Below are 115,343 nucleotides of genomic sequence, written 5' to 3' on the forward strand. Positions count from 1 at the left end.
GAAGCCGTACCGGGTGGTCGCGAGCCCCGCGTCGGTGAAGCCCTGCAGCCACGAGCCGTCGATCAGCGTCAACGGCGCCAGTTGGAGGGTCTCGTCGACGACCTGTTCACGGGTCGGCATGGAGCCGGACCTGCTGGTCTCGAACTCGGCGCCGTGCTTGTCGTGCATGTCGAGCAGCCAGGGCCGCAGTCCGGCCGGCGTCCAGCGCTCGGGCAGCGAACGGTCCGTGCGGCCCAGCGAGCGCTTCGCCCGGGCCAGCCAGCGCCGCACGTACCGTACGGCGAAGTCGCGGGTGGCCGGGGCCAGCACGCGTCCCTGCAGCACGAAGTACGCCTCGCGGACGTCCGCCGGTACCACCCCGTCCTCGGCGTCCAGGTCGAGGACGCCGGAGTCCGGCGCGCTCGGGACCCGCGCGGCCGGCGACGGCACGGGCTCCGGCTCGGAGTCGGCCAGCGAGTCGATCCACTGCGAGATCACCTCGACGTCGTCGGCCGAGAAGACCCGGAACATCGGGCCCTTCGGACCGATCAGGCCGTTGACGAGCGAGCTGCGCGCGGCGTTGCCCGGCTTGACCATGCGCGTCGCGGCCAGCTCCTTCAGCAGCGGCTCCGGGTCGGTCTTCGCCCGTTCCAGCAGCGCGGAGAGCGTCTCCCCGCCGGCCAGACGGAAGTTCTGGTGGTAGACGGCGCCCTCCCGGGCCCGCTCCCGGATGAGCTGCTCCATCGCGCGCTGCGGGTGCAGCGCGGCGCGGGCCTCGTCGAGCAGCAGTCCGTCCCACGACCGCAGCGCGTCGAGCGCCCAGGCCGCGCCGGCCGCGACCCGCAGGCGTACGGCCTCACCGCCCGCACCGAACTTCTCGGCCACCTCTCGCGAGACGTCCAGGGGCGCCCCGATGTCGGTGGCCCCGGTGGACACCGACAGGTCCAGGCGCGCCCACTCGGCCGGTGCGCCGTCGCTCGCGCGGAGTGCTCCCCAGGCGGGGAGCATGCCGACCGAGCGCAGCACCACGTCGATGCCGGCGATCAGCGGCGCGAACGCGTCGCAGCGCCGGCTGATCGCGAACAGCGTCGCGGGCAGCGCGAACATGTGGTCCCGCACCGTCCGGTCGGCGGCCAGTTCGTCCCCGTCCACGGCCAGTTCGGGACGGCCGTACCGCGTCGCCAGGCCCTTGAACGCGTCATGGCGCGACGAGCGGGGCCCGCCGACGCCGATGTCGTCGGCGAACAGGGCCAGGATCTTGAGGTGGACCTCGTCCTCGAAGACCCCGGGTGCGCTCATGCCCTGCAGCCAGACCCCGAGCGTGGAAGCCAGAGGGCCGGACTGGCGGAACAGCGCGTGTGCCAGGGCCGCCGACGTGCCGGCCCGGTCCGCGGTGTCGGTCAACTCGTCGTAGGCAATGCCCTGTCCGTCCCGCCACGAGGAGGCCTCGGCGAGCGTGACGGACAGGTCCGGAGGATCGGTCCCGGAATCGAAGGACGCGACCTCGGCCATGAGTGTCTGGATCGCGGTGGTGGACAGGAATATCTCCGGGTCGACACACCGCCGGTACGCCTCACGCCACATGGGATGCTCTCTTGCTGTTCGACCCTAGAACATCGGGTAGATGGACGCGTCCGGCTTCTTTGCCTTCTTGCGGCGGAAAATGCGATTGATCAGGGTTTTGATGAACGACATGCTGGACTCCAGATCAGATGTTTTCCAGGATCTTGCCGGCGACGAAATCATGACCATGGTCGGTCAGGTGGATACGGTCGATGAAAAGCCATTGGTCCTGCTGCGCCGATTCGGCGAGAACGGGGCTGAAGTTGACGAAGTCGATGCCCATCTCCTTCGCGCCCTGTTCCAGCAGCCCCGCGTAGGCGCCGTTCACCTCGCGGCTCAGGATGTCGCCGTACATCGCGGCGAAGCCGCCGTGCTGTTCGAGCTCGTCGAAGATGAGCTCCTCCTCCCGGCTGCCCTTGTCGCGCACCCAGCCCGACAGCGGCTGGAGGATGTAGGTGATCTTCGCGTCCCAGGTGGAGGCCAGGGCCTTCCAGCCGCTCAGGTGCCGGAGCGTCAGGTCGGCCGCGTAGGCGATCTGCTCGTCGATGCCCGGTGCGGCCGGTGCGGGCGCCTCCTTCTCCCGGCGCAGCAGGCCGCGCCGCGGGGACTTCGCCTTCGCGGCCCCGGCGAAGATGTCCTGGTACATCGAGTACTGGAAGAAGGTGCCGTGGTCCTCCTCCCGCATCTGCGGCATGCGGGCCAGGCTCAGGTTGTTGAAGCCGGAGAAGAGCACGATCTCGTCCACCTTGGGCAGCAGGTGGCGGTAGAGCGTGAGCAGGAGGAGTTCCTGCGTCGAGTTGAAGCTGCGGCCGCCGAAGTTGAGCCAGGTGCCGGGCCGCACGTCGTGGACGTTCAGCCGTGACGGGAGCGTCCAGGCGTCGGAGCTGGCACCGATGCCGAAGACGGTGGAGCTGCCGGCGAGGAGCCGCACGGGCCCGGCGTCCCCCTGGTCGGCCACCGAGTAGCTGCGGTCGCCGTCCGTGGCGTAGCGAAAGCCGATCGAGTCGGTGTTCACCACGTCTGAACGATACGACTGCGGGTGGAAGAAGAGAAGATGCGGGAGCCAGCGAATATCGCCCTTGCTCGTGAACTTTTCCTCGTAGCCGGCCAGATACGGCGCCAGTTCGTTCCTGATTTTCACAGATAGCTCCTCGGGCAGGATGCCCGGACCCTCGGCGAGAACATCATTCGATCTCGATCCTGATGGAATTCACGAGCTCGTCGAACGTCTCGACGAATTCTTCGGCACTGTCGGCGGTGAAGAGCACGTGGCCGTGCGACTGCCAGACGCGCGGCGGTACGTCGACGGCGTCCCCCACCTTCCGGTAGAGCGCGAGCTCCCGTACCCGGGGATCGCGGCCGGCTTCCTCCACCCCGCTGATCCGGCTGATCCTCCCGGCCTTCTCGGCGAAGAACAGGTAGAAGCCGGCGGGCGTGGGGGCGCGCCCGGGGTCGAGGTCCGGTGTCCGGCCGGACGCCACGTCGAGCACGGCCGCGACCAGGTCGACCCCGGTGCTCAGCAGGACCGACTGGTAGACCGGTCCGCCGCCGAGGCGCGCCGCCGTCTCCAGGATCTTCGGCGTGCCGTCGCTCCCGATCCGGAACTCCGTGTGGACGGCTCCCGTCCCGATGCCGACCGCCCGGTGCGAGGCGGCGGTGAGCTCGACGATCCGTTCCCGCACCTCGGCCGGCAGCCGGCTGGGGGTCGCGTAGTGGACGTCGACGAAGTAGGGGCCCTCCGCGGGGACGGGCTTGTCGTGGAGGGCGATGACGTGGGCCCGGCCGTCGACGACGATCGACTCGACGCTGACCTCCGCTCCCGGCAGGTACTCCTCCAGCAGGACGGCCGAGCCGTACCTCTCCACCATCCAGGCGTAGTGCGGGTTGTGCACGATCCCGGACCAGGCGCCGCGCTGCACCACCGGGAAGTGCTCGGTGAGCTCCGCGACGTCGTCCACCCGCCGGAAGTAGCCGCTGTCGTTGTCGATGAGCGGCTTCAGCACCAGCGGGAAGCCGATGCGGGCGGCCTCCGCCACGGCCTCGTCGAGCGTCCGGGCCAGGCCGTGCTCCGGCTGCGGCACGTTCGCCGCTGCGAAGGCCCGGCGCATGGCGTACTTGTCGCGCACCGTGCGCGCCGTCCGTTCCCCCACGAAGGGAAGGCCCAGGTCGGCCGCGACCGCGGCGGCGGCGGGCACGCTGTGCCCGACGAACGCCACGACGGCGCGGATGGGTTCCGGCTCGGTCGCCGCGAGGGTGCGCACCGCGGCGACCGTGGCCTCGACGTCCGAGGTGTCCACCGACACCGTGATGTCGGCGAACTCCTTCTCCCAGGTCGGATCCTTCACCACGAGGAGAAGCCGGTCCCCGTGCCTCTTCGCGTATTCCGCGGCTTTCGCCAGGTGACCGCGACGGCTGGCGTTGGATCTGTGGAGTACGAGGATGCTCATCCTCTACGTCTCCTTCCGTGCACGACGGCTGCGGCGGTGACCCCGCGGGTTCAGCTGATGCCGTTGAAGAACTTCACTCCGCCGTAGACCGCCTCGGCGCCCAGCTCCTCCTCGATGCGGATCAGCTGGTTGTACTTGGCCGTCCGGTCGGACCGGGAGAGCGATCCCGTCTTGATCTGACCGCAGTTGAGGGCGACGGCGAGGTCGGCGATGGTCGTGTCCTCGGTCTCGCCCGAGCGGTGCGACATCACCACGGAGTAGCCGGCGCGGGTGGCCGTGCTCGCGGTGTCCAGCATCTCGGTCAGGGTGCCGATCTGGTTCACCTTGACCAGGATCGAGTTCGCGATGCCCCGGTCGATGCCGTCCTGGAGCAGGCGGACGTTGGTGCAGAAGACGTCGTCGCCGACCAGCTGGCAGGTGGAGCCGATGGCGTCGGTGAGGTACTTCCAGCCCTCGAAGTCGTCCTGGGCCATGCCGTCTTCGATCGAGACGATCGGGAAGCGGGAGGCCAGCCCGGCGAGGTAGTCGGCGTGTTCGGTGATCGACCGGACGCGGTCTTCGCCCGCGTAGTGGTAGGCCCCGTCACGGTAGAACTCGGAGGAGGCGGGGTCCAGCAGGAGCGCCACGTCGCTGCCGGGCCGGAAGCCGGCCTTCTCGATGGCCTTGACGACGAAGTCGAGTGCCTCGTCCGCCGTGGCCAGATCGGGTGCGAAGCCGCCCTCGTCGCCGACGTTGGTGTTGTGCCCGGCGGCGCGCAGGAGGTCGCGCAGGGTGTGGAAGACCTCGGAGCCGATCCGGACGGCCTCGGCCATCGAGGTCGCGCCCACCGGTGCGATCATGAACTCCTGGAAGTCCAGCCCGTTGTCGGCGTGTGCGCCGCCGTTGATGATGTTGATCATCGGGGTCGGGAGGACGTGCGCGAACGTGCCACCGACGTAGCGGTACAGCGGCAGTCGGTGGGAGGCGGCCGCCGCCTTGGCGACCGCGAGCGACACGCCCAGCGTCGCGTTGGCGCCGAGCCGGCCCTTGTTCTCCGTACCGTCGAGCTCGATCATCAGCCGGTCGACGGTGGACTGCGCGTCGGCGGGAAGTCCCCGCACCGCCTGCGCGATCTCACCGTTGACCGCGGCGACGGCGCGCGAGACACCCTTGCCACGGAACCGAGCGGGGTCCGAGTCGCGGAGTTCGACCGCTTCCCGGGTGCCGGTGGATGCACCGGAGGGCACTGCGGCCCTGCCCAGGGAGCCGTCGGCCAGGCGAACGTCCACCTCGACGGTGGGGTTGCCACGGCTGTCGACGATTTCGCGTGCGAACACACCAGTAATCTCGGACATTCCACTCCTACAATGTGTCCCGCGTCTTCACGCCGGATGAGTCACCGCGCGGCTTCGCTGCCGCGGCGCACCAGCGAGTCACTCCGCACCGAGTGGACCCGCCTGTCGCGCTCGGAATCCGCAGGGATTCCGTCGACCAAGTTGTCTGCACCGCGGGTGACAGAGTTCTGCACCGATCGGTTCATGAAGAGTTTCGGTGCGATGACGAATGGGATCAGGTCCGGAAGGTTTCCGGTCCCTCCACACGTGCCCGCAGTGGATTCAGACCAGTTGAGGAGGAACCTGCTGCGACCTTCCACATTGAAGGGCTTTGTTCCTCTCCCCGTGCCGCGGCTCCAGGTGGCCGCGCGGTCGCAATCTAACCACACGCTCCCCCGACAGGGCCATAGTTTCGGCCAGTTACAAAGACCGTTCAATCAGATGAAGTTGCTGGTCACAGGGTACGGACGAAGTACAACCGGGCGGCGACAGACGGAGTGCGCCTCCCCTTCCGGCGGATGATCTTGACTGTCGCCGTTCGGTGCGGCACTACGCCACACCGTCGACCGGTCCGCCCGTTTCCCAAGTTCCCCATGACGGCGAGACGTTCGGACTTCGTCACGGCGCCGCTGGTCGGCCGCCGGCCCCGTGCTGCGGTCCGGACCGGACTTCTCTCTCCCGGCGAATCCGTGGGCCGCTCTCGCGGTCGGCCGGGCGGCACCCTTTTCGTATACGCGATCGGGTGAGCCACAGGGGGTGCATTTCCACCGGGTGCATCCGACGTCCGATGTCCGGGAAATAAGTATTCGATCCATTCGGGCCGTTCATGTCCCGTTCTGCCACGGCGATTTCGGTAAGAAGCGGCACAGGACGCACGGGCGGTACGCTCTCCCGCCTGGGATTTCTCCCGCTCCGCGCCGGGGCGCCCCGGGGGACTCCGAAGAGCGCGGCCCGGCGGAGGGGCGGCAGCGCACCCGGGCGCACCGTCCCCGTCTCCCGCCGTACGGTGCGCGCCGGCTCACGCCGGCGCGCACCGTACGGCGGTGAACGCGGTGAACCGCAGTTCGCTGTTGTCGCCGCGCACCCCCACGCCGCCGGGGCCGGAGAGCACCCCGGGTCCGGTGTCCACCGCCTCGGCCACGGTCCTCCCGTCGACGCGGAGACGGAGCAGGACCGAGGCCTCCGCCGTCGTGCACGCCTGCGCCTCGACCTGGTGCCAGGTGTCGTACGGGAGGGCGAAGGGGGCCTGGGCGAGGGTCGTGTACTCGCCTTCGGCGCCGTCGGCGGCCCCGGACGGCAGACACTTGCGCTTGATGACCACGAGGCCGTCGCGCCGCCGGAAACTCAGCGCGTACAACTCCTGAGGGCTGCGGTAGCGGAGCCAGAGGTGCCCGCCGTCCCAATCCGTCGCGGGGGTGCGCGCGGTGGTTCCCGGAGGCCGCAGCCGTACGCGGGTGCGGACGGCGGTGTCCGCGAAGTCCCGCCGTCGGGTCACCACCCGCAGGACCGATGAGCCGGTGCGCAGTCGGGAGAGCGGATCGGGCGAGAGGCTGTCCGGAACTCCGCTCCAGGCGGCTCCCCGGTCGGCGAAGAGCGATCCACTGGTCACGAACCAGTCCGGGTCGACGCGGGCGTCGGCGGCGTCGGGGCGCCGGTGGGCGTACTCGTTGGTGATCAGCCCGGAACCGGGAAAGACCGCGGTGAATCCGGGGACGCCGTCGCAGGTGGACGCGGTGTCGACGGTTCGGGCCGGGCGCGCGGGTCCGCCGTCGCCGGCACGGTCGTCCGGAAGCGGAACTCCCGGCCCGGCGGCGCGGACACCCTCACCCTTCGCCCCGCCCGCTCCGGGTCCGGCCCGGGGCGCCTCGGTCAGGGGCAGGAGGCCCCCCGCGGCCGCGAGGCCCAGCCCGAGAACCGCACGGCGGGCATGGCGGAGAGCGGGCCCGCCGTCCGGTTCCCGCGTCACCGGGCTTCCCGGGAATCCGCGCCGGTGGCGGCCGTGCCGTCCGGTCCCGCGCCGGGCAGTGCGGTGACCCGGAGGGCGGCGAACCGGGGCCACTCACCCTGGGCGTCCCCGTTGCGGACGCTGAGGGCGAGGCCGCCCCTGCGGTCCCCGCCGGTGGCCCGCCGCTCGGTCCAGTCGATCCGCACGCGCCCGTCGGCCACGACCTCGGTGCGATCACCCCGCACGGTGATGCGCAGGCGGTGCACGGGGGCGTTCCGGAGCGTCCGCCGGGCCACCTCCGTGCGCCGGACGCCGGAACCGCTGTAGAGGGTGACGTAACTGTGGCTCAACGACACCGTCATGGGGGCCAGGCTGCCGTCCCGTACGACGACGGCGACGTCGTTGCGCGCTTCGCGCAGGCGGTCGGCCACCACGTCCACCGCGTAGTCGGTCCAGTCCGCCGTGGCGAGGGGCCGGTACGAGCCGGCCGCGTACCCCTTCCGGCCCGGATAGGGCCCCCGGCCGGTGAAGACCCCGGATCCGGCGGGGGGCGCCGTGCCGGTGTGCTCCCAGCCGGTCCCGTCCTCCAGCGGATCCGGTGACATGCCCGGGGAGACCGCCGTCCAGCGGTCCAGTTCGGCCCGGAATGCCGTCAGATCCGTCGCCCGGGTGATCTCCAGGCGCCGCACCTCGCGCGCCGCCCCCGCACGCCGCCCGGCGGGGAGCGGACGGGCGGAGGTGTTCGTCAGGGCGGCGGCGAACCGGCGCTCCAGCTCGTCTCGGAGAATGCCCTTCGAGGAAGCGGAGTCGGTGGGCTCGGACGACTCGGAGAAGGGGTAAGCGAAGAGGCGGGGGCGAGGCAGACCGTGGCGGGCCATCTCCGCGAGCGAGGTGTCCAGGTCCCGGGAGATCCTCGCCCGGTACTCGTCCTCCCGTTCGAGCCGGGCGGCGCCGGGGAGCCACAGGCGGTGGGAGAGCGCCGCCGCCCGCGTACCGGCCGCGTCCACGTCGCCCCGCCGGTGCTGGGCGTGGGTGTGGTCCTCGAAGTCCCACCGGCCGGTGGCCGCCATGCGCCCGATCTCCTGCCAGGAGAGGTAGTACGGACGGTGGCTCCCCACCGATCCGGTGATCAGGAAGACCGCCGCGCGCATCCGGTACTTGGCGAGGATGCGGTCGGCGTGCACCCAGAGCCCGTGGGTTCCGTCGTCGAAGGTGAGGTAGACGGACCGGCGGGCGGGCGGCTCCCCTCCCGCCAGGTAGCGGGCGAACTCCTCGGTGCTCAGGCTCCGGTAGCCGGCCCGCGTCAGGGCGGCGAGTTGTGCGTCGAGGGAGTCGGGGGTCACCGTGAACCGGCTGCGGCCACGCGGTGCGATGTCGTGGTACGCCAGCACGACGGGCGGCGCCGCGGTGTCCGGTTCCGGTCCGGCCGGCACGACGGCGGGCACGGCGCGGGCCGGCGGACCCGCCTGAGAACTGACCGCCTTGCGGTGGGTGTCGTACCGCCACACCGCGTAGAACGGCAGGGCGACCAGCACCAGGGCCAGCAGCCCCAGCAGCGCCCGCGTCCCCTCCGCGCGCGCCCGTCCCCCGAAGGTCCGCCGGTCCGGGCCGGTGCCCGTCACGGCAGGTCTCCCCGGGACAGGACCAGCACGTAGAGCGCCACCACGGCGCAGGCGGTCAGGAGTCCTCCCAGCGATCGGAGCGCGCGCCGGGCCGCGCCGGCTCCCCCGTCGGGGACCTCACCGGCGCCGTGCGGCGCTTCCTCGCCCAGCCGCCACGCGCCCGACCTCCGGTCGCCCGCCCTCATGTCGCGCTCCTCGACCAGACGCCGCGCTTCACGGTGAGCAGCGAGTACGGGAGCAGCCAGGCGAGCACCACCGACGAGAAGAGGCTCATCACCGGGCGGTACCTCCACCGGGTGTCGCCGGGGTGGTCGATCCGGTAGGCGAGGCCCCAGACACATCCTTTGAGCAGCACACCGCAGACGTAGAGGAGGGTGAGGAAGTACGCCCCGTGGGCCGGGGCCCAGACCAGGTGGCGGAGGGCCATCAACGGGGCGGCGAGCACCCAGAGGACGTGGCCGTAGAAGAGGGCGGCCGGTCCGGGGCCCCGGCGCCACATGAAGGATCCGGTGAAGAAGAGGTTGCGGATGAAACTCTTCTTCCAGCGGACCTGCTGCCGCATGAGGGGGACGAGCCGCACGGGGACGTTGGTGCGGACGTGGGCCGAGCGGACGTAGCCGACCCGCCAGCGCCGCTCGGGGTGGTCCTCACCCGAGACGAAGGGCGAAGACCGGTAGCGCTCCTTGAGGGACCGGCCGATCCACGCCTGCCCCAGGACGTACCCGGTGAGCTGGCGGTCGGTGGCGAAGCGGAAGGGGGCGCCCAGGAAACGGTCGTGGCTCCAGGCCGGAAGGTAGTTGTAGATCGCCTCCCGCCGGAAGACCGCGAGCGGGCCGGATACGCAGGACACCGAGCCGAAGGAGGACTCCGCCGCCTTTGCCACCCTGAACTGGCCCTCGTACCACGTGTCCTGAATGCGCGTCAGCAAGGACGCGTCAGCGTTGAGCGCCCGGCAGTGCCCGCTGACCGCGCCGAGGCGCGCATGGCGGGCGAGGGCGTCCACGCAGCGGCGCAGCGCGTCGGGGGCGAGGACGCAGTCGGAGTCGGTGAAGGCGAGGACCTCGGCATCCGCCCGTGCGCACGCGGCGACCAGGGCGTGCTTCTTGCCGACGTTCCGGTCCAGCAGCAGCACGGTGATCCCGAGTTCGTCCCGCAGCCGCATCAGGATGTCGCGTGTGCCGTCGGTGGAGAAGTCGTCCACCACGACGATCCGCACCCCGGGGCAGTCCGAGCCGGCCATCGAGCGGACGCACGCCTCGATGGCGCCTGCCTCGTCCTTCACCGCCACCAGGAAGTCGACGCGCGGGCGGGCCGGAAGCGGCGGGAAGCCGGGATCGGGTTCGTGCGGGCCCCGGGTCGTCGATGGGTCTTCGTAGCGGCTGTACGCCAGGTACAGCAGGGCGATCGTGCCCGCGAGGACGACCACCCCGTAGGCCGTCGCGGAGTCCGGGCTCGGTGTCCGGAGCGCCTGGTGGGCCAGGACGACGGTCAGCGGCGTCAGGCAGAGCAGCACCACCAGCCGGCGCAGTCCGCGCCGGACCCCGGGAGCCGCTTCGGCGAACCGCCGGGCGAGAGCCCGGACGGTGCGACGGGCGGGGCGGAGCGGGGCGGAGCCGGACGGACGGGCTGACCCGGACGGACGGCCGGGGCGGGGGACGGCCCGCCGCGCGGCCGGGGTACGGGGCGGGCCACCCGGGAGCGGGGGGCGGCCGGCGGGGGTCTCGTCGGTCAGGGTCATACCCGAGCCCCGACCGACCCCTGCGGCGCTCCGGCCGAGCCGGGTGCTCCGGCCGCGCCCTCCGCTCCCGGTCCCGGCGCGCCGGACCTCCCGCCGCCGGCCGAGCGGTGTGCTCCGGCGCGCGTGCCGGACGGCCCGGCGGCCCGGTACGCGCCGTCGGTCCCGGGCCCTCTGCGGTCCTGCGAGATGTCGAGCACCGTCTGTTCGGGGCCGAGCCCGCTCAGATCCGTACCCGGGTGCAGGGTGTGCAGCACGACCAGGTCCCACCGGTGCTCCCACGGGTCCGGGACGCACGTGAGCGTGGTGCCGCGCAGGTGGACGCGGGGCACCAGCGGGTCCGTGAAGGCCACCGTCGCCCCCCAGTCCGCCAGCAGCCCCATGATCTCCAGCGCGGCGCTCTCGCGGACGTCCGCCACTCCCCGTTTGTACGCGACGCCGACCAGCAGCACGCGCGCCCCCGCGACCGGGATCCCCCGGGCGGCGAGCTTCGCGGTGATGAGTCCCGCCATCCGGCCGGGTCGTTCCGCGATGGCTCGCATCGCCGTGTCGACGATGGGCGAGGGAATGCGTTCGGCCCGCAACTGCCAGAGCAGGTAGTGGGGATCGCACGGGATGCAGTGACCGCCGACCCCTGGGCCGGGATAGAAGGGCATGAACCCGTACGGCTTGGTCGCCGCCGCGTCGATCACCGCGCGGGGCTCCAGCCCGAAAACGGCACAGCTGTCGGCCAGTTCGTTGGCCAGTGCGATGTTCACGGCCCGGAAGGTGTTCTCCCAGAGTTTGGTCATCTCGGCGGCTTCCGGGCTCGCCAGCGTGTGGACCGAGGGGGCGATCCGGGAGAGCACGGCGGCGGCGGAGGCGGTGCTGCGGCGGCCGGCGCCCCCCACGATGCGGGGGGTGAGGTCCTGGCTGTGGCCGGCGCTCCCCGGATCGATCCGCTCCGGCGCGAACGCCACGAAGACATCGCTCTCCGCCCTCATCCCCCGGGCCGCGAGCGGAGTGAGCAGCAGATCCCGCGTGGTTCCCACGTAACTGGTTGAGGTGAGGAGCAGCAACTGCCCCGGCACCGCGTGTGCGACCGCGGAGGCGCAGGCCGTCGCGAGCATGCCGAGGTCCGGCACCTGGTGGCGGTCCACGGGGGTGGGGACGCAGATGACCACGGTGTCGGCCCATGCGGAGGCCCGGGGGTCGTCGGTGAGGAGGAAGGCGGCGTCGTCGAGGGCGTCGGCGAGCCGTTCCCGGTCGCGCGGCGTCAGGTCCACGGCACCCTCGCGGATGTCGCGCAGCCGTTCGGCGCTGACGTCGATCCCGATCACCCGCGCCCCCGACGCCCGCAACGCCAGGGAGGTCGGGAGTCCCACGTACCCCAGTCCGACCACGGCGACGGCACGTCCGTGACGTTCCTTCCGGGAGAGCGGGGGACAGGCCGCCGAACTCTCCTCGGCCGCCCCGGGTCCGTCGGCCGGCGACGCCGTCCCGCCGGACTCCGCCGCGAGCCAGTCCCGCGGGGAACGTCCCGCGGGGGCGGGGCGCGTCTGTGCGGGAACGCCCTCCGTCGCAGGGAGGGGTGTCACGTACTCCCGCTCGGAGTTCGCGCCCGGATCCACCGGATTCTGATGTTTTCCTGTCACCACTCTGGAATCGTGCCCGATTGCTCCCGAAAAGCAGGGACGGACACGGCGGCCCGACAACTGCTTCTCGGCCATCCGTCGACACGTTCATCGTCTCAACCGACAACCCGGCGGGAGAACTTCGCCCTCCGAGCGGTCCGGAGGCGGCGACGACCGCACGCCCCGGACGGCAACGAGCGGTCGCAGACCCACGGCACCCGGCCCCGCCCCATGACCCCCTGCGGGACCGACGCGATGCGGCCCGCCCCGTCCTTCCCCGCGCCGGGCCCTCACTCGCACCGCTCCGCATGGCTTGTTATGAGCCATGGACCCTCACCGTCTCACCACGTGAGCAAGGGCCCTCGGCCGTCGAAGATTTCGAACACGAAGGAGGCGGGCCCGGACCGACGTTCCCGGTGGTTACGGCGCCGGGCGAGCCTCAGGCGTCACGTGGGCCAAGATCGACGAAACGTCCGCTTAACGAACACCGACCACCCGGCAACGGACGAATTCCGGCCAATTCGTTGACGCGCTCCTGACAGGAATGCGCCGCGACTGACACTCTTCCGTCGTTCCGCGCACCGCCTGCACCGCCGGCCGGCACCGCCCGCCGGTACCCCCCTCGCAGAAGGAGTCCGCGTGAGACTCACGCACAGCCGTCGCACCACCGCGACCGGCGCTCTGATAGCCGCGGCGGCCCTCGTCGCCGTCGGTGTCACCTCCCCGGCGGCGACCGCCACCCCCGCCCCGGCCCCGGCGGCCCCGGCGTCCGGCAAGGTCGACCCGGGTGCGCTGCCGAAGGCGCTCTCTCCCGCCGCCCGTGCCGCCCTCATCGCCGAGGCCGACGCGGGCAAGGCCGCCACCGCCAAGGAACTCGGGCTCGGCGCCACGGAGAAGCTCGTCGTCCGTGACGTCGTCGAGGACGTCGACGGAACGGTGCACACCCGCTACGAGCGCACCCTCGGCGGGCTGCCGGTGCTCGGCGGCGACCTCGTCGTCTCGTCGACCGCGGCCGGCGCGACCGAGTCCGTGGCCAAGGCGTCCAGCGCCACCAGCGCGCAGCTGAAGGCGGTCGGCACGGTCGCCGGCATCGCCCCGGCCGCCGCCGAGAAGCAGGCGCTCGGCGCGGCGGCGGCCGACGGTTCGAAGGCCACCGCGGCGAGCAGGGCTCCTCGCAAGATCGTCTGGCTGGCGGACGGCACCCCGAAGCTCGCCTTCGAGACCGTCGTCGGCGGCCTCCAGGAGGACGGCACCCCGAACGAGCTGCACGTCGTCACCGACGCCACCTCCGGCGCCAAGCTCTTCGAGTGGCAGGGCATCGAGACCGGTACCGGCAACACGCAGTACAGCGGCACCGTCACCCTCGGGACGTCGGGCACCTCGGGCTCGTACAACCTCACCGACTCCACGCGCGGCGGCCACAAGACGTACAACCTGAACCACGGCACCTCCGGCACCGGAACGCTCTTCTCCGGAGCGGACGACGTCTGGGGCAACGGCGTCGGCACCAACACCGAGACCGCCGCCGCGGACGCCCACTACGGCGCGGCCGAGACGTGGGACTACTACAAGAACGTCCACGGCCGCACCGGCATCAAGGGCAACGGCGTCGCCGCCTACTCCCGCGTCCACTACGGCAACAACTACGTCAACGCCTTCTGGACCGACAGCTGCTTCTGCATGACCTACGGCGACGGGTCCGGCAACGCCGCCCCGCTGACCTCCCTGGACGTCGCGGCCCACGAGATGTCGCACGGCGTCACCGCCGCCACGGCCGGCCTGGTCTACAGCGGTGAGTCCGGCGGCCTCAACGAGGCGACCAGCGACATCTTCGCGGCCGGTGTGGAGTTCTACTCCAACACCACCGCCGACCCGGGCGACTACCTCGTCGGCGAGAAGATCAACATCAACGGCGACGGCACCCCGCTGCGCTACATGGACAAGCCGAGCAAGGACGGCGGGTCCAAGGACTCGTGGTACTCCGGCATCGGCAGCATCGACGTCCACTACTCCTCCGGCCCGGCCAACCACTTCTTCTACCTGCTCTCCGAGGGCAGCGGCGCCAAGACCGTCAACGGCGTCTCGTACAACTCCCCCACCTCGGACGGCCTCCCCGTGACCGGCATTGGCCGCGACAAGGCGCTGCAGATCTGGTACCGGGCGCTCACCACGAAGTTCACCACGACGACCAACTACGCCTCCGCGCGTACCGGTACCCTCGCCGCCGCCGGTGAGCTGTACGGCACGACGAGCGCCGAGTACACCGCCGTGGCCAATGCCTGGGCCGGCATCAACGTCGGTACCCGTCCCGGTACGACGCCCCCCACCGGGACGGTCTTCACCAACAGCACCGCCGTCTCGATCCCGGACAACGGCGCCGCGGTGACCAGCTCGATCACCGTCTCCGGAATCACCGGCAACGCCCCGAGCACCCTCCAGGTCGGCGTGGACATCACCCACACCTGGCGCGGTGACCTGGTCGTCGACCTCGTCGGCCCGAACGGGACCTCGTACCGGCTGAAGAACTCCTCGTCGAGCGACTCGGCCGACAACGTGGTGGCGACCTACACGGTCAACGCCTCCGCGCAGGTCGCCAACGGTGTCTGGAAGCTGAAGGTGCAGGACATCGCCTCGTCCGACACCGGCAAGATCAACAGCTTCAAGCTGACCTTCTGACGCACCCGGACCGGCGCGGCCGGACCGACCGGCCCTGAACCGGACGTCCCCGCACCGACCCGGTACACGTGCGGGCGGCCCGGGAGGAGCTCGCCTCCTCCCGGGCCGCCCGCACGCCTTCTCCCCCGCCCCCGCCCCCGCCCCCGGCAGCGCCGGGGGCGGGGGCGTTTTCGGCTGCTCGCTCAGCGCAGCACGGGGCCGCCCTCGTCCTCGGCGACCGTCGCGCTCGGCAGGGCCACCAGGCCGAGTTCGGTCGCGGAGGCCAGCAGCGGATGCGCCGGCAGGACGCGCACGGTGTAGCCGTACGGGCCCGTCCGGTCCAGGGAGAGCGGCCCCTCGTAGACGCGGTGGTCCGCCAGGTCGCCGGTGCCGGTCACCTTCAACGGGATGACCTGGGCGTCGAGGAGGGCGTCACCGGAGTCCACCCGCCCGGCGACGACCTGTACCTCCAGGTCCTCCGGGGCGAGTCCGCCGAGCGCGATCCGCACCCGCAGGGCGAGGGTGGCGCCCAGCTCCGCCGAACCGCTCGTACCGGTGTCGGTGACCGTCTCGACGTGGTCGACGGCCACCTGCGGCCAGGCCGCCCGTACCTTCGTCTTCCACGCGGCGAGCTCCCTGGCCGCCGGGGCGTCCAGAGCGCGCTGCGACAGGGCGGCGGGGGCGTAGAGGCGCTCCACGTACTCGCGGACCATACGACCGGCGAGGAGTTTGGGTCCGAGGGCGGCCAGGGTGCGGCGGACCATCTCGATCCACCGCTCGGGCAGCCCGCTCTCCCCGCGGTCGTAGAAGCGCGGCGCGATCCGGTCCTCGATCAGCGCGTAGAGGGCGTCGGCCTCCAGTTCGTCGCGCCGGTCGTCGTCGACGGCGGAACCGTCGGCGGTCGGGATGGCCCAGCCGAAGTCCGGCTCGAACCACTCGTCCCACCATCCGTCGCGCACCGAGAGGTTGAGACAGCCGTTGAGGGCGGCCTTCATCCCGCTGGTGCCGCAGGCCTCCAGGGGGCGCAGCGGGTTGTTGAGCCAGACGTCGCAGCCGGGGTAGAGCTTCTGCGCCATGGCCATGCCGTAGTCGGGCAGGAAGACGATCCGGTGGCGGACCCCGGCGTCGTCGGCGAACCTGACCAGCTCCTGGATCAGCCGCTTCCCGCCGTCGTCGGCGGGGTGGGCCTTGCCCGCGACGACGATCTGGATGGGCCGCGTCGGGTGGAGCAGCATGCGGGTCAGCCGGTCCCTGTCGCGGAGCATCAGGGTGAGCCGCTTGTACGAGGGGACCCGGCGGGCGAAACCGATGGTGAGGACGTCGGGGTCGAGGACGCCGTCGATCCAGCCGAGTTCGGCGGTGCCGGCGCCGCGCCTGCGCCAGGAGGCGTAGAGCCGCTTGCGGACCTCGGTGACGAGCTGCTCGCGCAGGACGCGGCGCAGCTCCCAGATCTCGTCGTCGGGGATGGCCGTCACCGCGTCCCAGCGGCGGGGTGTGCCGGTGCGGTCGGTGCCGTTCCCGGTGGCCACGTCACCCCCGGCGAGCGCGTCCCGGGCGCGGTCCTCGCCGACCTGACGGGCGCCGAGGCGGAGCACCTCGGGGGCGACCCACGTCGGGGCGTGCACGCCGTTGGTGATGGAGGTGATGGGCACCTCCGCCGGGTCGAAGCCCGGCCACAGCCCCGAGAACATCTCCCGGCTGACCGCTCCGTGCAGGGTGGAGACACCGTTGGCGCGCTGGGCGAGCCGGAGCCCCATGACCGCCATGTTGAAGATGCCCGGGGTGCCGCCCTCGTACGTCTCCTCGCCGAGGGCCAGGACGCGGTCGACGGGGACGCCGGGGAGTTCGCCGTCGTCCCCGAAGTGCCGGGCGACGAGGTGGCGGTCGAAACGGTCTATGCCGGCGGGGACCGGGGTGTGGGTGGTGAACACCGCTCCGGCCCGCACGACTTCGAGCGCGGAGTCGAAGTCGTGCTCCGGCGAGACGGGTTGGCCGGTGGACGATCCGGAGGGCCGTGTCGTCCCGATGAGTTCACGGATGCGTTCGAGGCCGAGGAAACCGGCGTGGCCCTCGTTGGTGTGGAACACCTCGGGTGCGGGGGCGCCGGTGAGACGGCACCAGGTCCGCACGGCGCGCACGCCGCCGATGCCGAGGAGCATCTCCTGCAGGAGCCGGTGGTCGCTGCCGCCGCCGTAGAGCCGGTCGGTGACGTCGCGCTCGCCGGGGGCGTTCTCCTCCACGTCGGAGTCGAGCATGAGGAGGGGGACCCGGCCGACCTGGGCCTTCCAGACACAGGCGTGCAGGGAGCGTCCGCCGGGCAGCGCGAGCACCACCCGGGCGGGGGTGCCGTCGTGCTCGCGGAGCAGCGTGACGGGGAGTTCGTTGGGGTCGAGCACCGGATAGTGCTCCTGCTGCCAGCCGTCGCGGGAGAGCGACTGACGGAAGTACCCGTGCCGGTAGAGGAGGCCGACCCCGATGAGCGGGACGCCGAGGTCTCCGGCCGCCTTGAGGTGGTCACCGGCCAGGATACCGAGTCCGCCGGAGTACTGCGGCAGGGCCGCCGTCACTCCGAACTCGGGCGAGAAGTAGGCGATGGAGCTGGGGAGTTCGGCACCCCGGGCGAGCTGATTCTGGTACCACCGGGGTCCGGTGAGGTAGGCGTCGAGCTCGTCGGCCGCCTCGCGCAGGCGGCCGAGGAACTCCTCGTCGCGGGCGAGTTCGGCCAGCCGGGAGGCGGACACGGAGCCGAGGAGCCGCACGGGGTCGGCATCCTCGGGCCGCCACCCCTCGGGGTCGACGGACCGGAAGAGCTCTCGGGTCTCGGAGTGCCACGACCACCGCAGATTGTGCGCGAGGTCGTGGAGGGGTCGCAGGGAGTCGGGGAGAACGGGACGCACGGTGAACCGACGAATGGCCTTCACGCATTCCACCTTTACAGGGGACGTACGAATCCGAGGGGACGCCGCACCACGGTGTGCGCCGCTCCGCCACTGACGACGGTAACGGTCTTCGGCCCCGTACGGCCACGGCGCACGGCCCGCCCGCGCGGTCCGGCGCGCACGGGGCGCCGTCGGTGGCTCTGCCCGCCGGGGGCGGTCCCAGGGGTCCCGGCGGTCCCGGCGGTCCCGGCAACCCCGGTCGCGACGGACGGATATGGCTGATTTCACCACCTCGGGTGACCTTGTGGGCGTCCGTCCGCCGGGAGAGGCTTCCGGGGTGGCGACCCCACCGGGAGGTGCGAGTCGCCGGAGCGCGGGTACCCGGTGACTCGTGTGACGCCGCACGCCCGCCGTCCGGTGCGGGGGCGCGCGCGGAGTACCGGACGATGACCCAGTAGTTAACACGCCGCCGGGTTGACCGCGCGAAAGCGGGGGGAAGGCTACCCGCGTACGGAGCCGACCCGGCGGCACACGTCCTCGCGCACATCCCCGCACCGTGCGCGTCGTCCCCGCGCACGCCAGCCATTCGAGTGCCATTCGAGTGAACGCGGACAGGAGCGGCCATGCCCACAACCCGTCAGCAGACAGCTGAGCAGCTACAAAGGACTGATCCTCAGACGCGCGGCCCCGGCGAACGGTCCTCGCCACCCGTGCCGCCGTCCTCCCCGCACCCCCCGCTCCAGCCTTCAGGTGATCTCATGATCGGTCGTATCCCCGTCCTGGACGTCCGCCCGCTCGTCGACTGCGGCAGACGCCCGGCGAAGGCGGTGGTGGGCGAGACCTTCCAGGTCTCCGCCACCGTCTTCCGCGAAGGCCACGACGCGGTGGCGGCCAACGTCGTCCTGCGGGATCCGAGCGGACGGCGCGGCCCCTTCGTCCCGCTCCGTGAACTGGCTCCCGGCACGGACCGCTGGGGCGCCGACGTCACCCCGGACGCCGAGGGGCGCTGGACGTACAAGGTGGAGGCGTGGAGCGACCCGCTGACCACCTGGCGGCGGCTGGCCCAGATCAAGATTCCGGCCGGCATGGACACCGAACTGGTGCTCGCCGAGGGGGCCGCGCTGTACGAGCGCGCCGCCTCCGGGGTGCCGAAGAAGGATGGGCGCGAGGCGGTCCTGGCCGCCGTCGACGCGTTGCGCGACTCCGCGCGCCCGGCCGCCGCCCGCCTCGCGGCGGCGTTCACCCCGGCGGTGGCCGACCCCCTCGCCCGCTACCCGCTGCGTGAGCTGGTCACCTCCTCACGCCCCCTGCCGCTGGTCGTCGAGCGCCGGCGTGCGCTGTACGGCGCGTGGTACGAACTCTTCCCGCGCTCCGAGGGCGCCCGGCGCGAACCGGTCGCCCCGGCGGCGTCCCGCACGGAGGCACCCGCCCCCGCCGCTCAGGAGACCCGGCTGGTCAGCGGCACGTTCCGGACGGCGGCCGAGCGGCTCCCGGCGGTCGCTGCGATGGGCTTCGACGTCGTCTACCTGCCACCGGTCCACCCCATCGGCACCTCCCACCGCAAGGGGCCGGACAACACCCTGACGGCCGGCGCCGACGACCCCGGGGTGCCGTGGGCGATCGGCTCGGCGGACGGCGGTCACGACGCCGTCCACCCCGACCTCGGCACCCTGGCCGACTTCGACCACTTCGTGGCCACCGCCCGCACCCTGCGGATGGAGATCGCGCTGGATTTCGCGCTCCAGTGCTCCCCCGACCACCCCTGGGTGAAGGAGCACCCGGAGTGGTTCCACCACCGCCCGGACGGCTCGATCGCGTACGCCGAGAACCCGCCGAAGAAGTACCAGGACATCTACCCGATCGCCTTCGACAAAGACATGCACGGGCTGGTCACCGAGACCGTGCGGGTGCTGCGGTTCTGGATGGAGCGGGGTGTGCGGATCTTCCGGGTGGACAACCCGCACACCAAGCCCGTCGTCTTCTGGGAGCGGGTGATCGCCGAGATCAACGGCGCCGACCCGGACGTGGTGTTCCTGGCCGAGGCGTTCACCCGGCCGGCGATGATGCACACCCTCGCCAAGATCGGCTTCCAGCAGTCGTACACGTACTTCACCTGGCGCAACACCAAGCAGGAGCTCACCGAGTACGCCACGGAGGTCTCCGGCGAGGCCGCGTCGTACATGCGGCCCAACTTCTTCGTGAACACCCCCGACATCCTCCCCGGCTACCTCCAGGAAGGCGGCCGGCCGGCCTTCGAGGCCCGGGCCGTGCTCGCCGCGACGCTCTCCCCCTCCTGGGGTGTGTACGCGGGATTCGAGCTCTGCGAGAACACCCCGGCGCATCCCGGGAGCGAGGAGTACCTGCACTCGGAGAAGTACGAACTCAGGCCCCGGGACTGGGAGTCGGCCGAGCGGGAAGGGCGCTCGCTGGCTCCGCTGATCACGTCGCTCAACCGGATCAGGCGCCGCCACCCGGCGCTCCGCCAGCTGCGCGACCTCCACTTCCACTCCGCCGACAACGACGCCCTGATCGTCTACAGCAAGCGCTCCGGATCGAACACCGTCCTGGTGGTCGTGAACCTCGACCCGCACCACACCCAGGAGGCCACGGTCTCGTTGGACATGCCGCAGCTCGGCCTGGACTGGCACGAGAGCGTGCCGGTGCGCGACGAGCTCACCGGCGACACCTATCACTGGGGCAGGACCTTCTATGTGCGCCTAGAGCCGGGCATCACGCCCGCGCACATCGTCGTCCTGCGACCGTCCCCGCCGACCGGAGGGTCACCCACACCATGATCGTGAATGAGCCCGTTCCCGACACCTTCGAGGACACGCCCGCCAAGGACCGCGATCCCGACTGGTTCAAGCGCGCCGTCTTCTACGAGGTCCTCGTCCGGTCCTTCCAGGACTCCAACGGCGACGGCATCGGAGACCTCAAGGGCATCACCGCCAAACTGGACTACCTCCAGTGGCTGGGCATCGACTGCCTCTGGCTGCCGCCGTTCTTCAAGTCACCTCTGCGCGACGGCGGTTACGACGTCTCGGACTACACCGCCGTCCTGCCCGAGTTCGGCGACCTCGCCGACTTCGTGGAGTTCGTCGACGCCGCGCACCAGCGCGGCATGCGCGTCATCATCGACTTCGTCATGAACCACACGAGCGACCAGCACGAGTGGTTCCAGCAGTCCCGGTCCGACCCCGAGGGGCCGTACGGCGACTACTACGTCTGGGCCGACGACGACAAGCAGTTCCCCGACGCGAGGATCATCTTCGTCGACACGGAGACCTCCAACTGGACCTTCGACCCGGTGCGCAAGCAGTACTACTGGCACCGGTTCTTCTCGCACCAGCCCGACCTCAACTACGAGAACCCCGCAGTGCAGGAGGAGATCATCTCCGCCCTCCGCTTCTGGCTGGACCTCGGCATCGACGGCTTCCGGGTGGACGCCGTGCCCTACCTCTACCAGCGCGAGGGCACCAACTGCGAGAACCTCCCCGAGACCCACGGCTTCCTCAAGCGGGTCCGCAAGGAGATCGACGCCAACTACCCCGACACCGTCCTGCTCGCCGAGGCCAACCAGTGGCCCGAGGACGTCGTCGACTACTTCGGGGACTACCGGGCCGGCGGCGACGAGTGCCACATGGCGTTCCACTTCCCGGTGATGCCGCGCATCTTCATGGCGGTACGACGGGAGAGCCGCTACCCGGTCTCCGAAGTCCTGGCCAAGACACCGGCGATCCCGAAGAACTGCCAGTGGGGCATCTTCCTGCGCAACCACGACGAGCTCACCCTCGAAATGGTCACGGACGAAGAGCGCGACTACATGTACGCGGAGTACGCCAAGGATCCGCGGATGCGCGCCAACATCGGCATCCGCCGCCGCCTCGCGCCGCTGCTGGACAACGACCGCAACCAGATCGAACTCTTCACCGCTCTGCTGCTGTCGCTGCCCGGCTCCCCGATCCTCTACTACGGGGACGAGATCGGGATGGGCGACAACATCTGGCTGGGCGACCGCGACGGGGTGCGCACCCCGATGCAGTGGACCCCCGACCGCAACGCCGGCTTCTCCTCCAGCGACCCCGGCCGGCTCTTCCTGCCCACGATCATGGACCCGGTCTACGGTTACCAGGTCACCAACGTCGAGGCGTCGATGGCGTCGCCCTCCTCCCTGCTGCACTGGACCCGGCGGATGATCGAGATCCGCAAGCAGAATCCCGCCTTCGGGCTGGGCGAGTACACCGAACTCCCCTCGTCCAACCCGGCGGTGCTCGCCTTCACCCGGGAGTACAAGGACGACCTCGTGCTGTGCGTCCACAACTTCTCCCGGTTCGCCCAGCCGACGGAACTCGATCTCCGGCTCTTCAACGGGCGCCACCCGGTCGAGCTGATCGGTGGGGTGCGCTTCCCCGCCGTCGGCGAGTGGCCCTACCTGCTCACTCTCGCCGGCCACGGCTTCTACTGGTTCCGCCTGCGGAAGGAAGCTCCCGCCATCTGACGCGCTTTTCCCGGGTGTTACGCGGGGGAGAACGGTACGCACGACTCGTGCGGGACGGTTTTGGCCGTCCCGCACGGGGCACCTTCCCCACATCGAGCATGGGCGGGCCCGGACGGCCGTTGGGCCATTCGAGTCCGTACGGACCCTCCTCACCCGACACGTCCCGCACAGCCGGACAGCCATTGCCGCAATCCGGGACACTCCTCGCATCCGTGTGCCCGGGGAAAGGACGCGATGCCATGTCGGAGGCTGCATCCGCTCACGTCACCCTGGCGAAGAGCACCACGAAACAGGCGTCCCACCCACCCACCCATCCACGGCCGGGGGGCCCCACCGCGGGGACCGCGCTGCTGCCCTCGCTCGCCCCCCTGCTCCACGACTGGCTCCCCCGGCAGCGCTGGTTCGCCGGCAAGGGCCACCCGGTAGCGGGGTTCACCCTGGTCGCCGCGACCGAGATACTGCCGGTGGACTCCCCGACGGCCGGCCCCGGACTGCTCCACCTCCTCGTCCGCGTCCACCAGCCGGGGCTGCCCGCCCGCCCCACCGGCGACTGCTACCAGCTGCTCCTGGGGGTCCGGAACGACCTGCCGCCGGCGCTCGCCTCCGCCCTCATCGGGCGGGTGACGGACGGCCCGCTGGCCGGCCGCACCGTCTACGAGGGCCTGCACGACCCCCGGCTGGCCGGTCTGCTGCTGGAGCGGTTCCGCCGCCCCGGTCCCCTCGGCGCGCTCCGCTTCGAACGCGCGGAAACGATTCCCGCCGGGCTGGCGCCCCGGCTGCTGGACACCGAGCAGTCCAACTCCTCGCTCGTCTTCGGCGACGCGTACATCCTGAAGATCCTGCGGAGAGTCTTCCCCGGCACCAACCCCGACCTCGAACTGCCGCTCGCCCTCGTCGGCGAGGGATGCGGGCGGGTGCCCGCACCCGTCGCCTGGTTCGAGGCGACCACCCCCGAACCGCTCACCCTCGGGGTGCTGCAGCCCTTCCTGCGCGGTGCCGAGGACGGCTGGCAGCTCGCCCTCGGCGCCCTCGCGGCGGGACGCGACTTCGTCCCGGAAGCGCGCGCGCTCGGCCGGGCCACCGCCGAGGTGCACACCGCGCTCGCCTCCGCCCTGCCGGGCCCGGACCTGCGCCTGGCGGGCACGGAGGCGCTGGTCGCCGGGATGACCCAGCGGCTGGAGTCGACCGCCCAGGCCGTCCCCGCCCTGCTGCCGTACGTCCCCGCACTGCACGCCGCCTTCGACGCCGTGGCGGAGCTCGGGCACCGGGGGCGCTCCTGGGCGACCCACCGGGTGCACGGCGATCTGCACCTCGGACAGACCCTCCGAGCGGCCGACGGGTTCTGGTCACTGATCGACTTCGAGGGCGAACCCGCCCGGCCGCTCGCCGAACGCCGCAGCCCCCAGCCGCCGGTGCGCGACGTCGCCGGAATGCTCCGCTCCTTCGACTACGCGGCCCGCTCCCACCGGCCGTGGAGCGACGCCTGGGCGGAGCGCTGCCGGACCGCGTACTGCGAGGGGTACGCCGACGTCTCGGGTACCGACCCGCGCAGCGAACCCGAGCTGCTGCGCGCCCACGAAACGGACAAGGCGGTGTACGAGGTGCTGTACGAGGCTCGGCACCGCCCCGACTGGCTGCCGGTCCCCATGGCGGCCATCCAGCGACTGGCCGCGTCCACCTGACCCGGGCCGGGCCCGGTCCGGCCGCGGCCGCATCCGGATCCCACCCTTCCGGTCCGCGCGGTATCCCCACCGCGCGGACCGCGGGCGCACGGCCGGCCCGCACCCGGTGCTCCCCCGGGCACCCCATCCCCCGACCGACCCCCGAGGAGGCCGTCCCCCGTGACCGCCCGTAAGCCGTCCAGCGACACACCCGAACCCATCGAGGCCGTACCCGCCCCGCAGCCGGTGACGACCGGGACGGCCGCCGGGCCCGAGCCGGTGTCCTCCGCCACCACGGCCGTCGCCACCACGCCGACCGCGAAGCGCTCCAAGGCAAAGCGGAAGAACGCCGTGCCGCCCCGCCCCCGGCGCGGCGGCGCCGACGAGGGAGTCCGGCCCGCCCCCGCCCTGCACGACGCGGACCGGGGCCGGCTCCTCGCCGGTGAGCACCACGCCCCGCACGACCTCCTCGGGGCGCACCCCTGCGACGGCGGCGTCCTGGTGCGGGCGCTGCGCCCGCACGCGCGTGCCGTGACGGTGATCGCCCCGGGACTCCGGGCGCAGCTGTTCGACGACGGCGACGGCTTCTTCTCCGGCGTGCTGCCGGTCGGGGACGTCACGGCGTACCGCCTGCGGGTCGCCTACGCGCAGGACGAGGTCGAGGTCGAGGACCCGTACCGTTTCCTGCCCGCGATCGGTGAACTGGACCTGCACCTGATCGGTGAGGGCCGGCACGAGGAGCTGTGGACCGCGCTGGGCGCCCGGGTCATGGAGCACCAGGGGGTCGCCGGTACCCGGTTCACGGTGTGGGCGCCCAACGCGCGCGGGGTGCGGATCGCGGGCGACTTCGCCTACTGGGACAGCACCGGCACCCCGATGCGTTCGCTCGGGGCGACGGGGGTGTGGGAGCTGTTCCTCCCGGGGGTCGGCGAGGGCGCGCTCTACAAGTTCGACATCTGCCGCCCGGACGGCTCGCACACCCTGCGCGCGGACCCGATGGCCCGGGCCGCCGAGGTGCCGCCCGCCACCGCCTCGGTGGTGACCGCCTCGCACTACGCGTGGCAGGACGGCGACTGGATGGAGCGGCGCGGCGACCGCCCCGTGCACGAGGCGCCCTTCTCCGTCTACGAGATCCACCTCCCCTCCTGGCGGCCGCGTCTGACCTACCGCCAGCTCGCGGAGCAGCTCCCGGCGTACGTCAAGGACCTGGGCTTCACGCACGTGGAGCTGATGCCGGTGTCCGAGCATCCGTTCGGCGGTTCCTGGGGGTACCAGGTGACCGGGTTCTACGCGCCGACCTCCCGCATGGGCACTCCGGACGACTTCCGGTTCCTGGTGGACGCGCTGCACCGGTCCGGCATCGGCGTGATCATGGACTGGGTGCCGGCGCACTTCCCCCGGGACGAGTGGGCGCTGGCCGAGTTCGACGGGCAGCCGCTGTACGAGCACTCCGACCCTTCCCGCGCGGCGCACCCGGACTGGGGCACCCTGGAGTTCGACTACGGGCGCAAGGAGGTGCGCAACTTCCTCGTCTCCAACGCCACGTACTGGTGCGAGGAGTTCCACATCGACGGGTTGAGGGTCGACGCGGTGGCTTCCATGCTCTATCTCGACTACTCCCGCGAGGACGGCCAGTGGTCGCCCAACGAGCGCGGCGGCCGGGAGAACCTGGACGCGGTGGCCTTCCTCCAGGAGATGAACGCGACCGTATACCGCCGCAACCCCGGTGTGGTGACGATCGCCGAGGAGTCCACCGCGTGGAGCGGCGTCACCCGCGCCACCCACCACACCGGACCGGACGGCTTCGGCGGGCTCGGGTTCGGGCTGAAGTGGAACATGGGGTGGATGCACGACTCCCTCACCTACATGGCGAAGGAGCCGGTGCACCGCAGGTACCACCACAACGAGATGACCTTCTCGATGGTGTACGCGTACAGCGAGAACTACGTCCTGCCGATCTCGCACGACGAGGTGGTGCACGGCAAACAGGCGCTGGTGTCCAAGATGCCCGGCGACTGGTGGCAGCAGCGCGCCAACCACCGCGCCTACCTCGGCTTCATGTGGGCCCACCCCGGCAAGCAACTCCTCTTCATGGGGCAGGAGTTCGCCCAGGGCGCCGAGTGGTCGGAGGGCCACGGCCCGGACTGGTGGCTGCTGGACCCGGCCTACGAGGCGTCCGGCGACCACCGCGGCGTACGGGACCTGGTCGGCGACCTGAACGCGGTGTACGGCGCGGTGCCCGCGCTCTGGCAGCGCGACACCGACCCGGGCGGCTTCGCGTGGGTGGACGGCGGTGCCGCGGAGGACAACGTCCTGGCCTTCCTCCGCTTCGACGCGGACGGCTCCCCGCTGCTCGCGGTCTCCCACTTCTCCCCGGTGGTCCGGCACGACTACCGGCTCGGGGTGCCGGAGACGGTGGCGGGCTGGGTGGAGGTGCTGAACACCGACGCGGCCCGGTACGGCGGCAGCGACGTACGCAACGAGGAGCCGCTGAAGCCGGAGGCGGTACCGGCGCACGGCCGGCCGGCCAGCATCACGCTCACCCTGCCACCACTGGCCACGGTCTGGTTCCGCCCGGCCTGACCGGCGGGCGCGTTACCGGACGGCGGGAAGCCCGGACCTCGCGGTCCGGGCTTCCGGCCGTTCAGGCCGCTCCGGCGCGCGCGTACCGGCCGGGCGTGGTGCCCACGATCCGCTTGAAGTGACGGGTGAGGTGGGACTGGTCGTGGAAGCCGGCGGCGGTGGCCACCTCGCCCGGCGGCCGGCCCTCGAGCAACAGACGCCGGGCCAGATCGACGCGGCGGGAGGTCAGGTACTGGTGCGGGGCGATGCCGTACGCCCCACTGAAGGCGCGTACCAGGTGCGTGGGGTGGGCGTGGACCTGCGTCGCGGCGTCGGCCAGGGTCACTCCGTCGAGGAGTCTCGCGTCGAGAAGGTCACGGAGGTCCCGGGCGACTCCGCGGCCCGGTCCCGGCGCGGCGCGGGCCTGCCCCGGGCGCAGTCGCTCGCGCAGCCGCTCCCCGACGAGGGCCAGCCTGCTCTCCGCCTCGAACGCGTCGCCGGGGTGCGCGAGGGCCGAGTGGAGCTGCCCGACGCGGGTCCGCAGCAGCGGATCGGCGAAGTCGGGGTGGGCCACCGCGGGACCGATGAGGCTCTCGTCCAGCTGGGTCGTGTCGAGGTACAGCACCCGCTTGCGGAAGCCGTGCGCGGTGGCGGGCGAGCCGTTGTGCGGAACCTGCGGGGGCAGCAGACTCACGGTGCCGCGCGGGGTGCCGCGCTCGAACCGGTCGAGGTCGTAGCGGACGGCTCCGTCGTCGACGATCAACAGGGTCCAGGTGTCGTGGACGTGCATGGGGTAGGCGTGCTCGGTGAAGCGGGCGTGGAAGACCTCCACCACGCCCGGCACCCGCGGGCGCCAGGCGGAGATCTCCGGGATCTCAGGCTCCGGCGAGGGCGTCACGCCAAGAACGTACAAGACGGGGCGGGGGGACGTCGCGGAGTCTCGGGGCATGGACACCCAGAACGAGAACGCGCCCGTCCGCTTCGACACCAAGATCGCCGTCCTGCTCCGGGAGGACCTGGAGACCTGGCAGCGGCTGAACGTGACCGCCTTCCTGGTCAGCGGGCTCGGCACGGTCGCACCGCAGGTGATCGGCGAGCCGTACGCGGACGCCGACGCCACCGTCTACCTGCCCATGTTCCGCCAGCCCGTCCTGGTCTTCGAGGGGACGAGGGAGGTGCTGACCGCCGCGCACGGCCGCGCGCTCTCCCGGTCGCTGCCGAGGTCCCTGTTCACGTCGGACCTCTTCGGCACCGGGAACGACCGGGACAACCGGGCGGCCGTACGCGCCGTGCGCACGGACGCGCTCGACCTGGTGGGACTGGCCGTGCACGGCCCGCGCAACGCTGTGGACAAGGTCCTCAAGGGTGCCCGCATGCATCCCTGAGCGGGCGGGCCTTCCTCGGACGTCGCCCTACGGACGGGGCGGCGCCGCCCCGTCGGCGTCGTCCCAGGCCCGGCGGGCGGCGGCGATCGCGGGCCGGTTCTCGATCGACCAGTCGGCCAGCGCTCTGACCAGGTGGGTGAGGCTGTGCCCCAGCTCGGTCAGTCCGTACTCCACCCGGGCCGGCACGGTCGGGTACTCGGTCCGGTGCACCAGGCCGTCGCGCTCCAGGCGCCGGAGGGTCAGGGTCAGCATGCGCTGCGAGATGGTGCCGGGGATGGAGCGCTGCAACTCGTTGAAGCGCCTGATTCCGGAGGCGAGTTCGACGATCACGTACACCGACCAGGTGTCGCCGAGCCGGTCCAGCACGTCCCGCACACCGCACTCGTCCTGCGGCGTGGAACAGACGATCACGGGTTCCGGCGGAGCCGGGTTGGTTACTCCGGTGTGCCCCACTGACATCAAAGTGCCTCCTTACGGGATGCGCTCGCTCTCCCGATGATGAGAACACACAGCTCAGGGAAGGCACTTCCATGATTCTCATCACCGGCGCGAGCGGCGCGCTCGGCAGCCTCGTCGTCCAGGCACTGGCCGATCGGAGCGACGTCGTGCTCGGCACGCGTACACCTCGTTCCGCGGCCGAGCGGCGCGTCGACTTCGACGACCCGTCGTCCCTCGACTTCACCGGAGTCACGACGCTCCTGATCGTCTCCGCCGGATACGGGGAGGACGATGTCGTCCTCGCCCGCCACGAGGCCGCGATCGCGGGTGCGGAGAAGGCCGGCGTACGACACGTCGTCTACACCAGCCTGAGCGGTGACGGCGATCACCTGCCGTACGCTCTCGCCCACCGTTGGACCGAACGCCGCCTGGCGCGCTCCTCGTTGGCGTGGACGGTGTTGCGCAACGGCCTCTACGCCGAATTCCTCGCCGCCCTCGCCGCCCCCGATGCCGACGGCACGATCGTGGCGCCGATGGGCGAGGGCGGGCTGGCCGCCGTGGCCCGGGCGGACCTCGCCGAGATCGCCGCACGAGTGGTGACCGATCCCGAAGCGCACGCGGGAAGAACCTACGAACTCGTCGGCGAGCAACCCCTCACCGGCGCCGACCTGGCACGGGCGATCGGCGGGCAGTACCGGCCGGCCTCGCTGGCCGCGGCTCGCGAGGCTCTCGGCGCGAGCGAGGGGGTACTGCCCTTCCAGGTTCCCATGCTCGTCGGCACCTGCTCGGCGGTCGCGGGAGGGTTCCTCGACGGCAGCGGGATCACGCACAACGCATTGCGCGAGCTCCTGGGGCGGCCCCCGCGTTCGGCCCTCGACGTGTACCGGGCTTCGGTCAACGCGATGTGATGCGGCGCCCGCCACCTCCGGGGGCGGGCGCGACCTCCCGGGGCGGGCACGGTCGACGGCGGTGCTCCGCACCCACGGGCCCCAGGGCCTGACCGCCGTCGCCGATTCGGCCCTGGAACGCAGAAAACCCCCGTGCCCAAAGGCACGGGGGTCTCCCGGAAAAATTGTTCGGCGGCGTCCTACTCTCCCACAGGGTCCCCCCTGCAGTACCATCGGCGCTGAAAGGCTTAGCTTCCGGGTTCGGAATGTAACCGGGCGTTTCCCTAACGCAATGACCACCGAAACACTATGAAATCAACCAACCGGAAAAACACAGCGGATTGTTATTTCAGAACAACACAGTGGACGCGAGCAACTGAGGACAAGCCCTCGGCCTATTAGTACCAGTCAGCTCCACCCGTTACCGGGCTTCCACATCTGGCCTATCAACCCAGTCGTCTACTGGGAGCCTTAACCCCTCAAAGGGGGTGGGAATACTCATCTCGAAGCAGGCTTCCCGCTTAGATGCTTTCAGCGGTTATCCTTTCCGAACGTAGCCAACCAGCCATGCCCTTGGCAGGACAACTGGCACACCAGAGGTTCGTCCGTCCCGGTCCTCTCGTACTAGGGACAGCCCTTCTCAATATTCCTACGCGCACAGCGGATAGGGACCGAACTGTCTCACGACGTTCTAAACCCAGCTCGCGTACCGCTTTAATGGGCGAACAGCCCAACCCTTGGGACCGACTCCAGCCCCAGGATGCGACGAGCCGACATCGAGGTGCCAAACCATCCCGTCGATATGGACTCTTGGGGAAGATCAGCCTGTTATCCCCGGGGTACCTTTTATCCGTTGAGCGACAGCGCTTCCACAAGCCACTGCCGGATCACTAGTCCCGACTTTCGTCCCTGCTCGACCCGTCGGTCTCACAGTCAAGCTCCCTTGTGCACTTACACTCAACACCTGATTACCAACCAGGCTGAGGGAACCTTTGGGCGCCTCCGTTACTCTTTAGGAGGCAACCGCCCCAGTTAAACTACCCATCAGACACTGTCCCTGATCCGGATCACGGACCGAGGTTAGACATCCAGCACGACCAGAGTGGTATTTCAACGGCGACTCCACAACCACTGGCGTGGCCGCTTCAAAGTCTCCCACCTATCCTACACAAGCCGAACCGAACACCAATATCAAACTGTAGTAAAGGTCCCGGGGTCTTTCCGTCCTGCTGCGCGAAACGAGCATCTTTACTCGTAGTGCAATTTCACCGGGCCTATGGTTGAGACAGTCGAGAAGTCGTTACGCCATTCGTGCAGGTCGGAACTTACCCGACAAGGAATTTCGCTACCTTAGGATGGTTATAGTTACCACCGCCGTTTACTGGCGCTTAAGTTCTCAGCTTCGCCGACCCGAAAGTCAGCTAACCGGTCCCCTTAACGTTCCAGCACCGGGCAGGCGTCAGTCCGTATACATCGCCTTACGGCTTCGCACGGACCTGTGTTTTTAGTAAACAGTCGCTTCTCGCTGGTCTCTGCGGCCACCCCCAGCTCATGGAGTAAATCCAATCACCAGTGATGGCCCCCTTCTCCCGAAGTTACGGGGGCATTTTGCCGAGTTCCTTAACCATAGTTCACCCGAACGCCTCGGTATTCTCTACCTGACCACCTGAGTCGGTTTAGGGTACGGGCCGCCATGAAACTCGCTAGAGGCTTTTCTCGACAGCATAGGATCATCCACTTCGCCACAATCGGCTCGGCATCAGGTCTCAGCCTTAATGTGTGACGGATTTGCCTACCACACGGCCTACACCCTTACCCCGGGACAACCACCGCCCGGGCTGGACTACCTTCCTGCGTCACCCCATCGCTTACCTACTACAAGTCTGGTTCATCGGCTCCACCACTACCCTCAACTCCGAAGAGATCGGGCCGGCTTCACGGACTTAGCATCGCCTGATTCAGTACTGGGCGTTTCAAAGCGGGTACCGGAATATCAACCGGTTGTCCATCGACTACGCCTGTCGGCCTCGCCTTAGGTCCCGACTTACCCTGGGCAGATCAGCTTGACCCAGGAACCCTTAGTCAATCGGCGCACACGTTTCTCACGTGTGTATCGCTACTCATGCCTGCATTCTCACTCGTGAACCGTCCACAACTCGCTTCCGCGGCTGCTTCACCCGGCACACGACGCTCCCCTACCCATCCCAGCCCCCGTTGGGGGTATGTGCTGGAATGACACGACTTCGGCGGTACGCTTGAGCCCCGCTACATTGTCGGCGCGGAATCACTTGACCAGTGAGCTATTACGCACTCTTTCAAGGGTGGCTGCTTCTAAGCCAACCTCCTGGTTGTCTCTGCGACTCCACATCCTTTCCCACTTAGCGTACGCTTAGGGGCCTTAGTCGATGCTCTGGGCTGTTTCCCTCTCGACCATGGAGCTTATCCCCCACAGTCTCACTGCCGCGCTCTCACTTACCGGCATTCGGAGTTTGGCTAAGGTCAGTAACCCGTTGGGGCCCATCGCCTATCCAGTGCTCTACCTCCGGCAAGAAACACACGACGCTGCACCTAAATGCATTTCGGGGAGAACCAGCTATCACGGAGTTTGATTGGCCTTTCACCCCTAACCACAGGTCATCCCCCAGGTTTTCAACCCTGGTGGGTTCGGTCCTCCACGAAGTCTTACCTCCGCTTCAACCTGCCCATGGCTAGATCACTCCGCTTCGGGTCTAGAGCGTGCAACTCAATCGCCCTGTTCGGACTCGCTTTCGCTACGGCTTCCCCACACGGGTTAACCTCGCTACACACCGCTAACTCGCAGGCTCATTCTTCAAAAGGCACGCAGTCACGACTGCATGTGCAAGCACATACAGCGACGCTCCCACGGCTTGTAGGCACACGGTTTCAGGTACTATTTCACTCCGCTCCCGCGGTACTTTTCACCATTCCCTCACGGTACTATCCGCTATCGGTCACCAGGGAATATTTAGGCTTAGCGGGTGGTCCCGCCAGATTCACACGGGATTTCTCGGGCCCCGTGCTACTTGGGTGTCTCTCAAACGAGCCGTTGATGTTTCAGCTACGGGGGTCTTACCCTCTACGCCGGACCTTTCGCATGTCCTTCGCCTACATCAACGGTTTCTGACTCGTCTCACAGTCGGCAGACTATGAAAGAGAGATCCCACAACCCCGCATGCGCAACCCCTGCCGGGTATCACACACATACGGTTTGGCCTGTTCCAGTTTCGCTCGCCACTACTCCCGGAATCACGGTTGTTTTCTCTTCCTGAGGGTACTGAGATGTTTCACTTCCCCTCGTTCCCTCCACACTGCCTATGTGTTCAGCAGTGGGTGACAGCCCATGACGACTGCCGGGTTTCCCCATTCGGAAACCCCCGGATCAAAGCTAGGTTGACAGCTCCCCGGGGACTATCGTGGCCTCCCACGTCCTTCATCGGTTCCTGGTGCCAAGGCATCCACCGTGCGCCCTTAAAAACTTGGCCACAGATGCTCGCGTCCACTGTGCAGTTCTCAAACAACAACCAGCCACCCATCACCCCGACCCGAAGGCCGAGTTCACTGGGACCGGACTGAAGGCAGCCTTACGGCCGTACCCTCAGATACCCAACAACGTGCCCGACACAATTGATCCATCATTACTTTCCACGCCGAAGCAGTACTCGCAACAACCAACCAACCGTGCCGAATAGTCAACGTTCCACCCATGAGCTAACCACCGCCGAACATTTGCCGGCGTAGTGGCTCTGGACCCCTCGCAGGGTCTAGATGCTCCTTAGAAAGGAGGTGATCCAGCCGCACCTTCCGGTACGGCTACCTTGTTACGACTTCGTCCCAATCGCCAGTCCCACCTTCGACAGCTCCCTCCCACAAGGGGTTGGGCCACCGGCTTCGGGTGTTACCGACTTTCGTGACGTGACGGGCGGTGTGTACAAGGCCCGGGAACGTATTCACCGCAGCAATGCTGATCTGCGATTACTAGCAACTCCGACTTCATGGGGTCGAGTTGCAGACCCCAATCCGAACTGAGACCGGCTTTTTGAGATTCGCTCCGCCTCGCGGCATCGCAGCTCATTGTACCGGCCATTGTAGCACGTGTGCAGCCCAAGACATAAGGGGCATGATGACTTGACGTCGTCCCCACCTTCCTCCGAGTTGACCCCGGCAGTCTCCTGTGAGTCCCCATCACCCCGAAGGGCATGCTGGCAACACAGAACAAGGGTTGCGCTCGTTGCGGGACTTAACCCAACATCTCACGACACGAGCTGACGACAGCCATGCACCACCTGTATACCGACCACAAGGGGGGCACCATCTCTGATGCTTTCCGGTATATGTCAAGCCTTGGTAAGGTTCTTCGCGTTGCGTCGAATTAAGCCACATGCTCCGCTGCTTGTGCGGGCCCCCGTCAATTCCTTTGAGTTTTAGCCTTGCGGCCGTACTCCCCAGGCGGGGAACTTAATGCGTTAGCTGCGGCACCGACGACGTGGAATGTCGCCAACACCTAGTTCCCAACGTTTACGGCGTGGACTACCAGGGTATCTAATCCTGTTCGCTCCCCACGCTTTCGCTCCTCAGCGTCAGTAATGGCCCAGAGATCCGCCTTCGCCACCGGTGTTCCTCCTGATATCTGCGCATTTCACCGCTACACCAGGAATTCCGATCTCCCCTACCACACTCTAGCTAGCCCGTATCGAATGCAGACCCGGGGTTAAGCCCCGGGCTTTCACATCCGACGTGACAAGCCGCCTACGAGCTCTTTACGCCCAATAATTCCGGACAACGCTTGCGCCCTACGTATTACCGCGGCTGCTGGCACGTAGTTAGCCGGCGCTTCTTCTGCAGGTACCGTCACTTTCGCTTCTTCCCTGCTGAAAGAGGTTTACAACCCGAAGGCCGTCATCCCTCACGCGGCGTCGCTGCATCAGGCTTTCGCCCATTGTGCAATATTCCCCACTGCTGCCTCCCGTAGGAGTCTGGGCCGTGTCTCAGTCCCAGTGTGGCCGGTCGCCCTCTCAGGCCGGCTACCCGTCGTCGCCTTGGTAGGCCATTACCCCACCAACAAGCTGATAGGCCGCGGGCTCATCCTTCACCGCCGGAGCTTTTAACCCCGTCCCATGCGGGACAGAGTGTTATCCGGTATTAGACCCCGTTTCCAGGGCTTGTCCCAGAGTGAAGGGCAGATTGCCCACGTGTTACTCACCCGTTCGCCACTAATCCACCCCGAAAGGCTTCATCGTTCGACTTGCATGTGTTAAGCACGCCGCCAGCGTTCGTCCTGAGCCAGGATCAAACTCTCCGTGAATGTTTTCCCGTAATCGGGATCACAACACGAGAGCGGAACGACCAGGTCGGAATATGACCGGTCGTTCACAGCGTCCTCGCTGTTGTTGCCCACCGGACCGTTAAGTGCCGGCAGGACTTTTCAAAGGAACCACCAACCTGCTGAAGCAGGCCGGGGTATCAACATATCTGGCGTTGACTTTTGGCACGCTGTTGAGTTCTCAAGGAACGGACGCTTCCTTCGGTCCCGTTTCACCGGGGCACTCCGGGCGCTTCCCTTCGTTCTTGCGTTTCCGACTCTATCAGACGCTTTCGTGTCTGTTTCCCGGTCGAAGCGGGAGGAACATTTTCGCTTTCCAGTTCTTCGCTTTCGCGTTTCCCTTTCCAGCGAGTCCGACTCTATCAGAACGTTTCCGTCTTGATTCCCAGTCAGCGGGGCTTGTCCTCCAGGCCTCTACGGCCCTTCCGACGAGCGAGACATTAGCGGCTCGTCGGCCTCCGACGCTAATCGGGACCGTTCTCTCGAACGCGCGATCCTCATTTCGCACAAACACACGCGGAGGCGCACGACTGAAAGCCGGGCCTCGTTGTGTAGTGGTGCGGAATGACTGTCCGGGGACCGACCGGGGTCGGCGCTCACGTCGGACAGCTCGGAGAACATTACGGATCGGAGAGGTGGCTGTCAAACGGGCCTGTTCCCCGGCGCACCCATCCCGAGCCGGCCCGCTAGGGCGTGCCGGGTGTCCCCCGACCCGGGCGCGCCGGGGAGGGAGGGCATCAAGCAGCTCCCCTCTTCCCGGTGCGGCCCTGGCGGGCGTGCAGGGTGCAGAGGATCTCGCAGGTCCACTCCTCCGCGCCGGGCGGGTCGACCAGGGCGCGCATCACCTCACCTCGTCCTCGTGGCCGAGCTCCACGAGCCGGGTGACGAGGTGCGGGGGACGCAGCCGATCCGTGTCCGGATGCGGCGGTCGAGGTCGGCGGCGTCCACCGGCCCACGGTCCGGTCATCACCGGTAGTAGTTCTCGATGGGCGTACGGGCCTCGGCGAGGAGAGCCGGGCCGTCCTGCGGGACGTCGGGCCAGGCGCCGGAGTCCGGGTTGAGTGCGACGAGCTGTTCGGAGGCGAGCGCGTACACGACACGGCCGAGTCCGGAGCGGACGATGCCGCCGGTGCACATCTGGCAGGGCTGGCAGCTGGTGTACATCGTGGTGCGGGCCGCCCGGTCGGCGTCGAGTTCGCGGGCCGCCCAGCGTGCGAGCTTCAGTTCGGGGTGGGCGGCGATGTCGTCGTCGCGCCGGACGGTGTTGTGGGCCTCGGCGAGGACGGTGCCGTCCTCGTCCGCCAGCAGGGAGCCGTACGGTGCGTCGCCCAGGGCCACGGCGCGGGCGGCGAGGCCGATGGCGCGCCGGAGCAGAATTTCGTCGGCGGGGGTGATCACGCGGTGGTCCTCCAGTGGTCGGCCACGGTGGCGAGCGCCTGCCAGGCCGCTCGGGGCCGGCGGGTCTCCTCGGGGTCTCCGTCGTAGGGATCGAGTACGACGCTTTCCGCGCCGAGTCTCCGCAGCTCTTCGAGATCGCCGAGGACCTGTTCGAGGGTGCCGACCCCGGCGGGCCGGGCGAGATCGTCGACGGGGGCGGTGGTCAGGCGCAGGGCGATGCGCGGTGCGAAGCCCGGCAGGCTGTGCCGCTCGACGGCCGAGCGCAGCCAGGGAACGGTGTTGTTCAGCGGGTGCCAGGGGGCGTCGAGCCTGATGGCGCGGCGGACGGCCGCGTCGCTGTTGCCGCCGATCCAGATGGGTACCGATGCGGTGGGGCCGTAACCACCGTCCTGCCAGGCCCTGCGGAGGTCGTCCAGGTACTGGTCGGTCATCCTGCCGCGCCGGGTGAACGGCACGCCCAGGGCGGCGAACTCCTGCTGGGCCCACCCCACGCCGACCCCGAGCACCAGCCGCCCGCCGCTCAGCCGGTCCAGGTTGCCCGCCATGCGGGCGACCAGCAGCGGGTGGCGGTAGGGCATCACCAGCACGGTCGTTCCCAGCCGTAGCCGGGTGGTGACGGCGGCCAGCCAGGACAGGGTGGTGAACGGTTCGTGGAACGGCTCCGGATACTGCCTGGCGACGTCCGGGGTGACGGCCACGTGGTCGGAGACCATGAGGAGGTCGTACCCCAGACCCTCCACGGTCCGCGCCCAGTCCCGCAGGACGCCGGGGTCGGTTCCCGGCCCGAAGTTGGGTACGTTGACGCCCAGTTGCATACCGGAAGGCTATCCCCGCGATCATGGCGCCGGGAACGGATTCTTCCCCGGATCCGCCGCCGTCTTCCGGTGTTTTCCCGGTAGATTCGCCCCATGGCCGCGAATCTCGACGACGTCGACTGGGCGATCATCACCCAGTTGCAGCAGGAAGCCCGCGTGTCCCTGAGTGAGCTGGGGCGGCGGGTGAGTCTCAGCCCCTCGGCCACCACGGAACGGGTGCGCCGGCTGGAGGCGCTCGGTGTCATCACCGGATACTCCGCGACGGTCGACCTGGCCCAGGCCGGTTATCCGGTGCTCGCGGTCGTCCGGCTGAAGTACCCGGGCAGCCGGCATCAGCCGCTGCACCGGTTGCTGGCCGAACGCCACGAGATCCTGGAATGCCTGCGGACGACCGGCGACGACTGCTACACGCTGAAGGTGGCCGCGACCTCCATGGAGCATCTGGAGTCGCTCGTCGACGAGTTGTGCGGCTTCGGGAGCACGACCACGAGTGTGGTCTACAGCCGCACGCTACCCCCTCGGGGCCCGCGCCGGCCCTGATCCGCCGGTGCCGTCCGCGGCCCCGGTGCCTCACACCGCCGTGTGCACCTCTTCCAGCTCCTGGAGGAGGCGGCGCTTCGGGCGGGCGCCCACCATCGCCTTCACCGGTTCGCCGTCGCGGAACACCATGAGGGTCGGCATCGACAGCACGCCGTAGCGGGCGGCGACACCGGGGTTGTGGTCCACGTCGATCTGTACGATCTTGAGCCGCTCGGCTTCCTCCCGGGCGATCTCGCTGAGCACAGGAGCGAGTTGGCGGCACGGGCCGCACCAGTCGGCGGTGAACTCCACCAGGACCGGCAGCCCGGCGCCTAGTACCTCCCCGTCGAAGGTCTCGTCGGTCACCTCGGCAACGCCTTCCGCATGGATCATCCGTCATCCTCCCAGTTCACAACGGGGTTCCGGGCCGCCGGGCAGCCCGGCGGCCACCTCGACCTCGGCGCGCGCGAGTTGGGCGCCGACCTCGGTCCGTACGGTCTGCAGCTGTGCGATCAGCGCGTCCAGTTCGTCCAGCTTGCGCCGGTAGACGGCCAGGGACGCGGGACAGGCGTCCCCGACCGGGTGTCCGGCCCGCAGACACTCCACGAACGGCCGGGTCTCCTCCAGGTCGAACCCGAAGTCCTGGAGGGTCCGGATCTGGCGGAGCTGCTTGAGGTCGCTCTCGTCGTAGGTGCGGTAGCCGTTCTCGGCCCGTCGCGCCCTCAGCAGACCGCGCGACTCGTAGTAGCGCAGCGTCCGCGTCGTCGTCCCGGCCTGTTCGGCCAGCTCACCGATTCGCATGACCCGACCGTATTCCTTGACGTCGGCGTCAAGGCAAGAGGAGGGGAGGGAAGGAAGACGGGACGGGGCGAGGGAGGCGGGGAGCCGGTCAGGAGGCGAGGGGGACCTCCGCCAGCATGCGGGCCAGCTCGCGCGGCCGGGAGAACATCGGCCAGTGGCCGCTCTCCAACTCGACCAGCCGCCAGCGGTCGCTCTTCAGCAGCTCGACCACGTCGTCGTCGGGCTCCGGGCCGTCGAGCAGGCACTTGACGTAGGTGGCCGGCAACTCGCCCAGCGGACGGGTGAGCACCGCGGGGTCGGCGAGGGTGACACCGGGGTGGGGCGTCGCACCGTCGACGAACCGCGGGATCTCCGCGTCGGTGAGGCCCTCGGCCGCACACTGGGAGGCGGTGGGCGCGGGCCAGAAGCCGTCGTGTTCCGCGATCGCGGCCTCGACCCCCGCGCGCCCGCTCGGCCAGGCGGAGAGGAACGACTCCCCGTCGGCGGGCACGCTGGAGTCGACGAAGACCACGTGGGCGAGCCGGTCGCCGATCCGCTCCGCCGCCTGGCCCACCGGTATACCGGCGTAGCTGTGGCCGACGAGCACCACGTCGGTCAGGCCGAGGCGTTCGACCTCGTCGACGATGTCGTGGACGTGCGTCTGCCGGCCCACCGGTACGGCACGCTTCTCGGCGAGCCCGGAGAGCGTCACCGGATGGACGGTGTGGCCGTCCCGGCGCAGCTCTTCGGCCACCTCGTCCCATGCCCAGCCGCCGAGCCAGGCTCCTGCCACCATCACGTAGTGCGTCATGGGGGCACCGTAGCGCGGGGCACCGACACGGACCGGTGGCGCGGAGCGCCGGATGCCCCGGACGGGCGCCACGGTGGTGGAGCGCGCCCGGAGCATCGCGGAGGGATCACCGCCCGACGGCTCCGGTCACTGGGCGTAGATCCCGATCTCGTTCAGTGAGTACCGGTTGTCGGTCCCCCGGACCAGTCCGGTGACGCGTACGTACCGGGCGTCGACCGGGGTGAAGGCGCGGCTCTCGGTACCTCCGGATCCGGCGGTGGTGGTGTGCACCGTCTTCCAGGTGGCGTTGTCGGACGAGACCTCGACGGTGTACTTCACCGCGTACTGGTCGGACCAGTCGAGTGCGGTCCGCCCGACCCGGCGCACCGCGCCGAGGTCGACGGTGATCCAGGCGGTGTCGACGGTCTTGCTGGCCCAGCGGGTGGACCGGTCGCCGTCGACCGCCTGCTTCGGCGGGTAGGCGACCACCACGGCGTTCTGGTAGTCGGAGGCGGTGGCCTTGGCGCCGGTGGCGAGGTTGGTGAGGCTGTCCGAGCGGGTGGCCGGGAACTCCACCACCTGCTGGTAGGTGGGACGGTTCTGCCAGGCGATCCGGGGGACGGTGATGCCGCCCATGGCCCGGTGCACGATGGAGTCGGCGCAGACCTGGTCGCCCGCGAGGCAGGACGCGTCGGCCGGGTAGACGGTGGCCGCCGGCAGGGCCGCGGCGGCCGCCAGGGTGCTCAGCAGCACGTCGCGGCAGGACGCGAGGGTGCCGGTGCCGCAGTACGTACGGTCCAGGGGCGAGGCGACCGCCGAGCCGAGCACCGAGCGCAGGTCCTTGTCGAGGTAGCTCCACCAGCCGTGCTGGAAGGAGGACCCCTTGTGGGCCTGGGCCGCGGCGATGCCGGTGCCGACCGCGCCGGAGCCGTTCTGGCCGCCGGAGGGCGACTCGTTGATGGGCGCGACGGCGGTGAGCGCCTGGTACGCGGCGCTGCCCAGCTTCGGCTGGAAGACCCCTTCGACCAGCAGGGGCCACCAGGCGTCCAGCAGCCGGATCGCGGTGGCCCGGTCGTACGTCCCCGCGCCTTTGGACGGCTCGCGGCGCTCGGAGCCCGAGGCGGCCCAGGTACGCAGTTGCCCGACGGTGGCGGCGAGGGACGGATCGGTGACGGCTGTGCTGTCGATGACCCGCAGGAGCTCGGGCAGCACCTCCTCGGCCCGCAGGTCGGTGGCGGCCGCGTCCTCCATCGCCTTCACCAGCTGGGCGCGGGTCACGCCGCCGGCGCCGACGAGGGCGGAGACCCGGCTGTCCAGCAGGTCGGCGCGGTGCACGGCACCGTTGCCCCAGCCGGAGGTGAAGCCCGCCGCCTGCTTGTTGTTCCAGCTGACGTAGTAGTCCTGGTCGAGGGAGGCCGGGTGCTGGGCGGGCGGGGTGACCGCCGAGGTGTTGACGGCCGGGTTCCAGCCCTGCCACTCGTAGGCGGTCCTGGCCCAGATCGGCTTGTCGGGGTCGGTGCCGGTGGCGCGTACCGGGTTGGTCCCGGAGTTGTAGTAGGCGGTGTGGTGCGCGTCCGCGTAGAACCAGTTGAAGGTGTAGCCGACGTCCCGGGCGGCCGTCTGGAAGGCGGTGGCCGAGGTGATGACGGAGGGGTCGTTGAACTGCTGGAAGCCGATCACCGAGTCCAGCTCGTGCTGGTAGGTGGAGCGCAGCGCGGTGTACGCGACGGGGGCGCCGCCGCTCTTCCCCACGTGCGTGACCAGTCCGTACGCGGACCGGAGCGTCTGGAGGTCGTAGGAGCCGGCCTCGGTGGAGTCGGCGGTGGTGGGTGCCCAGGAGTTGTGCGCGGTCAGCTTCTCGAACGGGGTGCAGACCCCGTGCAGCAGGTAGGAGCGGGAGGCGGTGGTGGGCGCCGCGCCGGAGGGTTCGCAGAGTTCGACGGCGAAGGTGTCGGTGATGTCCTGGTTGGCCGAGGTGGCGCTCCAGGAGTAGTCGAGGCCCCGGCCGATCTCCACGTAGAAGCTGATGCCCGGGAAGGAGGCGCCGCGCGAGCGGAGTCCGGGACCGTCAAGCTCCTGGACCATGAGGAGTTGGGGTGCGTAGTAGCCGGTCTGCGGGCCGAAGACGGCGACCGGGTGGCCGGAGGCGGTGTGGTCGCCGGAGACCACCAGGGCGTTGGACATGCCGTGTTCGCCGGTGATCAGGTCGGCGGGCAGGACGCCCTCGGCGGTGGAGCGGGTGGTCGCCGTGCCCTTCGCCGCGACACCGGTGCCGGTGCCGTTGACCGCGTGCGGAAAGGCGGTCACGGTGCCGCTGTCCGGGTTCGCCGTACCGACGGGTGACGCCGGGGTGGTGGCGTACGGGAAGCTGCCGGTGTGCAGGGTGGTGGTCGCCTCGGTGTCGTTCTGCGCGCGCCAGGCACGGTAGGCCGCGGAACCGGCGGTGGTGCCGTACTGCTGTTGGAGGGCGAGTTCGGCGAGCGCGTTCTCGACCTCGCCGCCGCCCCCGCTGCCGAAGATGGCGCCGACGACCGAGGCGATGGCGACGGTGTCGGTGGCGGTGAAGTCGGCGATGTTCTTGCCGTGGCCGGTGAGTTCGTACTCGCCCGGGTAGTTGTTGGCGGCCAGGTCGGCGTCGATGAACGCGTTGATACCGGCCACGTAGTCGTCGATGTCCCGCACGGCCTGCGCGCCGCGCGCCCCGGAGGCGGCGACCCGGTCGAGCTGGGCGTGGAGGTCGGCCTCGGTGTACGGGGCGACGGCCCAGAGGCTCTCCTCCAGGGCCCGGTTGCCCGCGGCGCCGCCCGCGAACGAGGACAGGGTGCCCCGGCCGACGTGGCGCAGGATGTCCATCAGCCACAGCCGGTCCTGGCCCGCCGCGTAACCGGCGCCGAACTCGGTGTCGGCGCGGGTGGTGCCCTTGATGTGCGGGGTCCCGGTCGCCTTGTCGCGGGTGATGGTGACGCCTGCGCGCGGAGTGAGGGTGGACTCGCTCTGGCCGGACGGCACACCGAAGGAGGCGTCGTTGAAGTAGTCGGCCAACTGGTCCGGGGTCAGCCCGGAGTAGTCGTGCAGCAGGTTGTCGTACTTCTCGATCTGGTCGGCGGAGTGTGCGGGCCGGGTGCCGATCGACTTGTGCAGCAGGATGCCGGCGAGGGTGGCGTGACCGTTCTGGCCCGCCGTGAGGATGTCCAGGCACTGCCCCTGGCAGGGGTCGCCGGGGGCGGGGAGCGGATCGGACGTGGCGGCGGCCGTGGGGGCGGCGACCAGGGCGGCGACGAGCAGCGCTCCGGCGGTGAGGAGGGAGACGGCGGCGCGGGGCCTTGCCCGACGCGCACGCCCCAGGAGGCGCTTGGCAGGATTCAACGGAGGCTCGCGATCTGGGGTGTGGGGGGCCGTACGGCTCCGGGAGGAAGCACCGGCGGGAGCCCGGTGCGTGCGCACGCTAGCCCTCTCGGAGCGCCCGCCGTAAGACTCCTGCACCAGCCGCCAGAAACCTGCAACATCCGCTTCACACTGTGGAGTTGTGGAGGCGTCGGGGTCGGTCGACCGAGACGCGCACCTCCCTCGTCCCGGGGTGCGTGCGCGAAGGGGTGGGCCGAGGCGGACAGTGCACGTGACGGGCCGGCGCACGTACCGGGGGGCCAGCTCCTGCGACACCCCGCCACGGCCACGGAGCTGCCCGCACCCCGTGGGTGCGGGCAGCTCCGTGCGGCCTCGGTGACGGGCGGCGTTCGGCCGGGTCAGACCTTCGCCGGGACGCCGCCTCCGTCGCGCGGGTCAGGCACCTCTTCGGTGCCGGGCGGAGAAACGGAGCCCGTTCCCGCGCCGCTCTTCCCGCTCGCACCCGCCGGTCCGCCGTCGTCCTCCATCATCCGTTCGTCGAAGGGCAGCCGGCCCGCCAGGACCTCGTCCACGCGGGCCCGGTCGATCTCCTTCGTCCACGTGCCGACGAGGACGGTGGCGACGGCGTTCCCGGCGAAGTTGGTCAGCGCGCGGGCCTCGCTCATGAAGCGGTCGATGCCGACGATGAGGCCGACGCCGTCCACGAGTTCGGGGCGGTGGGACTGGAGGCCGCCCGCGAGGGTCGCGAGTCCGGCGCCGGTGACGCCGGCCGCTCCCTTGGAGGCGATGACCATGAAGACGAGGAGGGAGATCTGCTCGCCCGCGCCCAACGGGTCGCCCATGGCGTTGGCGATGAAGAGGGACGACATCGTGAGGTAGATGGCGGTGCCGTCGAGGTTGAAGGAGTAGCCGGTCGGCACGGTGATGCCGACGACGGGCTTGCTGACGCCGAGGTGCTCCATCTTCGCGATGAGGCGCGGCAGGGCCGACTCGGAGGACGAGGTGGACAGGATCAGCAGGAACTCGCGGCCCAGGTACTTCAGCAGCAGGAGCAGGTTCACTCCGGCGACCAGGCGCAGGATCGTGCCGAGGACGAGGAAGACGAAGAGTCCGCAGGTGACGTAGAAGCCGACCATGATGATGGCGAGCGACTTCAGCGCGTCCGCACCGGTCTCGCCGACCACCGCCGCCATCGCGCCGAACGCGCCGACCGGGGCCGCCCACATGATCATGGCGAGGATGCGGAAGACGAGTTTCTGGATGTGACCGATGCCGCGCAGGATCGGTTCGCCGGCGGAGCCCAGCGCCTGGATGGCGAAGCCGGCGAGCAGCGCGATCAGCAGGGTCTGCAGCACCTCGCCCTCGGTGAAGGCGGAGACCATCGTCTTCGGGATGATGCCGAGCAGGAAGTCGGCGGTGGACTCGCTCGCCCCCGCCGCCTGCTTCTCCCCGGCCGCGCGGACGGTCTCGGTGAGGTGCAGGCCGGAGCCGGGCTCGAGGATGTTGCCGACGATCAGGCCGATGGCGAGGGCGACGGTCGACATCACCAGGAAGTAGCCGAGTGCCAGCCCGCCCACCGCGCCGACCTTGGCGGCCTTGCGCACCGAGCCGACGCCCAGCACGATCGTGCAGAAGATGATCGGCGAGATCATCATCTTGATGAGGTTGACGAAGCCGGTCCCGACGGGCTTCAGCTCGACGGCGACCCCGGGGGCGGCGAAGCCCACGACGATGCCGAGCACCACGGCCCCGATGACGGCGATGTACAAGTACTGGGTGCGGTCCCGCTGTCCGGCTGTCCCTGCCACGGGTGCCTCCTGGTTCGGTCTCGGCTCGGTGGCGTACGGGTCCCGGACCGGGCGTGTACGAGTCCCTGACCGGAGCACGTACGGGACTGGGTGTCGGGGCGCGTACCGGCCCCCGTCCTCGGGGGTCCCGGTGACTATCCGCCGAGCGGTGACGCGGGTCACCCTTGCGTGCATATCGTTCACGCGCAGTCCCGCGCGAGCCCGTCGTCCGCGGCCACCCCCCGTCGGGCCGGCGGAAAACCTCTCGCCGCGCGGGGGGCCGCGTCGTTAGCATCCGCCCATGACCGATACCGGAGCAGGGACGGGAAAGGCTGCGGCCGCACCGGAGTCCGCGGACACCGAGGACACCGAGCCGCCCCGCACGGTCTGTTGGCAGGGCCGGGGCATCACCTTCGCCCCGCTCGACCTCCACGACGCGGAGTTGATCCATGCCTGGCGCTCCGATCCCGTCATCGCCCGCGAGGTGGGGACGTGGCCGCGTTCGCCGTCAGCGGTGCGCGGGCGCATCGAGCGCGACCTGGACGACGGCGATCGCGACGACTTCCTCGTCCTGCTCCCCGACGGCACTCCCCTCGGCCACATCGCCCTGACGGAGCAGAACATCGTCGACGGCTCCGCCGCGATCATGCTGATGCTGGCTCCCGCCCACCGTGGCCAGGGGTACGGCACCGCCGCCGTGGACGCCCTCGTCGACCTCGCCTTCGGCGAGATGCCGATGTACCGGGTCGAGGCCGAGACGCACACCACGAACACCGCGGCCCAGGGCGTCCTGGCCAAGGCCGGATTCGTCCGGGAAGGGGTGCGCCGCTCGGCCTGTCTGCACCATGGCCGTCGGCACGACCTCGGGGTGCACGCGCTGCTCCGGGCGGAGTGGGAGGCGCTCGACCGGCCCCGGTCCTGGGACCTCCCGGGCACCGGCTGAGCCGACCGGTCGAAGAGCTACGGGCACTCCGCCGACCGCCGAGTCGTCATCGACGCCGACACCCGCCTCGTCGTGGGCGGCCGGCAGCCCGGGCATGACCCGCTCACGGGTGGCTCTGCCTGTCGGCCGGCCCGGAAGAGGTCTCCGGCGGCGATACACCCGGAGGCAGCGGCCTGCTCAGGGGTCGCACCGCACGACGAGGCGCACATGGCCGTCACCGTGCTGTTCGGCGAGTGCGGTCATGGCTTCCCGGACGGGTCGCCACGAGCCGGTTCCGGTAAGGACGTGGTCACGGGGAACCCGGGTCAGTCGAAGAGGGCGACGAGTCCGTTCACCCAGATGGCGAGGAACACGAGGGCCGCCACCAGGCAGCCGACGCCTGCCACCGCGCCGCCGACCGTCCACGGCCCGGAGGGCGCCTCGCTCTCCCCTTCCAGGCCGCCCAGGTAGGAAGTGGGGTCGTCCCAGTGGACGGCGTGCCCCAGCTTCCCGGCGCAGGCGGTCCGCACCGCGACCAACTGCCCCTCCGCGAAGGTGGTGCCGGCCCCCGCCTCGGGGCCGCGCCAAGCGAGGGCTTTCATCCGCCCCCCGGGAGAGCCGTACCGGGTCTCGAAGGCAGCAGTCTCGTCGGCACTCCGGTCCTCTTCGAGGTACATCCACCGTCCGGCCTCGGCGGCGTCTCCGTGGAGCCGGTACACCTCGGCCAGACGACGGCGGAGTGTCAGGTCGTGCGGGAAGGACGAGATGAGACCACGCAGGCGCTGGCGGGCGGCGGGAACCCGGCCGGCAGCCAGGTCCGCGTCGACTCGGGCGAGTGTCTCGGTCAGGGGCATGGACGCATGATCGTCCACCGCACGGACCTACGTCGACCTGGTTTTACCGCTCAGCGCTGCTCGCTCGCCACGGCAGGGGCCGGGCCACGCCGAGGCCGGGACACCGCCGGGCAGGCGCCGGCTCTCAACCGTGCCCGATTCCCCGCAGCGGCCCGATTCCCCGCAGCCGGCCCGGATCGTGGTTACCACCCGTGATCGCACCCTTCTGCGCGCCAGGGGCACACTGTCCGCCATGCCTACCTTCCGTCCCCGCAGCCTGGCCGGCCAGCTGTTCGCCATGCAGGTCGTGCTGATCGCCGCCGTGGTCGTCGGCGGGGCGTTCTTCGCGTACGTCTCCGGCTCCGCACGGGCCGAGGAGACGGCGCGGCGGCAGGTGCGGGCTGCGGCGGTGGCGGTCGCCGACTCGCCCTCCGTACGCGAGGCGATCCGTACCCCGGACCCGTCCGCCTTGTTGCAGCCCTACGCGGAGCGGGTGCGCGCGGACACCGGCATCGCGTTCGTGACGATCATGAGCCCGCAGCGGGTCCGCTGGACGCATCCGGACCCGACGCGCATCGGCGAGACCTTCCTCGGCCACACCGCGCGGGCGCTGGAGGGCGAGACCTTCGAGGAGACGTACACCGGCACGCTCGGTCCGTCGATCCGCGTGGTCACCCCGGTCCGCGACGGGGGCCGGATCACCGGGCTGGTCAGCGCGGGTATCACGGTGGAGCGGGTCTCCACCCGGGTGCGGGAGCAGTTGGGGGCGCTGGCCTTGGCCGCGGCCGGTGCGCTGGCCCTCGGCGGCCTCGGTACGTACGTGGTCAACGCCCGGCTGCGCCGCCACACGCACGGGATGAACGCGGCGGAGCTGAGCCGGATGCACGACTACCACCAGGCAGCGCTGCACGCGGTGCGGGAAGGGCTGCTGATGCTGGACGGGCAGCGGAGACTCGCTCTGATCAACGACGCGGGCCGGGAGCTGCTCGGGCTGGGCCCCGACGCGGTGGGGCGGAAGGCGGACGCGCTGGAGTTGCCGCCGTCGCTGACCGGGGCCCTGCTGGCGTCCGAGCCGCGCGTGGACGAGGTGCACCTGACGGCGGACCGGGTGATCGTGCTCAACTCCCGCCCCGTGGTGGGCGGGGAGCGGCGGGGCACGGTGGTGACGCTGCGGGACCACACCGAACTGCAGTCCCTTTCAGGCGAGTTGGACTCGGAGCGCGGTTTCTCGCAGGCGTTGCGCGCGCAGGCCCACGAGGCGGCGAACCGGCTGCACACGGTGGTGTCGCTCATCGAGCTGGGCCGTGCCGAGGAGGCGGTGGGCTTCGCGACCGCCGAGCTGGAGCTGGCTCAGGCCCTGACCGACCAGGTGGTGGGCGCGGTCGCCGAACCGGTGCTCGCGGCTCTGCTGCTGGGCAAGGCGGCCCAGGCCCACGAGCGCGGGGTGGAGCTGGTCCTGGCCGGGGACAGCCGGATCGACGACGGGGTGCTGCCGGACACCCTCGCCCAGCGGGACCTGGTCACCGTGCTGGGCAATCTGATCGACAACGCGACGGACGCGGCGGTCGAAGACCCCGGCGGACCGCCCGGTACGGCCCCGCCCGGCACAGCACCGCCGGGCCGCCGCCCCCGGGTCACGGTCACCGCGCTCGCCGAGGCGGGTGAGCTGCTCCTGGCGGTGGCGGACAACGGTCCCGGCGTCGGGCGCGAGGACGCCGACGCCGTCTTCCGCACCGGCTGGTCGACGCACGGCGCCGGCCGGGGCCTCGGACTCGCGCTGGTCCGCCAGACCGTGCGCCGCAACGGCGGATCGGTGGAGCTGGGGCGGGGTCCGGACGGCGGCGCGGTGTTCTCCGTACGCCTGCCGATCGGCGACCAGGACGATCACGGCGACCGGCGGGCCGGCACCGCGGGCCGGACGGGAGCGCGCGCGTGATCCGGGTCCTGGTGGTGGAGGACGATCCGGTGGCCGCCGACGCCCACCGGATGTACGTCGCGCGGGTGCCGGGTTTCGAGGTGGCGGCGGTGGCACACACCCGGGCGGAGGCGGTACGGGCGCTGGACCGGGAGCGCGTCGATCTGCTCCTGCTCGACCTGTACCTCCCCGACGGCCACGGGCTCCACCTGCTGCGCGCGCTCCGGGCGGCGGGGCACGGCGCGGACGTGATCGCGGTGACCTCGGCCCGTGACCTCGCGGTGGTGCGGGAAGGGGTCTCGCTGGGGGTCGTGCAGTACGTACTGAAGCCGTTCACCTACCCGACGCTCCGGGACCGGCTGGTGCGGTACGCGGAGTTCCGGGCGGCGGCCGGGGAGGCGAGCGGCCAGGAGGAGGTGGACCGGGCGCTCGGGGTGCTGCGCGCCCCGCACCCGGCCACGCTGCCGAAAGGGCTGAGCGCGCCGACGCTGGAGGTGGTGACCCGCGAGCTGCGCGGCGCGCCGGACGGGGTGACCGCGGCGGCCGCCGGTGAGGCCGTGGGCATCTCCCGGATCACGGCGCGCCGGTACCTCGAACACCTCGTCGACCTCGGCCGCGCCGCTCGCCGCCCGCACTACGGCCAGGTGGGAAGGCCGGAACTGCACTACCGGTGGGTGCCGGAGACGCGTTGAGCGGCGGGCGGGGCCGTGCGGGCCCGGCGCGGCAGGGGCCCGTGTCACATTCTCCGCCGGACCGCCCGGTCGAAGGGGTGTACGCACCGGAGGGTGCGCGCGTCGACGAGCGGCCGAGGAGCCCGTACGACTACCGGCCGGGCCGGTCCGGTCGACGGGCCCGGGCCCGTCGGCCGACGCGGAGCGAAGGAGCCGCAGCCGTGCGGCGGTGCGCGACCGCGGCGAGCCCCGGGGCCGAAGGGCTGTTCCGCCTTCCCTCACGGGACGGCGGAACAGCCTGCCGGGGGCGTCCGAGAAGCGGACACGCGAGAAGCGCACCTCGTACGAAGCGCACCTTCGCACGAAGCGCACCATCGCCCGAAGCGCCCGGAACCGTGGCCGTGGCCCGGGTCGGACGCGACGCCCTAGAACACCGACTCGGCCTCGAACATCCGGTCCGCCGGTACGGTCTTCAGCTGCGTCACCGCGTCGGCGAGCGGCACCATCTCGACGGCGGTCCCGCGCAGGGCGGTCATGTTGCCGAACTCGCCGCGGTGGACGGCCTCCACCGCGTGCCAGCCGAAGCGGGTCGCGAGGACGCGGTCGTAAGCGGTGGGGGTGCCGCCCCGCTGGACGTGGCCGAGGATGACCGGGCGGGCCTCTTTGCCCAGGCGGCGCTCCAGCTCGACGGCGAGGCGGTTGCCGATGCCCTGGAAGCGCTCGTGGCCGAACTGGTCGATCTCGCCCTTGGCGTACGTCATCGAGCCCTCGGCCGGGTGCGCGCCCTCGGCGACGCAGATGACGGCGAACTTCTTGCCGCGCGCGAAGCGCTCCTCGACCATCTTGACCAGGTCGTCGACCTGGAAGGGCCGCTCGGGCAGGCAGATGCCGTGCGCGCCGCCGCCCATGCCGGACTCCAGGGCGATCCACCCGGCGTGACGGCCCATCACCTCGACGACCATGACGCGCTGGTGGGACTCGGCAGTGGTCTTGAGGCGGTCTATCGCCTCCGTCGCCACGCCCACGGCGGTGTCGAAACCGAAAGTGCGGTCGGTGGCGGAGATGTCGTTGTCGATGGTCTTCGGGACGCCGACGACGGGCATGCCGGCCTCGGAGAGCATCCGGGCCGCCGTCAGGGTGCCCTCGCCGCCGATGGGGATGAGGGCGTCTATGCCGTAACGGCGGGACAGCTCCTCGCAGTTCTCGGCGGCTTCGCGGAGCCGGTCGCGCTCCAGGCGCGCGGAGCCGAGGATGGTGCCGCCCCGGGCCAGGATGCCGCTGACGGCGTTGAGGTCCAGGGGCCGGTAGTGGCCGTCCAGGAGGCCCTTGAAGCCGTCCTCGAAGCCGATGACCTCGTCGCCGTGCCCTACTACGGCGCGGTGCACGACCGAACGGATCACTGCGTTCAGGCCGGGGCAGTCGCCGCCTGCGGTGAGAATTCCGATGCGCATCGTGCTGTTTCTCCTGCTCGCTAGTACCGGGCTGTTCGGGGACGTGAAGACCGGCCCCCGCGCCGTGAGCCGTCCCGATTCTCCCACGGCAGGGGTACACCTCGCGCTTCCAGCCTCTCCGGCGCACGAACACGGGACGAAGTTCCGGGCAACAGGGCCGGAAGCCGTCCGCGGTGCAACGTTACGTGGGGCCTCATGGCGGTCGGGGGACCGGGGCGGGAAGGGGGGCCCGCCCCGCGCACGGGGGCGTGGGCGGCTTCCCGGGGCCGTGCGGGGGAAGGGGTCTCCGGCGGGCGGCCCGGCGGCCCCCGCAGGTATCGTCAAAAGCGATGCAAGCCAATGCCACCCCTACCGGGATATCACCGCCCCAATCGGGCGGACAGCCGCACCAGGACGGGAGAGCACGCGTGACGCGCAGCGTGTACGTGACCGGGATCGACCGGGGAGACGGCCGTCAGGTCGTCGAACTGGGGGTCATGGAACTACTGACCCGGCAGGTGGACCGCGTCGGTGTGTTCCGCCCGCTGGTCCACGACGGTCCCGACCGGCTGTTCGAGTTGCTGCGCGCCCGCTACCGGCTCTCCCAGAGTCCGGAGACCGTCCACGGCCTCGACTACCACGAGGCGTCGGCGATCCAGGCGGAGAAGGGTACCGACGAACTCGTCACCCGGCTCGTCGAGCGTTTCCACCAGGTCTCGCGCGCCTACGAGGTGGTGCTGGTGCTCGGCAGCGACTACGCCGGCACCCAGCTCCCCGACGAGCTGGCGCTCAACGCCCGTCTCGCCAACGAGTTCGGGGCCTTGGTCATCGCGGTGGTCGGCGGGAAGGACCAGCCCGCCGAGTCGGTGCGGGCCGAGACCCGCAACGCGTACCGCGCCTACGCCGGGCTCGGCTGCGACGTGCTGGCGATGGTGGTGAACCGGGTGGCGCCCGAGGACCGGGACGCCCTCGCCGAGCGGATCGCGGAGCGGCTGCCGGTCCCGGTGTACGTCCTGCCCGACGAGCCGGCCCTCGCGGCGCCCACCGTCGCGCAGGTCACCGCCGCGCTGGGCGGCACCGTGCTGCTCGGCGACGACGCCGGGCTGGCGCGGGACGCGCTGGACTTCGTCTTCGGCGGCGCGATGCTGCCGAGGTTCCTCAAGGCGCTGACGCCGGGTTGCATGGTGGTCACCCCCGGCGACCGGGCCGACCTGGTGGTGGGTTCGCTCGCCGCGCACAGCGCCGGCACCCCGCCCATCGCGGGCGTGCTGCTGACGCTGGACGAGCGCCCCGGCGAGGAGATCCTGCAGTTGGCGGCCCGGCTGGCACCCGGCACCCCGGTGGTCTCGGTGCCGGGTGGTTCCTTCCCCACCGCCGGTGAACTCTTCGCACTCGAAGGCAAGTTGAACGCGGCCACGCCCCGCAAGGCGGAGACCGCGCTCGGTCTGTTCGAGCGGCACGTGGACACCGCCGCACTGCTGGAGCGGGTCTCGGTGGCCCGTACCGGGCGCGTGACGCCGATGATGTTCGAGCACGACCTGCTGGAGCAGGCGCGCGCCGACCGCCGCCGGGTGGTGCTGCCGGAGGGTTCCGAGGAGCGCGTGCTGCGCGCCGCCGACGTGCTGCTCCGCCGGGACGTGTGCGACCTGACCCTCCTCGGCGACGTGGACCTGATCCGCAAGAAGGCGGCCGACCTCGGCATCGACCTCGCGGACACCCAGATCATCGACCCGCAGAACTCCGAGCTCCGGCAGGCGTTCGCGGAACGGTACGCACAGCTGCGCGCCCACCGGGGGGTGACGGTGGAGCTGGCGTACGACGTCGTCTCCGACGTCAACTACTTCGGCACGCTGATGGTCCAGGAAGGCCTGGCGCACGGCATGGTCTCCGGTTCCGTGCACTCCACGGCGGCGACCATCCGCCCCGCCTTCGAGATCATCAAGACGAAGCCGGACGCCCGCATCGTCTCCTCGGTCTTCTTCATGTGCCTCGCCGACAAGGTGCTGGTGTACGGCGACTGCGCGGTCAACCCGGATCCGGACGCCGAGCAGCTCTCGGACATCGCCGTGCAGTCGGCCGCGACCGCGGCCCGCTTCGGCGTGGACCCGCGGATCGCGATGCTGTCGTACTCCACCGGGACCTCCGGCTCCGGCGCGGACGTCGAGAAGGTGCGGGAGGCGACGGAGCGGGTCCGCTCGGCGCGGCCCGACCTGCTCATCGACGGGCCGATCCAGTACGACGCGGCGGTCGAGCCGACCGTGGCGGCGACGAAGATGCCCGAGTCGCCGGTGGCCGGGCAGGCTACGGTGCTGATCTTCCCGGACCTCAACACCGGCAACAACACCTACAAGGCCGTGCAGCGCTCGGCGGGCGCGGTCGCGGTGGGCCCGGTGCTCCAGGGGCTGCGCAAGCCGGTCAACGACCTGTCGCGCGGCGCACTGGTGCAGGACATCGTCAACACCGTGGCCATCACGGCGATCCAGGCGCAGGGCGAGGAGTGACCCGCATGACCAACGCGACGACCGACGCGACGACCGGACGGGACGGGAGGGGTGCGGCGCCCGCCGGCGCGCACCGGGTGCTCGTCCTCAACTCCGGTTCTTCGTCGGTGAAGTACCAGCTGCTCGACATGCGCGACCGCTCCCGGCTCGCCTCCGGGCTGGTGGAGCGCATCGGCGAGGAAACGTCCCGGCTGGTGCACACCCCGCGGCCGGGCGAGGGCGGCGAGGCGCGCGAGCGCACCGGCCGGATCGCCGACCACGCGGCGGCTCTGGAGGCGGCGGCCGAGGAACTGGCCGCCGACGGGCTGGGGCTGGACTCCCCCGATCTCGCGGCGATCGGGCACCGGGTGGTGCACGGCGGGCTCCGGTTCAGCGAGCCGACCGTGATCACCGACGACGTGCTCAAGGAGATCGAGCGGCTGGTGCCGGTCGCGCCGCTGCACAACCCGGCGAACATCACCGGCATCCGTACCGCGCGGGCGCTCCGGCCGGACCTGCCGCAGGTCGCGGTCTTCGACACGGCGTTCCACACCACGATGCCCGAGCACGCGGCCCGGTACGCGATCGACGTGGAGACGGCCGACGCGCACCGGGTGCGCCGCTACGGTTTCCACGGCACCTCGCACGCGTACGTCTCACGGCGCACGGCCGAACTGCTGGGCCGGCCCGTCGAGGAGCTCAACATCATCGTGCTGCACCTCGGCAACGGCGCCTCGGCGTCCGCCGTGGCCGGCGGGCGGTGCGTGGACACCTCGATGGGGCTGACCCCGCTCGAGGGGCTGGTCATGGGAACCCGCTCCGGGGACATCGACCCGGCCGTCACCTTCCACCTGAAGCGGGTGGCGGGGATGTCGGCGGACGAGATCGACGAGCTGCTGAACAAGAAGAGCGGCCTGGTGGGTCTCTGCGGCGACAACGACATGCGGGAGATCCGCCGCCGGGTGGACGAGGGCGACGAGCGCGCCACCCTCGCCTTCGACATCTACATCCACCGGCTGAAGAAGTACATCGGCGCCTATATGGCGGTCCTCGGGCGGGTGGACGCCGTGGTCTTCACGGCGGGGGTCGGCGAGAACTCCGCCCCCGTGCGGGAGGCTGCGGTCGCCGGGCTGGAGGCTTTCGGCCTGGCGGTGGACGGCGATCTGAACTCCGTACGGTCGTCCCAGCCGCGGCTGATCTCGCCCCGAGGGACCGGGGCCGCGGTCGCCGTGGTGCCGACGGACGAGGAGTTGGAGATCGCCGGGCAGACGTTCGCGCTGGTCGGAAGGGGCGCCGGGGACGGCGGCGACGCGAGCGGAAGCGGGTCCGGACAGGGCGGGGCGACGCACCCGTAGAGGCCCACAACTGAGCACCCCCACGCCCCTTTGTACTTTCCACCAGACGGAATATTCCGCAGTGAAACAAACCGATAGGATCCGCCCCATGCGCCGTTCCAAAATCGTCTGCACCCTCGGTCCCGCCGTCGACTCCCACGAGCAGCTGGTCGCTCTGATCGAGGCCGGCATGAGCGTGGCCCGCTTCAACTTCAGCCACGGCACCCACGAAGAGCACCAGGGCCGGTACGACCGTGTCCGCAAGGCTGCCGCCGAGACCGGGCGGGCGGTGGGTGTGCTCGCCGACCTCCAGGGCCCGAAGATCCGCCTGGCCAAGTTCGCCGAAGGCCCCGTCGAGCTGGTCCGCGGTGACGAGTTCACCATCACCTCGGAGGACGTCCCCGGCGACAAGTCGATCTGCGGCACGACCTACAAGGGTCTGCCCGGCGACGTCGTCAAGGGCGACCCGATCCTCATCAACGACGGCAACGTCGAGCTGAAGGTCGTCTCGGTCGAGGGCCCCCGGGTCAGGACCATCGTCATCGAGGGCGGTGTCATCTCCGACCACAAGGGCATCAACCTGCCCGGCGCGGCGGTCAACGTCCCCGCGCTGTCGGAGAAGGACGTGGACGACCTCCGGTTCGCCCTGCGGATGGGCTGCGACCTGGTCGCCCTCTCCTTCGTCCGGGACGCCGAGGACGTCAAGGACGTCCACAAGGTGATGAACGAGGAGGGCCGGCGGGTCCCCGTCATCGCCAAGGTGGAGAAGCCGCAGGCGGTCGAGCACATGGAGGGCGTCGTCATGGCGTTCGACGGTGTGATGGTGGCCCGTGGTGACCTCGCCGTCGAATACCCGCTGGAGAAGGTCCCGATGGTGCAGAAGCGCCTGGTGGAGCTCTGCCGGCGCAACGCCAAGCCGGTGATCGTGGCGACCCAGATGATGGAGTCGATGATCACCAACTCCCGTCCGACCCGCGCCGAGGCGTCCGACGTCGCGAACGCGATCCTGGACGGTGCGGACGCGGTCATGCTGTCCGCCGAGTCCTCGGTCGGCGCGTACCCGATCGAGACGGTCAAGACGATGGCGAAGATCGTCGTCGCCGCCGAGGAGGAGCTCCTCTCCAAGGGCCTCCAGCCGCTCGTCCCGGGCAAGAAGCCGCGCACCCAGGGCGGAGCGGTCGCCCGCGCCGCCGCCGAGATCGCCGACTTCCTGGACGGCAAGGCGCTGGTCGCCTTCACCCAGTCGGGTGACACCGCCCGCCGCCTGTCCCGCTACCGCGCGGCGCAGCCGGTGCTGGCGTTCACCACGGACGAGTCGACCCGCAACCAGCTCGCGCTGAGCTGGGGCGTCGAGGCCCACGTCGTGCCGCACGTGGAGACCACCGACGCGATGGTCGACATGGTCGACCAGGAGCTGCTGAAGCTCGGCCGCTACAACGAGGGCGACACGATGATCATCACCGCCGGTTCGCCCCCCGGCGTCCCCGGCACCACCAACATGGTCCGCGTCCACCACGTGGGCAGCGTCGGGCGCGCCTGACGCGCACGCCACCGGAACGACGACGGCCGCGGGCCGCACCCTCTCGGCGGGAGCCGGGGGTGCGGCCCGCGGCCGTACTCCCTCCCCCGGTACGCCGTACGGCCCCGGACGCGCCCGTGGCCCGCGACCCTGATCAACAGGGGTGCGGGCCACGGGTGTGGTGCGGCTCCCGGACCGGTCCGGGGGTGGGGCGGCGGATCAGCCCGCGTTCCTGGTCAGGTAGTTGTGCAGACCGGGCACCTTGAGCGTGCCGCCGAACTGGCCGGCCTGGGTGACCTTGACGTCGGTGAAGAACGCGAAGGGCACGTTGATCGGCGGCGGTGAGGTGGGGCTGAAGGTGATCGGGATGATGCCGAAGAGGTTGCCCTTCAGCTCCTGCGTGTACATCGTCACCGTGTCACCGTCGATGGTGGACGTGGAACCGTCGCGCGCCTCCACGTGCAGGGTGGTGCCGTCCGGGCCCACCGCCATCTGGTGGAGGTCCTTGATGCCCACGGAGTCGGCGGTGAACTTCAGCACCTTCTTGATGCTGCCGTCCGCCGTCCTCACCTCCACGATGCCCGCGTAGTCGAGGCCCGTGAGGGTGAGCAGCGAGGACTCCAGGATCCACGGGTCGGTCGGCAGCAGGGGCAGGTTCTGCTCCAGCTCCGCCGCCGCGAGGGCCTCCGGGTCGGCGGTCGGACACGGGAACGGCTGCTTGGCGCCGTCCGGGACGTCCTCGTCCTTCTTCACGTCGAGGCCCTTGACGTCCTCGTCCAGTTCCTCGACCGTCTGCCCGGCCTCGGCCGCCGCCGCGCGGATCTCCTCGGCGGTCTTCTCAGCTGCCTTTTCGGCTGCCTTTTGGGCCTTCGTGTCGTCCGCGGTGGTGGATCCGGCGTCCGGCGTGGTGTCCGTGGAACCGCCCGCGGTCGCCGCGGCCGGCTCGCCCGTACCGGTACCGGTGGTCTTGTCGGCGGCCGGAGCCTCGGTGGGGGCCGGGGCCCCGGTGGTGGCGCTCGGGGACGGGGTCGCCCTGTCGGGGTCCAGGCCCTCGAAGAAGTCCGTGATCGCGTCGCCGACACCGAGCGGGTCGAGCGGGTCGGTGGTCTCCGACGCGGTCGGCGTGGGTTCGGCGGCGGACTTCGCTTCGGCGGCGGCGTCCGGTACGGCGGCCGCCCCGTCCGTCGGGGAGCCGGCGGCGGGCGCGGCCGAGGTGGCCGAGGGGGACGGGGTGGTGGTCGGCGTGCCGCCGGCGTCCTCGTCCGTCTCCGGCGAGGCCGAGGGGGAAGCGGAGGCCGAGGGGGACGGCGACGCGGAGGTCGTCGGCTCCGGCGACTCGCTCGGCTCGTCGGACCGGGTGACGCACGGTCCGGGCGCGTACGGGATGTCCGACGCGTCGTCCGCCATGGCGAGCTTGGGCGTGAGGCTCATGCCCATGAAGACCGCCGTCGGCATCGCGGCGAGCGCGAAGGCCTTCTTGCCGGACGGCAGGTTGAGCTTCGTCAGCAGCGACTTGCGGGGGGCGGCGTGGCGCGGCCCTCTCCGCTCACGGGCGGCGTCGCCCGCGAAGACGTCGGAGTACCCGTCCTCACGCACGGGGCCTCCCGCCGTCCGCGTCCGCCGCCGTGTCGTACGGGGCCGGCTGCCGGCCGGGGTAGGCGGCGGCGCCGTGGAGCCCGGTGATGAGCGGTCCGTTCGCGAAGGCCGCCTTCTCGGTGCCGTAAGACACCGGGGCGGACTGGTCCTGAGCGGACTCGTCGAAACCGGCCTGTCCCTCGGCGCTCTCGATGTCTTCCACCGGTCGTCCAGGGGCCCACGAGACGGCGAGCGCGCCACCCAGCATCGCGCAGATGAAGCCAATCAGGAACCCGCCGAAATTGGCGATGGGCAGGGAGATCAGGGCAAGCAGGATGGCCGCTACACCCGCGAACACACGGACGATGTGGTGGAACCACATCGTCAGGCCCAGCGTGACGAGCAGGACTCCGATGATCAGCGAACCGGCGCCGGCCGTGGTGGACATCGCCAGCGTGACGTTGCCGAGCTGCATGTTGGCGTACGGGAAGTAGGCGATGGGTATACCGCCCACCATGGTGAACAGGCCTGCCCAGAAGGGCCTGTTACCCCGCCAGGTACGGAATCCCCGCCGGAAGACGGTGAGGTAGTGCTCGTTCTGCCCTGTGGATTCGGGGCTCATGGAAAACAGCTCCCTGGAACCGGTACTGCTGTGAGAAAGGGAGGGTGGGCGGCCGGGCCCTCTCTCGAGGGTCCCGGCCGCCCGAGCGCGATGACTACTCGCACTCCTTCGCGTCGTGGTTAAGGCGCAGGCTCAGGTTGCTCAGCTTGAAGGTGCCGGCCGTGGTGGCCCAGGCCCTCTGCGAGACGTTGGTCAGTGTCGCTGTCCTGGAGCGCTGGGCGAAGCCGTAAGCGTTGGCCCCCGTGGTCTTCGGCTGGATACCGAACTTGGTCTCCTTGCCGAGGTCGCCCGCCGCGACGCCGATGTCGATGTCCTCGAAGTAGGCGTCGGCGTCCAGCTGGGAGACGTCCAGGTACAGGCGCTCCGCCACGACAGGCTTGTCCTTGACGGTGCCGGCCGTCAGCTTCAGCGTCCACGTGCCGAGACCCGGGATCGGCGTCACGACCGACTGGCACATGTTGGTGATCTCGGCGCGGCTGAAGCCGGAGACCGCGACCGGGTGGTTTCCGGCGCCACCCGTGGCGACATTGCCGTACTGGACGAAGTCATCGCCCTCGAGCTGGTCGGCGGTGACCTTGAAGTCCTGCCCCGAGATGCTGAACGACGCGGCCAGCGCGCCCTGCGCGAGGCCGACACCCACCGCCGCTGTCGCGACGACGCTCGGCACCATGACCAGGGCGAAGCGCTTCCATCTGGTTCCACCACGGATCTGGGAACTCATACTTTTCCTCCTTCTCGGACGTACATCTCCGGCCGGGCCGTTGCCCGTCCCGGGATGGGAGAAGTGCTACGTCCTCGGGAAGGGGAGCGCCTGCCGCGGAGGCGAGTACCGCATCCGATGCACCGGCGATCACCCCCGAGCGACAAACCACTGACCGCGCGGTGCGCGCAGCCGGTCGGACAGGCCCCACCCTCGGGCGGGAACCCCCCTGTCCGGAGCCGGCGCGTGTTCCGCCGGCCCGCCCGGTGGGGACCAACTGCCCCCGGCGCCGACTGGCGGTCGAGCTGGCGGGTATTGGACCGAGCGTGGCCGATCGTGGTGCATTCGGGGCCGGTGCACAAGGGGTGTCGTTACTCGCTAGTAACGGGCCGATAACCGACCCGCGACACGGCGATACCCCCCGGCCACGCACGGTGGCACGAAAGGGGCATCGAAAACGGGGGAAAAGACCGCACAAACGGGCAGACGACCCGAGATGATTTACTGCCAGTAACAGCGGTTCTCCGGGTCAAGATTTGGCAAAGCGGGGGCTCGGAAAGGCCCGAGTTGTCGCCCGGACGCGAAAACGGCCGCACCGCCCGTCGGGCGGCACGACCGTCTTGTCACATCAGGACAAGGCACGCCGGAACGCGGCGCACCGGACGGGGCGGGTCAGAACAGCACCCGCGCCAGGGCCGCGCGGGCCGCGCCGACCCGGGGGTCCTCCGGGCCGATGACCTCGAAGAGTTCGAGCAGCCGCACCCGTACGGCGTCGCGGTCGTCACCGAAGGTGCGGCGGACCGTCTCCACGAGCCGCCCGAAGGCGTCCTCCACGTGTCCTCCGACGAGGTCGAGGTCGGCGGCGTCGATCTGGGCGGCGGCGTCCGCCGGATCGGCGGCGGCCTTCTCGCGGACCTCCTGCGGGTTCATCTTCTGCACCCGGGCCAGGAGTTCGGCCTGCGCGAGCCCCAGCTTGGCTTCCGGGTTGCCCGGGTCGTCGGAGAGGACGTTGCGGTACGCCTGCGCCGCGCCGGGGAAGTCGTTGGCGTCCAGCGCCCGCGAGGCTGCCTCGAGCAAGGCGTCGTACGGTCCGGCCGGAAGGTCGGCCGGGGCCGCGTCGGCGCCCTCCGCGTCCGGGTCGACCGCGATCCCGGTGAGGCCGAAGCGTTCCTCACCGACCTGGATGAGCTGGTCCAGGGTCTCGCGGATCTGGGCCTCGGGCGCCGCGCCCTGGAAGAGCGGGAGGGCCTGGCCCGCGACGACGGCGAAGACCGCCGGGATGCCCTGGATGCCGAACTGCTGCATCAGCATCTGGTTGGCGTCGACGTCGACCTTCGCGAGCAGGAAGCGGCCGTTGTAGGCGACGGCGAGGCGCTCCAGAAGGGGGCCGAGCTGCTTGCACGGCTCACACCACTCGGCCCAGAAGTCGATGACGACGGGTACTTCGGCGGAGCGCTGGAGGACGTCGCGCTCGAATCCTGCTTCGTCGACGTCGATCACCAGGGCGGACGGGGCGACGGCGCCGGTGCCCCCCTTGCGGGCGGCCTCGGCACGGGCCTGCTCCGCCTTCACCTTGGCCTCACCGGCCGCCTTGACGGCGGCGAGGTCGACGACGCCGCTCATGGACATGTTCCTAGGCTGCATGCGTACATCCTCCCCCCTGTGCCCGTCGTTCCGGAAAGCGATCGGTCGAGTGATCGCTCGGCCGGGTCCCACCGCAGCCCCGGCCGGTGTGCGGGGCTGACGGACGGACACGGCCCGGAGGGCCGGAACCCCCCGGTCGCGGCGCCGGTTTCCCACCCGGCGCCGCTCGGTCGGCACCGGATCCCCATCCGGCGCCCCCACGTGGCTGTCGCTCGTTCGTGGCGCGGCCCGACGGGCCGCTGCCCGGGAGTCCTTACGCTACGACCCGTAGCGTAACTGGCGAGCAGCCCTCCTGAACAGGAGGTCCCGGTGATCTGTCTCACCCGCACCAGGAGCGGACCCCCGTATCTACTCGCGGGTAAGGTCGCTCCATGCCGAGCCGCAGCGACCCCCCGTCCGCCCGTCCCGGACGCCCCCGCAGCCTCGACGCCGACGCCGCGATCCTGGAGGCGACCCGCGCCCTGCTCGTCGATCTCGGCTGGTCGAAGCTGACGATGGGGGACGTGGCGACGCGTGCCGGGGTCGCCAAGACGACCCTCTACCGGCGGTGGGCCGGCAAGAACGAGCTGGTCGTGGACGCCGTCGCGGTCCTCTTCGACGAGCTCGAACTCCCCGACCTCGGCAGTCTCGCCGCCGACGTGCAGGGCGTGGTGCTCCAGTTCGCGCGGTTGCTGGAGCGGCCGGAGACCCGCACGGCGCTGATGGCGGTGGTCGCGGAATCGACGCGCGACCCGGCCCTGCGCACCCGCATCCAGGACTCGATCGTGAACCGTCAGAAGCGGCTGGTGATCGTGGGCCGGCAGCGGGCGCAGCAGCGCGGAGAGCTGCCGCCCGAGACGGACGGCCGGGCGGCCGCGCTCGCGGCCGACCTGATCTTCGACGTGATCGCCGGCGCCGTGGTGCACCGCACCCTCGTCAGCGCCGAGCCCGTCGACGCCGACTGGGCCCGGCGCTTCACCGTCCTGCTCCTGTCCGGACTGGGCGCGAGCGCGGCGGCGTAGCGACGGCGGATCCCGGATGGGCGGACCGCGTCCGGCATGCGGCCCGGCGGCTCGGCACCCCGGCCGCGCTCAGAACCCCGGCGGCTCCGTGTAGACGCCCCACTCCTCGCGCAGCACCCCGCAGATCTCGCCGAGGGTCGCCTCCGCGCGTACCGCCTCCAGCATCGGCGGAACCATGTTCGAGCCGTCACGGGCGGCGGCGAGCATGGTGTCCAGCGTGTCTCGCACCCGGGCCTCGTCGCGGGCGGCCTTACGGGCGCCGAGGGCGCGGACCTGCTCGCGTTCGACCTCGTGGCTGACCCGCAGGATCTCCAGGTCGCCGGTGACGGAGCCGTGGTGGACGTTGACGCCGACGACCCGCTTGTCGCCCTTCTCCAGGGAGCGCTGGTACGTGAACGCGGAGTCCGCGATCTCCCCGGTGAACCAGCCGTCCTCGATGCCGCGCAGGATGCCCGAGGTGATCGGCCCGACGGGGTGGCGCCCGTCCGGATGGGCGCGGGTGCCGCGTTCGCGGATCTGCTCGAAGATCTTCTCGGCGTCCGCCTCGATCCGGTCGGTGAGCTGCTCGACGTACCAGGACCCGCCCAGCGGGTCGGCCACGTTGGCGACGCCGGTCTCCTCCATCAGCACCTGCTGGGTGCGGAGCGCGATCTCGGCGGCCTGTTCGGAGGGGAGGGCGAGGGTCTCGTCGAGCGCGTTGGTGTGCAGCGAGCTGGTGCCGCCGAGGACGGCGGAGAGCGCCTCCACGGCGGTGCGCACGACGTTGTTGTACGGCTGCTGGGCGGTGAGGGAGACCCCCGCGGTCTGGGTGTGGAAGCGGAGCCACTGGGCCTTGTCGGTCCGCGCGCCGTAGGTCTCCTTCATCCAGCGGGCCCAGATCCGCCGGGCGGCGCGGAATTTGGCGATCTCCTCGAAGAAGTCGAGGTGCGCGTCGAAGAAGAACGAGAGGCCGGGCGCGAAGGTGTCCACGTCGAGCCCCCGGGAGAGGCCGAGTTCCACGTACCCGAACCCGTCGGCCAGCGTGTAGGCGAGCTCCTGCGCGGCCGTGGAACCGGCCTCGCGGATGTGGTACCCGGAGACGGAGAGCGGCTTGTACGCGGGGATGTCGCGGGCGCAGTGCTCCATCAGGTCACCGATGAGCCGCAGGTGCGGTTCGGGCTGGAAGAGCCACTCCTTCTGCGCGATGTACTCCTTGAAGATGTCGGTCTGCAGGGTGCCGTTGAGCACAGCGGGGTCGACGCCCTGGCGTTCGGCGGCGACGAGGTACATGCAGAAGACCGGGACGGCCGGTCCGCTGATCGTCATCGAGGTGGTGACCTCGCCGAGGGGGATGTCCCGGAAGAGGACCTCCATGTCGGCGGCGGAGTCGATGGCGACGCCGCAGTGGCCGACCTCCCCGAGCGAGCGGGGCTCGTCGGAGTCGCGGCCCATCAGCGTCGGCATGTCGAAGGCGACACTGAGCCCGCCGCCGCCCGCGGCGAGGATCATCTTGTACCGCTCGTTGGTCTGCTCGGCGTTGCCGAACCCGGCGAACTGGCGGATGGTCCAGGTGCGGCCCCGGTAGCCGGTCGGGTGGAGGCCCCGGGTGAACGGGTACTCGCCGGGCCAGCCGATCCGCTCGAAGCCCTCGTACGTGTCACCGGGGCGGGGCCCGTACACCGGGTCAACCGGGTCCCCGGAGAGCGTGGTGAAGTCCGCGTCACGCGTGCGGGCCTTGTCGTAACGGGCCTGCCAGCGTCGGCGGCCCTCCTCGATCGCGTCAGCGTCCATGGAGTCGAATTTACTAGGACGTCCTAGTAAAAGTCGATGACAAACCGCCCGGCGCTTCGCGCGGGGCGGTTCGGTTCGTCCGGACGGGCCGGGCCGGACTCAGGCGTTCTCGACCGGGCTGCCCTGCTCGGACCGTTTCGGGACGCCGCCCGGGGCAGCGCCCGCGATCAGCGGCTCGACCTCCCGGGCGACCCGGCGCTCGACGAAGAACGCGGCGGTCGGGATGGTGCCGGCGATCAGCACCCAGAGCAGCTTGCCGACCGGCCACTTCGCCTTGGACCCGAGGTCGAAGGCGAAGAGGAGATAGACGATGTAGAGCACGCCGTGGATCTGGGAGACGACGAGCGTCAGGTTCTCGCCCTTGTCGAATCCGTACTTGAAGACCATGCAGAGGCAGAGGATCAACAACATGACGGCGGTGACGTAAGCCATCACCCGATAGCGGGTCAGCACGCTGCGTTTCATGACATCGAGGTTAGCCGGAGCCCGGGGGCGATCTTGCAGCGGGCACACCCGGGGGCGCACGCCCCCGCCCGCCCCGCTCAGGCGTCCTCGAAGTCCCGGGCGGCGACCCGCAGCGGCCGCAGCATCGCGAAGATCTCCGCACACTCCTCGGCGTCGTACACGCCCAGGCCGAAGTCCATCGCCATCAGGTCCTCGGACGCCGCCTCGACCACCTCACGGCCCTTCTGGGTGATGGAGGCGAGCGTGCCGCGGCCGTCGTTGGGGTTGGGCCGCTTGTCGACCAGGCCGGATCTCACCAGCCGGTCGACGGTGTTGGTGACCGAGGTCGGGTGCACCATCAGACGCTCGCCGATCTTCGACATCGGCAGCTCGCCCTCCTTGGAGAAGGTGAGCAGCACCAGCGCCTCGTACCGGGCGAACGTCAGCCCGTACGGTTTCACCACCGCGTCGACCTCCGCGAGGAGGATCTGCTGCGCCCTCATGATCGAGGTGATCGCCTGCATGGAGGGGACGGGCCCCCAGCGCTGCCGCCAGAGTTCGTCGGCGCGTGCGATGGGATCGAAGGGAAGGCTGAGCGGCTTCGGCACAGCCCCGACCTTACCCACTGGTCACATCGCGGCGGGTGCCGTCTCGGAGTTCGGTACCGGATGCGCGCGGGGCGACGCCCGCGGGGCGCGAGCCCCCCGAACGGGGGCGGTTTCGGGTGCGGGTGGTTGACGCCTCGGGGAAACCGGTGTCGCGCCACCGCACCCCCCGACGGATATGTCACGATCGCCCGCATCTCTGGGCCTCGTGAGGCGCCGTCCGGGCTCGCCCCGCCCGTGACTCCCGCTTCCCGGCGATGCGCACCGCCCGCTGCCCGTCACCCGTCGCCCGTTGTTCGCCGGGCCACCGTCCGAGGGGGCTGGATGTCCGGCCGCAGGATCTTGCCCGTCATCTCCGCCGCCGTGGCCGTGTCGGCCGCGCTCGCCGTCGGCTGCTCGTCCCCGCCCGGCAGACCGGCCGGGAGCCCCGGCGGGCCCACCGCGTCCGCGGCGGACGCCGTCCGGCCCGGCCCGGCCCCCTACTGGGTGGACCCGGAGAGCGACGCCGCGCGCCAGGTCCGGGCCTGGCGGGAGGCGGGGCGGACGGCGGACGCGGAGCTTCTGGAGCGCATCTCCACCCGCCCGGTGGCCGACTGGCCCGCCGGGGACGACCCGGAACCGGACATCGCCGCCGCCGTACGGGGCGCCTCCGCCACCGGGCAGAGTGTGCTGCTCACGGCCTACAACATCCCGCACCGCGACTGCGGCGCCTACTCGGCGGGCGGGGCGCCCGACGCGGGCGCGTACCGGACGTGGACGGAGCGGTTCGCCGGGGCGATCGGGGACGCGCCGGCCACGGTGATCCTGGAACCGGACGCCGTCGCGCACGTGGTGGACGGCTGCACGCCGCCGTCGAGCCACGCCGAGCGGTTCGACCTGCTCTCCGGGGCGGTGGACACCCTCAAGGCCCGCCCGGGAACCAAGGTCTACCTGGATGCCGGGAACCCGGAGTGGCACGCCGACCCCGCCAAGCTGGTCGAACCGCTCCACCGGGCCGGCATCGACCGGGCGGACGGCTTCGCGCTCAACGTCTCCAACTTCCAGACCGACGCCACGGTGAGGGCTTACGGGGCGCGGCTCTCCGCCCTCCTCGGCGGCGCGCACTACGTGGTCGACAGCAGCCGCAACGGCCGGGGTCCGCTGGTGGGTGACCGGACCGAGGCCTGGTGCAACCCGCCGGGCCGGGCCCTGGGCACTCCCCCGACCACCGACACCGGGGACGCGCGGCTGGACGCGTACCTCTGGATCAAGCGGCCGGGTGACTCCGACGGCCCCTGCCGGGGCGGCCCGGCGGCCGGCACCTGGTGGCCGCAGTACGCCCTCGGCCTGGCCCGGGCCGCGGGGTCCTGAGTCCGCGGCCCGCACCGCCTACCCGACCTCGACCCACTTCGCCACGGAGGGGACGCCGTCGGCGTCCGTGACGAAGAGCATGTACCAGCCAGGAGGAACCAGCGTGCTGTCCTCGGGCACCGTCACGGAGATCTTCCCCCCGCTCCGGCGCAGCTCCAGCGCGATAGACCGCTGCTCGACATCGGTGGAGTGGGTGACCGCGCTCGGCCGCATCAGCCGGGCCGTCCGCACCCGGCCGCCCCCGGTGACCGCGTAGGTGACCGTCTCGCCGCGCTCCACCTGTCCGGGCCCCGCGCCGATCACCGGCCGGTCCCCGCGCGCGCGGTGCAGCACGGCCGGCGTGAAGACCTCCATGCGCTGCTCGAACGTGCCCAGCCTGGTGTTGGCCCGGTCGGCGTAGAGCGGGTCGGAGCCGAAGGTCGCCACCCGTCCGTCGGGCAGCAGCAGCGCCTCCGAGTGGTAGTTCCGGCCGACCGTGGGAGCGGCCGCCGCGGTGAACCCACCGGTCTTCGGGTGGTACGTCTGCGCCTTGAGGACGTTGCTGTCGCCGCGCCCCCGGTAGTCGCTCGATCCGCCGCTGGTGAAGACGGTGTCGTCCGGCATGATCACGCTGTTGAGGTAGCGGGTGCCCTGCGGCAGATCGGGGCCGGACCGGAAGACGGGCGTCTTCTCCTTCAGGTCGACGATCGCGGTGCGGGCGGTCGACACCTTCGACTCCCCCACTCCCCCGCCCCCGAGGATCATCACCTTCTGGTCCTGGACCGGCGGCAGCATCAGGGAGGCGGCGGTCTCCGTGGCGTCGTAGTCGGTGAGGCCCCCGACTGCCTTGAAGGTGTTCTTCCGCAGGTCCCAGAGCCCGGCCGCGCGCCCCTTGTCCGCCGGGCCGTACCCGGCGTTGGCGCCCGGGTAGAAGAGCTTGCCGCCCTGGATGAGGAAGAGGGCGGGGTAGGTCGGGAAGTAGCGGAACGGGCCCTTGGACCACTTCCCCGTCCTCTGGTCGTAGATCTCGGTGTCGCCCGACAGGATCTCGCCGACGTCGTCGAGCCCCGAGACGGCGAGCACCCGTCCGTCGCCGAGCCCGACGAGCGTCGGGTACCAGCGGGCCTTCCTCATCGGGTCGACCCTGATGTACTTCTCGGCCAGTGCGTCGAACTCGTAGGCCGCCCTGATGCCCTGGAAGTCCTGCTTCCGCATCGTGATCCTCTCGGCGAGGCCGTAGGAGTTGTCGGCGTCCTTGCCGGTCAGGCCCTCGATCTCGTACTGCGCGGACTCGGTGGTGACCGAGTCGGGGCCCGGCTCCACCGCCTCCACGAAGACCCGCTGCTCGGCGGCGGTCACCTTCGTCCTCCACGGCTTCATCCCGCCGTCCTCGAAGTAGGTGACGTCGAAGCCGCGTCCGGCGCGGGGGACGGTCACGTCGAAGAGGGAGCGGTACGCGACACCGGCGGGCGAGCGGAAGACCGTGCCCTTCTTCAGGAAGAGCGCCTTCTCCGGGTTCTCGTTCTTGACCCGCATCCCGCCGCCGGCCCGGGTGACCTCGCCGTCCAGCACCTCGTAGCGCGCGGTGCCGCCCGCCACCAGCAGTCGGCCGTCCGGGAGCTGGGCGTGGCCGCCGCAGAAGAAGTCCACCGGGGTGGCGATCTTCTTGAAGGTGTTGACCACCGGGTCCCACAGGACGGTGTCGAAGGTGCCCGCGTCGAAGTGCTTCTGGCTGTTCCCGGAGCCGGCGACGATCAGCACCTTGCCGGTGTGGAGCAGGGCCGCGTGGATGGCGTTGGTCCGGTACTTCTCCGGGATGTCCACCTGCTGCCAGGAGCCGTACCGCGCCTGGTAGCCGGGCTGGGCGATCTTGTACGCGTGGTACTGGTCGTGGGCGAAGGAGAGTGCCGCGGGGGCGTTGAGCCCCGCGAGCACCAGGACGGCCCCGCTGCCGAGGACCGCCTTCCTGAAGCGCCTGGTGGGCCGGTGGGCCATGGGTCAGTTCCCTCCTGCGGTGCTGCGCGCCGCCGTCGCCGCGACGCTGTGGACGGGTCCGGCCGCTCCGGCGACCGCGGTGGTGGTCGTGCTGGTCCTGCTCGTGGCCGTCGTGCTCGTGGTCGTCGTGGTGATGAAGGCCGTGCCGTCGGGCAGCGGGTGCGGGGCAGGCCCGAGGCCCCTGGGGTGGGCCTGCTGACGGACGCTCTGCCGGGGCCGTACGGTCCGCGGTACCCGGCCCGCGCGACCTACCGCCCGCCGGGTGGTGTACGCCCACACCGCGACCGGGGAGAGCGCCACGGCCAGGGCGAGCACCGCCCAGGTGCGCATCGCGACGTGGGTGTGGTGGAGCGGGACCGAGGCGGCGAGCGAGGCCAGCAGTACGGCGGCCCAGGAGAGGTGGACGCGGAAGGTGAGGAGCCGGTCGGGGCTGGTGGCGCCCCCCTTGGGCGTGACGACGAAGCGCCCGCTCGTCCGCAGCACGGCGGCGGCGAGCGACTTCAGGTAGATCGGCGCGCAGAGCGCGGACATCGCCATGCCGGCGATGCCGCCGGAGCCGGCGGGTTCGTGCGGCGAGACGTTGTGCCGCCGGTTCCAGAGGTAGAGACCGATCTGCAGGGCCGCGGCGTCGCTGTAGAGCATCAGCCAGAGGGAGGCCGAGACCTCGGTGCCGGAGGCGCCGAGGCAGAGGAAGAGGACACAGCTGCCGACCCCGAGCAGCCAGTTGACGGCGGTCATCGGGTAGTAGACGAGCATCAGGGTGTAGCTCAGGAGCCGGCCCGGGGGCAGCCGGAAGAGTCCTTTCGGGTACTGCCGCAGCAGCGTCTCGTACGTCCCGCGCGACCAGCGCAGCTGCTGGGTGAAGAAGTCGGTCCAGGAGGCCGGGCCCTCGCCGACGGCCAGGACGTCCGGGGTGTAGACGGACCGCCAGTGGCGTCCGGTGAGCGGGTTGCGGCGGCGGTGGATCTCGAAACCGGTCGCCATGTCCTCGGTGATGGAGTCGTAGAGCCCGCCGGCCTGGCGCAGCGCCGCGACGCGGACGACGTTGTTGGTGCCGACGAACATGGGCGCCCCGTAGCGGTTTCCGGCGCGCTGGATCAGGGCGTGGAAGAGGAACTGCTGGGATTCGGCGGCCTTGGTGACGGCCGCGTCGTAGTTGCCGTAGACCTGCGGGCCGACGACGAAGGCGGTGTCGGGGTCGCGGAACCAGCCCAGCATCCGCTCCAGGTAGTCGGGGAGCGGGACGTGGTCGGTGTCGACGGAGGCGAAGAACTCGTAGGCGTCGCCGTGCCGGTCGAGCCAGGCGTTGTAGTTGCCGTGCTTGGTCTTCGCCCGGTGGGCGCCCTTCGGCCGGTTCCACCCGGGGACGCCGCGCCGGGTGAAGTGGTGGACGCCGAGCTCCGCGCAGAGCGCCCGGGCCCCGGGGTCGTCGCCCTCGTCGAGCAGCCAGACGTCGAGCGGTCCGTCGTGCCGGAGCCGTACGGCGCCCCGGAGGGTGGCGCGGACCATGGAGAGGGGTTCCTTGCCCGGGACGTACGTGGTGACGAAGGCGACCCGGGTGCCGGGTTCGGGGACGACTGGGACCGGGTCCCTGGCGACCATCGTCGCGTGCGCGAGGGAGACGACGTTGACGAGCATGAAGAGCTCGATCAGGGCGACGGAGACGAGCATCGCGGTGTCGGCGGCGACGAGCCAGGGTTCGCCGCCTTCGCGCCGGGTCCAGTGCGTCGGCCAGACGAGGTAGAGCATCAGGAGCCCGGTGAGGAGCGGGGCGAGGGTCGTCAGCAGGAGGGCTCGGGCGCTCCGTTCGTGGGCCTCGCGGAGACTCCGGTACCGCACCCGGTACTCCGGCCCTCCCGGTTCCGTGAGCGGACCCGCGATCCGGCTGTGGGAGTCGTAGTCGTACACCTCCGACCGCACCGTGCCTCCAATGTCGAACCGGTCTGTCTCCCCACATAAGTGGATCTTCCGGAGCGGGGCGACCCGGCAGGGCCGAGTGAGGGGTTCGCGCGGGGGCGGCGTGGCGCGTTCCGGGCGCGTCGCACCCGGAACGCGGGGAGCCCCCGGCCGTGTTGCGGCGGGGGGCTCCTCGGGGATCCGGGGCGGCGGGGGAACGGACGGTGTGTCAGGTGGCCAAGTACCGTTCCACGGTCTCGACCTTGGTGGTGAGGCCGTCGGTGACGCCGGGTCGGATGTCGGCCTTCAGTACGAGGGAGACGCGTCCGGCGCGGGCCTCGACGGCGGCGACGGCGCGCTTGACGACGTCCATCACCTCGTCCCACTCGCCCTCCACCGAGGTGAACATGGCGTCGGTGCGGTTGGGCAGTCCGGACTCGCGGACGACGCGGACGGCGTCGGCGACGTACTCGCCGACGTCCTCGCCGACACCGAGCGGGGAGACCGAGAAGGCGACGATCACGCGTTCACCGTGCCTTCGCGGCGGGCGCGGGCGGCGATGACGCCGTCGGACTCGTACCGCTTGAGGAGCTTGTCGCCGTAGAGCCCGCCGAACGGCAGGAGGCAGAGCAGGAAGAAGAGCGCGACGCGCTTGACGGGCCACTTCGCCTTGATCCACACGTCCAGCAGGAACAGGACGTAGATCACGAAGAGGAGGCCGTGCAGGGCGCCCAGCGGCATCATCAGGAAGTCGATGTCGGAGACGCGGCTGAGGATCGATCCGAAGACGATCAGCGCCGGGAAGGAGAGCGCCTCGGGAATCGAGATGAGGCGCAGCCGGTGCAGGGCGGTAGCGGTCTTGATGTCCACGGGGGCACCTTCGGTGGGAGGGTCGTCACGGCTTGTGAACGCGCGCACAAGCGCGGGTCCCCATTGTGGCACCGTCCGCCCTCCCCTCCTGCCGCGGGGGCGCGGGGCGCGGGGGAGAGCGGGGCCGGGGGCGGCGCCACCTGGCGGTGAACCGTGATCCTTTCCCGGACACTGGCCCGTACGGCGGGCGGGCGGCTACCGTCGGTGCGTGGCGATGTTCCGGCTCCAGGGAAGCAAGACGCTCGCCGTCGATCTGACGGGCGACGCGGTGAAGGCGAAGAACGGCTCGATGGTCGCGTACGACGGCCGCATGTCGTTCAAGAAGATGTCCGGCGGGGGGGAGGGCCTGCGCGGGATGGTGACCCGTCGGCTGACCGGCGAACAGATGACGGTGATGGAGGTGCAGGGGCAGGGCACCTGTTACTTCGCCGACCGCGCGAGCGAGATCAACCTCGTCTCGTTGCGCGGCGAGAAGCTCTGGGTGGAGGCGAGCAACCTGCTCTGCACGGACGCCGGACTGCGCACCGGCACCACCTTCACGGGGTTGCGCGGCGGGGCGAGCGGCAACGGTCTGTTCACCACGACCGTGGAGGGCACCGGGCAGGCGGCGATCATGTCGGACGGCTCCGCCGTGGTCCTCCGGGTCACCGCCCAGTACCCGCTCAACGTCGACCCCGGCGCGTACATCGCCCACCAGGGCAACCTCCAGCAGCACTTCCAGTCCGGGGTGAGCTTCCGCACGTTCATGGGCGAGGGGTCCGGGGAGTCGTTCCAGATCCGTTTCGAGGGCGAGGGACTCGTGTACGTGCAGCCCAGCGAGCGGAACACCGTCGGGGGCGACGTCTGATGCCGTTCCGTGAGATCAACGCGAAGATGATCGAGGCGACGGTCGTCCCCGGTCAGAAGATGTACAGCCAGCGCGGCGCGATGCTCGCCCACCGGGGCGAGGTCTCCTTCACCCCGAACGTCCAGGGCGGCCAGGGCGGGCTGATGTCGATGATCGGCCGGCGGGTGGCGAACGAGGCGACTCCGCTGATGACGGTGGAGGGCAGCGGTACGGTGATGTTCGGCCACGGCGGCCACCACATCCAGGTGATCAACCTCGCGGGCGACACCCTCTACGTGGAGGCCGACCGACTGCTCGCGTTCGACGGGACGCTCCAGCAGGGCACGATGTTCATGGGCTCGCAGGGCGGGGTGATGGGGATGGTGCGCGGTCAGGTGACCGGGCAGGGGCTCTTCACCACGACCCTCAAGGGCCACGGCGCGGTCGCGGTGATGGCCCACGGCGGGGTGATCGAACTGCCGATCACGCCCGGCCGCGAGGTGCACGTGGACCCGCAGGCCTACGTCGCCCACCACGGGGACGTGCGCAACAAGCTCTCCACGGCGCTCGGCTGGCGCGACATGGTGGGGCGCGGCTCGGGCGAGGCGTTCCAGCTGGAGCTCAGCGGCAGCGGTGCGGTGTACGTCCAGGCGTCGGAGGAGAAGCTGTGAGCACGCCCGTGATCTTCGATCCGATGACGCTGCCGTCGGACGACAACGTCAACGCGTACACCTTCTGCGTGGAGCTGAAGGGCAGTCAGTGGTTCCTCCAGAAGGGGAAGATGATCGCCTACTACGGGCGCATCGACTTCGACGGGGTGGGCAACGGCCGCTTCGACCGGTTGCTGCGGACGAGCTTCCACTCGCCGATGCACGCGGGCGACTGGGTGGTGGCCGAGGGCAGCGGCAAAATGCTCCTCGCGGACCGGGCCTTCGACGTCAACTCCTTCGACCTCGACAACGGCAACCTGACGATCCGCTCCGGCAACCTGCTCGCCTACCAGCCGACCCTGGCGCTGAAGCAGTCGATCGTGCCGGGGTTCCTCACCCTGATCGGTACGGGGAAGTTCGTGGCGGCCTCGAACGGGCCGGTGGTCTTCATGGAGCCGCCGCTGCGGGTGGATCCGCAGGCGCTGGTCGGCTGGGCCGACTGCCCGTCGCCGTGCCACCACTACGACCACGGGTACATGCGGGGCGTGATGGGCGGGCTGCGCTCGCTGACGGGGATCGGCGGGACCTCCGGCGAGGAGCACCAGTTCGAGTTCGTCGGCGCGGGGACGGTGCTGCTCCAGTCCACCGAGGTGCTGATGGCCGAGCAGTCGGTGGGCGCGGTGCCGGTGGAGGCGGGTGTTCCCGGCGCCGGTGTTCCCGGCGTCCACGGCGGGGGTCAACCTGGGTCCGCACCCCGCCTCCCCGGTCAGCTGGGCGATCTCCAGCGCCGGTTCGGTCTGTGAGCGGTACTCTGCGGAGCGTGATTCCCAGGGGTGCGCCCCGGGCGGCCCCCCGCGCGCCCCGCGCACCGTTCGGGGCGCGTGCGGCCCGGCGGCCGGCGGTGGGTGCCGGGAGTCACAGTCCTCACTTCGTCCGGCTTTCAACTTCTTAGGTAGAATCCACATATGGAGACCGAGACGGCCACCCGCTGGCTGAGCGACGCGGAGCAGTGCGCCTGGCGCACCCACCTGGACGTCAGCAGACTGCTGTCGCACCAGCTGGAGAGAGACCTCCAGCCGTTCGGCCTGACCATGAACGACTACGAGATCCTCGTCAACCTCTCCGAGGCCGAGGACCAGCGCCTGCGGATGAGCGACCTCGCGGCACTCACCCTGCAGTCCAAGAGCAGGCTCTCGCACCAGATCACCCGGATGGAGAACGCCGGGCTGGTCAAGCGCGAGAACTGCGAGTCCGACCGGCGCGGACTCTTCGCGGTCCTCACCGACCTCGGCGGGGAGACGATGCGGAAGGTGGCGCCGTTCCACGTCGCCTCCGTCCGCAAGCACTTCATGGACCTGCTGACCCCCGAAGCGCTCGCCGAGCTCCACGCGGCCCTGACCCCGATCGCCGACCACCTGCGCGGACGGCGCGGCAAGCCGTAACGCCGAGGTGCCGTACGGGGCGGCGGCACGCCGCCCCGTACGCGCCGGGTCAGGAACCGGCCGAGGTGAGCTGGGCGACCAGTTCGTCGGCCGCGCCGTACGGGTCCAGCCGGCCCGCCACGATGCGCGTCGCCAGGGCGTCGAGCCGGTGGTCGCCGTGCAGGTCGGCGATCCGCTCGCGCAGGGCGGTGACGGCGATCGTCTCCACCTCCCGGGCCGCCCGCGCGGTGCGCCGGGCGGCCAGCACCCCGCGCTCCTCCATCCACGCCCGGTGCTTCTCCAGCGCCTCGACGAGCTCGTCGACGCCCTCGCCCCGGGCGGCGACCGTCTTCACCACCGGCGGCCGCCAGTCGCCCGGTTCCCGGGACTCCCCGAGGCCCAGCATGTGGTTCAGCTCCCGGACGGTGGCGTCCGCGCCGTCCCGGTCCGCCTTGTTGACCACGTAGACGTCGCCGATCTCCAGGATTCCGGCCTTCGCCGCCTGGATGCCGTCGCCCATGCCCGGCGCGAGCATCACCACCGAGGTGTCGGCCTGCGAGGCGATCTCCACCTCGGACTGCCCCACCCCGACCGTCTCCACCAGCACCACGTCGCACCCCGCCGCGTCCAGCACCCTGATCGCCTGGGGCGCCGACCGGGCGAGACCGCCCAGATGGCCCCGGGTCGCCATGGAGCGGATGTAGACCCCGGGGTCACCGGCGTGGTCCGACATCCGCACCCGGTCCCCCAGCAGCGCCCCGCCGGAGAACGGCGAGGACGGGTCGACCGCGAGCACCCCGACCCGCTTCCCGGCCTTGCGGTAGGCGGTGACCAGCGCCGAGGTGGAGGTGGACTTGCCGACGCCCGGCGATCCGGTCAGCCCGACGACGTACGCGTGCCCGGCGAGCGGGGCCAGCGCGGCCATCACCTCCCGCAGCTGCGGGGACGCCCCCTCCACCAGTGAGATCAGCCGGGCGACGGCACGGGGCCTGCCCTGCCGTGCCTGTTCGACCAAGGTGGGGACGTCCACCGTCACCGCTCCGTTCCTGTTCACCGCGCGGGCCGGGCCCGGACCGGCGTGGGCTGTTGGCTACCCGTATTACTTGCCCGGCACGCGGATGATCAGCGCGTCGCCCTGACCGCCGCCGCCGCAGAGCGCCGCGACACCGGTGCCGCCGCCGCGCCGGCGCAGTTCCAGCGCCAGGTGCAGCACCACCCGGGCGCCGGACATCCCGATGGGGTGACCGAGGGCGATGGCGCCACCGTTGACGTTGACCTTCTCCGAGGTGAGCCCGAGGTCCTTCATCGACTGCACCGCGACCGCGGCGAACGCCTCGTTGATCTCGACCAGGTCCAGGTCGTCGACGCTCAGCCCCTCCTTCTTCAGGGCGTGCCGGATGGCGTTGGACGGCTGGGACTGGAGCGAGTTGTCCGGACCGGCCACGTTGCCGTGGGCGCCGATCTCGGCGATCCAGTCGAGCCCCAGCTCCTGGGCCTTCGCCTTGCTCATCACGACGACCGCGGCGGCGCCGTCCGAGATCTGCGAGGAGGAGCCGGCGGTGATCGTGCCGTCCTTCGCGAAGGCGGGGCGGAGCTTGCCGAGCGACTCGGCGGTCGTCTCGGGCCGGATGCCCTCGTCCTGGGAGAAGAGCACCGGGTCGCCCTTGCGCTGCGGGATCTCGACCGGGGTGATCTCGGCCTCGAAGAGACCGTTCTCGCGCGCGGCCGCGGCGCGCTGGTGGGAGAGGGCGGCGACCTCGTCCTGCGCGGCGCGCTCCAGGCCCAGGCGGGTGTTGTGCTTCTCGGTCGACTCCCCCATCGCGATGTTCTCGAAGGCGTCGGTCAGACCGTCGTACGCCATCGCGTCGAGCATCTCGATCGCGCCGTACTTGTACCCCTCGCGGGACTTCGGCAGGAGGTGCGGGGCGTTGGTCATGGACTCCTGGCCGCCGGCCACCACGACGTCGAACTCACCGGCGCGGATCAGCTGGTCGGCCAGCGCGATGGCGTCGAGCCCGGAGAGACACACCTTGTTGACGGTGAGGGCCGGGACGTTCATCGGAATGCCCGCCTTGACGGCCGCCTGCCGGGCCGGGATCTGCCCCGCCCCGGCCTGGAGCACCTGGCCCATGATCACGTACTCGACCTGTTCGCCGCCGATGCCGGCCCGGTCCAGCGCCGCCTTGATGGCGAAGCCGCCAAGGTCCGCGCCCGAGAAGCTCTTCAGGGAGCCGAGCAGCCGGCCCATGGGCGTCCGGGCGCCCGCGACGATCACTGAGGTGGTGGTACCGGTCGTTCCTGACATGGGCACGGCCCCTAAGAGGTGAGGGTGTCGAGAGGGTCGTCCCGTGATCGGCGGTGGAGCGGATCACCCACCGGGGGTGACGGGACGGCCTTGAGGGTTGATTCGAATGTACTGAGAGGCCCCCCGCCCGTCATCCGGCAGCGCGTGTGATCGCGCGCACCTTGCCAATCCAGCTCCCGGACGCTGCACTGGTCCCATGCTGACGCGAATCGACCACATCGGGATCGCCTGCTTCGACCTCGACGAGACGGTGGAGTTCTACCGCTCCACGTACGGCTTCGAGGTCCACCACTCGGAGGTCAACGAGGAGCAGGGTGTACGTGAGGCCATGCTGAAGATCAACGGGACCTCGGACGGCGCGGCCTCCTACCTCCAGCTCCTGGAGCCGACCCGGCCCGACTCGGCCGTCGGCAAGTGGCTGGAGAAGAACGGCGAGGGGGTCCACCACATCGCCTTCGGCACCGCGGACGTGGACCAGGACTCCTCGGACATCCGCGAGAAGGGGGTCCGGGTCCTCTACGACGAGCCCCGCACCGGCTCCATGGGTTCCCGCATCACCTTCCTCCACCCCAAGGACTGCCACGGGGTGCTCACCGAACTGGTCACGTCCCGGACGGAGCACTGACCGCCGGATACCCGGCCCGGTAGAGTGGGCCGTTCCGGGCCGGGGCCGGGGTCGGGGCCGTAAGGACGTCCCTGTCGTTTGTCTGTCACTATTCCCGGGGGACCGCTCGCCGGCGGGCGGTCCTGTATGGAGAGTTGCGACCAGGGGACGGATGGGACCGCGCAGTGCGGGGCTACGAACGCCAGGAGAGCCACCGAGCTGAAGACGACCACCTCTCGCGGTTCGAAGCCGAGATGGACCGGCTGAAGACCGACCGGGAGAAGGCCGTCCAGCACGCCGAGGACCTCGGTTACCAGGTCGAGGTCTTGCGAGCCAAACTGCACGAGGCACGGCGCACGATCGCGACCCGTCCCGCCTACGGCGGCGCGGACCTCGGGTACCAGGCCGAGCAGTTGCTCCGTGACGCCCAGGCCCAGGCCGAGCAGATGCGCACCGACGCCGAGCGCGAGCTGCGCGAGGCCCGGGCCCAGACCCAGCGCATCCTCCAGGAGCACGCGGAGCACCAGGCCCGGCTCCAGGCCGAACTGCACAACGAGGCGGTCCAGCGCCGCCAGCGCCTCGACCAGGAACTGGCCGAACGACGGCAGACCGTCGAGGCCCACGTCAACGAGAACGTCGCCTGGGCCGAGCAGTTGCGGGCCCGTACGGAGTCCCAGGCCCGCCGGCTCATGGAGGAGTCCCGGGCCGAGGCCGAGCAGGCCCTGAACGCCGCCCGGAGCGAGGCCGCCCGGGTCGCCGAGGAGACCCGCCAGCGGCTCGGTTCCGAGGCCGAGACCTCCCGTGCCGAGGCCGAGGCGATCCTGCTGCGCGCCCGCCGGGACGCCGAGCGGATGCTGAGCACCGCCGCCGGCCAGGCGCAGGAGGCCACCCAGCACGCCGAGCACCTGCGGTCCACGACGAGCGCCGAAGCCGACCAGGCCCGCCGGCAGGCCACCGAGCTCCAGCGCGCCGCCGAGCAGCACGCCCAGGAGGCCGAGACCCGGCTGCGCGAAGCGCGGCTGGAGGCGGAGAAGCTGCTCTCCGAGGCCAAGGAGAACGCGTCGAAGACGCTGGCCGGGGCCGAGTCGCAGAACGAACAGCGCACCCGCACCGCCAGGTCGGAGATCGCCCGCCTCGTCGGTGAGGCGACCAAGACCGCCGAGACGCTGAAGGAAGAGTCCGAGCAGGCCCTCGCCGACGCCCGCGCCGAGGCCGAGCGGCTCCTCGTGGAGGCGACCGAGAAGGCGCGTACGGCGGCTGCCGAGGACGCCGCCGCCCAGCTCGCCAAGGCCGCCCGCAGCGCCGAGGAGGTGCTGACCAAGGCGTCCGAGGACGCCTCGGCCACCACCCGGGCCGCCGCCGAGGAGGCCGAGCGCGTCCGCCGCGAGGCGGAGGCCGAGGCGGACCGGCTGCGCGGCGAGGCCGCCGAGCAGGCCGACCAGCTCAAGGGCGCCGCCGAGGAGGGCACCAAGGAGTACCGGGCCAAGACGGTCGAACTCCAGGAGGAGGCCCGCCGGTTGCGCGGCGAGGCCGAGCAACTGCGCTCCGAGGCGGTCGCCGAGGGCGAGCGCATCCGGGGCGAGGCCCGTCGCGAGGCCCTCCAGCAGATCGAGGAAGGTGCCCGCACCGCCGAGGAACTGCTGACCAAGGCGCGTACGGACGCCGAGGAGTTGCGCGCCTCCGCCTCCACCGACGGCGAGCGGGTCCGCACCGAGGCGGGCGAACGCGCCGCCGCCCTGCGCAAGCAGGCCGAGGAGGCGCTGGAGCGCTCCCGCGCCGAGGCCGAGACCCTGCGCACCGAGGCCGAGGAGCAGGCGGAGTCCGTGAAGACGGCGGCCGACGAGGCCGCCGCCGCGCTCCGTGCCGAGACCGAGCGTCAGGTGACGGCCCGTGCCGAGGAGGCGGCGGCCGAGCTGGACCGGCTGCGCGCCGACGCCGAGGCCCGGGTCGCCTCCGCCGAGGAAACGCTCGGTACGGCCCGCACGGAGGCGGAACACGTCCGTCGCGAGGCGGCCGAGGAGACGGAGCGGTTGCGCGGCGAGGCCGCCGAGCGGCTGCGGACGCTCCAGGAGCAGGCCGAGGCGGAGGCGCAGCGGCTGCGCGACGAGGCGGCGGCCGACGCGGCGCAGTCGCGTGCCGAGGGCGAGAACGTCGCCGTACGGCTGCGTACCGAGGCGGCCACCGAGGCGGAGCGCCTCAAGACCGAGGCGCAGGAGACGGCCGACCGGGTGCGGGCCGAGGCGGCCGCTGCCGCCGAACGGGTGGCCGCCGAGGCCGCCGAGGCGCTGGTGGCCGCGCAGGAGGAGGCCAACCGGCGCCGCCGCACGGCCGAGGAGACCCTGGAGGCCGCGCGGTCCGAGGCCGGGCAGGAGCGCGAGCGGGCCCGCGAGCAGAGCGAGGAACTCCTCGCGTCCGCCCGTACCCGGGTGGAGGAGGCGCAGGCCGAGGCGCAGCGGCTCACCGGCGAGGCCGAGAGCCGGGCGTCCGAGCTGGTCGCCACCGCCGAGCAGACCGCCCAGCAGGTACGCGACGCGGTCGCCGGGCTGCACGAGCAGGCCGGGACGGAGATCGCCGCGCAGCGCGCCGCCGCCGAGCAGGAGGCCGGCCGGACGAGGACCGAGGCGCTGGAGGAGGCGGACCGGCTGCGCGCCGACGCCGCCGCCGAGCGGGAGCGCGCCTCCGAGGACGCCAACCGCATCCGCCGGGTCGCGGCCGAGGAGACGGACGCGGCGAAGGCGCTCGCGGAGCGCACCGTCACCGACGCCATCGCGGAGTCCGAGCGGCTGCGCGCGGAGGCCGCGGAGTACAGCCAGCGGGTGCGTACGGAGGCGTCCGACGCCCTCGCGTCGGCCGAGCGCGACGCGGCACGGGCCCGTGCGGAGGCCCGCGAGGACGCCAACCGCATGCGGTCGGACGCGGCGACGCAGGCCGACCGGCTGGTCGCGGAGGCGACGAACGAGGGCGAGCGGATCCGCCAGGAGGCGACCGACTCCTCGAACCAGCTCGTCGGCGAGGCCACCCGGGAGGCGGAGCGGCGGCGCTCGGAGGCGGCGAAGACCGTGGCCTCGGCGCAGGAGCACGCCACCCGTACCCGCGAGGAGGCCGAGAAGCTGCGCGCCGACGCGGAGAAGGCGTCCGAGAAGCTGCGGAGCGAGGCCCGCGAGGAGGCCGAGCGGGTGCTGGACGAGGCACGCCAGGAGGCGGCCAAGCGCCGCACGGACGCGGCCGAGCAGGCGGACCAGCTGATCAACAAGGCGCGCGAGGAGGCTCTGCGGACGGCCACCGAGTCGGAGGCGCAGGCCGACACCATGGTCGACGCCGCCCGCACGGAAGCCGCCCGGATCACCGCGGAGGCCACCGTGGAGGGCAACACCCTGGTGGAGCGGGCCCGTGCCGACGCCGACGAACTGCTGGTCGGCGCGCGGCGCGACGCCACCGCCACCCGGGAGCGCGCGGAGGAGCGGCGCGCCCGGATGGAGGCCGAGATCGAGGAACTGCACGAGCGGGCCCGGCGGGAGACCTCCGAGCAGATGAAGACCGCCGGCGAGCGGGTCGACCATCTGATGAAGGCGGCCACCGAACAGCACGACGAGGCCCAGAAGAAGGCCAAGGAGTTGCTGTCGGACGCGAATTCGGAAGCCGGCAAGGTCCGTATCGCGGCGGTCAAGCGCGCGGAGTCCCTGCTCAAGGAGGCGGAGACCAAGAAGGCGACCCTCATTCGCGAGGCGGAAAAGCTGCGGGCCGACGCGGAGGCGGAGGCGAAGCGTACGGTGGACGAAGGACAGCGCGAACTCGATGTGCTCGTGCGCAGGCGCGCGGACATCAATACGGAGATCTCCCGGGTCCAGGACGTGCTGGAGGCGCTGGAGTCTTTCGAGGTACCGACGGGGGGCGGGAAAACCACCGGCGGCGGGCCCATCGGGGCCGTCAAGGCCGCGGCGGGGGCGGGCACCCGCGGCGGCGGCAAGCAGCCGGAGGGATAGACCTGGCCGGGGCCGCCCACGCGCACCGGACGGCGGACCGCCGGGCCCTCCGGGCGATCAGCACCCACGGGGGCCGGCCACCCGAAAGAGGTGTCATTCTCCAGATCAAACTGGTATCTCCACGCTGACACGCCGCTTTGGCCCCTAGGATTCCCTCTATCACCTCACCGGTCTCATTCGACAGGAAACCCATGAGCGACCCCTCTTCCCCCTTCGGCTTCGAGCTCGTGCGACGTGGTTACGACCGCGGTCAGGTGGACGACCGCATTACCAAGCTCGTCGCCGACCGTGACAGCGCACTGGCGCGCATCACCTCCCTGGAGAAGCGCATCGAGGAACTCCACCTCGAAACGCAGAACGCCCAGGCCCAGGTGAATGACGCCGAGCCCTCCTACGCCGGCCTCGGTGCCCGCGTCGAGAAGATCCTCCGCCTCGCCGAGGAGGAGGCCAAGGACCTGCGAGAAGAGGCCCGCCGCGCCGCCGAGCAGCACCGGGAGCTGGCCGAGTCGGCCGCCCAGCAGGTGCGCAACGACGCGGAGAACTTCGCCACCGAGCGGAAGGCGAAGGCGGAGGACGACGGGGTCCGCATCGTCGACAAGGCCAAGGGCGAGGCGACCACGCTGCGCACCGAGGCGCAGAAGGACGCCCAGCAGAAGCGCGAGGAGGCGGACGCCCTCTTCGAGGAGACCCGCGCCAAGGCCGCCCAGGCCGCCGCGGACTTCGAGACCAACCTGGCCAAGCGCCGCGACCAGTCGGAGCGCGACCTCGCGTCCCGTCAGGCCAAGGCCGAGAAGCGCCTCGCGGAGATCGAGCACCGCGCGGAGCAGCTCCGCCTGGAGGCCGAGAAGCTCCGTACGGACGCCGAGCGCCGGGCCCGCCAGACGGTGGAGACCGCGCAGCGCCAGTCCGAGGACATCGTGGCCGACGCGAACGCCAAGGCCGACCGCATCCGCAGCGAGTCGGAGCGCGAGCTGGCGGCGCTCACCAACCGCCGCGACTCGATCAACGCCCAGCTGACCAACGTCCGCGAGATGCTGGCGACGCTGACCGGCGCGGCCGTGGCCGCCGCCACGTCCCCGGTGGACGACGAGCCCGCCACCCGTGGTGTCCCGGCCCAGCAGACCCGCTGACGCCGGCTCACCACCCCCGGCCACTCCGTGCGCCCGGTTCCGCCTTTGTGGTGGCGCCGGGCGCGCGGCCGTTCTAGCGTGAGCGCATGATCGAGCTCGAGGGACTGACCAAGCGCTACGGCCAGAAGGTCGCCGTCGACGGGCTGACGTGCCGGATCAGACCGGGGATGGTCACCGGCTTCCTCGGCCCGAACGGGGCGGGGAAGTCCACCACGATGCGGATGATGCTCGATCTGGACAACCCGACCAGCGGTTCGGTGCTCATCGACGGCCGGCGCTACCGCGATCTGGACGAGCCGCTGAAGTACATCGGGGCGCTGCTCGACGCCAAGTCGATGCACGGCGGCCGGAGCGCGTACAACAATCTGCTCTGCCTGGCCCAGAGCAACCGCATCCCGGCGTCCCGGGTCGCGGAGGTGCTGGACACCGTGGGGCTGAGCGCGGTGGCGAAGAAGAAGTCGAAGGGCTTCTCCCTCGGCATGGGGCAGCGGCTCGGGATCGCCTCGGCGCTGCTGGGTGATCCGCAGATCCTGATGTTCGACGAGCCGGTCAACGGTCTCGACCCGGAGGGCATCCACTGGATCCGCAACCTCATGCGGTCGCTCGCCGCCGAGGGCCGGACGATCTTCGTCTCCTCGCACCTGATGAGCGAGATGGCGCTGACGGCGGACCATCTGATCGTGATCGGTCAGGGGCGGCTGCTCGCCGACACCTCGATGGCGGACTTCATCCACGAGAACTCGCGGAGTTACGTACGGCTGCGCTCTCCCGAGCAGGAGCGGCTGCGCGACGCGCTCGCCGCCGGGGGCTACACCCCGGTCGAGGCGGGGAACGGCACCCTGGAGGTCGACGGGGCGAGCAGCGAGGAACTCGGTGAGCTGGCCGCCCGCCATCAGCTGGTCCTCCACGAGCTGAGCCCGCAGAGGGCGTCGTTGGAAGAGGCGTTCATGCAGATGACGGCGGGTTCGGTGGAGTACCACGCGCACGGGGACGTCGACGGCGGTGCGGGGCGGGCAGCTCCTCCGGGGGCGACTCCGCCGGCCGCCCCCGGCACGCCGGGTCCTGCCGGCGCCCCGTGGGGCGCGGGCTGGAACGACACCGCGGCCGGCGGCTCCACCGGCTCCGGGTCCTCCGGCTCCGGGTCCTCCGGCTCCACCGACGGCAAGGGGGTGTGACCGATGGCATCGGTACCCGCGGTCCTGAACTCCGAGTGGACGAAGATCCGTACGGTCTCCTCCACGACTTGGACCCTCATCTCGGCGCTGCTCGTCACGGTGGCCATGGGGGCTGCCCTGAGCGCGCTCTTCAAGTCCCAGTTCGACGACCTCTCCGACACCGAGCGGGCGACGTTCGACCCGACCTTCGTCAGCTTCTCCGGGATGATCCTCGGTCAGCTCGCGATGGTCGTCTTCGGTGTCCTGGTGGTCGGCACGGAGTACAGCTCGGGCATGATCCGCACCTCGCTGGCGGCCGTTCCCCGGCGCGGCACCCTCCTCTTCAGCAAGATCGCGGTGGCCGGAGTGCTGGCCCTGGTCGTCGGGCTGATCACCAGCTTCCTCGCCTTCCTCCTCGGGCAGGCACTCCTCGGTGACCACGGCACGGACCTCGGCGCGGAGAACGTGCTGCGCGCAGTGGTCGGCGGCGGCCTCTACATGGGTCTCATCGCGGTCTTCTCGATGGGCGTGGCCGCGATGCTGCGCAGCTCGATGCTCTCGCTGGGCATCCTGATGCCGTTCTTCTTCCTCGTCTCGCAGATCCTCGCCTCGGTCCCTGGCGCCAAGACGGTGGCCCGGTACTTCCCCGACCAGGCCGGCTCCAAGATCATGCAGGTCCTGCCGGACGCGATGGGCACCGACGAGGCGCCCTACGGCCCGTGGGGCGGGCTCGGCATCATGGTGCTCTGGGTGGTCGCGGCGCTGGTGGGCGGGTACCTCGTGCTCCGGAAGCGGGACGCTTAGCGGTCGGCCCCGAAAATCCTTCGGGGGTTGTCTCCGGGGCCGGTGTTGTGCGCGAGATGTGGCGGGAGGCTCAGAAGATCACGGTGATCTTTCCTGCCAGGCTGCCTCGGAGGAAGCGTTCGTGTGCGGCTTGGATCTCTGAGAGGCCGAAGGTGGAGTGCACGCGCAGCCGCAAGGAGCCGCTGTCGACGAGCTTGGTGAGTTCGTTCAGTCCCGCGCCGTCCTCACGCACCTGGTTGACGGTGGTACGCACACCGCGGGAAGACACGTCGGGTACTGGACCTGCTTGGGTGGCGATCGACGCATACCGGCCGCCATCCGCCACTGCCTCGGTCACGAACGCCCCGAAGGTGTCGAAGACCGCGTCGTAGCTGCGGTCCTGAAGAGCGCGGCGGTCGGTGGTGACGAGGTCGGCACCGTGCTCGTGGGCGAAGGCGACCTGGGCATCCCGGGAGACCAGAGCGTCGACCTTGACGCCGCGCGCACGGGCGATCTGCAGCGCCAACCCGCCAACCGCACCTGCGGCACCGGCGATCAGCAGCCGCTCACCGGCCTTCACCGCGAGCCAGTCCAGGGTCTGCCAAGCCGTCAGTCCGGGAAGCGGCAAGGTGGCCGCCTCGGCCAGGCTGACCGTCCGCGCCGCAGGGGCGACGGCCCGTGCGGGAAGCGCGACCAGATCGGCCCAGGCCCCCCGGCCGGAGCCGAGCTGGTGCGACATGGCGATGACGCGTTCCCCGGCGCGCATCCCACTGCTGCCACCGTCGACCACGATGCCGGCCAGGTCCCAGCCGAGCGTCATCGGCAGTGGCGGCGTTCCTTCGCCGATGGCCCCTTCCCGCGTCTTGTCGTCGACGGGATTGATGCTGGTCGCGACGGTCCGGACCAGCACATCCCCGGTGCCCGGTTCAGGCTCGGGAGCATCGACGACGTCGAGGACGTCGGGGGTGCCGAAGCGATTGATCTGTACTGCGCGCACGAAAGGTCCTTTACACGACGGGTGCTGACCGGAGGCTCAACACCTGAGGTGATCATGGGGTTCCCGATCGCAGCGACGGTTCGCCCGAACGGTTCGCCCGCCATGCCCGTCCGCAGCGCCCGTCCGACAGCCCCGAGTGCAGCCGAACGCGTGCAGCCGAACGCGTGCGGCCGAACGCGTGCGGCCGAACGCGTGCGGCTGAAGAAGACGGCCTCCGGCCACCAGACCGAGCACCGGCCGCAGGTGCGTGCACACGTCGTCCGGCACGCCGCGCGCGGCCGCTCCCACGCGCGCGCATCACCCGGGAGACGGGCCTGCACCTGTACGCCCGCACCTGGCAGGGCGAACCGCTGGGTGGGGACGCGTACGTGATCGGTGCAGACGAGGAGAGCTCCATCCAGGCCGGCTGCCGCTGCCGTCCCCCCTCGCCCCGGCAAGGCCCGCGCGATGCGCGTCGGCCCCACCTACGGACGCGGCGGCGTCCTGGCCCACCTGGCCGCCCACGACGTCCACCGGGCGAAGGTGTGAGGCCGCAGCGACGCGCCGCTCGGTGGATCGGCGGGATCGGCGGATCGGCGGCGCCTTCGCCGGAACCGTCCGGGGCTGGATATCCTCCTCACTCACACGGGGGCGTACGGCCGAGCGGGCGGGCCGGGCCCCGACGACGGATGAGTCGATGGGGCTGGGAATGATCGAGGCAGTCGGCCTGACCAAGCGTTACGGCGCACAGACCGCCGTGCACAACCTTTCCTTCCGGATCAGGCCGGGAGTGGTCACGGGCTTCCTCGGCCCGAACGGATCGGGCAAGTCCACCACCATGCGGATGATGCTCGGGCTCGACCGGCCGACCTCCGGCCACGTGACGATCGGCGGCCACCCGTACCCGAGCCTGCCGAACGCGCCGCGCCAGGTGGGCGCACTGCTGGACGCGAAGGCGGTGCACGGCGGGCGCAGCGCCCGTAACCACCTGTTGTCGCTGGCGCAGTTGGCGGGCATTCCGGCCGCCCGGGTGGACGAGGTGCTCGGGGTGGTGGGCCTGCGCGAGGTGGCCGGCCGGCGCTCCCGGAACTACTCGCTCGGGATGGGGCAGCGGCTCGGCATCGCGGCGGCGCTGCTGGGCGATCCGCAGGTGCTGCTCTTCGACGAGCCGGTCAACGGTCTCGACCCGGAGGGGATCCTCTGGGTGCGCAATCTGATGAAGGCGCTGGCGGCGGAGGGGCGTACGGTCTTCGTCTCCAGTCACCTGATGAGCGAGATGGCGCTGACGGCCGACCATCTGATCGTGATCGGACGGGGGATGCTCCTCGCCGACATGAGCATCAAGGAGTTCATCTCGGTCAACTCGGCGGACTTCGCCCGGATCAGGGTGGCCGAGGACGCGCCGGAGTCCCGCGAGAAGCTGACCGCCGCGCTGGCGGGGTCGGGCGGGCGGGTGCTCTCCGAGCCGGACGGGGCGCTGCGGGTGGCCGGGCTGCCCCTGCCGAGGATCAGCGACCTCGCGCACGGGGCGGACGTGCGCCTGTGGGAGCTCTCCCCCCACCAGGCGTCCCTGGAGGAGGCGTACATGCGGATGACGCAGCACGTCGTGGACTACCGTTCGACGGATGACGCGAAGGTGGGGCTCCGGCCGCCCACGCCGCCGTACACCGTCCCGCAGCCCGCCCCGGGTGCCCCGGCCCACGGACAGCAGCCGGTGGCGCAGGGATGGACGCAGCAGTGGTACGCGCCCGCGCCGCTCGAGCAGAACCCGTACGCCACCGAGAAGCCGCCCGCCCCGGCCGCCCCCGCGCAGGCCGTGTCCGCGCCGGTGCCGCCCGCCCCGGTGCCGCCCGCCCCGGCGCCCGCCCCGACTCTCCCCGCCCCCGCCCCCGCCCCCGCCGAGCAGAAGACCAGCGAGGACTCCCGATGACGACGCCGGCCACACCGCCGCTCCCCCAGGCCCACCCGCAGGAGCGGCCGGGGCCCGCCGTCCACGGCCCGCTCGCTCCCGGCATGGTCCCGGGACTCAGCAACTACGTCTCGCCGATCGCGGTCCGCCCGGCCACCTTCGGCGACGCGCTCGCCTCCGAGTGGACGAAGATCCGCTCGGTGCGCTCCACGATGTGGACGCTCGGCACCATGGTCGCGCTGCTGCTGGGGATCGGGGTGCTCGTCGCCTTCGGGGTGGACGCGGCGAGCGACGCACCCGGCGGGGAAGCGGGCAACGACGTGCTGAGCCTCGGCTTCTTCGGGGTCCTGCTCGGCTCCGTCTGCGTGATCACCCTCGGCGTGCTGACCATCGCGTCGGAGTTCGGCACCGGCATGATCCGGACGACGCTGACGGCGTGCCCGAGCCGGAGCCGGGTGCTCATGGCGAAGGCGGTCGTCTTCTTCCTGCTGGTCTTCGTCCTCACCACGGTGACGACGGCCGTCGTCGCCATGCTCCAGACGGCCGTCCTCGGCGGTGGCGCCTCCGCGTCGGGAGCCGACTGGATCCGGGCCACGGTCGGGATCGGGCTCTACACCGCACTGCTGGGACTGCTCTCGCTCGCCGTCGGCACGATCGTCCGGCACTCGGCGGGGGCGATCACCATCATGATCGGGGTGGTGCTGCTGCCGCTGGTCCTGGCCCTGTTCATGGCCGTGAACCAGCTCACCCGGCTTCGGGAGCTGCTCTTCGAGTACTCCGTCCCGAGCCAGATCGCCGCGCTCTACGAATCATCGATCACCGAGTCCGGTCCGTCCGGCTGGGAACCGGTGGCGATCATGTTCCTGCTGACCGCCGTCGTCCTCGTCGTCGCCAACCTCGCGCTGAACCGGCGCGACGTCTGACGCACCGCCGTTCCCCGGCCTCAGTGGCGCGGGGCGTTCCTGGACCGCTGCACCCGTGTGGTGCGGCGGTCCCTCGCGTTCCAGCAGGCCTTGTGCCAGTGCCGCCGGTCGTCGACGCCGCCGTACTCGGGCCACACCACCAGGTGCGGCACGCCGGACGGGATCTCCTGGTCGCAGCCGGGACAGCGGTAGCGCTTGCCCCGCGCGCTCGCTCCGGCCACCGGGCGCACCGACCACTCCTCGCCCTGCCAGCTCTCGGTGGCCGCGCCGCCGCCGTACCGGTCCCCCGTCACGCTCCTGTCGGTGGACGGGCTCTCGCCGCCCTTGGGGCGGTTGCGGCGCGGAGACACGGGACACCTCACGGGGTGGTACGGCGGACAGGGGCTTTCACCCTACGGGCTGGGGCGCGCGGAGCGCGGGGCGGCGAGGCCCCGACCGCGCCGGGAGCGAGCCCCTCGCGGGGCGGGCGGAAACGCGGGTGCCGGACGTGGTTAGCGGAAAATCGCAACAACTTCTGCGGTGGGCCGTGCCTTTGGCACGTGTCAGGCGTTGATGCCAGTAGGGGAAAACCGCGTCGGCCGCAAGGAGGCAGAAGGCGATGCGCGTGGGAACGTTCGTACTGGCAGCACAGTTTCCGGGTCAGGGGCAGGGCGAGGCCCTGCACCGGGCGGTCCGGACCGCCGAGGTGGCGGAGGAGTCGGGGCTCGACTCCGTATGGCTGGCGGAGCACCATTTCGTGCCGTACGGGGTCTGCCCCTCGGCCGTGACACTGGCCGCACTGCTGCTCGGCCGCACCCGCAGAATCCGGGTCGGGACGGCGGTGAGCGTGCTGCCGACCCAGCATCCCGTGGCACTCGGCGAGCAGGCGGCGCTGCTCCACCTGACGACCGGCGGCCGCTTCAGCCTCGGCGTGGGCCGGGGCGGTCCGTGGGTGGACCTGGAGGTGTTCGGCGCGGGTCTGGAGGCGTACGACAGCGGCTTCCCGGAGTCCCTGGAGCTCCTGCTCGACTGGCTGCGCGAGCCCCGGGTGGCCGGGCGCGGCAGCCGCTACCCGTTCCGTGAGGTGGCGGTGGTGCCGCGCGCGGACGAACTGCTCGACGCGGACGGCGCGCGGCAGCCCGGCCCGGAGGTGATCGTGGCGTGCACCTCGCCGCAGACGGTGCGCCTCGCCGCCCGGAAGGCGCTGCCGATGCTGCTCGGGATGCACTGCGGGGACGAGGAAAAGGCGGAGATGGTCGCCCTGTGGCGCGGTTGCGCCCGGGAGGCCGGTCACTCGCCGGAGGTCGTCGCGGCGGCCGGGCACGTCTCGGCGGGCGTGGCCCAGATCGGGGACGGCCGGGAGGACGCCGCGCAGACGCTGGTGAAGGCGATGCCGGAGTGGCTGCGGGAAGGGCTGGGCAAGCACGTGACCGTCGACGGCCGGTACCGCGTGATGCGGGACCCGGTGGCCTACACCGAGCTGCTCTGCGGGCTGCACCCCGTGGGACCCCCTCGGTTCGCCGCCGACCGGCTCGCGGCCACGGCGGAGCGCACCGGCATCACCCGCTTCGCCCTGCTCTCCGAGGGGTCCGGCGACCTGGCGGCGACGGAGGAGAACGTACGCCGGCTGGGCGCCGAGGTGGTTCCGCTGCTGGTCTGAGCCGCAAGGGCGTCCGGGCGGTCGCGCGGGCCCGGGGGCGCGGCGGTGCGGGACGCCGCCGCGCCGGGGCGGGACCGCCGCGCACGGGCGCGGCACCCGGCCCGGAGCGGCGGCCGAGAGGGTCAGCAGTCCCGGAGTTCGGGCGACTGGTTGAGCAACTGGCCCCGCACCGAGGTGAACTTGGCCAGCCGGTCGTCGGCCGAGGGGTCCAGCGGGAAGACGGCGACCCGGTGGCAGTTCTGGAATGCCAGGCGCACTCCGAAGTGCCGCTGCAGGGCCCCGCGTATCGCGTCACTCGCGAGGGCTCGCAGCAGCTGGCCGCGTGCCTGCTCGCTCGGCGGGGGCGTCTGGTTGTCGGCGAACTCTCCGCCGTCCACCTTCAGCTGGGCCACCAGTGAGCTGATCATCTCCCACGCGAAGGGCAGGGAGGTCCGGACGCAGTCGACGAAGTCGGCTTCGTCGACCTCGCCTCGCTCGGCCTGTTCCAAGAGGGCCGGTGAGACGTCGAGCGACATGGGTTCTCCTCTCGCGACCCCGGCAGCAGACCGGGGCCTTACGGGCACGGCAGAAGGACGGCGACGCAGCGTGCACGCTCGGCGACCTCCTGCTTCCACGGTAAGGGTGCGGTCCGGGTCGCACCAGGAGAATGGGAACACAACCGGCCACCAGCGAACCCGATCAAAGGGGGGCAAGCCCCCGGGTGCTCCGGGAGGGGCGGAAGGGGTGCGGGAGGCGCGAATCGCGCCGACCGCCCGTCGTCGAGTAGCGTTGCCGACCATGCGTCTCGTCATCGCCCGTTGCTCCGTCGACTACGCGGGCCGGCTCACCGCCCATCTGCCCTCCGCCCCCCGTCTGATCCTGGTGAAGGCGGACGGCAGCGTCTCCATCCACGCGGACGACCGGGCGTACAAACCGCTCAACTGGATGTCGCCGCCGTGCACCTTGAAGGAGGGCTCCGGCGACGATGAGGGCGTCTGGACCGTGGTGAACAAGGCGGGCGAGAAGCTGATCATCACGATGGAGGAGATCCTCCACGACTCCTCGCACGAACTCGGCGTCGACCCCGGCCTGATCAAGGACGGTGTGGAGGCCCATCTCCAGGAGCTGCTCGCCGACCGGATCGAGATCCTGGGCGAGGGTTACACCCTGATCCGCCGTGAGTACCCCACCGCCATCGGCCCCGTGGACATCCTCTGCCGGGACGCCGAGGGGGCCACCGTGGCCGTGGAGCTGAAGCGGCGCGGTGACATCGACGGCGTGGAGCAGCTCACCCGCTACCTCGAACTGCTCAACCGCGATCCCCATCTGGCCCCGGTCCGCGGTGTCTTCGCGGCGCAGGAGATCAAGCCGCAGGCGCGCGTCCTCGCCACGGACCGCAAGATCGGCTGCGTGGTCCTGGACTACGACGCGATGCGCGGCATCGAGGACGACAAGCTGCGGCTGTTCTGAGCCTCCGCCCCGCCGCGCGGGGCGCCGACGACCGGACGGCCTGATCGACAAGCCGTCCGGTTATCGATGTTTCGGGCGGCCTCGTCTGTCCGGGAATGGCGGCCCCGTCCGTAAAGCGACGGCTCAGGCTCCGTCCGGGGTGGCCGTCGCGGTCCCGGGGGTGTCCCAGGGGCTCGCCCCGGCGGTGCCCGAGGCGTGGGCCGTGGCGTCGCCGCCTTCCGTATCGCCGTCCCCGCTCCCGGGGGTACCGCCGGTGGGGGTGACCGGAGGAGTCGTACCGGGCGACTCGGTTCCCCCGGACGGCGAAGGGGCCGCCGGGCTGGTGGTCGCGGACGCCGACGGCGACGCGGAACCCGTCCCGGGGTCCGGCGGAGTCGGTGCGGGACTGTCGCTGCCGGGCGCGTCGGTGGTGGGCGCGCCGGCGTCCGGGGCCGGGCTCTGCGCCGTCCCGCTGCTTCCGGGCGAGGGCGTGCCGCTGCTGCCCGGAGTGGGCGTACCGGACGGGGCGGGCGCGGCGGAAGCGCCGGCGGCCGGGGTGGTGGAGTTCTCCGCCTCGTCCTCCGTGGCCGGGGCGTTCTCGGCAGGGGCCGTGCTCTCGTCTCCGCCCTCGTCCGCGGACTCGGCGGAGTGTTCCGGTACGACGCTGCCACTGCCGGTGTCCTCGCTGCCCGCGGTGGCGCCGAGCGTCACCACCGTGCCGAGCACGGCGACCAGGAGCGCGCCCGCGCCGACGGCGACCAGGTTGCGGCGGGCTCCGGCGACGACGCTCCGGCCCATGGCCTTCGCTCCGGCGCCGCGCCCGCCCTTGCCCGGGAGCCGCGCCGGCACGGCGTGCGCCGCCACCGTCGGCGGCTCCTCCACCACCAGCGTCTGCCGGGGCAGGGCGGGCAGCGGGGGCAGGGCAGGCAGGACCTCCGTCGCGGGGCCGTCGCCGCGGACGGCGGGAGTGGGGTCCGCCGGCCCGGCGGTGGTCGCACCGGACCGGTCCGCGACCAGGGCGAGGGCGCGGCGCCCGGCGACGGTTCCGGTCCGGTCGGCGAGCGCACCGCGCAGCCCGATCGACGCCTCCAGCGCTGCCCGGGCCCGGTCCAGCTGTCCGGCGCAGAGCGCGAGGATCCCCAACTCGTGGTGGAAGTAGGCCTCTTCGGCGATCTCGCCGGCCAGCCTGGACGCCTCCTGGCCGACCCGCAGGGCCTTCTCCCAGACGCCCCAGTGCAGGGCCGCGGCGAAGGCGGGTCCGGCGCTCCGGGCGAGCCGGACGACGGCCGGGGCCGCGTCGGGGCCGCCACCCGGGAGCAGGGCGGCCATCACCGCGAGGACGGCGTCGGCTTCGGCGACCGCGCGGGCCGGGGTGACCGAGGGGTGCTTGACCCACCAGGCGTAGTGGTCGGCGGCGGTACGGGCCCGCTCCTCGGCGCCCTCGGCGTAACCGCCCAGCTCCAGCTGGGTCTGGACGCCGGCGGCCAGCCGGTAGCGGGAGCCGGCCGGGGAGAGGAGTCCGCAGCCGGCCAGCTCGCCGAGCGCGGCGTCGGCGTGGGTGTGGCCGACCAGTGCCGGGAGGTGGGCCTGGTGCGGCACCTCGCCACCGAGCGCGACGGCGAACCGCAGGGTGTCCCGGGCGGCTTCGCTGAGGCGGGAGGCGAGCAGCAGGGCAGGGGCGGCGCCCTCACCGATGCTGGGCAGCGGTACGTCGTCGGTCGGCACCGGCAGGAGGGGGACGGGCGGGGCGCCCGCGGGACGCTCCTCGAAGGCCCCGTACTCGTCGAACTCCTCCGGGAGGTCGCGGAGCCGGTCGCGCTGGCGCAACAGGGCGCCGGCCTGGACGAACCGCAGGGGGAGTCCCTCGGACTCGAACCAGAGGTCGCCGGACCAGTTCGCCTCCTCCTCGGTGAGCGGCCGTCCGGCGACCCGGCTCAGCAGGTCGGTGGCGGCGGCGCGGCCCAGCCCGGTGAGGGCGACCTCGTCGAGTCCGTCGGCGGCTGCCATCTCGGGGGTGGTGCCGAAGACGAAGGCGCACTCGGGTGTGGCGCCGAGCAGCTCTTCCAGGGCCGGGCCGTCGAACTCCAGGTCGTCGACGAGGACGACCGCGCCGATCCCGGAGAGCGCGGTGAGCAGTTCCTCGCGCGCCGGGCGGTACGACGGGGAGTCGAAGACGGCCTCGTGGAGCGCGTGGAGCAGGTCTGCGGCGGTGCGCCGGTGGCCGGAGAGCCGGACGACACCGTCGGGCGCGAGTTCGGTGCAGTCGGCGGCGACGGCGTCCAGCAGTGCGGTGCGGCCGGATCCGGGCGGGCCGCTGAGGCGGACCGAGCGGCCCCGGGTGAGGAGGCGTACCACCCGGCCCCGCTCCTCCTCGCGCTCCAGCAGCGGCAGCCGCACGGCGGGCGGGCCCGGCGGTACGGGGGGTACCGCGGCGCGGTCGCGGGTGGAGCGCTCCTCGGCCGTGCGCCGGGAGGGAGCGTCGGGCCGCACCCCGGGCGGGCAGGACTCGGCCTCGCTGCCGTCCACCGGGTTGACCGTGATCAGGAGGTCACCGGATATGAGCCGGACGACGCGGGCCTTCGCCCCCGTCTGCGGTACGAGGTCGGTGGGCAGGACGTCCCGGGACGGTCTGCGCCGGGAGGGCGTGTCCCCGGTCCGGTCGGTGTCGCGGCCGTCGTGCCGCTCCGGGTCCCCTGCTGTCGGGTTCATCGTCCAAGTCCCCCAGACGCGTCGCGCTGCTGCCCGTCCGGCGTCGCACGTACCGCTGTTGCTCGTGGTGTCCGCCGGTGGTTTTCGGTCGATCGGCGGACGGCCGAACCCTAGACCGTGGGGCGTTCCGTCGCGTCGGCGGGGGTGGACGCCGCCCCAGTCATCACCTTCTCGTGTGTATTGCCCGGTTCTCCCGCCGGCCATGCCTACCGCCCACTACCGCTCCCGGACGACGGCGATGACGGCTCGGACGCGCGGGACGGCCCGGACGCGCGGGACGGCCCGGACGCGCGGGACGGCTCAGACGGCGATGCCGCCCTCGATGGCCAGGATGCGGTGCAACCGGGTCGCCACCAGGAGACGCTGCATCTGCGGGGGTACGCCGCGCAGCACCAGGCGCCGTCCGGCACGGCCCGCCCTGCGGTGCACTCCCATGATCACACCGAGTCCGGTGGCGTCCCAGGAGTCCAGCTCGGTCAGGTCGAGCACGAGATCGCCGATGCCGTCGTCGACCGCGGCGTGCAGAGCCGTACGGGCGTCCGCCGCGCTTCGGACATCGAGGCGGCCCCCGACGACCAGCTCGGCGTGGTCGCCCCTGATGTGCATATGCGCTCCCCGTATCGCTTCGTACAGAAGTCCGTGTGACGGCCCCGCTCCTGCCACCAGTGACTGTGGCGGGGGCGGGGAAGTTGCCGCCCGTGAGCGAACCGAGACCGAATTCACCCTGTGGGGTGACGTCGGTCCGCCGGTCCGGCACCGTTCGGTCCGGCTTCCCCCGGGGCCGGACAGTCCGGCCCCGCATGTCCCGGGCGCCCCGGGCCCGGCCGGCAGCACGGCGCGGCACGGCCCGGGGCCCGGGGGGGGAACCGGGATGGTGCTCAGTAGGTGTAGAAGCCCTGCCCGCTCTTGCGGCCGATGTCACCGGCGTCGACCATCCGGCGCATCAGCTCCGGGGCGGCGAACTTCTCGTCCTGCGACTCCGTGTAGATGTTGGAGGTGGCGTGCAGGAGGATGTCGACGCCGGTCAGGTCGGCGGTCGCGAGCGGGCCCATGGCGTGGCCGAAGCCGAGCTTGCAGGCGGTGTCGATGTCCTCGGCGGTGGCGACGCCCGACTCGTAGAGCTTGGCCGCCTCGACGACCAGCGCGGAGATCAGACGGGTGGTGACGAAGCCGGCCACGTCACGGTTGACCACGATGCAGGTCTTGCCGACCGACTCGGCGAACTCCCTTGCGGTGGCCAGGGTTTCGTCGCTGGTCTTGTAGCCGCGGACGAGTTCGCAGAGCTGCATCATCGGTACCGGCGAGAAGAAGTGGACGCCGACGACGCGCTCCGGACGCTCCGTCACGGCCGCGATCTTGGTGATCGGGATGGCGGAGGTGTTGGAGGCGAGGACGGTGTCCTCGCGCACGACCTTGTCGAGGGTGCGGAAGATCTCGTGCTTGACCTCGAGCTTCTCGAACACGGCCTCGACCACGACGTCGACGTCCGCGACGGCGTCCAGGTCGGTGGTGGTGGTGATGCGGGCGAGCGCGGCCCCGGCGGCGTCCGCGGTCAGCTTGCCCTTGGCGACGAACCTCTCGAACGACGCCTTCACGGAGTCGAGCCCCCGGGTCAGCGCCTGGTCGGTGACGTCCCGCAGGACGACGTCCCAGCCGGCCTGGGCGGAGACCTGCGCGATACCCGACCCCATGAGTCCGGCCCCGATGACGGCGAGCTTCCCGGCCACGTCACACCCCTTTGGTCTTGTCCACCCGTGCGGCACATCTGACGCACTCTCCGACGGTTCAGCCATGTGTTCTCCGGCGGAGATTAGTACCCGGGAGGGACGGTGTGACCGCTTAGAGATGCGCGTCACGTCTCACATGACGGACATCACACCGCCCCGGTGCCAGGCGGCGGCGCCGGGGCGGCAGTTGCGGCCGTGACCACGACGACCCGGCGGAGCGCGCGCCCGCCCGGCGCGCCACCCCGCACACCGTCCCGCGCCCCGCCCGGGGGACGGCCCCGTGCACGGTTCCGGCACCGGGGCCCCGGCGCCGGTCCGCCGCTACCCCCTAACCTGGTCGCATGGTCAATCTGACGCGCATCTACACCCGAACCGGCGACACGGGCACGACCGCCCTGGGCGACATGAGCCGTACCGCCAAGACCGATCTGCGGATCTCGGCGTACGCGGACGCCAACGAGGCGAACGCGGTCATCGGGACGGCGGTGGCGCTGGGGCAGCTCTCCCCCGACGTGGTGAAGGTCCTCGTCCGGGTGCAGAACGACCTCTTCGACGTGGGCGCGGACCTCGCGACACCGGTGGTGGAGAACCCGGAGTACCCGCCGCTGCGGGTGGAGCAGAGTTACGTCGACAAGCTGGAGGCCGACTGCGACCACTTCCTGGAGGAGTTGGAGAAGCTGCGCAGTTTCATCCTTCCGGGTGGCACCCCGGGCGCGGCCCTGCTCCACCAGGCGTGCACGGTCGTACGGCGCGCGGAGCGCTCCACGTGGGCGGCGCTGGAGGTGCACGGGGACGTGATGAACGCGCTGACGGCCACGTACCTCAACCGCCTCTCCGATCTCCTGTTCATCCTGGCCAGGACCGCGAACAAGGAGGTCGGGGACGTGCTCTGGGTGCCGGGCGGGGAACGCTAGCGTTCACTCCCCCGCGGCGCCCGGCCCCTGCCGGTACGCCCGCTCGTCCTCGCGCGGGCGGGCGGGCTCCTTCTTCGGGAAGAGCGTGTAGGAGCCGGCGATGAGCAGGTTGACGCCGATCACCCAGAGCATCCTCTGCTGCCACATCCGCAGCGAGCCGGTGTCCCCGTCGTCACCGACGTACCAGGCGGCGGCCTGGAGCAGGGCGAGGGCGATCACCGCAGCCATCGTCCAGCGGCCGGCGGTGCGCCATTCGCGGACCGCACGGGCCCGCCCGTACACCGGTGGCTTCACCGGCTCCGGCCCGCCGGCGAACCGGTGGGCCACCCGCGCGTCCACCCACCGGACGGTCGAGGGGCCGAGTCCGACGGTGAAGCCGATGTAGACCGCGGCCACTCCGTGTTTCCAGTCCGGCTCGGCACCGCCGCGCAGGTCGATCGCGCTCGCGACGAGCAGGACCACCTCCAGCAGTGGCTCGCACAGCAGGACCGCGGCACCGGCCCGGGGACGGTGCGCCGCGTACCGCAGGGCGAGTCCGACGGCCAGCAGCACCCAGAAGCCGGCCTCGCAGAGAACGATCAGTGTGACGATCACGGCCCTCTCCTCCCGTTCCCCCCAGCTTCCCGCCCGCCGGGCTCCGCCTCGTCCTCTGCGGTGAGGAGTTCCGGCTGCATCCTTCGATGTACGCGCGCCCCTGCCTCGTGAACAGCCGTACGCCTCCGGTCCGTTCCGTGTTGGATGACGAGGTGGAAACCGTCATCCGCCGCCCGCACCGTCACGACCTCCTGATCGCCGCCGTCGGTCTGCTGGGCGGTCTGCTGCTGTGGCTGCTGGGGCTGCGCATGCAGAACGGCCGCCTCTTCGAGGCCTCCTGGAGCGGGCTCGTCCCGCTGGTGCCGATGGCAGTGGCGGAGTCGATGCGCCGCACCCGGCCGGGTGCGGCGCTCGCGACGGCGACGGTCCTGCTCGCCGCCGACCAGCTCACGCCGGGGAACATCGCGACGGTCCTGATGTACACCGACGTGGTCTACGCGGCGGTGGTCTACGGCTCCGAGGCGGCGGCCCGCCGCATCCCGGTGATCTCGCTGCTGGGCTCGGTGGCGCTCACCCTCGGCCTGCTCCCCCGGCTCCGGCCGGCCGACGCGGTGCTGGTGGGGGTCCTGGCCGGGCTGGTCACCTTCGTACCGGCGGTCACCGGGGCCGGTGCGCGAGGCCACCGCGTCGCCGCCGAGGCGGCCCGGCTGCGCGCCGAACAGACCGCGTTGCTGGCGGAGGCCGACCGCTCCCAGGCGGTGGCGGAGGAGCGCTCGCGGATGGCGCGCGAGCTGCACGACGTGGTGGCGGGCCACCTCTCGGCGATCGCCCTCCACTCCACCGCCGCGCTCTCCATCGACGATCCCGCGACCTCCCGGGAGGCGTTGGCGGTGATCCGGGAGAACTCGGTCGCGGGGCTCGCGGAGATGCGACGGCTGATCGGTCTGCTGCGCCGGGGCGGGGCGCCGGAGCTGCCGGGCGCGGCACCCCGGCTCTCGGCGCTGGACGCGCTGATCGAGCAGTCCCGCGGCCACGCGGCTTCCAGTGGGCTGAGCTGTGTGCTGGACGACGCACGGGACGGCGGTGCGCTGCCCGCTCCGGTGGAGCTCGCCGCGTACCGCATCGTCCAGGAATCCCTGACCAACGCGCTCAAGCACGCCGCCCCCGGTACGGTGCGCGTCCGGCTGGCCCGGCCGGGCGCTCTCCTGACGGTGGAGGTGACCAGCGTCTTCGGCGTCCGCCCCGGCCCCCGGACCCCGCCGGGGTCCGGGGCGGGGCTGATCGGCATGCGGGAGCGGGCGGAGCTGTTGGGCGGGACGATCCGGGCGGGCGAGGAACGGGCGGCGGACGGTAGCGCGGTCTGGCGGGTGCGGGCCGAACTCCCGGTGCCCGAGGGTACGGAGAGGGGACGGTGAGCGCATGACGATCCGGGTCCTGGTGGCCGAGGACCAGTCGGCGGTACGGGCGGGGCTGGTGCTGATCCTGCGGAGCGCGCTGGACATCGAGGTGGTGGGCGAGGCGGCGGACGGCGAGGAGGCCGTACGGCTGGCGCGTGAGCTCCGCCCCGACGTCGTGCTGATGGATCTTCAGATGCCGCGGCTGGACGGGGTGTCGGCCACCGAGCGGGTGGTGGCCGAGGGGAGCGCCGACGTCCTGGTGCTGACCACGTTCGATCTGGACAGCCATGTCTTCGGCGCGCTGCGGGCCGGTGCCTGCGGCTTCCTGCTCAAGAACACGGAGGCGCGGGACCTGCTGGAGGGGGTCCGCGCGGTGGCCCGGGGCGAGGGGCTGATCGCACCGGCGGTGACGCGCCGGCTGATCGCCCGGTTCGCGGCGGGGACGACGGTGCCCGTGCCGCCCGGCTCCGCGTCCGGCGATCCGGCGGTCGAGGCACTCACCCGCCGGGAGCGGGAAGTTCTCGGATGCCTGGCCGCGGGGCTCTCCAACGCGGAGATCGCGGGGCGGCTCTCGATGGCGGAGGCGACGGCGAAGACGCACGTCAGCAGGGTGCTGGCCAAGCTCGGGCTGCGCAGCCGCGCCCAGGCGGCGGTGCGGGCGCGGGAGTTGGGTCTGTGAGCGGACCCACCACCGCGACGTACTTCATCTGGTCCAGACCTCTTGACGATTGGTCCAGACCTTCCTAGTCTCACCGCAACAGACTGCGATGAGCGCGCACATGACAACGCGTGCTCAGGGCGGCGCAGGGTCTGCAGTCCACGAACCACCCCCCGTTTGTCGGACCTCACCCGAGGAGCACCGTTGAGCACCGAGACCCCCGAACGCCGGACCAGATTCGGCTGGGCGCTCAGAAGAAGCGCCAGGACCAAGGCGATAGCGGGCCTCTCCGCGCTGTTGCTGCCGATCGCCGCGATGGTCGGCCTCGCCACTCCCGCGTCGGCGGCCACCTCGGCCACCGCCACGTACGTCAAGAAGAGCGACTGGGGCACCGGCTTCGAGGGCCAGTGGACCGTGAAGAACACCGGCACCACGGCGCTCTCCTCGTGGACGGTCGAGTGGGACTTCCCGTCCGGCACCTCGGTCTCCTCCGCCTGGGACGCCACCGTCACCGGCTCCGGGAACCACTGGACCGCCAAGAACCTCGGCTGGAACGGCAGCCTCGCCGCCGGCGCGAGCATCAGCTTCGGCTTCAACGGCGCGGGCGCCGGCTCCCCCAGCAGCTGCAAGCTGAACGGCGCCTCCTGTGACGGCGGCCCCACGGTGCCGGGCAACAGCGCCCCGTCCGCCCCCGGTACCCCCACCGCGAGCGCCATCACCAACACCTCGGCGAAGCTGAGCTGGACCGCGGCCACCGACGACTCGGGCATCAAGAACTACGACGTGCTGCGCGACGGAGCGAAGGTCGCCACCGTCACCACCACGACGTACACCGACACCGCGCTGACCGCCGGCACCGCCTACTCGTACAGCGTGCAGGCGCGCGACACCTCCGACGTGACGGGCCCGGTCTCCGGCGCCGTCAAGGTCACCACCACCGGGGGCGGCACCACCGACCCCGGCACCCCCACGGCCGGCAAGATCAACCTCGGCTACTTCACCGAGTGGGGCGTCTACGGACGCAACTACCACGTGAAGAACCTGGTCACCTCGGGCTCCGCCGAGCAGATCACCCACATCAACTACGCCTTCGGCAACGTCACCGGCGGCAAGTGCACCATCGGTGACTCCTACGCCGACTACGACAAGGCGTACACCGCCGACCAGTCCGTCGACGGCGTCGCCGACACCTGGGACCAGCCGCTGCGCGGCAACTTCAACCAGCTGCGCAAGCTGAAGGCCAAGTACCCGAAGATCAAGGTCCTCTGGTCCTTCGGCGGCTGGACCTGGTCCGGCGGCTTCGGCCAGGCGGCGCAGAACCCGGCCGCCTTCGCCCAGTCCTGCTACGACCTGGTCGAGGACCCGCGCTGGGCCGATGTCTTCGACGGCATCGACATCGACTGGGAGTACCCCAACGCCTGCGGTCTCACCTGTGACACCAGCGGCCCGGCGGCCCTGAAGAACCTCACCTCCGCGCTGCGCACCAAGTTCGGCACCTCCAACCTGGTCACCGCCGCCATCACGGCGGACGGCTCCGCCGGCGGCAAGATCGACGCCGCCGACTACGCGGGCGCCTCGGCGAACCTCAACTGGTACAACGTCATGACGTACGACTTCTTCGGCGCTTGGGCGGCCAAGGGCCCGACGGCCCCCCACTCGCCGCTGACCTCGTACTCCGGCATCCCGCAGGCCGGCTTCACCACCGCCGACGCCATCGCCAAGCTCAAGGCCCAGGGTGTGCCCGCGGCCAAGCTGCTCCTCGGCATCGGCTTCTACGGACGCGGCTGGACCGGCGTCACGCAGGACGCCCCCGGCGGCACCGCCACCGGTGCGGCGCCCGGCACCTACGAGGCGGGCATCGAGGACTACAAGGTCCTGAAGACCACCTGCCCGGCCACCGGCACCATCGCCGGTACCGCGTACGCCCACTGCGGCACCAACTGGTGGAGCTACGACACCCCGGCGACCATCGCCTCCAAGATCGCCTGGGCGAAGACCCAGGGCCTGGGCGGCGCGTTCTTCTGGGAGTTCAGCGGCGACACCAGCAACGGTGAGCTCGTGAAGGCGATGGGCAACAGCCTCAAGTAACCCCGAGGGGGCCCCACCCCCCTGACGGACGCACCACCGAGCACCACCCCCGAAAGCGCCGGGGAGACAGGTCCGCCCCCTGTCTCCCCGGTCTTTCGCATGTCCGGGGGTGCGTCGGCGGAGCCGTGCGGCGGGGCTCCGCCGCGAGGGCTGCGCGGCGGGGCGCGGGGACGGGGACGGGCTGTGCGGGTTCACGTGCGGGGAGGCCGGTGCGCAGGGCACCCGCGGATACAGCCCACAAGCGGTGCCCGCAGTGCCCACAGCACTCCCCGGCACCGGGCACCGGGCCCCGCACCCGCACCCGCACCCGCACCCGCACCCGCACCCGCACCCGCACCCGCACCCGGAACGCGAAGAAGGCCGGGGAAGAACCACCCGGCCTCGCCCGGGACATGTCCCGGAGACGTACGGACCAACCACCCGCGGAACCACTCCCGCGGGCGTACCGACTACGCCACGTTCACCCGCTGGCCGGGCGGTGCCGCCTCCAGCCAGGCGAGGAAGCCCGTCAGCGCGTCCTCGCTCATCGCCAGCTCCAGGCGTGTCTCCCGCAGGAGACAGCCGAGGACGACGGAGTCGGAGAGGAGCGCCAACTCCTCCTCGCCCTCGGGGAGCCGGCGGTCGACCACCTCGATGGCGGCACGCTCCAGTGCTCGGCGCGGGCGGGGGGAGTACGAGAACACCCGGAACCAGTCGACACGGTCGCCGCTGTAGCGGGCGACCCCGTAGACCCAGCCCTTGCCGGTGGAGTCGGGTTCGGAGGACACGTCCCAGCGCAGGCTGCAGTCGAAGGTCCCGCCCGAACGCTGGATGAGCCGCCGGCGCAGGCCGAAGACGAAGAGCCCCACCAGGATCAGGACGAGGACGACTCCGCCCACCCACAACGCGAGGACCATCTCCACCGACCTCCTCGCATCGTCGAGTAACCAGAAAAACGAATCGCACCCGCATCGCCTCAGCCGCGACACGGTCTGGATGATTCCAGCTCGGGCCGCGGCTGAGTAAAAACTTCTACCGGGAGGAGCGCTGACGCCCCTCCCGGGTCACGCTTGCGGTCACGGCACTAGTGTGCCGACACCGCGCGCAGTCGTACGTCCGCGCGTCGCTCGGCGGCGGCGTCCGTGTCCGACTTCGCTCGCTCCAGTGCGCGCTCGGCACGCTGGACGTCGATCTCGTCGGCAAGCTCGGCGATCTCGGCCAGCAGCGACAGCTTGTCGTCCGCGAACGAGATGAATCCACCGTGCACGGCGGCGACGACGGTGCCGCCCTCGCTCGTGCGGATGGTCACCGGGCCCGATTCCAGCACACCCAGAAGCGGCTGGTGACCGGGCATGACGCCGATGTCGCCGGACGTGGTGCGCGCGACGACCAGGGTGGCCTCGCCGGACCAGACACTGCGGTCCGCGGCGACCAGCTCGACATGCAGCTCAGCAGCCAAGGGTGGCTCCTCGGGTCACCACCCGGCAGCAGCTGCCGGGTGTCGGGTCAATTCTACGGGGCGTGGTGAGGGGGGTGGGACACACCCACCCCCCTCGGTGAGCCGGAGGCTCAGGAGACGCCGAGCTCCTTGGCCTTGGCCTTGAGGTCGTCCAGGCCGCCGCACATGAAGAACGCCTGCTCGGGGAAGTGGTCGTACTCCCCGTCGCAGATCGAGTTGAACGCGGCGATCGACTCGTCGAGCGGAACGTCCGAACCGTCCAGGCCGGTGAACTGCTTGGCGGCGTGGGTGTTCTGCGACAGGAAGCGCTCGACGCGACGGGCACGGTGGACGACGAGCTTGTCCTCTTCGCCCAGCTCGTCGATACCGAGGATCGCGATGATGTCCTGGAGGTCCTTGTACTTCTGCAGGATCCCCTTGACACGGCTGGCCGCGTCGTAGTGCTCCTGCGTGATGTAACGCGGGTCCAGGATGCGGGACGTGGAGTCCAGCGGGTCCACGGCCGGGTAGATGCCCTTCTCGGAGATCGGACGGGAGAGAACCGTCGTCGCGTCGAGGTGGGCGAACGTGGTGGCCGGGGCCGGGTCGGTCAGGTCGTCCGCGGGGACGTAGATCGCCTGCATCGAGGTGATCGAGTGGCCACGCGTCGAGGTGATGCGCTCCTGGAGCACACCCATCTCGTCGGCCAGGGTCGGCTGGTAACCCACTGCGGACGGCATGCGGCCGAGCAGCGTGGAGACCTCGGAACCGGCCTGCGTGAAGCGGAAGATGTTGTCGATGAAGAGCAGCACGTCCTGCTTCTGCACATCGCGGAAGTACTCCGCCATGGTCAGGGCGGACAGCGCGACCCGCAGACGGGTGCCCGGCGGCTCGTCCATCTGGCCGAAGACCAGCGCGGTCTTCTCCAGGACGCCCGACTCGGTCATCTCGTCGATGAGGTCGTTGCCCTCACGGGTGCGCTCGCCGACACCGGCGAACACCGACACACCGTCGTGCAGCTTCGCCACACGCATGATCATTTCCTGGATGAGGACCGTCTTGCCGACGCCCGCACCACCGAACAGACCGATCTTGCCGCCCTTGACGTACGGGGTCAGCAGGTCGACGACCTTCAGGCCGGTCTCGAACATCTCGGTCTTGGACTCGAGCTGGTCGAAGGCCGGGGCCTTGCGGTGGATCGGCCAGCGCTCGGTGATCTGCGCCTCGGCCTCCGGCTCGTTCAGGATCTGACCGAGGGTGTTGAAGACCTTGCCCTTGGTGATGTCGCCGACGGGGACGGTGATGCCCGCGCCCGTGTCGGTCACCGGGGCCTGGCGGACCAGACCGTCGGTCGGCTGCATCGAGATCGCGCGGACCACGCCGTCACCCAGGTGCTGGGCGACTTCGAGGGTCAGCGTCTTCCGGGCGCCGGCCTCGGCCGGGTCGTCGACCTGGACGTGCAGCGCGTTGTAGATCTCCGGCATCGCGTCGACGGGGAACTCCACGTCGACGACCGGGCCGATCACCCGGGCGACGCGGCCCGTGGCAACGGCCGTCTCAACTGTGGTCGTCATTACTTGTCACTCCCCGCGTTCGCGTCGGCCAGCGCACTGGCACCACCGACGATCTCGCTGATTTCCTGGGTGATTTCGGCCTGGCGGGCCGCGTTGGCAAGCCGGGAGAGGCTCTTGATGAGATCCCCGGCGTTGTCGGTCGCCGACTTCATCGCGCGGCGGCGGGCAGCGTGCTCGGAAGCAGCGGCCTGCAGCAGCGCGTTGTAGATGCGGCTCTCGACGTAGCGCGGCAGAAGGGCGTCGAGGACGTCTTCGGCCGACGGCTCGAAGTCGAACAGGGGAAGGATCTCCCCCTTCGTGCCGTGCTCTTCCGCGACCTGGTCGAGGGAGAGCGGCAGCATCCGGCCTTCGATGGCGTTCTGCGTCATCATCGACACGAATTCCGTGAAGACGATGTGCAGTTCGTCGACGCCGCCCTCTGCCGAGTCCTTGGTGATGGCCTCGATCAGCGGGGCGGCGATCGCCTTGGCGTCCGCGTACGACGGGTTGTCGGTGAAGCCCGTCCAGGACTCCGCGACGGTGCGCTCACGGAAGCCGTAGTACGCGACACCCTTGCGGCCGACGATGTAGGTGTCGACCTCCTTGCCCTCCGCGCCAAGGCGCTCCCGGAGGCGCTCCGCCGCCTTGATGGCGTTGGAGGAGTAGCCGCCGGCCAGACCGCGGTCGCTCGTGAGGAGCAGGACCGCGGCCCGGGCCGGGGCCTCGACCTCGGTGGTGAGCGGGTGCTTGGTGGTGGAGCCGGTCGCCACCGCGGTCACCGCGCGGGTGAGCTCGGTCGCGTACGGCAGTGACGCCGCCACCTTGCGCTGCGCCTTGACGATGCGCGAGGCGGCGATCATCTCCATCGCCTTGGTGATCTTCTTGGTCGCGGTGACGGCTTGGATGCGGCGCTTGTAAACGCGAAGCTGAGCGCCCATCGATCAGCCCTCGCCCAGAAGCTTGCCGTCCGAGGTCTCGAACTGCTGCTTGAACGCGGTGATGGCGTCAGCGATCGACTGCAGCGTGTCGTCCGACATCTTGCCGCCCTCGACGATGCTGGTCAGGAGGTCCTTGCGCTCGCGGCGCAGGTAGTCCAGCAGCTCGCTCTCGAAGCGACGGATGTCCTCGACCGGGACGTCGTCCATCTTGCCGGTGGTGCCGGCCCAGACGGAGACGACCTGCTCCTCGACGGGGTACGGGGCGTACTGCGGCTGCTTCAGCAGCTCGACCATGCGCTTACCGCGCTCCAGCGACGACTTGGAGGCCGCGTCCAGGTCGGAACCGAAGGCGGCGAACGCCTCCAGCTCGCGGTACTGGGCGAGGTCCACGCGCAGTCGGCCGGAGACCTGCTTCATGGCCTTGTGCTGGGCGGAGCCACCGACTCGGGAGACCGAGATACCGACGTTGAGCGCCGGACGCTGACCCGCGTTGAACAGGTCGGACTCCAGGAAGCACTGGCCGTCGGTGATGGAGATGACGTTGGTCGGGATGAACGCCGACACGTCGTTCGCCTTGGTCTCGACGATCGGAAGACCGGTCATCGAACCGGCACCCATCTCGTCGGAGAGCTTGGCGCAGCGCTCCAGGAGACGCGAGTGCAAGTAGAAGACGTCGCCCGGGTAGGCCTCGCGGCCCGGCGGACGGCGCAGCAGAAGCGACACGGCGCGGTAGGCGTCGGCCTGCTTCGAGAGGTCGTCGAAGACGATCAGGACGTGCTTGCCCTGGTACATCCAGTGCTGGCCGATGGCCGAACCGGTGTACGGCGCCAGGTACTTGAAGCCGGCCGGGTCGGACGCCGGGGCGGCGACGATGGTCGTGTACTCCAGCGCGCCGGCCTCTTCGAGGGCACCGCGCACCGAGGCGATGGTGGAGCCCTTCTGACCGATGGCGACGTAGATGCAGCGCACCTGCTTGTTCACGTCGCCCGAGCGCCAGTTGTCGCGCTGGTTGATGATCGTGTCGACGGCCAGAGCGGTCTTACCCGTCTGACGGTCGCCGATGATCAGCTGGCGCTGGCCGCGGCCGATCGGCACCATCGCGTCGACGGCCTTGTAGCCGGTCTGCATGGGCTCGTGGACCGACTTGCGGACCATGACGCCCGGCGCCTGCAGCTCGAGGGCGCGTCGCCCGTCGACCGCGATCTCGCCGAGGCCGTCGATCGGGTTGCCGAGCGGGTCGACGACGCGGCCGAGGTAGCCCTCGCCGACGCCGACGGAGAGCACCTCACCGGTGCGCTGCACCGGCTGGCCCTCCTCGATACCGCTGAACTCGCCGAGGACGATCGCACCGATCTCGCGCTCCTCGAGGTTGAGGGCGAGACCGAGGGTGCCGTCCTCGAACTTCAGCAGCTCGTTCGCCATGGCGGAGGGCAGGCCCTCCACCTTCGCGATGCCGTCGCCGGCAACGCTGACCGTTCCGACCTCCTCGCGCGAGGCCGCGTCCGGCTGGTACGACTGGACGAAGTTCTCCAGTGCGTCCCGGATCTCCTCCGGCCGGATCGTGAGCTCCGCCATCTGGGTTCCCTGCTCTCCTTGTTGGGCCCGAAGTTTCTTAAGGGGGTCTGGGGGCCGACCCCCAGGAATCTTCTGCAGTTTCTGCACGGCCCAACCGGGCCGCAGGTGTTGCTCGTTCAGTTGGTGGCGGGGGCTGGTGTCAGCCGGCCATGCGACGGGTCGCCTCGTCGAGGCGGTCCGCGATGGTGCCGTTGATGACCTCGTCACCGACGCGCACCGAAACTCCGCCGAGGACTTCGGGGTCCACGTCCAGGTTCAGGTGCATCTGCCGGCCGTAGATCTTCGCCAGCGCCGCGCCGAGGCGCTGCTTCTGCACGTCGGTCAGCGGTACCGCCGAGGTGACGACGGCCACCGTGCGTTCCCGACGTGCGGCGGCGAGCTTGGACAGGGTCTCGAGCCCTGCTTCCAGGCTACGTCCGCGGGGGTGCGTGACCAGGCGCGTGACGAGACGCTCGGTCGCCGCCCGGCTCTTCCCGCCGAGCAGGCTGCGCAGCAGCGTGCCCTTGGCGGCGGGGGTGGCCGTACGGCTGGTGAGCGCGGAGCGCAGCGCCGTGTCGGAGGAGACGATCCGGCCGAACCGGAACACCTCGTCCTCGACGTCGTCGAGCGCACCCGCACGCTGGGCCGCGGTGAGGTCGGCGGTGGCCGCCAGCTCCTCGACCGCGTCCACCAGGTCGCGCGAGAAGGACCAGCGCGAGCGGACCATGCCCGAGATCAGGTCCACGGCCTCGCCGCTCACCTGACCGCTGAGCAGCCGGCCCGCGAGCTCGGCCTTGGCCTCGCCGCTCTGCGCCGGGTCGGTGAGGACCCGACGCAGCGAGACCTCACGGTCGAGCAGCGCGGTGACGGATGCCAGCTCCTCGGCGAGCTTCTCGGCGTCGACCGACGTGTTGTCGGTCAGCGCGTCGAGCCGCTCGCGCGCGGCAGCCAGGGCCTCGCGGCTCGCGTGGTTCATCGGACGGCCTCGGCCTTCGCCTCGAGCTCGTCGAGGAACCGGTCGACGGTGCCGCTCTGCCGGGCGTGGTCCTGGAGGGACTCGCCGACGAGCTTGCCGGCCAGGTCGGTGGCGAGCTTGCCCACGTCCTGACGCAGCGCGGCGGCCGCGGCCTTGCGGTCGGCCTCGATCTGGGTGTGACCGGCAGCGATGATCTCCTCACGCTGCCGCTGGCCTTCCGCCTTCATCTCCTGGATGATGACGGCGCCCTGCTCCTGCGCCTCCTGGCGCAGTCGAGCGGCCTCGTGACGCGCCTCGGCGAGCTGAGCCTTGTACTGCTCAAGAACGCTCTGCGCCTCGGTCTGGGCCGCATCGGCCTTCTCGATACCGCCTTCGATGGCCTCGCGGCGCTCGTCCAGAACCTTGTTGATGTTCGGGAGGAGCTTCTTGGCGAGGAGACCGAAGACGATGAGGAAGGCGATGAGGCCGATGACGAGCTCGGGGATCGGCGGGATGAGAGGGTTTTCCATCTCTTCGGCCGCGAGCTGAACCAGAGGGTTCACATCAGTGCCTTTCGTCTAGGTGGCTGGTCGTGGATCCGAAGATCACGGGCCGTAGACGAACGGCATGACCAGGCCGATCAGGGCGAGCGCCTCACAGAATGCGAAGCCGAGGATCTGGTTGGCGCGGATGAGACCGGCAGCCTCGGGCTGACGGGCGAGAGCCTGGGTGCCGTTACCGAAGATGATGCCGACGCCGACGCCGGGGCCGATGGCGGCGAGGCCGTAACCGATGGAGCCGAGGGAGCCGGTGACGGCAGCAAGGGTCTGGGACATGCCAGTTCTTCCTTCTCTTTCACGGACCGGTGGGGGTTGGCCACCGGACGAATAAGGGTCAGTGCGCGGTGCTCAGTGGTGCTTGGCGAGCGCGCCCTGGATGAAGGTGCAGGTCAGGAGCACGAAGACGTACGCCTGCAGCGCCTGGATGAAGAGCTCGAACGCGGTCATCACGATGACCATCACGAACGAGACGCCGGCGTAGGCGATACCGATGCCGTTGAGCAGGTACCAGCTGGCGATCGTGAACAGCAGCAGCAGCGTGTGGCCCGCGAACATGTTCGCGAAGAGTCGCACCGCGTGCGTGAACGGCCGGACGATCAGGTTCGAGAAGAACTCGATGAGCATCGCGAGCGGGAGAACCGGGCCCAGCGACTTGTCGTAGCCCGTGATGTTCTTGAAAGCTCCGACGAAGCCGTGCTTCTTGAACGTCAGGCTGACCCAGAGTACGTAGACGATCAGGGCGAGCACCGCGGGGTACGAGATGATCGACGTCACCGGGAACTGGGCGACCGGGATGATCGACCAGAGGTTCATCATCCACACGAAGAAGAACAGCGAGACGACGAGGGGGACGTACTTCTCGCCCTCGCGCTTGCCGATGGTCTCGTGGACGATCCCGCGGCGGATGAAGTCGTAGCCCATCTCGGCGACGGACTGCAGCTTGCCGGGGACGATCTTGGGCTTGGCGAAGGCGGCCCAGAAGAAGCCGACGATGATGACCGAGCCCAGCAGGGCCAGCAGCATCGGCTTGTTGAAGTACAGGTTGCTGTCCGCGTCGCCCCAGAGGGGTTCGAACAGGAACGAGTGCAGGCCGGGTGCCGGGAAACCACAACCGTCGAAGATGTGGCAATCGGTCTCGAAGGCGAGCACCTGTGTCGGGTCAGCACTCACCGCGGGCTCCTTCAGCGTGGCGCATAGGTACGGCAACCTCGTTGTGTCGGCGCGGCGCGCAGCCGCGGTTCGGCACTGGACTGGTGTTTCGGATGTGAGAGCGGCAGTCAGGCATGTGAGCCTCGCGATCGGGCAGGCGTCAGCTCACATGCCCGCGCCCGCAGTGCCGCAGTTGGAACCGGACGATAGCAGGGTCCGGAACGGGCATTTATTCCGCCCCTACCCTTCACGCCGAGGAGCCGGTCTTTTCGGGCTTGGGAGCCTGGCTGGACTCGGGTTCGACGTAGAGGATCTTGGCCTTCATGTGCGCACGCGCCTGGGCACCGATCCACACGAGGGTGAGCGCGACCAGCGTGATCGCGAACGCCTTCGGGTTGAACGCGGTCGTGTTCTTGAACGCGGCGACGAAGATGAACACCAGCAGAAGCTGCGCGGTGTACAGCATCAACCCCATGGCCTGGAACAGGTGTGGGAGAGACCGGGCGGTCCGCTGCAGGACGACGAGCCCGATCCCCATGAAGAGGACCACCACCAGCGTCCCGACGAGCGCACCGAGGGCCCCCTTGCCGCCGGCCACTCCCGCACCGACGGCGACGGCGATCACGCCGGCGGCAGCGGTGGGCAGGGCGGTCTGGAGGAGGGTCCGGACGTCGTTGGTCGGCATGGCGGCAGCTCCGCTTGCTGGGGGTGGGCAAATGGTGTCGTCATGGACGAGCGTAGGCCCGGTCCGAGTCGAAGCCTCGGGCCAATGGACCTACATGCGGGGGTCCTTCGGCTCTGTCACCGGGTCTCGTGAACGGTATCACAAACTATTTGATGAGGTCTTTACCTCGAACGTGTGCCAACAGTCACACGTGAGGACTAGCACCCGCGTGTGAGCGCGACAAGCTGACGAATTGTCTGCTAAAGAGCATCGGCATCCGAAAGGTCAACGCGCGGAACCGGCGTCGCGCCGATCGGAGAACCGCGAACGAGTGCTGATCGCCGTCGCTCCGTTGACGCCGGAGACGCCCACGGCGACGGGTGGGCGGTCGGACTCGTCCGCGAGGTGGGAGCCGTGCGCCACGGGTGCGGGCGCCTCTGCCGGCGTACCGGAGACGTCGTCCGGGGAGCCGTCGGCGTGCGCGGGGCTCCCGCTGCTCCCGGGGCTCGCGGTGTCCTCGGCGCTCCCGGTGTTCTCGTCCTCCTCCGGCAAGGGCCTGCGGCGGCGTCGGTAGCGGGGCGGTACCAGGGAGTTCGCCCAGCGCGGGGCGCGCGGGGTGAAGCGCGGCAGCAGCAGGAGCACCAGGCCGACGGCGCTGAGGAAGACGACCACGAGCACGATCCACATGGACGCCGAGTGCACCGAGTAGCCGACCGCACCGAACGCGATCAGCGCCGACCAGAAGTACATGATCAGCACGGACCGGCTGTGCGAGTGGCCGATCTCCAGCAGCCGGTGGTGCAGGTGGCCGCGGTCCGCGGCGAACGGGGACTGCCCGTTCCAGGTGCGGCGCACGATCGCGAGCACCAGGTCGGCGGCGGGGATCGCGATGATCGTCAGCGGCAGCAGCAGCGGGATGAAGACCGGGAGCATCGCGTGGGTGGCCTGACGCTCGCTCCCCTCGAAGAGCTTCATCGCGTCCGGGTCGACCTGGCCGGTCACCGAGATCGCGCCGGCGGCGAGCACCAGGCCGATGAGCATCGAGCCGGAGTCGCCCATGAAGATCCGGGCCGGGTGCATGTTGTGCGGCAGGAAGCCCAGGCACATGCCCATGAGGATCGCGGCGAAGAGGGTGGCGGGGGCGGCGGCCTCGATGCCGTACCCGTACCAGAGGCGGTAGGTGTACAGGAAGAACGCGGCGGCGGCGATGCAGACCATGCCGGCGGCCAGGCCGTCCAGTCCGTCCACGAAGTTCACCGCGTTGATCGTGATGACCACCAGCGCGACCGTGAGCAGCGTGCCCTGCCAGGGGGTGAGGGCCACCGTGCCGACGCCGGGGATGGGCAGCCAGAGGATCGTCAGACCCTGGATGACCATGACGGCGGCGGCGATCATCTGGCCGCCCAGCTTGATCAGGGCGTCGATCTCGAACTTGTCGTCGAGGACGCCGATCAGCCAGATCAGCGCCGCTCCGGAGAGCAGCGCCCGCGGTTCGTTGGAGAGTTCGAAGACTCCGCCGAGGTTGAACAGGTGCGAGGCGACGATCAGCCCCGCGCACAGCCCGCCGAACATGGCGATGCCACCGAGCCGCGGTGTCGGTTCCCGGTGCACGTCGCGGGCGCGGATCGCGGGCATGGCCCCGATCGCGATGGCGAACTTGCGCACCGGTCCGGTCAGCAGATAGGTCACTGCGGCCGCGACACACAGCGTCAGCAGGTAATCACGCACGGGCTGCCCCACAGATTTCGCCGGCCATCTCAGCCCCACACCCTAGCCCCAAGTGCGGGGACGTCAGGGAACGGGTGACGGTTCCACAGGTTGCGCACAGGGCCTCCGCGGGGGATCGGGCGGCAGGGAGGAGCGGATACCGCTCGGGGAATCCGCGCACGTCGCGCCGGATACGGGCATGGTCGGCGCCGGCCCGGGTGAAGTTCTCGGTGGCGATCGGCCGGAGCGAGCCGGCCCGCCGGGCGGCCTCTTGCCGCAGCACCTCGGCGATCTCCGGGTTCGTCCGCAGCAGGGGGCCCGGCGCCTGCTCGGCGGCGACGGGCGGCAGGGGCGCGACGGGGGTGCTGACCGGCATCTGACGGCTCCGGGCCTGTGGGTGCGGGAGGGCTGGCGTCGGCTCCAATGTAGGCCGGTACGTGCCCGTGTGCCCGCAGGGGACGGCCGGGGGCCGGTCGGCACCGGGCGGGCACCGGTCGGGCCGGCGGCGCTCAGTGGGGGGCGGGGACGCCGGTGAGCGCGGTGACGACCGGGTCGAGCGCCTGGTTGATCTCGTCCCCGATGGAACGGAAGAAGGTGATGGGGGCACCGTACGGGTCGTACACCTCGTCGGCGTCGGCGGTCGGGGCCAGCAGCCAGCCGCGCAGCGCGGCCGCGGCGCGCACCAGCGCGCGGGCGCGCTCGACCACGCCCTCGTCGTGGGCGTCCGGCAGGGTGGCGGGGTCTATGGCCCGCACGAGCCGGGTGAACTCCTTGAGGGTGAAGGTGCGCAGGCCCGCGGAGTGGCCCATCGAGATGACCTGCGCGCGGTGGTCGCGGGTCGCGGTGAGCACCAGGTCGGCGCGGATCACGTGCTCGTCGAGGAGTTCGCGGCCGACGAAGCCGGTGGCGTCCGCGCCGAAGTCGGCGAGGACGACCTCGGCGTTCGCCTCCATGGGGGCGCCCTCGTGCCCCCAGGTGCCGGCGCTCTCCACGATGAGGCCGCCGCTGAGAGGGTCGCCGAGGCGGTCCACCAGGGCGTGGCGGGTCAGCCGCTCGGTGATGGGCGAGCGGCAGACGTTGCCGGTGCTGACGTGGAGAATGCGGAAGTGGTCCCTCTGCCCCGCTATGCCACGCCCCTCAGGGGCGGTCAATTGGCCACCTCGAGGTCGGGTACCACCTTGCGCAGTTCCTCGACGGACAGGGCGCCGGCGCGCAGCAGGACCGGGACCTTGCCGGTGACGTCGACGATGGAGGACGGGACGTTGCCCGGGGTGGGCCCGCCGTCCAGGTAGACGGAGACGGAGTCCCCGAGCATCTCCTGGGCGGCGTCGCAGGTCTCCGGCGACGGGTGGCCGGTCAGGTTGGCGCTGGAGACGGCCATCGGGCCGACCTCGGTGAGCAGTTCGATGGCGACGGGGTGCAGCGGCATCCGGACGGCGACGGTGCCGCGGGTGTCGCCGAGGTCCCACTGGAGCGACGGCTGGTGCGTGGCGACGAGGGTCAGGGCGCCGGGCCAGAAGGCGTCGACGAGCTCCCACGCCTGCTCGGAGAAGTCCGTGACCAGGCCGTGCAGCGTGTTCGGGGAACCGATGAGGACCGGGGTGGGCATGTTGCGCCCGCGGCCCTTGGCGTCCAGCAGGTCGGCGACGGCCTCCGAGGAGAAGGCGTCCGCACCGATCCCGTACACGGTGTCGGTGGGCAGCACGACCAGTTCGCCGCGACGGACCGCCGAGGCGGCTTCACGCAGCCCGGTCGTACGGTCGGTCGCGTCGTTGCAGTCGTATCGCCGTGCCATCAGCCGGCCTCCTCAAGCGTGTACGGGTAGGACGGGTACGGATGCGGGTGGTGCGGGCACGGGGCCGCGGCGCCGGTCACGGCATGGCCTTGCGGGCGGTGGCGAAGCGGGGCCTCTTGTTGAGGTCGGGGTGGTCGGCCGCGTCGGCCCAGCCGCGTTCCTCGGTGAAGATCCAGGGGACCTGGCCGCCCTGGGTGTCGGCGTGCTCGATGACGACGAGGCCGCCGGGGCGGAGCAGGCGGTGCGCGGTGCGTTCGATGCCGCGGATGGTGTCGAGACCGTCCTCGCCGGAGAAGAGCGCCATCTGCGGGTCGTGGTCGCGCGCCTCGGGCGCCACGTACTCCCACTCGGTGAGCGGGATGTACGGCGGGTTGGAGATCACCAGGTCGACCTGGCCGTCGAGCTCGGGGAGGGCGCTCAGGGCGTCTCCGCGGTGCACGGTGACCCTGGACCCCTCGGCGTTCTTCCTGGTCCACGCCAGGGCGTCCTCGGACAGCTCGACGGCGTGCACGCGCGAGCGCGGCACCTCCTGCGCCATGGCGAGCGCGATGGCGCCGGAGCCGGTGCAGAGGTCGACGATCAGCGGCTCGACGACGTCCATCGCGCGGACCGCGTCTATGGCCCAGCCGACGACCGACTCGGTCTCCGGGCGCGGGACGAACACCCCGGGGCCGACCTGGAGTTCCAGGTAGCGGAAGAAGGCGCGGCCGGTGATGTGCTGGAGGGGTTCGCGGTTCTCGCGGCGGGCGATGGTCTCCCAGTAGCGCGCGTCGAAGTCCGCGTCGGGGACCCGGTGCAGCTCGCCCCGCTTCACACCGTGGACGAAGGCCGCGAGCTCCTCGGCGTCGAATCGCGGTGAGGGGACACCGGCGTCGGCCAGCCGCTGGGTGGCCTGGGCCACCTCGGCGAGCAGCAGGTTCATCGCGGATCTCCGTACGGGTTCACGGGCGGGGCGGGCGGGATCAGGCGTTGGCGAGCTTGGCGGCGGAGTCGGCGTCGACGCACGCCTGGATCACCGCGTCGAGGTCACCGTCGAGGACCTGGTCCAAGTTGTACGCCTTGAAGCCGACACGGTGGTCCGAGATCCGGTTTTCCGGGAAGTTGTACGTACGGATCTTCTCCGACCGGTCGACCGTGCGCACCTGGCTGCGGCGCACGTCGGAGGCCTCCTGCTCGGCGGCCTCCTGGGCGGCGGCGAGCAGTCGGGACCGCAGGATGCGCATCGCCTGCTCCTTGTTCTGGAGCTGGCTCTTCTCGTTCTGGCAGGAGGCGACGACACCGGTCGGCAGGTGCGTGATGCGGACGGCGGAGTCGGTCGTGTTGACGGACTGGCCGCCGGGGCCGGACGAGCGGTACACGTCGATGCGCAGGTCGTTCGCGTGGATCTCGACCTCGACCTCCTCCGCCTCGGGGGTCACGAGGACGCCGGCGGCGGAGGTGTGGATGCGGCCCTGGGACTCGGTGGAGGGCACCCGCTGCACGCGGTGCACCCCGCCCTCGTACTTCATCCGGGCCCAGACTCCCTGACCGGGCTCGGTGGCCCCGTTGCCGCCCTTGGTCTTCACGGCGACCTGGACGTCCTTGTAACCGCCGAGCTCGGACTCGGTGGAGTCGATGATCTCGGTCTTCCAGCCGACGCGCTCCGCGTAGCGCAGGTACATGCGCAGCAGGTCACCGGCGAAGAGGGCCGACTCGTCGCCGCCCGCACCCGCCTTGATCTCCAGGAGCACGTCCTTGTCGTCGCTCGGGTCGCGCGGAACGAGAAGGAGGCGCAGGCGCTCGGTGAGCTCCTCGCGCTGCTTCTCCAGCTCCTTGACCTCCGCGGCGAAGTCCGGGTCGTCCGCGGCGAACTCGCGTGCGGTGCCGATGTCGTCACCGGTCCGCTTCCACGACCGGTAGGTGGAGACGATCGGGGTCAGCTCCGCGTAGCGCTTGTTCAGCTTGCGCGCGTTGGCCTGATCGGCGTGGACCGACGGGTCGGCGAGCTTCTTCTCGAGATCGGCGTGCTCACCGATCAGTTCCTCGACCGCCTCGAACATCTTCGGGCTCCTGGGTGGGGGTGACTGCTACGGGCCTGCTGGGGGGAAGGTGCCGGTCGGGTCCAGGGGTCTCCCCTGGACCCGACCGGAAAAAACGCCGGTCCCGGCCGCCCCCGAGAGGGCGCCCGGGAACCGGCGCTGTGGCTCGCTACTTGGCGGCGGAGCCTGCACCCTTGCCGAAGCGGGCCTCGAAGCGGGCCACGCGGCCGCCGGTGTCGAGGATCTTCTGCTTGCCCGTGTAGAACGGGTGGCACTCGGAGCAGACGTCGGCACGGATGGTGCCGTTGTCGATGGTGCTCCGGGTGGTGAACGACGCGCCACAGGTGCAGCTGACCTGGGTGTCGACGTACGTGGGGTGGATGTCGCGCTTCAAGGTGTCTCCTAGTTTCGGGAGGGCTCCGGGTCGTCCGCGCGGATTGCGCGTCCGTGAACCGGGGCCGACGTACCAGTCTGCCAGGACCGGCCGTATCTCCCAAAACGAGGGTGTGGGCCGGTCTATTCCCCGGGTGCCCGGCGGTGCTACCGCACGAGGGTGCCCGCCGCGCCCTTGTCGCCGGCCGACGCCGCGGTGGCGGAGGCGGGGATCGCGGTGTCGGCGCGCAGAGCCTTCCAGACCGCCTGCGCGTCCTTCTCCAGCGGGATCACCCGGTTGGGGTCGGCCGGGTCGTACTGGACCGGCAGGGTGACCATGTCGACGTTCTTCGCCGCGAGGCCCTTCAGCCCGTTGGCGAAGCCGGTGAGCTTGGTGACCGAGGCGAGGTCGGTGTCGGTGGTGAGGGCCTTGGTGGCGGCGTTGGCGATGCCGAACAGCTTGGCGGGGCTGGTGAGGACGCCCACCGACTTGACCTGCTCCATCAGTGCCTTCACGAACGCCTGCTGGAGCTGGATCCGGCCGAGGTCGCTGCCGTCGCCGACGCTCTTGCGCGTACGGACGAGGCCGAGGGCCTGTTCACCGTCGAGGGTGTGGGTGCCGGGTGCGAGACGGAGGTGGCTGCTGGGGTCGTCGATCACCTCGTCGGTGGTGATCCCGACGCCGCCGAGCTGGTCGACGAGCTTCTTGAAGCCGGTGAAGTCGACCTCGACGTAGTGGTCCATGCGGATGCCGGACATTGCCTCGACCGTCTTCACCGCGCAGGCCGGACCGCCCGCCTGGTAGGCCGAGTTGAACATCGCGTCGGTGGCCGCCGGGGTGACCCGGCCGGTGTCGGGGTCGGTGCACGCGGGCCGGTCGACGAGGGTGTCGCGCGGGACGGAGACGATGTCGGCGGCTCGGTGACCCCTGTTGACGTGGACGACCATCGCGGTGTCCGAGCGGGCGGTGCCCTCGTCCCGGCCGTACGCGGAGTTGGCGCCCGAGCGGGAGTCGGAGCCGAGAACCAGGATGTCCTCGGAGCCGTCGTCGACGTCGTCGGGGCGGTCCGTGCCGAGCGCGGCGTTGATGTCGACGCCCTTGAGGTTCCCGTCGAGCGCGAAGTACGCATAGGCGAGACCCGAACCGCCGAGGACCACGACCCCCGCGGCCGTCCAGGCCACCACGGTCTTCACCCGGCGCCGGTGCGACGGCTTTCTGCGCCGGGCGCCGGTCCCGCGTATGCGGCCCGTACCTCTGCTCTGCTCGCTCATGGGCGTTTCCTCGTTCCCGGTTCCCCGCTGCTCCCCGCTCCCCCTGCCGGGTGGTCCTGGCACGGTCGGGCCGTCTCTCGGACGGACGCCGAAGCATCAAGAAGGGTGCCACGACACCC

At 71.0% G+C, this 115,343-nt stretch carries 91 protein-coding genes and 3 rRNA genes (1 of these 94 cut by a window edge); 33 read left to right on the forward strand and 61 right to left on the reverse strand.

The features are described from left to right. From PZB77_RS08675 to PZB77_RS08715, 9 genes are all read right to left on the reverse strand, one after another. Window positions 1-1,563 carry the 5' portion of an iron-containing redox enzyme family protein gene (locus PZB77_RS08675; protein ID WP_275491988.1) on the reverse strand. The gene continues 591 nt to the left of window position 1, outside the view, so only the first 1,563 of its 2,154 coding nucleotides appear in the window; the start codon lies at window positions 1,561-1,563; its stop codon lies off the left edge, out of view. A 124-nt stretch (window positions 1,564-1,687) separates the two neighbouring features. After that, on the reverse strand, window positions 1,688-2,683 hold the full coding sequence (locus PZB77_RS08680) for an SGNH/GDSL hydrolase family protein (RefSeq protein ID WP_275491989.1): 996 nt from the start codon (window positions 2,681-2,683) through the stop codon (window positions 1,688-1,690). A gap of 43 nt (window positions 2,684-2,726) precedes the next feature. Continuing rightward, window positions 2,727-3,989, reverse strand: a complete 1,263-nt coding sequence (locus PZB77_RS08685; protein WP_275491990.1) for an ATP-grasp domain-containing protein — start codon at window positions 3,987-3,989, stop codon at window positions 2,727-2,729. Between the two features lie 50 nt (window positions 3,990-4,039). Further along, window positions 4,040-5,323: a phosphopyruvate hydratase gene (eno, locus tag PZB77_RS08690; protein ID WP_275491991.1), complete on the reverse strand. Its 1,284-nt coding sequence runs from the start codon at window positions 5,321-5,323 to the stop codon at window positions 4,040-4,042. A 997-nt stretch (window positions 5,324-6,320) separates the two neighbouring features. Continuing rightward, window positions 6,321-7,268: a hypothetical protein gene (locus tag PZB77_RS08695; protein ID WP_275491992.1), complete on the reverse strand. Its 948-nt coding sequence runs from the start codon at window positions 7,266-7,268 to the stop codon at window positions 6,321-6,323. After that, window positions 7,265-8,869, reverse strand: a complete 1,605-nt coding sequence (locus tag PZB77_RS08700; protein WP_275491993.1) for a polysaccharide deacetylase family protein — start codon at window positions 8,867-8,869, stop codon at window positions 7,265-7,267. Before PZB77_RS08700 ends, PZB77_RS08695 begins: the two co-directional genes overlap by 4 nt. Continuing rightward, a complete protein-coding gene (locus tag PZB77_RS08705; RefSeq protein WP_275491994.1) occupies window positions 8,866-9,054 on the reverse strand; it encodes a hypothetical protein in 189 nt (62 codons plus the stop codon). Before PZB77_RS08705 ends, PZB77_RS08700 begins: the two co-directional genes overlap by 4 nt. Then, complete coding sequence (locus PZB77_RS08710) at window positions 9,051-10,607, reverse strand: glycosyltransferase (protein ID WP_275491995.1); 1,557 nt, start codon at window positions 10,605-10,607, stop codon at window positions 9,051-9,053. Before PZB77_RS08710 ends, PZB77_RS08705 begins: the two co-directional genes overlap by 4 nt. Further along, entirely contained in the window at window positions 10,604-11,986 is a 1,383-nt protein-coding gene (locus tag PZB77_RS08715; protein WP_275491996.1) for a nucleotide sugar dehydrogenase, read from the reverse strand. Before PZB77_RS08715 ends, PZB77_RS08710 begins: the two co-directional genes overlap by 4 nt. A gap of 870 nt (window positions 11,987-12,856) precedes the next feature. On the opposite strand from PZB77_RS08715, the gene PZB77_RS08720 reads away from it, so the two are divergent. Continuing rightward, window positions 12,857-14,893 carry a M4 family metallopeptidase gene (locus tag PZB77_RS08720; protein ID WP_275491997.1) on the forward strand — a complete coding sequence of 679 codons (2,037 nt, stop codon included), beginning with the start codon at window positions 12,857-12,859 and terminating at the stop codon, window positions 14,891-14,893. 182 nt (window positions 14,894-15,075) lie between these two features. On the opposite strand, the gene glgP is transcribed toward PZB77_RS08720, so the two are convergent. Then, window positions 15,076-17,793, reverse strand: coding sequence for an alpha-glucan family phosphorylase (gene glgP, locus PZB77_RS08725; RefSeq protein ID WP_275491998.1), 2,718 nt, complete (start codon window positions 17,791-17,793; stop codon window positions 15,076-15,078). Between the two features lie 716 nt (window positions 17,794-18,509). On the opposite strand from glgP, the gene PZB77_RS08730 reads away from it, so the two are divergent. The 4 genes from PZB77_RS08730 (at window position 18,510) to glgB (ending at window position 26,493) form a co-directional block, all read left to right on the forward strand. After that, window positions 18,510-20,546, forward strand: coding sequence for an alpha-1,4-glucan--maltose-1-phosphate maltosyltransferase (locus PZB77_RS08730; RefSeq protein ID WP_275491999.1), 2,037 nt, complete (start codon window positions 18,510-18,512; stop codon window positions 20,544-20,546). Next, window positions 20,543-22,249, forward strand: a complete 1,707-nt coding sequence (gene treS, locus PZB77_RS08735) for a maltose alpha-D-glucosyltransferase (RefSeq protein WP_275492000.1) — start codon at window positions 20,543-20,545, stop codon at window positions 22,247-22,249. The genes PZB77_RS08730 and treS overlap by 4 nt, the downstream gene beginning before the upstream one ends. A 239-nt stretch (window positions 22,250-22,488) precedes the next feature. Further along, window positions 22,489-23,931, forward strand: a complete 1,443-nt coding sequence (locus PZB77_RS08740) for a maltokinase (RefSeq protein ID WP_275492001.1) — start codon at window positions 22,489-22,491, stop codon at window positions 23,929-23,931. A gap of 198 nt (window positions 23,932-24,129) precedes the next feature. Continuing rightward, a complete protein-coding gene (gene glgB, locus PZB77_RS08745; protein WP_275495968.1) occupies window positions 24,130-26,493 on the forward strand; it encodes a 1,4-alpha-glucan branching enzyme in 2,364 nt (787 codons plus the stop codon). A gap of 61 nt (window positions 26,494-26,554) precedes the next feature. Here glgB and PZB77_RS08750 read toward each other — a convergent pair whose 3' ends face one another. Beyond that, window positions 26,555-27,421: an AraC family transcriptional regulator gene (locus PZB77_RS08750; RefSeq protein ID WP_275492002.1), complete on the reverse strand. Its 867-nt coding sequence runs from the start codon at window positions 27,419-27,421 to the stop codon at window positions 26,555-26,557. Here PZB77_RS08750 and PZB77_RS08755 point away from each other — a divergent pair. Next, window positions 27,420-27,857, forward strand: coding sequence for a DUF2000 domain-containing protein (locus PZB77_RS08755; RefSeq protein WP_275492003.1), 438 nt, complete (start codon window positions 27,420-27,422; stop codon window positions 27,855-27,857). The genes PZB77_RS08750 and PZB77_RS08755 overlap by 2 nt on opposite strands. Before the next feature lie 27 nt (window positions 27,858-27,884). Here PZB77_RS08755 and PZB77_RS08760 read toward each other — a convergent pair whose 3' ends face one another. After that, the gene (locus PZB77_RS08760) at window positions 27,885-28,316 is read right to left on the reverse strand and encodes a helix-turn-helix domain-containing protein (protein ID WP_275492004.1); all 432 of its coding nucleotides are present in this window, start codon (window positions 28,314-28,316) and stop codon (window positions 27,885-27,887) included. A gap of 71 nt (window positions 28,317-28,387) precedes the next feature. On the opposite strand from PZB77_RS08760, the gene PZB77_RS08765 reads away from it, so the two are divergent. Then, window positions 28,388-29,203: an NAD(P)H-binding protein gene (locus PZB77_RS08765; RefSeq protein WP_275492005.1), complete on the forward strand. Its 816-nt coding sequence runs from the start codon at window positions 28,388-28,390 to the stop codon at window positions 29,201-29,203. A gap of 166 nt (window positions 29,204-29,369) precedes the next feature. On the opposite strand, the gene rrf is transcribed toward PZB77_RS08765, so the two are convergent. The 5 genes from rrf to PZB77_RS08790 form a co-directional block, all read right to left on the reverse strand. Beyond that, window positions 29,370-29,486 (reverse strand): 5S ribosomal RNA (gene rrf, locus PZB77_RS08770). Between the two features lie 74 nt (window positions 29,487-29,560). Next, window positions 29,561-32,685 (reverse strand): 23S ribosomal RNA (locus PZB77_RS08775). 294 nt (window positions 32,686-32,979) lie between these two features. Next, window positions 32,980-34,505: ribosomal RNA gene (locus tag PZB77_RS08780) — 16S ribosomal RNA — on the reverse strand. Together the 16S, 23S and 5S rRNA genes form the textbook arrangement of a ribosomal RNA operon. Before the next feature lie 984 nt (window positions 34,506-35,489). After that, entirely contained in the window at window positions 35,490-35,921 is a 432-nt protein-coding gene (locus PZB77_RS08785; RefSeq protein ID WP_275492006.1) for a nucleoside deaminase, read from the reverse strand. Beyond that, on the reverse strand, window positions 35,918-36,736 hold the full coding sequence (locus PZB77_RS08790; protein WP_275492007.1) for an LLM class flavin-dependent oxidoreductase: 819 nt from the start codon (window positions 36,734-36,736) through the stop codon (window positions 35,918-35,920). Before PZB77_RS08790 ends, PZB77_RS08785 begins: the two co-directional genes overlap by 4 nt. A 93-nt stretch (window positions 36,737-36,829) precedes the next feature. Here PZB77_RS08790 and PZB77_RS08795 point away from each other — a divergent pair, with 93 nt between their 5' ends. Then, window positions 36,830-37,276 (forward strand): Lrp/AsnC family transcriptional regulator, encoded by a 447-nt coding sequence (locus PZB77_RS08795; RefSeq protein WP_275492008.1) that lies wholly within the window; start codon window positions 36,830-36,832, stop codon window positions 37,274-37,276. A gap of 30 nt (window positions 37,277-37,306) precedes the next feature. Here PZB77_RS08795 and trxA read toward each other — a convergent pair whose 3' ends face one another. The 5 genes from trxA to PZB77_RS08820 form a co-directional block, all read right to left on the reverse strand. Next, window positions 37,307-37,648 (reverse strand): thioredoxin, encoded by a 342-nt coding sequence (gene trxA / locus PZB77_RS08800; RefSeq protein WP_275492009.1) that lies wholly within the window; start codon window positions 37,646-37,648, stop codon window positions 37,307-37,309. Window positions 37,649-37,651: 3 nt separating this feature from the next. Further along, window positions 37,652-38,056, reverse strand: a complete 405-nt coding sequence (locus PZB77_RS08805) for a MerR family transcriptional regulator (protein ID WP_275492010.1) — start codon at window positions 38,054-38,056, stop codon at window positions 37,652-37,654. An 88-nt stretch (window positions 38,057-38,144) separates the two neighbouring features. After that, window positions 38,145-38,846, reverse strand: a complete 702-nt coding sequence (locus PZB77_RS08810) for an alpha/beta fold hydrolase (protein ID WP_275492011.1) — start codon at window positions 38,844-38,846, stop codon at window positions 38,145-38,147. 126 nt (window positions 38,847-38,972) lie between these two features. Continuing rightward, a complete protein-coding gene (locus PZB77_RS08815; RefSeq protein ID WP_275492012.1) occupies window positions 38,973-42,191 on the reverse strand; it encodes a penicillin acylase family protein in 3,219 nt (1,072 codons plus the stop codon). 377 nt (window positions 42,192-42,568) lie between these two features. After that, the gene (locus tag PZB77_RS08820) at window positions 42,569-43,978 is read right to left on the reverse strand and encodes a cation:dicarboxylase symporter family transporter (protein WP_275492013.1); all 1,410 of its coding nucleotides are present in this window, start codon (window positions 43,976-43,978) and stop codon (window positions 42,569-42,571) included. Window positions 43,979-44,258: 280 nt separating this feature from the next. Here PZB77_RS08820 and PZB77_RS08825 point away from each other — a divergent pair, with 280 nt between their 5' ends. Continuing rightward, complete coding sequence (locus PZB77_RS08825) at window positions 44,259-44,900, forward strand: GNAT family protein (protein WP_275492014.1); 642 nt, start codon at window positions 44,259-44,261, stop codon at window positions 44,898-44,900. A gap of 305 nt (window positions 44,901-45,205) precedes the next feature. On the opposite strand, the gene PZB77_RS08830 is transcribed toward PZB77_RS08825, so the two are convergent. Next, window positions 45,206-45,733 carry a DUF6584 family protein gene (locus tag PZB77_RS08830; protein WP_275492015.1) on the reverse strand — a complete coding sequence of 176 codons (528 nt, stop codon included), beginning with the start codon at window positions 45,731-45,733 and terminating at the stop codon, window positions 45,206-45,208. 232 nt (window positions 45,734-45,965) lie between these two features. On the opposite strand from PZB77_RS08830, the gene PZB77_RS08835 reads away from it, so the two are divergent. Together PZB77_RS08835 and PZB77_RS08840 are read left to right on the forward strand one after the other, a co-directional pair. Then, window positions 45,966-47,648 carry an ATP-binding protein gene (locus PZB77_RS08835; RefSeq protein WP_275492016.1) on the forward strand — a complete coding sequence of 561 codons (1,683 nt, stop codon included), beginning with the start codon at window positions 45,966-45,968 and terminating at the stop codon, window positions 47,646-47,648. Beyond that, the gene (locus PZB77_RS08840) at window positions 47,645-48,319 is read left to right on the forward strand and encodes a response regulator (protein ID WP_275492017.1); all 675 of its coding nucleotides are present in this window, start codon (window positions 47,645-47,647) and stop codon (window positions 48,317-48,319) included. The genes PZB77_RS08835 and PZB77_RS08840 overlap by 4 nt, the downstream gene beginning before the upstream one ends. A 404-nt stretch (window positions 48,320-48,723) precedes the next feature. Here the strand turns inward: PZB77_RS08840 and PZB77_RS08845 are convergent, their stop codons facing one another. Beyond that, window positions 48,724-49,749 carry an ATP-dependent 6-phosphofructokinase gene (locus PZB77_RS08845; protein WP_275492018.1) on the reverse strand — a complete coding sequence of 342 codons (1,026 nt, stop codon included), beginning with the start codon at window positions 49,747-49,749 and terminating at the stop codon, window positions 48,724-48,726. A gap of 407 nt (window positions 49,750-50,156) precedes the next feature. Here PZB77_RS08845 and pta point away from each other — a divergent pair, with 407 nt between their 5' ends. The 3 genes from pta (at window position 50,157) to pyk (ending at window position 55,082) form a co-directional block, all read left to right on the forward strand. After that, window positions 50,157-52,229: a phosphate acetyltransferase gene (gene pta / locus PZB77_RS08850; protein WP_275492019.1), complete on the forward strand. Its 2,073-nt coding sequence runs from the start codon at window positions 50,157-50,159 to the stop codon at window positions 52,227-52,229. A 5-nt stretch (window positions 52,230-52,234) separates the two neighbouring features. Continuing rightward, window positions 52,235-53,563: an acetate kinase gene (locus PZB77_RS08855; RefSeq protein WP_275492020.1), complete on the forward strand. Its 1,329-nt coding sequence runs from the start codon at window positions 52,235-52,237 to the stop codon at window positions 53,561-53,563. An 88-nt stretch (window positions 53,564-53,651) separates the two neighbouring features. Beyond that, the gene (gene pyk / locus PZB77_RS08860; RefSeq protein WP_275492021.1) at window positions 53,652-55,082 is read left to right on the forward strand and encodes a pyruvate kinase; all 1,431 of its coding nucleotides are present in this window, start codon (window positions 53,652-53,654) and stop codon (window positions 55,080-55,082) included. 198 nt (window positions 55,083-55,280) lie between these two features. Here pyk and PZB77_RS08865 read toward each other — a convergent pair whose 3' ends face one another. The 4 genes from PZB77_RS08865 to PZB77_RS08880 all read right to left on the reverse strand — a co-directional run bounded on the left by PZB77_RS08865 (window position 55,281) and on the right by PZB77_RS08880 (window position 59,602). Next, window positions 55,281-56,657, reverse strand: coding sequence for a hypothetical protein (locus PZB77_RS08865; protein ID WP_275492022.1), 1,377 nt, complete (start codon window positions 56,655-56,657; stop codon window positions 55,281-55,283). Next, window positions 56,650-57,258 (reverse strand): DUF6114 domain-containing protein, encoded by a 609-nt coding sequence (locus PZB77_RS08870; protein WP_275492023.1) that lies wholly within the window; start codon window positions 57,256-57,258, stop codon window positions 56,650-56,652. Before PZB77_RS08870 ends, PZB77_RS08865 begins: the two co-directional genes overlap by 8 nt. A 94-nt stretch (window positions 57,259-57,352) precedes the next feature. After that, on the reverse strand, window positions 57,353-57,979 hold the full coding sequence (locus PZB77_RS08875) for a DUF6230 family protein (protein ID WP_275492024.1): 627 nt from the start codon (window positions 57,977-57,979) through the stop codon (window positions 57,353-57,355). A 651-nt stretch (window positions 57,980-58,630) separates the two neighbouring features. After that, window positions 58,631-59,602, reverse strand: a complete 972-nt coding sequence (locus PZB77_RS08880) for a tetratricopeptide repeat protein (protein WP_275492025.1) — start codon at window positions 59,600-59,602, stop codon at window positions 58,631-58,633. Window positions 59,603-59,973: 371 nt separating this feature from the next. Here PZB77_RS08880 and PZB77_RS08885 point away from each other — a divergent pair, with 371 nt between their 5' ends. Next, on the forward strand, window positions 59,974-60,603 hold the full coding sequence (locus tag PZB77_RS08885; protein ID WP_275492026.1) for a TetR/AcrR family transcriptional regulator: 630 nt from the start codon (window positions 59,974-59,976) through the stop codon (window positions 60,601-60,603). A 69-nt stretch (window positions 60,604-60,672) separates the two neighbouring features. Here the strand turns inward: PZB77_RS08885 and PZB77_RS08890 are convergent, their stop codons facing one another. The 3 genes from PZB77_RS08890 to PZB77_RS08900 all read right to left on the reverse strand — a co-directional run bounded on the left by PZB77_RS08890 (window position 60,673) and on the right by PZB77_RS08900 (window position 63,425). Then, window positions 60,673-62,373 (reverse strand): methylmalonyl-CoA mutase family protein, encoded by a 1,701-nt coding sequence (locus PZB77_RS08890; protein WP_275492027.1) that lies wholly within the window; start codon window positions 62,371-62,373, stop codon window positions 60,673-60,675. A 99-nt stretch (window positions 62,374-62,472) separates the two neighbouring features. Then, window positions 62,473-62,838 carry a DUF3817 domain-containing protein gene (locus tag PZB77_RS08895; RefSeq protein WP_275492028.1) on the reverse strand — a complete coding sequence of 122 codons (366 nt, stop codon included), beginning with the start codon at window positions 62,836-62,838 and terminating at the stop codon, window positions 62,473-62,475. Window positions 62,839-62,915: 77 nt separating this feature from the next. After that, window positions 62,916-63,425, reverse strand: coding sequence for a MarR family transcriptional regulator (locus PZB77_RS08900; protein WP_275492029.1), 510 nt, complete (start codon window positions 63,423-63,425; stop codon window positions 62,916-62,918). 321 nt (window positions 63,426-63,746) lie between these two features. Here PZB77_RS08900 and PZB77_RS08905 point away from each other — a divergent pair, with 321 nt between their 5' ends. Then, the gene (locus tag PZB77_RS08905) at window positions 63,747-64,772 is read left to right on the forward strand and encodes a glycoside hydrolase family 6 protein (protein WP_275492030.1); all 1,026 of its coding nucleotides are present in this window, start codon (window positions 63,747-63,749) and stop codon (window positions 64,770-64,772) included. Between the two features lie 18 nt (window positions 64,773-64,790). Here the strand turns inward: PZB77_RS08905 and PZB77_RS08910 are convergent, their stop codons facing one another. The 4 genes from PZB77_RS08910 to PZB77_RS08925 form a co-directional block, all read right to left on the reverse strand. Next, window positions 64,791-66,746: a galactose oxidase-like domain-containing protein gene (locus PZB77_RS08910; protein ID WP_275492031.1), complete on the reverse strand. Its 1,956-nt coding sequence runs from the start codon at window positions 66,744-66,746 to the stop codon at window positions 64,791-64,793. A gap of 3 nt (window positions 66,747-66,749) precedes the next feature. Beyond that, a complete protein-coding gene (locus PZB77_RS08915; RefSeq protein ID WP_275492032.1) occupies window positions 66,750-68,666 on the reverse strand; it encodes a cellulose synthase catalytic subunit in 1,917 nt (638 codons plus the stop codon). A 205-nt stretch (window positions 68,667-68,871) separates the two neighbouring features. After that, entirely contained in the window at window positions 68,872-69,165 is a 294-nt protein-coding gene (locus tag PZB77_RS08920) for an MTH1187 family thiamine-binding protein (RefSeq protein WP_275492033.1), read from the reverse strand. After that, a complete protein-coding gene (locus PZB77_RS08925; RefSeq protein ID WP_275492034.1) occupies window positions 69,162-69,512 on the reverse strand; it encodes a DUF3817 domain-containing protein in 351 nt (116 codons plus the stop codon). The genes PZB77_RS08920 and PZB77_RS08925 overlap by 4 nt, the downstream gene beginning before the upstream one ends. Before the next feature lie 214 nt (window positions 69,513-69,726). Here PZB77_RS08925 and PZB77_RS08930 point away from each other — a divergent pair, with 214 nt between their 5' ends. From PZB77_RS08930 to PZB77_RS08945, 4 genes are all read left to right on the forward strand, one after another. Beyond that, window positions 69,727-70,359: an AIM24 family protein gene (locus PZB77_RS08930; RefSeq protein ID WP_275495969.1), complete on the forward strand. Its 633-nt coding sequence runs from the start codon at window positions 69,727-69,729 to the stop codon at window positions 70,357-70,359. Continuing rightward, window positions 70,359-71,009: an AIM24 family protein gene (locus PZB77_RS08935; RefSeq protein ID WP_275492035.1), complete on the forward strand. Its 651-nt coding sequence runs from the start codon at window positions 70,359-70,361 to the stop codon at window positions 71,007-71,009. The genes PZB77_RS08930 and PZB77_RS08935 overlap by 1 nt, the downstream gene beginning before the upstream one ends. Then, entirely contained in the window at window positions 71,006-71,791 is a 786-nt protein-coding gene (locus PZB77_RS08940; protein ID WP_275492036.1) for an AIM24 family protein, read from the forward strand. The genes PZB77_RS08935 and PZB77_RS08940 overlap by 4 nt, the downstream gene beginning before the upstream one ends. Before the next feature lie 162 nt (window positions 71,792-71,953). After that, window positions 71,954-72,430 (forward strand): MarR family transcriptional regulator, encoded by a 477-nt coding sequence (locus PZB77_RS08945; protein WP_275492037.1) that lies wholly within the window; start codon window positions 71,954-71,956, stop codon window positions 72,428-72,430. Between the two features lie 49 nt (window positions 72,431-72,479). On the opposite strand, the gene meaB is transcribed toward PZB77_RS08945, so the two are convergent. Beyond that, a complete protein-coding gene (meaB, locus tag PZB77_RS08950) occupies window positions 72,480-73,445 on the reverse strand; it encodes a methylmalonyl Co-A mutase-associated GTPase MeaB (protein ID WP_275492038.1) in 966 nt (321 codons plus the stop codon). Between the two features lie 63 nt (window positions 73,446-73,508). Next, window positions 73,509-74,714: an acetyl-CoA C-acetyltransferase gene (locus PZB77_RS08955; RefSeq protein WP_275492039.1), complete on the reverse strand. Its 1,206-nt coding sequence runs from the start codon at window positions 74,712-74,714 to the stop codon at window positions 73,509-73,511. A gap of 196 nt (window positions 74,715-74,910) precedes the next feature. On the opposite strand from PZB77_RS08955, the gene mce reads away from it, so the two are divergent. From mce to PZB77_RS08980, 5 genes are all read left to right on the forward strand, one after another. Next, complete coding sequence (gene mce / locus PZB77_RS08960; protein WP_275492040.1) at window positions 74,911-75,339, forward strand: methylmalonyl-CoA epimerase; 429 nt, start codon at window positions 74,911-74,913, stop codon at window positions 75,337-75,339. Between the two features lie 164 nt (window positions 75,340-75,503). Further along, window positions 75,504-79,301, forward strand: a complete 3,798-nt coding sequence (scy, locus tag PZB77_RS08965) for a polarized growth protein Scy (RefSeq protein ID WP_275492041.1) — start codon at window positions 75,504-75,506, stop codon at window positions 79,299-79,301. 191 nt (window positions 79,302-79,492) lie between these two features. After that, the gene (locus PZB77_RS08970) at window positions 79,493-80,431 is read left to right on the forward strand and encodes a cellulose-binding protein (RefSeq protein ID WP_275492042.1); all 939 of its coding nucleotides are present in this window, start codon (window positions 79,493-79,495) and stop codon (window positions 80,429-80,431) included. A gap of 86 nt (window positions 80,432-80,517) precedes the next feature. Further along, on the forward strand, window positions 80,518-81,606 hold the full coding sequence (locus PZB77_RS08975) for an ATP-binding cassette domain-containing protein (RefSeq protein WP_275492043.1): 1,089 nt from the start codon (window positions 80,518-80,520) through the stop codon (window positions 81,604-81,606). A 3-nt stretch (window positions 81,607-81,609) separates the two neighbouring features. After that, window positions 81,610-82,389: an ABC transporter permease gene (locus PZB77_RS08980; RefSeq protein WP_275492044.1), complete on the forward strand. Its 780-nt coding sequence runs from the start codon at window positions 81,610-81,612 to the stop codon at window positions 82,387-82,389. 70 nt (window positions 82,390-82,459) lie between these two features. On the opposite strand, the gene PZB77_RS08985 is transcribed toward PZB77_RS08980, so the two are convergent. Then, entirely contained in the window at window positions 82,460-83,365 is a 906-nt protein-coding gene (locus PZB77_RS08985) for an NADP-dependent oxidoreductase (RefSeq protein ID WP_275492045.1), read from the reverse strand. A 688-nt stretch (window positions 83,366-84,053) separates the two neighbouring features. On the opposite strand from PZB77_RS08985, the gene PZB77_RS08990 reads away from it, so the two are divergent. Together PZB77_RS08990 and PZB77_RS08995 are read left to right on the forward strand one after the other, a co-directional pair. Then, window positions 84,054-85,274, forward strand: coding sequence for an ABC transporter ATP-binding protein (locus PZB77_RS08990; protein WP_275492046.1), 1,221 nt, complete (start codon window positions 84,054-84,056; stop codon window positions 85,272-85,274). After that, on the forward strand, window positions 85,271-86,176 hold the full coding sequence (locus PZB77_RS08995) for an ABC transporter permease subunit (protein WP_275492047.1): 906 nt from the start codon (window positions 85,271-85,273) through the stop codon (window positions 86,174-86,176). Before PZB77_RS08990 ends, PZB77_RS08995 begins: the two co-directional genes overlap by 4 nt. A 20-nt stretch (window positions 86,177-86,196) precedes the next feature. Here the strand turns inward: PZB77_RS08995 and PZB77_RS09000 are convergent, their stop codons facing one another. Beyond that, entirely contained in the window at window positions 86,197-86,526 is a 330-nt protein-coding gene (locus PZB77_RS09000) for an ATP/GTP-binding protein (protein ID WP_275492048.1), read from the reverse strand. A 248-nt stretch (window positions 86,527-86,774) separates the two neighbouring features. Here PZB77_RS09000 and PZB77_RS09005 point away from each other — a divergent pair, with 248 nt between their 5' ends. Beyond that, a complete protein-coding gene (locus PZB77_RS09005; RefSeq protein ID WP_275492049.1) occupies window positions 86,775-87,815 on the forward strand; it encodes an LLM class flavin-dependent oxidoreductase in 1,041 nt (346 codons plus the stop codon). Window positions 87,816-87,937: 122 nt separating this feature from the next. Here the strand turns inward: PZB77_RS09005 and PZB77_RS09010 are convergent, their stop codons facing one another. Next, a complete protein-coding gene (locus PZB77_RS09010) occupies window positions 87,938-88,330 on the reverse strand; it encodes an SCO5389 family protein (RefSeq protein WP_275492050.1) in 393 nt (130 codons plus the stop codon). A gap of 262 nt (window positions 88,331-88,592) precedes the next feature. On the opposite strand from PZB77_RS09010, the gene nucS reads away from it, so the two are divergent. Further along, entirely contained in the window at window positions 88,593-89,264 is a 672-nt protein-coding gene (gene nucS / locus PZB77_RS09015; protein ID WP_275492051.1) for an endonuclease NucS, read from the forward strand. 123 nt (window positions 89,265-89,387) lie between these two features. Here the strand turns inward: nucS and PZB77_RS09020 are convergent, their stop codons facing one another. From PZB77_RS09020 to PZB77_RS09030, 3 genes are all read right to left on the reverse strand, one after another. Continuing rightward, a complete protein-coding gene (locus PZB77_RS09020) occupies window positions 89,388-91,952 on the reverse strand; it encodes an ATP-binding protein (protein ID WP_275492052.1) in 2,565 nt (854 codons plus the stop codon). Window positions 91,953-92,252: 300 nt separating this feature from the next. Further along, on the reverse strand, window positions 92,253-92,558 hold the full coding sequence (locus tag PZB77_RS09025; RefSeq protein WP_275492053.1) for an STAS domain-containing protein: 306 nt from the start codon (window positions 92,556-92,558) through the stop codon (window positions 92,253-92,255). 272 nt (window positions 92,559-92,830) lie between these two features. Continuing rightward, complete coding sequence (locus tag PZB77_RS09030) at window positions 92,831-93,679, reverse strand: 3-hydroxyacyl-CoA dehydrogenase family protein (protein ID WP_275492054.1); 849 nt, start codon at window positions 93,677-93,679, stop codon at window positions 92,831-92,833. Window positions 93,680-94,020: 341 nt separating this feature from the next. Between PZB77_RS09030 and PZB77_RS09035 the strand changes: the two genes are divergently transcribed. Then, complete coding sequence (locus PZB77_RS09035; RefSeq protein ID WP_275492055.1) at window positions 94,021-94,593, forward strand: cob(I)yrinic acid a,c-diamide adenosyltransferase; 573 nt, start codon at window positions 94,021-94,023, stop codon at window positions 94,591-94,593. Window positions 94,594-94,596: 3 nt separating this feature from the next. Here PZB77_RS09035 and PZB77_RS09040 read toward each other — a convergent pair whose 3' ends face one another. Then, window positions 94,597-95,187 (reverse strand): hypothetical protein, encoded by a 591-nt coding sequence (locus PZB77_RS09040; RefSeq protein ID WP_275492056.1) that lies wholly within the window; start codon window positions 95,185-95,187, stop codon window positions 94,597-94,599. Window positions 95,188-95,339: 152 nt separating this feature from the next. Between PZB77_RS09040 and PZB77_RS09045 the strand changes: the two genes are divergently transcribed. The 3 genes from PZB77_RS09045 to PZB77_RS09055 all read left to right on the forward strand — a co-directional run bounded on the left by PZB77_RS09045 (window position 95,340) and on the right by PZB77_RS09055 (window position 99,270). Beyond that, complete coding sequence (locus PZB77_RS09045; protein WP_275495970.1) at window positions 95,340-96,542, forward strand: histidine kinase; 1,203 nt, start codon at window positions 95,340-95,342, stop codon at window positions 96,540-96,542. A gap of 4 nt (window positions 96,543-96,546) precedes the next feature. After that, window positions 96,547-97,203 carry a response regulator transcription factor gene (locus tag PZB77_RS09050; protein WP_275492057.1) on the forward strand — a complete coding sequence of 219 codons (657 nt, stop codon included), beginning with the start codon at window positions 96,547-96,549 and terminating at the stop codon, window positions 97,201-97,203. Window positions 97,204-97,386: 183 nt separating this feature from the next. After that, complete coding sequence (locus PZB77_RS09055; protein WP_275492058.1) at window positions 97,387-99,270, forward strand: glycoside hydrolase family 18 chitinase; 1,884 nt, start codon at window positions 97,387-97,389, stop codon at window positions 99,268-99,270. A gap of 449 nt (window positions 99,271-99,719) precedes the next feature. On the opposite strand, the gene PZB77_RS09060 is transcribed toward PZB77_RS09055, so the two are convergent. From PZB77_RS09060 to PZB77_RS09140, 17 genes are all read right to left on the reverse strand, one after another. Continuing rightward, window positions 99,720-100,166, reverse strand: a complete 447-nt coding sequence (locus PZB77_RS09060) for a DUF2550 domain-containing protein (protein ID WP_275495971.1) — start codon at window positions 100,164-100,166, stop codon at window positions 99,720-99,722. Between the two features lie 167 nt (window positions 100,167-100,333). Next, window positions 100,334-100,708, reverse strand: coding sequence for a F0F1 ATP synthase subunit epsilon (locus PZB77_RS09065; protein WP_275492059.1), 375 nt, complete (start codon window positions 100,706-100,708; stop codon window positions 100,334-100,336). Window positions 100,709-100,818: 110 nt separating this feature from the next. Further along, entirely contained in the window at window positions 100,819-102,261 is a 1,443-nt protein-coding gene (gene atpD, locus PZB77_RS09070; protein ID WP_275492060.1) for a F0F1 ATP synthase subunit beta, read from the reverse strand. After that, window positions 102,261-103,178, reverse strand: coding sequence for a F0F1 ATP synthase subunit gamma (locus PZB77_RS09075; protein ID WP_275492061.1), 918 nt, complete (start codon window positions 103,176-103,178; stop codon window positions 102,261-102,263). The genes atpD and PZB77_RS09075 overlap by 1 nt, the downstream gene beginning before the upstream one ends. 3 nt (window positions 103,179-103,181) lie before the next feature. Beyond that, on the reverse strand, window positions 103,182-104,753 hold the full coding sequence (gene atpA, locus PZB77_RS09080; RefSeq protein ID WP_275492062.1) for a F0F1 ATP synthase subunit alpha: 1,572 nt from the start codon (window positions 104,751-104,753) through the stop codon (window positions 103,182-103,184). A gap of 139 nt (window positions 104,754-104,892) precedes the next feature. Beyond that, window positions 104,893-105,708, reverse strand: coding sequence for a F0F1 ATP synthase subunit delta (locus PZB77_RS09085; protein ID WP_275492063.1), 816 nt, complete (start codon window positions 105,706-105,708; stop codon window positions 104,893-104,895). Then, window positions 105,705-106,250: a F0F1 ATP synthase subunit B gene (locus tag PZB77_RS09090; protein ID WP_275492064.1), complete on the reverse strand. Its 546-nt coding sequence runs from the start codon at window positions 106,248-106,250 to the stop codon at window positions 105,705-105,707. Before PZB77_RS09090 ends, PZB77_RS09085 begins: the two co-directional genes overlap by 4 nt. Window positions 106,251-106,292: 42 nt before the next feature. Beyond that, a complete protein-coding gene (gene atpE / locus PZB77_RS09095; RefSeq protein ID WP_030768902.1) occupies window positions 106,293-106,523 on the reverse strand; it encodes an ATP synthase F0 subunit C in 231 nt (76 codons plus the stop codon). Between the two features lie 72 nt (window positions 106,524-106,595). Next, complete coding sequence (gene atpB, locus PZB77_RS09100; RefSeq protein ID WP_275492065.1) at window positions 106,596-107,417, reverse strand: F0F1 ATP synthase subunit A; 822 nt, start codon at window positions 107,415-107,417, stop codon at window positions 106,596-106,598. Between the two features lie 226 nt (window positions 107,418-107,643). Next, entirely contained in the window at window positions 107,644-108,081 is a 438-nt protein-coding gene (locus PZB77_RS09105) for a hypothetical protein (protein ID WP_275492066.1), read from the reverse strand. Window positions 108,082-108,345: 264 nt separating this feature from the next. Then, the gene (locus tag PZB77_RS09110; protein ID WP_275492067.1) at window positions 108,346-109,800 is read right to left on the reverse strand and encodes an MraY family glycosyltransferase; all 1,455 of its coding nucleotides are present in this window, start codon (window positions 109,798-109,800) and stop codon (window positions 108,346-108,348) included. A 476-nt stretch (window positions 109,801-110,276) separates the two neighbouring features. Continuing rightward, complete coding sequence (locus PZB77_RS09115; protein ID WP_275492068.1) at window positions 110,277-110,918, reverse strand: protein-tyrosine-phosphatase; 642 nt, start codon at window positions 110,916-110,918, stop codon at window positions 110,277-110,279. Beyond that, a complete protein-coding gene (locus tag PZB77_RS09120) occupies window positions 110,915-111,562 on the reverse strand; it encodes an L-threonylcarbamoyladenylate synthase (protein ID WP_275492069.1) in 648 nt (215 codons plus the stop codon). The genes PZB77_RS09115 and PZB77_RS09120 overlap by 4 nt, the downstream gene beginning before the upstream one ends. A 76-nt stretch (window positions 111,563-111,638) precedes the next feature. Next, window positions 111,639-112,484, reverse strand: a complete 846-nt coding sequence (gene prmC / locus PZB77_RS09125; protein WP_275492070.1) for a peptide chain release factor N(5)-glutamine methyltransferase — start codon at window positions 112,482-112,484, stop codon at window positions 111,639-111,641. A gap of 40 nt (window positions 112,485-112,524) precedes the next feature. Then, window positions 112,525-113,601: a peptide chain release factor 1 gene (gene prfA, locus PZB77_RS09130; protein WP_275492071.1), complete on the reverse strand. Its 1,077-nt coding sequence runs from the start codon at window positions 113,599-113,601 to the stop codon at window positions 112,525-112,527. 148 nt (window positions 113,602-113,749) lie between these two features. Then, a complete protein-coding gene (gene rpmE, locus PZB77_RS09135; RefSeq protein WP_266709126.1) occupies window positions 113,750-113,974 on the reverse strand; it encodes a 50S ribosomal protein L31 in 225 nt (74 codons plus the stop codon). A 146-nt stretch (window positions 113,975-114,120) separates the two neighbouring features. After that, a complete protein-coding gene (locus tag PZB77_RS09140; protein WP_275492072.1) occupies window positions 114,121-115,224 on the reverse strand; it encodes an LCP family protein in 1,104 nt (367 codons plus the stop codon). Window positions 115,225-115,343 lie beyond the last annotated feature (119 nt).

The organism is Streptomyces sp. AM 2-1-1 (assembly GCF_029167645.1).
In the GTDB taxonomy this organism is placed as follows: domain Bacteria; phylum Actinomycetota; class Actinomycetes; order Streptomycetales; family Streptomycetaceae; genus Streptomyces.

Bases quoted from the DNA above. Each gene is read 5' to 3' on its own strand.
- PZB77_RS09140 (WP_275492072.1), bottom strand. From the start codon at position 115,224: ATGAGCGAGCAGAGCAGAGGTACGGGCCGCATACGCGGGACCGGCGCC.
- PZB77_RS08730 (WP_275491999.1), top strand. From the start codon at position 18,510: ATGATCGGTCGTATCCCCGTCCTGGACGTCCGCCCGCTCGTCGACTGC.
- PZB77_RS08750 (WP_275492002.1), bottom strand. From the start codon at position 27,421: ATGCCCCGAGACTCCGCGACGTCCCCCCGCCCCGTCTTGTACGTTCTT.
- prfA (WP_275492071.1), bottom strand. From the start codon at position 113,601: ATGTTCGAGGCGGTCGAGGAACTGATCGGTGAGCACGCCGATCTCGAG.
- PZB77_RS09075 (WP_275492061.1), bottom strand. From the start codon at position 103,178: ATGGGCGCTCAGCTTCGCGTTTACAAGCGCCGCATCCAAGCCGTCACC.
- PZB77_RS08705 (WP_275491994.1), bottom strand. From the start codon at position 9,054: ATGAGGGCGGGCGACCGGAGGTCGGGCGCGTGGCGGCTGGGCGAGGAA.
- PZB77_RS09085 (WP_275492063.1), bottom strand. From the start codon at position 105,708: ATGAACCACGCGAGCCGCGAGGCCCTGGCTGCCGCGCGCGAGCGGCTC.
- mce (WP_275492040.1), top strand. From the start codon at position 74,911: ATGCTGACGCGAATCGACCACATCGGGATCGCCTGCTTCGACCTCGAC.
- PZB77_RS09050 (WP_275492057.1), top strand. From the start codon at position 96,547: ATGACGATCCGGGTCCTGGTGGCCGAGGACCAGTCGGCGGTACGGGCG.
- PZB77_RS08835 (WP_275492016.1), top strand. From the start codon at position 45,966: ATGCCTACCTTCCGTCCCCGCAGCCTGGCCGGCCAGCTGTTCGCCATG.
- PZB77_RS09025 (WP_275492053.1), bottom strand. From the start codon at position 92,558: ATGCACATCAGGGGCGACCACGCCGAGCTGGTCGTCGGGGGCCGCCTC.
- eno (WP_275491991.1), bottom strand. From the start codon at position 5,323: ATGTCCGAGATTACTGGTGTGTTCGCACGCGAAATCGTCGACAGCCGT.
- PZB77_RS09005 (WP_275492049.1), top strand. From the start codon at position 86,775: ATGCGCGTGGGAACGTTCGTACTGGCAGCACAGTTTCCGGGTCAGGGG.
- prmC (WP_275492070.1), bottom strand. From the start codon at position 112,484: ATGAACCTGCTGCTCGCCGAGGTGGCCCAGGCCACCCAGCGGCTGGCC.
- PZB77_RS09105 (WP_275492066.1), bottom strand. From the start codon at position 108,081: ATGCCGACCAACGACGTCCGGACCCTCCTCCAGACCGCCCTGCCCACC.
- PZB77_RS08910 (WP_275492031.1), bottom strand. From the start codon at position 66,746: ATGGCCCACCGGCCCACCAGGCGCTTCAGGAAGGCGGTCCTCGGCAGC.
- PZB77_RS08710 (WP_275491995.1), bottom strand. From the start codon at position 10,607: ATGACCCTGACCGACGAGACCCCCGCCGGCCGCCCCCCGCTCCCGGGT.
- PZB77_RS08980 (WP_275492044.1), top strand. From the start codon at position 81,610: ATGGCATCGGTACCCGCGGTCCTGAACTCCGAGTGGACGAAGATCCGT.
- PZB77_RS08970 (WP_275492042.1), top strand. From the start codon at position 79,493: ATGAGCGACCCCTCTTCCCCCTTCGGCTTCGAGCTCGTGCGACGTGGT.
- PZB77_RS08760 (WP_275492004.1), bottom strand. From the start codon at position 28,316: ATGTCAGTGGGGCACACCGGAGTAACCAACCCGGCTCCGCCGGAACCC.
- PZB77_RS08755 (WP_275492003.1), top strand. From the start codon at position 27,420: ATGGACACCCAGAACGAGAACGCGCCCGTCCGCTTCGACACCAAGATC.
- PZB77_RS08875 (WP_275492024.1), bottom strand. From the start codon at position 57,979: ATGAGTTCCCAGATCCGTGGTGGAACCAGATGGAAGCGCTTCGCCCTG.
- PZB77_RS08765 (WP_275492005.1), top strand. From the start codon at position 28,388: ATGATTCTCATCACCGGCGCGAGCGGCGCGCTCGGCAGCCTCGTCGTC.
- PZB77_RS08790 (WP_275492007.1), bottom strand. From the start codon at position 36,736: ATGCAACTGGGCGTCAACGTACCCAACTTCGGGCCGGGAACCGACCCC.
- PZB77_RS08830 (WP_275492015.1), bottom strand. From the start codon at position 45,733: ATGCCCCTGACCGAGACACTCGCCCGAGTCGACGCGGACCTGGCTGCC.
- PZB77_RS08885 (WP_275492026.1), top strand. From the start codon at position 59,974: ATGCCGAGCCGCAGCGACCCCCCGTCCGCCCGTCCCGGACGCCCCCGC.
- PZB77_RS08870 (WP_275492023.1), bottom strand. From the start codon at position 57,258: ATGAGCCCCGAATCCACAGGGCAGAACGAGCACTACCTCACCGTCTTC.
- pyk (WP_275492021.1), top strand. From the start codon at position 53,652: ATGCGCCGTTCCAAAATCGTCTGCACCCTCGGTCCCGCCGTCGACTCC.
- PZB77_RS08880 (WP_275492025.1), bottom strand. From the start codon at position 59,602: ATGCAGCCTAGGAACATGTCCATGAGCGGCGTCGTCGACCTCGCCGCC.
- PZB77_RS09120 (WP_275492069.1), bottom strand. From the start codon at position 111,562: ATGGCACGGCGATACGACTGCAACGACGCGACCGACCGTACGACCGGG.
- PZB77_RS08935 (WP_275492035.1), top strand. From the start codon at position 70,359: ATGCCGTTCCGTGAGATCAACGCGAAGATGATCGAGGCGACGGTCGTC.
- PZB77_RS08930 (WP_275495969.1), top strand. From the start codon at position 69,727: ATGTTCCGGCTCCAGGGAAGCAAGACGCTCGCCGTCGATCTGACGGGC.
- PZB77_RS08845 (WP_275492018.1), bottom strand. From the start codon at position 49,749: ATGCGCATCGGAATTCTCACCGCAGGCGGCGACTGCCCCGGCCTGAAC.
- PZB77_RS08895 (WP_275492028.1), bottom strand. From the start codon at position 62,838: ATGAAACGCAGCGTGCTGACCCGCTATCGGGTGATGGCTTACGTCACC.
- PZB77_RS08990 (WP_275492046.1), top strand. From the start codon at position 84,054: ATGATCGAGGCAGTCGGCCTGACCAAGCGTTACGGCGCACAGACCGCC.
- PZB77_RS08975 (WP_275492043.1), top strand. From the start codon at position 80,518: ATGATCGAGCTCGAGGGACTGACCAAGCGCTACGGCCAGAAGGTCGCC.
- treS (WP_275492000.1), top strand. From the start codon at position 20,543: ATGATCGTGAATGAGCCCGTTCCCGACACCTTCGAGGACACGCCCGCC.
- PZB77_RS08825 (WP_275492014.1), top strand. From the start codon at position 44,259: ATGACCGATACCGGAGCAGGGACGGGAAAGGCTGCGGCCGCACCGGAG.
- PZB77_RS08795 (WP_275492008.1), top strand. From the start codon at position 36,830: ATGGCCGCGAATCTCGACGACGTCGACTGGGCGATCATCACCCAGTTG.
- atpD (WP_275492060.1), bottom strand. From the start codon at position 102,261: ATGACGACCACAGTTGAGACGGCCGTTGCCACGGGCCGCGTCGCCCGG.
- atpA (WP_275492062.1), bottom strand. From the start codon at position 104,753: ATGGCGGAGCTCACGATCCGGCCGGAGGAGATCCGGGACGCACTGGAG.
- PZB77_RS08955 (WP_275492039.1), bottom strand. From the start codon at position 74,714: ATGTCAGGAACGACCGGTACCACCACCTCAGTGATCGTCGCGGGCGCC.
- PZB77_RS08890 (WP_275492027.1), bottom strand. From the start codon at position 62,373: ATGGACGCTGACGCGATCGAGGAGGGCCGCCGACGCTGGCAGGCCCGT.
- PZB77_RS08995 (WP_275492047.1), top strand. From the start codon at position 85,271: ATGACGACGCCGGCCACACCGCCGCTCCCCCAGGCCCACCCGCAGGAG.
- PZB77_RS08945 (WP_275492037.1), top strand. From the start codon at position 71,954: ATGGAGACCGAGACGGCCACCCGCTGGCTGAGCGACGCGGAGCAGTGC.
- PZB77_RS09035 (WP_275492055.1), top strand. From the start codon at position 94,021: ATGGTCAATCTGACGCGCATCTACACCCGAACCGGCGACACGGGCACG.
- PZB77_RS09060 (WP_275495971.1), bottom strand. From the start codon at position 100,166: ATGGTCCTCGCGTTGTGGGTGGGCGGAGTCGTCCTCGTCCTGATCCTG.
- atpE (WP_030768902.1), bottom strand. From the start codon at position 106,523: ATGTCCCAGACCCTTGCTGCCGTCACCGGCTCCCTCGGCTCCATCGGT.
- PZB77_RS08805 (WP_275492010.1), bottom strand. From the start codon at position 38,056: ATGCGAATCGGTGAGCTGGCCGAACAGGCCGGGACGACGACGCGGACG.
- PZB77_RS08810 (WP_275492011.1), bottom strand. From the start codon at position 38,846: ATGACGCACTACGTGATGGTGGCAGGAGCCTGGCTCGGCGGCTGGGCA.
- PZB77_RS09020 (WP_275492052.1), bottom strand. From the start codon at position 91,952: ATGAACCCGACAGCAGGGGACCCGGAGCGGCACGACGGCCGCGACACC.
- PZB77_RS08905 (WP_275492030.1), top strand. From the start codon at position 63,747: ATGTCCGGCCGCAGGATCTTGCCCGTCATCTCCGCCGCCGTGGCCGTG.
- PZB77_RS08740 (WP_275492001.1), top strand. From the start codon at position 22,489: ATGTCGGAGGCTGCATCCGCTCACGTCACCCTGGCGAAGAGCACCACG.
- PZB77_RS09010 (WP_275492050.1), bottom strand. From the start codon at position 88,330: ATGTCGCTCGACGTCTCACCGGCCCTCTTGGAACAGGCCGAGCGAGGC.
- nucS (WP_275492051.1), top strand. From the start codon at position 88,593: ATGCGTCTCGTCATCGCCCGTTGCTCCGTCGACTACGCGGGCCGGCTC.
- PZB77_RS08685 (WP_275491990.1), bottom strand. From the start codon at position 3,989: ATGAGCATCCTCGTACTCCACAGATCCAACGCCAGCCGTCGCGGTCAC.
- PZB77_RS08855 (WP_275492020.1), top strand. From the start codon at position 52,235: ATGACCAACGCGACGACCGACGCGACGACCGGACGGGACGGGAGGGGT.
- trxA (WP_275492009.1), bottom strand. From the start codon at position 37,648: ATGATCCATGCGGAAGGCGTTGCCGAGGTGACCGACGAGACCTTCGAC.